Annotated in this window: 107 protein-coding genes and 7 pseudogenes (2 of these 114 only partly in view); 49 read left to right on the top strand and 65 right to left on the bottom strand. The window is 39.2% G+C overall.

Annotation, left to right across the window (positions count from 1 at the left end; genetic code table 11):
• The 7 genes and pseudogenes from ACQ86H_RS13710 to nirB all read right to left on the bottom strand — a co-directional run.
• Window positions 1-1,460, bottom strand: the 5' portion of a protein-coding gene (locus ACQ86H_RS13710; RefSeq protein ID WP_431295189.1) for an FAD-dependent oxidoreductase. 58 nt of this gene lie to the left of the window's left edge; 1,460 of the gene's 1,518 nt are visible here — the first part of the coding sequence; its start codon is at window positions 1,458-1,460; its stop codon lies beyond the left edge, outside the window.
• 3 nt (window positions 1,461-1,463) lie between these two features.
• A pseudogene (locus tag ACQ86H_RS13705) lies at window positions 1,464-1,583 on the bottom strand (molybdopterin dinucleotide binding domain-containing protein); the annotation flags it as partial.
• A gap of 50 nt (window positions 1,584-1,633) precedes the next feature.
• Window positions 1,634-3,423, bottom strand: a pseudogene (locus ACQ86H_RS13700) (molybdopterin-dependent oxidoreductase).
• A 104-nt stretch (window positions 3,424-3,527) separates the two neighbouring features.
• The gene (locus tag ACQ86H_RS13695) at window positions 3,528-4,895 is read right to left on the bottom strand and encodes an MFS transporter (protein ID WP_138821259.1); all 1,368 of its coding nucleotides are present in this window, start codon (window positions 4,893-4,895) and stop codon (window positions 3,528-3,530) included.
• A gap of 34 nt (window positions 4,896-4,929) precedes the next feature.
• On the bottom strand, window positions 4,930-5,118 hold the full coding sequence (locus ACQ86H_RS13690; RefSeq protein WP_431295188.1) for a hypothetical protein: 189 nt from the start codon (window positions 5,116-5,118) through the stop codon (window positions 4,930-4,932).
• Between the two features lie 265 nt (window positions 5,119-5,383).
• A complete protein-coding gene (gene nirD, locus ACQ86H_RS13685) occupies window positions 5,384-5,734 on the bottom strand; it encodes a nitrite reductase small subunit NirD (protein ID WP_246862784.1) in 351 nt (116 codons plus the stop codon).
• A 33-nt stretch (window positions 5,735-5,767) separates the two neighbouring features.
• A complete protein-coding gene (gene nirB / locus ACQ86H_RS13680; protein WP_431295187.1) occupies window positions 5,768-8,281 on the bottom strand; it encodes a nitrite reductase large subunit NirB in 2,514 nt (837 codons plus the stop codon).
• Window positions 8,282-8,534: 253 nt separating this feature from the next.
• On the opposite strand from nirB, the gene cobA reads away from it, so the two are divergent.
• On the top strand, window positions 8,535-9,299 hold the full coding sequence (cobA, locus tag ACQ86H_RS13675; RefSeq protein WP_431295186.1) for a uroporphyrinogen-III C-methyltransferase: 765 nt from the start codon (window positions 8,535-8,537) through the stop codon (window positions 9,297-9,299).
• Window positions 9,300-9,535: 236 nt separating this feature from the next.
• On the opposite strand, the gene ACQ86H_RS13670 is transcribed toward cobA, so the two are convergent.
• The 3 genes from ACQ86H_RS13670 to ACQ86H_RS13660 all read right to left on the bottom strand — a co-directional run bounded on the left by ACQ86H_RS13670 (window position 9,536) and on the right by ACQ86H_RS13660 (window position 12,031).
• Window positions 9,536-10,255, bottom strand: a complete 720-nt coding sequence (locus tag ACQ86H_RS13670) for a DUF481 domain-containing protein (RefSeq protein ID WP_138821262.1) — start codon at window positions 10,253-10,255, stop codon at window positions 9,536-9,538.
• A gap of 153 nt (window positions 10,256-10,408) precedes the next feature.
• A complete protein-coding gene (locus ACQ86H_RS13665) occupies window positions 10,409-10,549 on the bottom strand; it encodes a hypothetical protein (protein WP_431295185.1) in 141 nt (46 codons plus the stop codon).
• Between the two features lie 132 nt (window positions 10,550-10,681).
• The gene (locus tag ACQ86H_RS13660) at window positions 10,682-12,031 is read right to left on the bottom strand and encodes an alpha-L-fucosidase (protein ID WP_431295184.1); all 1,350 of its coding nucleotides are present in this window, start codon (window positions 12,029-12,031) and stop codon (window positions 10,682-10,684) included.
• 187 nt (window positions 12,032-12,218) lie between these two features.
• Between ACQ86H_RS13660 and ACQ86H_RS13655 the strand changes: the two genes are divergently transcribed.
• Window positions 12,219-13,070 carry an SDR family oxidoreductase gene (locus tag ACQ86H_RS13655; RefSeq protein ID WP_138821264.1) on the top strand — a complete coding sequence of 284 codons (852 nt, stop codon included), beginning with the start codon at window positions 12,219-12,221 and terminating at the stop codon, window positions 13,068-13,070.
• A 32-nt stretch (window positions 13,071-13,102) separates the two neighbouring features.
• Window positions 13,103-13,927: an ion transporter gene (locus ACQ86H_RS13650; protein WP_138821265.1), complete on the top strand. Its 825-nt coding sequence runs from the start codon at window positions 13,103-13,105 to the stop codon at window positions 13,925-13,927.
• 52 nt (window positions 13,928-13,979) lie between these two features.
• Here ACQ86H_RS13650 and ACQ86H_RS13645 read toward each other — a convergent pair whose 3' ends face one another.
• Window positions 13,980-14,306 (bottom strand): hypothetical protein, encoded by a 327-nt coding sequence (locus ACQ86H_RS13645; RefSeq protein WP_431295183.1) that lies wholly within the window; start codon window positions 14,304-14,306, stop codon window positions 13,980-13,982.
• Between the two features lie 166 nt (window positions 14,307-14,472).
• On the opposite strand from ACQ86H_RS13645, the gene ACQ86H_RS13640 reads away from it, so the two are divergent.
• The 4 genes and pseudogenes from ACQ86H_RS13640 (at window position 14,473) to ACQ86H_RS13625 (ending at window position 18,151) form a co-directional block, all read left to right on the top strand.
• A complete protein-coding gene (locus tag ACQ86H_RS13640) occupies window positions 14,473-15,186 on the top strand; it encodes a DUF4142 domain-containing protein (RefSeq protein ID WP_431295182.1) in 714 nt (237 codons plus the stop codon).
• Window positions 15,187-15,348: 162 nt separating this feature from the next.
• Window positions 15,349-17,297 (top strand): annotated as a pseudogene (locus ACQ86H_RS13635) (glycoside hydrolase family 97 protein).
• Between the two features lie 256 nt (window positions 17,298-17,553).
• Window positions 17,554-17,787 carry an NAD(P)H-dependent oxidoreductase gene (locus tag ACQ86H_RS13630; RefSeq protein WP_431295181.1) on the top strand — a complete coding sequence of 78 codons (234 nt, stop codon included), beginning with the start codon at window positions 17,554-17,556 and terminating at the stop codon, window positions 17,785-17,787.
• Window positions 17,702-18,151, top strand: coding sequence for an FMN-dependent NADH-azoreductase (locus ACQ86H_RS13625; protein ID WP_431295180.1), 450 nt, complete (start codon window positions 17,702-17,704; stop codon window positions 18,149-18,151). The genes ACQ86H_RS13630 and ACQ86H_RS13625 overlap by 86 nt, the downstream gene beginning before the upstream one ends.
• An 86-nt stretch (window positions 18,152-18,237) precedes the next feature.
• On the opposite strand, the gene ACQ86H_RS13620 is transcribed toward ACQ86H_RS13625, so the two are convergent.
• Window positions 18,238-18,363, bottom strand: coding sequence for a hypothetical protein (locus ACQ86H_RS13620; protein ID WP_431295179.1), 126 nt, complete (start codon window positions 18,361-18,363; stop codon window positions 18,238-18,240).
• A 19-nt stretch (window positions 18,364-18,382) separates the two neighbouring features.
• Entirely contained in the window at window positions 18,383-18,601 is a 219-nt protein-coding gene (locus ACQ86H_RS13615; RefSeq protein WP_431295178.1) for a response regulator, read from the bottom strand.
• 292 nt (window positions 18,602-18,893) lie between these two features.
• On the opposite strand from ACQ86H_RS13615, the gene ACQ86H_RS13610 reads away from it, so the two are divergent.
• Complete coding sequence (locus ACQ86H_RS13610; protein WP_138821271.1) at window positions 18,894-19,208, top strand: hypothetical protein; 315 nt, start codon at window positions 18,894-18,896, stop codon at window positions 19,206-19,208.
• A 245-nt stretch (window positions 19,209-19,453) separates the two neighbouring features.
• Here ACQ86H_RS13610 and mnmA read toward each other — a convergent pair whose 3' ends face one another.
• Window positions 19,454-20,545, bottom strand: a complete 1,092-nt coding sequence (gene mnmA, locus ACQ86H_RS13605) for a tRNA 2-thiouridine(34) synthase MnmA (RefSeq protein WP_138821272.1) — start codon at window positions 20,543-20,545, stop codon at window positions 19,454-19,456.
• 432 nt (window positions 20,546-20,977) lie between these two features.
• On the opposite strand from mnmA, the pseudogene ACQ86H_RS13600 reads away from it, so the two are divergent.
• The 4 genes and pseudogenes from ACQ86H_RS13600 to ACQ86H_RS13585 all read left to right on the top strand — a co-directional run bounded on the left by ACQ86H_RS13600 (window position 20,978) and on the right by ACQ86H_RS13585 (window position 25,012).
• A pseudogene (locus tag ACQ86H_RS13600) lies at window positions 20,978-23,262 on the top strand (GH92 family glycosyl hydrolase).
• 376 nt (window positions 23,263-23,638) lie between these two features.
• Window positions 23,639-23,968, top strand: coding sequence for an ArsR/SmtB family transcription factor (locus ACQ86H_RS13595; RefSeq protein WP_138821273.1), 330 nt, complete (start codon window positions 23,639-23,641; stop codon window positions 23,966-23,968).
• Window positions 23,969-24,005: 37 nt separating this feature from the next.
• On the top strand, window positions 24,006-24,572 hold the full coding sequence (locus ACQ86H_RS13590; protein ID WP_138821274.1) for a DUF6428 family protein: 567 nt from the start codon (window positions 24,006-24,008) through the stop codon (window positions 24,570-24,572).
• A 20-nt stretch (window positions 24,573-24,592) separates the two neighbouring features.
• Window positions 24,593-25,012: an arsenate reductase ArsC gene (locus tag ACQ86H_RS13585; protein ID WP_431295177.1), complete on the top strand. Its 420-nt coding sequence runs from the start codon at window positions 24,593-24,595 to the stop codon at window positions 25,010-25,012.
• 247 nt (window positions 25,013-25,259) lie between these two features.
• Here the strand turns inward: ACQ86H_RS13585 and ctlX are convergent, their stop codons facing one another.
• Entirely contained in the window at window positions 25,260-26,180 is a 921-nt protein-coding gene (gene ctlX / locus ACQ86H_RS13580) for a citrulline utilization hydrolase CtlX (protein ID WP_138821276.1), read from the bottom strand.
• A 125-nt stretch (window positions 26,181-26,305) separates the two neighbouring features.
• Window positions 26,306-27,751 (bottom strand): arginine deiminase family protein, encoded by a 1,446-nt coding sequence (locus ACQ86H_RS13575; protein ID WP_138821277.1) that lies wholly within the window; start codon window positions 27,749-27,751, stop codon window positions 26,306-26,308.
• Window positions 27,752-28,522: 771 nt separating this feature from the next.
• Between ACQ86H_RS13575 and argS the strand changes: the two genes are divergently transcribed.
• Window positions 28,523-30,295, top strand: coding sequence for an arginine--tRNA ligase (gene argS, locus ACQ86H_RS13570; RefSeq protein WP_138821278.1), 1,773 nt, complete (start codon window positions 28,523-28,525; stop codon window positions 30,293-30,295).
• A gap of 200 nt (window positions 30,296-30,495) precedes the next feature.
• Here the strand turns inward: argS and ACQ86H_RS13565 are convergent, their stop codons facing one another.
• From ACQ86H_RS13565 to ACQ86H_RS13530, 8 genes are all read right to left on the bottom strand, one after another.
• A complete protein-coding gene (locus ACQ86H_RS13565) occupies window positions 30,496-33,354 on the bottom strand; it encodes a M16 family metallopeptidase (protein WP_431295176.1) in 2,859 nt (952 codons plus the stop codon).
• Between the two features lie 75 nt (window positions 33,355-33,429).
• Complete coding sequence (locus ACQ86H_RS13560; RefSeq protein WP_431295175.1) at window positions 33,430-34,485, bottom strand: redoxin domain-containing protein; 1,056 nt, start codon at window positions 34,483-34,485, stop codon at window positions 33,430-33,432.
• A gap of 133 nt (window positions 34,486-34,618) precedes the next feature.
• Window positions 34,619-35,026: a RagB/SusD family nutrient uptake outer membrane protein gene (locus tag ACQ86H_RS13555; RefSeq protein WP_431295397.1), complete on the bottom strand. Its 408-nt coding sequence runs from the start codon at window positions 35,024-35,026 to the stop codon at window positions 34,619-34,621.
• Window positions 35,008-35,997, bottom strand: a complete 990-nt coding sequence (locus ACQ86H_RS13550) for a RagB/SusD family nutrient uptake outer membrane protein (RefSeq protein ID WP_431295174.1) — start codon at window positions 35,995-35,997, stop codon at window positions 35,008-35,010. Before ACQ86H_RS13550 ends, ACQ86H_RS13555 begins: the two co-directional genes overlap by 19 nt.
• Window positions 35,998-36,006: 9 nt before the next feature.
• Window positions 36,007-39,036 carry a SusC/RagA family TonB-linked outer membrane protein gene (locus ACQ86H_RS13545; protein ID WP_431295173.1) on the bottom strand — a complete coding sequence of 1,010 codons (3,030 nt, stop codon included), beginning with the start codon at window positions 39,034-39,036 and terminating at the stop codon, window positions 36,007-36,009.
• Window positions 38,993-39,220 (bottom strand): hypothetical protein, encoded by a 228-nt coding sequence (locus ACQ86H_RS13540; RefSeq protein ID WP_431295172.1) that lies wholly within the window; start codon window positions 39,218-39,220, stop codon window positions 38,993-38,995. The genes ACQ86H_RS13545 and ACQ86H_RS13540 overlap by 44 nt, the downstream gene beginning before the upstream one ends.
• A gap of 282 nt (window positions 39,221-39,502) precedes the next feature.
• Window positions 39,503-40,483, bottom strand: coding sequence for a FecR family protein (locus ACQ86H_RS13535; protein ID WP_431295171.1), 981 nt, complete (start codon window positions 40,481-40,483; stop codon window positions 39,503-39,505).
• Window positions 40,484-40,697: 214 nt separating this feature from the next.
• Entirely contained in the window at window positions 40,698-41,300 is a 603-nt protein-coding gene (locus tag ACQ86H_RS13530; RefSeq protein WP_431295170.1) for an RNA polymerase sigma factor, read from the bottom strand.
• 419 nt (window positions 41,301-41,719) lie between these two features.
• On the opposite strand from ACQ86H_RS13530, the gene ACQ86H_RS13525 reads away from it, so the two are divergent.
• The 6 genes from ACQ86H_RS13525 to ACQ86H_RS13500 all read left to right on the top strand — a co-directional run bounded on the left by ACQ86H_RS13525 (window position 41,720) and on the right by ACQ86H_RS13500 (window position 48,698).
• The gene (locus tag ACQ86H_RS13525) at window positions 41,720-44,104 is read left to right on the top strand and encodes a PAS domain-containing sensor histidine kinase (protein ID WP_431295169.1); all 2,385 of its coding nucleotides are present in this window, start codon (window positions 41,720-41,722) and stop codon (window positions 44,102-44,104) included.
• Between the two features lie 163 nt (window positions 44,105-44,267).
• Window positions 44,268-44,699, top strand: coding sequence for a hypothetical protein (locus tag ACQ86H_RS13520; RefSeq protein ID WP_431295168.1), 432 nt, complete (start codon window positions 44,268-44,270; stop codon window positions 44,697-44,699).
• A 737-nt stretch (window positions 44,700-45,436) separates the two neighbouring features.
• Window positions 45,437-47,089 carry a DUF4932 domain-containing protein gene (locus tag ACQ86H_RS13515; RefSeq protein ID WP_431295167.1) on the top strand — a complete coding sequence of 551 codons (1,653 nt, stop codon included), beginning with the start codon at window positions 45,437-45,439 and terminating at the stop codon, window positions 47,087-47,089.
• A gap of 328 nt (window positions 47,090-47,417) precedes the next feature.
• Window positions 47,418-47,693, top strand: coding sequence for a VOC family protein (locus ACQ86H_RS13510; RefSeq protein ID WP_431295396.1), 276 nt, complete (start codon window positions 47,418-47,420; stop codon window positions 47,691-47,693).
• Between the two features lie 95 nt (window positions 47,694-47,788).
• A complete protein-coding gene (locus ACQ86H_RS13505; RefSeq protein ID WP_431295166.1) occupies window positions 47,789-48,139 on the top strand; it encodes an EVE domain-containing protein in 351 nt (116 codons plus the stop codon).
• An 82-nt stretch (window positions 48,140-48,221) separates the two neighbouring features.
• On the top strand, window positions 48,222-48,698 hold the full coding sequence (locus tag ACQ86H_RS13500; RefSeq protein WP_431295165.1) for a MarR family winged helix-turn-helix transcriptional regulator: 477 nt from the start codon (window positions 48,222-48,224) through the stop codon (window positions 48,696-48,698).
• Window positions 48,699-48,851: 153 nt separating this feature from the next.
• On the opposite strand, the gene ACQ86H_RS13495 is transcribed toward ACQ86H_RS13500, so the two are convergent.
• The 8 genes from ACQ86H_RS13495 to ACQ86H_RS13460 form a co-directional block, all read right to left on the bottom strand.
• Entirely contained in the window at window positions 48,852-50,018 is a 1,167-nt protein-coding gene (locus tag ACQ86H_RS13495) for an FAD-dependent oxidoreductase (protein ID WP_138821291.1), read from the bottom strand.
• 22 nt (window positions 50,019-50,040) lie between these two features.
• Window positions 50,041-50,790 carry a helix-turn-helix domain-containing protein gene (locus tag ACQ86H_RS13490; protein ID WP_431295164.1) on the bottom strand — a complete coding sequence of 250 codons (750 nt, stop codon included), beginning with the start codon at window positions 50,788-50,790 and terminating at the stop codon, window positions 50,041-50,043.
• A gap of 23 nt (window positions 50,791-50,813) precedes the next feature.
• Window positions 50,814-51,707, bottom strand: a complete 894-nt coding sequence (locus ACQ86H_RS13485) for an EamA family transporter (RefSeq protein ID WP_138821293.1) — start codon at window positions 51,705-51,707, stop codon at window positions 50,814-50,816.
• Entirely contained in the window at window positions 51,704-51,886 is a 183-nt protein-coding gene (locus ACQ86H_RS13480; protein ID WP_138821294.1) for a hypothetical protein, read from the bottom strand. The genes ACQ86H_RS13485 and ACQ86H_RS13480 overlap by 4 nt, the downstream gene beginning before the upstream one ends.
• Before the next feature lie 157 nt (window positions 51,887-52,043).
• Window positions 52,044-52,196 (bottom strand): serine hydrolase, encoded by a 153-nt coding sequence (locus ACQ86H_RS13475; RefSeq protein WP_138821296.1) that lies wholly within the window; start codon window positions 52,194-52,196, stop codon window positions 52,044-52,046.
• Window positions 52,197-52,300: 104 nt separating this feature from the next.
• Window positions 52,301-52,501 carry a PCI domain-containing protein gene (locus ACQ86H_RS13470; RefSeq protein WP_431295163.1) on the bottom strand — a complete coding sequence of 67 codons (201 nt, stop codon included), beginning with the start codon at window positions 52,499-52,501 and terminating at the stop codon, window positions 52,301-52,303.
• A 50-nt stretch (window positions 52,502-52,551) separates the two neighbouring features.
• Window positions 52,552-52,929 (bottom strand): AlbA family DNA-binding domain-containing protein, encoded by a 378-nt coding sequence (locus tag ACQ86H_RS13465; RefSeq protein ID WP_431295162.1) that lies wholly within the window; start codon window positions 52,927-52,929, stop codon window positions 52,552-52,554.
• Between the two features lie 10 nt (window positions 52,930-52,939).
• Window positions 52,940-53,425 (bottom strand): DUF4442 domain-containing protein, encoded by a 486-nt coding sequence (locus ACQ86H_RS13460; RefSeq protein WP_138821298.1) that lies wholly within the window; start codon window positions 53,423-53,425, stop codon window positions 52,940-52,942.
• A 532-nt stretch (window positions 53,426-53,957) separates the two neighbouring features.
• Here ACQ86H_RS13460 and ACQ86H_RS13455 point away from each other — a divergent pair.
• The 3 genes from ACQ86H_RS13455 (at window position 53,958) to ACQ86H_RS13445 (ending at window position 56,201) form a co-directional block, all read left to right on the top strand.
• Entirely contained in the window at window positions 53,958-55,190 is a 1,233-nt protein-coding gene (locus ACQ86H_RS13455; protein ID WP_138821300.1) for an MFS transporter, read from the top strand.
• A 110-nt stretch (window positions 55,191-55,300) separates the two neighbouring features.
• Window positions 55,301-55,534, top strand: a complete 234-nt coding sequence (locus tag ACQ86H_RS13450; RefSeq protein WP_431295161.1) for a coproporphyrinogen III oxidase — start codon at window positions 55,301-55,303, stop codon at window positions 55,532-55,534.
• Between the two features lie 34 nt (window positions 55,535-55,568).
• Window positions 55,569-56,201 carry a coproporphyrinogen III oxidase gene (locus ACQ86H_RS13445; protein ID WP_431295160.1) on the top strand — a complete coding sequence of 211 codons (633 nt, stop codon included), beginning with the start codon at window positions 55,569-55,571 and terminating at the stop codon, window positions 56,199-56,201.
• Between the two features lie 37 nt (window positions 56,202-56,238).
• Here the strand turns inward: ACQ86H_RS13445 and ACQ86H_RS13440 are convergent, their stop codons facing one another.
• On the bottom strand, window positions 56,239-56,937 hold the full coding sequence (locus ACQ86H_RS13440; RefSeq protein WP_431295159.1) for an endonuclease V: 699 nt from the start codon (window positions 56,935-56,937) through the stop codon (window positions 56,239-56,241).
• Between the two features lie 98 nt (window positions 56,938-57,035).
• On the opposite strand from ACQ86H_RS13440, the gene ACQ86H_RS13435 reads away from it, so the two are divergent.
• A complete protein-coding gene (locus ACQ86H_RS13435; RefSeq protein WP_431295158.1) occupies window positions 57,036-58,070 on the top strand; it encodes a hypothetical protein in 1,035 nt (344 codons plus the stop codon).
• A gap of 193 nt (window positions 58,071-58,263) precedes the next feature.
• Here ACQ86H_RS13435 and ACQ86H_RS13430 read toward each other — a convergent pair whose 3' ends face one another.
• From ACQ86H_RS13430 to gyrA, 3 genes are all read right to left on the bottom strand, one after another.
• The gene (locus ACQ86H_RS13430) at window positions 58,264-59,409 is read right to left on the bottom strand and encodes a tetratricopeptide repeat protein (RefSeq protein WP_138821304.1); all 1,146 of its coding nucleotides are present in this window, start codon (window positions 59,407-59,409) and stop codon (window positions 58,264-58,266) included.
• 97 nt (window positions 59,410-59,506) lie between these two features.
• Window positions 59,507-60,595 (bottom strand): tetratricopeptide repeat protein, encoded by a 1,089-nt coding sequence (locus ACQ86H_RS13425; protein WP_138821305.1) that lies wholly within the window; start codon window positions 60,593-60,595, stop codon window positions 59,507-59,509.
• A 25-nt stretch (window positions 60,596-60,620) separates the two neighbouring features.
• Entirely contained in the window at window positions 60,621-63,212 is a 2,592-nt protein-coding gene (gyrA, locus tag ACQ86H_RS13420) for a DNA gyrase subunit A (RefSeq protein WP_138821306.1), read from the bottom strand.
• Between the two features lie 497 nt (window positions 63,213-63,709).
• Between gyrA and ACQ86H_RS13415 the strand changes: the two genes are divergently transcribed.
• On the top strand, window positions 63,710-64,147 hold the full coding sequence (locus ACQ86H_RS13415; RefSeq protein WP_431295157.1) for an MFS transporter: 438 nt from the start codon (window positions 63,710-63,712) through the stop codon (window positions 64,145-64,147).
• A complete protein-coding gene (locus ACQ86H_RS13410; protein ID WP_431295395.1) occupies window positions 64,123-64,920 on the top strand; it encodes an MFS transporter in 798 nt (265 codons plus the stop codon). Before ACQ86H_RS13415 ends, ACQ86H_RS13410 begins: the two co-directional genes overlap by 25 nt.
• 145 nt (window positions 64,921-65,065) lie before the next feature.
• Here the strand turns inward: ACQ86H_RS13410 and ACQ86H_RS13405 are convergent, their stop codons facing one another.
• Window positions 65,066-66,352: a PhoH family protein gene (locus ACQ86H_RS13405; protein ID WP_431295394.1), complete on the bottom strand. Its 1,287-nt coding sequence runs from the start codon at window positions 66,350-66,352 to the stop codon at window positions 65,066-65,068.
• Between the two features lie 815 nt (window positions 66,353-67,167).
• Between ACQ86H_RS13405 and ACQ86H_RS13400 the strand changes: the two genes are divergently transcribed.
• Entirely contained in the window at window positions 67,168-69,327 is a 2,160-nt protein-coding gene (locus ACQ86H_RS13400) for an FUSC family membrane protein (protein ID WP_431295156.1), read from the top strand.
• A 207-nt stretch (window positions 69,328-69,534) separates the two neighbouring features.
• Entirely contained in the window at window positions 69,535-69,945 is a 411-nt protein-coding gene (locus ACQ86H_RS13395) for an organic hydroperoxide resistance protein (RefSeq protein WP_431295155.1), read from the top strand.
• Window positions 69,946-70,088: 143 nt separating this feature from the next.
• Here the strand turns inward: ACQ86H_RS13395 and bioB are convergent, their stop codons facing one another.
• From bioB to ACQ86H_RS13365, 6 genes and pseudogenes are all read right to left on the bottom strand, one after another.
• Window positions 70,089-71,090 (bottom strand): biotin synthase BioB, encoded by a 1,002-nt coding sequence (gene bioB / locus ACQ86H_RS13390; RefSeq protein ID WP_138821311.1) that lies wholly within the window; start codon window positions 71,088-71,090, stop codon window positions 70,089-70,091.
• A gap of 109 nt (window positions 71,091-71,199) precedes the next feature.
• Window positions 71,200-72,548, bottom strand: a pseudogene (mgtE, locus tag ACQ86H_RS13385) (magnesium transporter).
• A 92-nt stretch (window positions 72,549-72,640) separates the two neighbouring features.
• Window positions 72,641-72,943: a type II toxin-antitoxin system RelE/ParE family toxin gene (locus ACQ86H_RS13380; protein ID WP_138821313.1), complete on the bottom strand. Its 303-nt coding sequence runs from the start codon at window positions 72,941-72,943 to the stop codon at window positions 72,641-72,643.
• Window positions 72,936-73,187, bottom strand: coding sequence for a type II toxin-antitoxin system ParD family antitoxin (locus ACQ86H_RS13375; RefSeq protein WP_131530263.1), 252 nt, complete (start codon window positions 73,185-73,187; stop codon window positions 72,936-72,938). Before ACQ86H_RS13375 ends, ACQ86H_RS13380 begins: the two co-directional genes overlap by 8 nt.
• A gap of 61 nt (window positions 73,188-73,248) precedes the next feature.
• On the bottom strand, window positions 73,249-74,370 hold the full coding sequence (gene corA / locus ACQ86H_RS13370; RefSeq protein WP_168202434.1) for a magnesium/cobalt transporter CorA: 1,122 nt from the start codon (window positions 74,368-74,370) through the stop codon (window positions 73,249-73,251).
• Window positions 74,371-74,373: 3 nt separating this feature from the next.
• Window positions 74,374-74,985: a WbqC family protein gene (locus tag ACQ86H_RS13365; protein ID WP_121284848.1), complete on the bottom strand. Its 612-nt coding sequence runs from the start codon at window positions 74,983-74,985 to the stop codon at window positions 74,374-74,376.
• A gap of 39 nt (window positions 74,986-75,024) precedes the next feature.
• Here ACQ86H_RS13365 and ACQ86H_RS13360 point away from each other — a divergent pair, with 39 nt between their 5' ends.
• The 3 genes from ACQ86H_RS13360 to ACQ86H_RS13350 are packed head-to-tail and all read left to right on the top strand — an operon-like array spanning window position 75,025 to window position 76,911.
• Entirely contained in the window at window positions 75,025-75,717 is a 693-nt protein-coding gene (locus ACQ86H_RS13360) for a lysophospholipid acyltransferase family protein (protein ID WP_431295154.1), read from the top strand.
• Window positions 75,718-75,757: 40 nt separating this feature from the next.
• Window positions 75,758-75,892, top strand: a complete 135-nt coding sequence (locus ACQ86H_RS13355) for a hypothetical protein (RefSeq protein ID WP_431295153.1) — start codon at window positions 75,758-75,760, stop codon at window positions 75,890-75,892.
• A gap of 5 nt (window positions 75,893-75,897) precedes the next feature.
• A complete protein-coding gene (locus ACQ86H_RS13350) occupies window positions 75,898-76,911 on the top strand; it encodes a glycosyltransferase family 2 protein (protein WP_138821315.1) in 1,014 nt (337 codons plus the stop codon).
• Window positions 76,912-77,138: 227 nt separating this feature from the next.
• On the opposite strand, the gene ACQ86H_RS13345 is transcribed toward ACQ86H_RS13350, so the two are convergent.
• Both ACQ86H_RS13345 and aroQ read right to left on the bottom strand, forming a co-directional pair.
• A complete protein-coding gene (locus ACQ86H_RS13345; protein WP_431295152.1) occupies window positions 77,139-77,855 on the bottom strand; it encodes a TlpA family protein disulfide reductase in 717 nt (238 codons plus the stop codon).
• Between the two features lie 11 nt (window positions 77,856-77,866).
• The gene (aroQ, locus tag ACQ86H_RS13340) at window positions 77,867-78,283 is read right to left on the bottom strand and encodes a type II 3-dehydroquinate dehydratase (RefSeq protein ID WP_138821317.1); all 417 of its coding nucleotides are present in this window, start codon (window positions 78,281-78,283) and stop codon (window positions 77,867-77,869) included.
• A gap of 48 nt (window positions 78,284-78,331) precedes the next feature.
• Here aroQ and xerD point away from each other — a divergent pair.
• Together xerD and map are read left to right on the top strand one after the other, a co-directional pair.
• Window positions 78,332-79,230, top strand: a pseudogene (gene xerD / locus ACQ86H_RS13335) (site-specific tyrosine recombinase XerD).
• A 230-nt stretch (window positions 79,231-79,460) separates the two neighbouring features.
• Complete coding sequence (gene map / locus ACQ86H_RS13330) at window positions 79,461-80,261, top strand: type I methionyl aminopeptidase (protein ID WP_138821319.1); 801 nt, start codon at window positions 79,461-79,463, stop codon at window positions 80,259-80,261.
• Window positions 80,262-80,795: 534 nt separating this feature from the next.
• On the opposite strand, the pseudogene ACQ86H_RS13325 reads toward map, so the two are convergent.
• Together ACQ86H_RS13325 and ACQ86H_RS13320 are read right to left on the bottom strand one after the other, a co-directional pair.
• A pseudogene (locus ACQ86H_RS13325) lies at window positions 80,796-81,635 on the bottom strand (2-hydroxyacid dehydrogenase); the annotation flags it as partial.
• A gap of 130 nt (window positions 81,636-81,765) precedes the next feature.
• Window positions 81,766-84,525 carry a glycoside hydrolase family 2 protein gene (locus ACQ86H_RS13320; protein ID WP_431295151.1) on the bottom strand — a complete coding sequence of 920 codons (2,760 nt, stop codon included), beginning with the start codon at window positions 84,523-84,525 and terminating at the stop codon, window positions 81,766-81,768.
• 273 nt (window positions 84,526-84,798) lie between these two features.
• On the opposite strand from ACQ86H_RS13320, the gene ACQ86H_RS13315 reads away from it, so the two are divergent.
• The 3 genes from ACQ86H_RS13315 to ACQ86H_RS13305 all read left to right on the top strand — a co-directional run bounded on the left by ACQ86H_RS13315 (window position 84,799) and on the right by ACQ86H_RS13305 (window position 87,439).
• Window positions 84,799-85,353, top strand: coding sequence for a carboxypeptidase-like regulatory domain-containing protein (locus ACQ86H_RS13315; protein WP_431295150.1), 555 nt, complete (start codon window positions 84,799-84,801; stop codon window positions 85,351-85,353).
• A gap of 218 nt (window positions 85,354-85,571) precedes the next feature.
• Window positions 85,572-86,168, top strand: a complete 597-nt coding sequence (locus tag ACQ86H_RS13310; RefSeq protein ID WP_431295149.1) for a hypothetical protein — start codon at window positions 85,572-85,574, stop codon at window positions 86,166-86,168.
• The gene (locus tag ACQ86H_RS13305; RefSeq protein ID WP_431295393.1) at window positions 86,078-87,439 is read left to right on the top strand and encodes an outer membrane beta-barrel protein; all 1,362 of its coding nucleotides are present in this window, start codon (window positions 86,078-86,080) and stop codon (window positions 87,437-87,439) included. Before ACQ86H_RS13310 ends, ACQ86H_RS13305 begins: the two co-directional genes overlap by 91 nt.
• 423 nt (window positions 87,440-87,862) lie before the next feature.
• Here the strand turns inward: ACQ86H_RS13305 and ACQ86H_RS13300 are convergent, their stop codons facing one another.
• The 7 genes from ACQ86H_RS13300 to ACQ86H_RS13270 all read right to left on the bottom strand — a co-directional run bounded on the left by ACQ86H_RS13300 (window position 87,863) and on the right by ACQ86H_RS13270 (window position 93,137).
• Complete coding sequence (locus ACQ86H_RS13300) at window positions 87,863-88,588, bottom strand: hypothetical protein (protein WP_431295148.1); 726 nt, start codon at window positions 88,586-88,588, stop codon at window positions 87,863-87,865.
• A 73-nt stretch (window positions 88,589-88,661) separates the two neighbouring features.
• Entirely contained in the window at window positions 88,662-89,564 is a 903-nt protein-coding gene (locus ACQ86H_RS13295) for a DUF4097 family beta strand repeat-containing protein (protein WP_138821324.1), read from the bottom strand.
• A gap of 23 nt (window positions 89,565-89,587) precedes the next feature.
• A complete protein-coding gene (locus ACQ86H_RS13290; RefSeq protein WP_431295147.1) occupies window positions 89,588-90,019 on the bottom strand; it encodes a HEAT repeat domain-containing protein in 432 nt (143 codons plus the stop codon).
• A gap of 67 nt (window positions 90,020-90,086) precedes the next feature.
• Window positions 90,087-90,359, bottom strand: a complete 273-nt coding sequence (locus ACQ86H_RS13285; RefSeq protein WP_431295146.1) for a hypothetical protein — start codon at window positions 90,357-90,359, stop codon at window positions 90,087-90,089.
• Window positions 90,352-90,912: an RNA polymerase sigma factor gene (locus ACQ86H_RS13280; protein WP_431295145.1), complete on the bottom strand. Its 561-nt coding sequence runs from the start codon at window positions 90,910-90,912 to the stop codon at window positions 90,352-90,354. Before ACQ86H_RS13280 ends, ACQ86H_RS13285 begins: the two co-directional genes overlap by 8 nt.
• A 324-nt stretch (window positions 90,913-91,236) precedes the next feature.
• On the bottom strand, window positions 91,237-91,869 hold the full coding sequence (locus ACQ86H_RS13275; RefSeq protein WP_431295144.1) for a DUF5710 domain-containing protein: 633 nt from the start codon (window positions 91,867-91,869) through the stop codon (window positions 91,237-91,239).
• A 341-nt stretch (window positions 91,870-92,210) separates the two neighbouring features.
• Window positions 92,211-93,137, bottom strand: coding sequence for an AI-2E family transporter (locus ACQ86H_RS13270; RefSeq protein ID WP_431295392.1), 927 nt, complete (start codon window positions 93,135-93,137; stop codon window positions 92,211-92,213).
• Window positions 93,138-93,212: 75 nt separating this feature from the next.
• Here ACQ86H_RS13270 and ACQ86H_RS13265 point away from each other — a divergent pair, with 75 nt between their 5' ends.
• Both ACQ86H_RS13265 and mnmE read left to right on the top strand, forming a co-directional pair.
• Window positions 93,213-93,350 (top strand): hypothetical protein, encoded by a 138-nt coding sequence (locus tag ACQ86H_RS13265; protein ID WP_431295143.1) that lies wholly within the window; start codon window positions 93,213-93,215, stop codon window positions 93,348-93,350.
• 330 nt (window positions 93,351-93,680) lie between these two features.
• Complete coding sequence (mnmE, locus tag ACQ86H_RS13260; RefSeq protein ID WP_431295142.1) at window positions 93,681-95,039, top strand: tRNA uridine-5-carboxymethylaminomethyl(34) synthesis GTPase MnmE; 1,359 nt, start codon at window positions 93,681-93,683, stop codon at window positions 95,037-95,039.
• A 947-nt stretch (window positions 95,040-95,986) separates the two neighbouring features.
• Here mnmE and ACQ86H_RS13255 read toward each other — a convergent pair.
• From ACQ86H_RS13255 to ACQ86H_RS13240, 4 genes are all read right to left on the bottom strand, one after another.
• Complete coding sequence (locus ACQ86H_RS13255; protein ID WP_431295141.1) at window positions 95,987-96,295, bottom strand: helix-turn-helix domain-containing protein; 309 nt, start codon at window positions 96,293-96,295, stop codon at window positions 95,987-95,989.
• Window positions 96,296-96,587: 292 nt separating this feature from the next.
• Complete coding sequence (locus ACQ86H_RS13250; RefSeq protein WP_431295140.1) at window positions 96,588-96,983, bottom strand: hypothetical protein; 396 nt, start codon at window positions 96,981-96,983, stop codon at window positions 96,588-96,590.
• A 1,173-nt stretch (window positions 96,984-98,156) separates the two neighbouring features.
• Window positions 98,157-98,852, bottom strand: coding sequence for a LytR/AlgR family response regulator transcription factor (locus ACQ86H_RS13245; protein ID WP_138821496.1), 696 nt, complete (start codon window positions 98,850-98,852; stop codon window positions 98,157-98,159).
• Window positions 98,845-99,909, bottom strand: coding sequence for a sensor histidine kinase (locus tag ACQ86H_RS13240; RefSeq protein WP_431295139.1), 1,065 nt, complete (start codon window positions 99,907-99,909; stop codon window positions 98,845-98,847). Before ACQ86H_RS13240 ends, ACQ86H_RS13245 begins: the two co-directional genes overlap by 8 nt.
• A 187-nt stretch (window positions 99,910-100,096) precedes the next feature.
• On the opposite strand from ACQ86H_RS13240, the gene ACQ86H_RS13235 reads away from it, so the two are divergent.
• From ACQ86H_RS13235 to ACQ86H_RS13215, 5 genes are all read left to right on the top strand, one after another.
• The gene (locus tag ACQ86H_RS13235) at window positions 100,097-101,212 is read left to right on the top strand and encodes an acyltransferase family protein (protein ID WP_431295138.1); all 1,116 of its coding nucleotides are present in this window, start codon (window positions 100,097-100,099) and stop codon (window positions 101,210-101,212) included.
• Window positions 101,209-101,706, top strand: a complete 498-nt coding sequence (locus ACQ86H_RS13230; protein ID WP_431295137.1) for a hypothetical protein — start codon at window positions 101,209-101,211, stop codon at window positions 101,704-101,706. The genes ACQ86H_RS13235 and ACQ86H_RS13230 overlap by 4 nt, the downstream gene beginning before the upstream one ends.
• A gap of 592 nt (window positions 101,707-102,298) precedes the next feature.
• On the top strand, window positions 102,299-102,934 hold the full coding sequence (locus ACQ86H_RS13225; RefSeq protein ID WP_431295136.1) for a Crp/Fnr family transcriptional regulator: 636 nt from the start codon (window positions 102,299-102,301) through the stop codon (window positions 102,932-102,934).
• Between the two features lie 77 nt (window positions 102,935-103,011).
• The gene (locus ACQ86H_RS13220) at window positions 103,012-103,404 is read left to right on the top strand and encodes a DUF4267 domain-containing protein (RefSeq protein ID WP_431295135.1); all 393 of its coding nucleotides are present in this window, start codon (window positions 103,012-103,014) and stop codon (window positions 103,402-103,404) included.
• Window positions 103,401-103,922 (top strand): cupin domain-containing protein, encoded by a 522-nt coding sequence (locus ACQ86H_RS13215; RefSeq protein ID WP_138821501.1) that lies wholly within the window; start codon window positions 103,401-103,403, stop codon window positions 103,920-103,922. The genes ACQ86H_RS13220 and ACQ86H_RS13215 overlap by 4 nt, the downstream gene beginning before the upstream one ends.
• 820 nt (window positions 103,923-104,742) lie before the next feature.
• Here ACQ86H_RS13215 and ACQ86H_RS13210 read toward each other — a convergent pair.
• The 3 genes from ACQ86H_RS13210 to ACQ86H_RS13200 form a co-directional block, all read right to left on the bottom strand.
• Entirely contained in the window at window positions 104,743-105,591 is an 849-nt protein-coding gene (locus ACQ86H_RS13210) for an NmrA family NAD(P)-binding protein (RefSeq protein ID WP_431295134.1), read from the bottom strand.
• A gap of 57 nt (window positions 105,592-105,648) precedes the next feature.
• Complete coding sequence (locus tag ACQ86H_RS13205) at window positions 105,649-106,578, bottom strand: alpha/beta fold hydrolase (protein ID WP_431295133.1); 930 nt, start codon at window positions 106,576-106,578, stop codon at window positions 105,649-105,651.
• A 77-nt stretch (window positions 106,579-106,655) separates the two neighbouring features.
• On the bottom strand, window positions 106,656-107,225 hold the full coding sequence (locus ACQ86H_RS13200; protein ID WP_431295132.1) for a Crp/Fnr family transcriptional regulator: 570 nt from the start codon (window positions 107,223-107,225) through the stop codon (window positions 106,656-106,658).
• A 610-nt stretch (window positions 107,226-107,835) separates the two neighbouring features.
• On the opposite strand from ACQ86H_RS13200, the gene ACQ86H_RS13195 reads away from it, so the two are divergent.
• On the top strand, window positions 107,836-108,321 hold the full coding sequence (locus ACQ86H_RS13195; RefSeq protein WP_138821509.1) for a hypothetical protein: 486 nt from the start codon (window positions 107,836-107,838) through the stop codon (window positions 108,319-108,321).
• A 693-nt stretch (window positions 108,322-109,014) separates the two neighbouring features.
• On the opposite strand, the gene ACQ86H_RS13190 is transcribed toward ACQ86H_RS13195, so the two are convergent.
• On the bottom strand, window positions 109,015-109,173 hold the full coding sequence (locus ACQ86H_RS13190; RefSeq protein ID WP_431295131.1) for a hypothetical protein: 159 nt from the start codon (window positions 109,171-109,173) through the stop codon (window positions 109,015-109,017).
• 2 nt (window positions 109,174-109,175) lie between these two features.
• Here ACQ86H_RS13190 and ACQ86H_RS13185 point away from each other — a divergent pair, with 2 nt between their 5' ends.
• The 4 genes from ACQ86H_RS13185 (at window position 109,176) to ACQ86H_RS13170 (ending at window position 111,383) form a co-directional block, all read left to right on the top strand.
• Window positions 109,176-109,304, top strand: a complete 129-nt coding sequence (locus ACQ86H_RS13185; protein ID WP_431295130.1) for a hypothetical protein — start codon at window positions 109,176-109,178, stop codon at window positions 109,302-109,304.
• Between the two features lie 92 nt (window positions 109,305-109,396).
• Entirely contained in the window at window positions 109,397-109,834 is a 438-nt protein-coding gene (locus ACQ86H_RS13180; RefSeq protein ID WP_431295129.1) for a low affinity iron permease family protein, read from the top strand.
• 56 nt (window positions 109,835-109,890) lie between these two features.
• Entirely contained in the window at window positions 109,891-111,135 is a 1,245-nt protein-coding gene (locus ACQ86H_RS13175) for a DUF2252 domain-containing protein (RefSeq protein WP_431295128.1), read from the top strand.
• A 32-nt stretch (window positions 111,136-111,167) separates the two neighbouring features.
• Window positions 111,168-111,383 carry a hypothetical protein gene (locus ACQ86H_RS13170; RefSeq protein WP_431295127.1) on the top strand — a complete coding sequence of 72 codons (216 nt, stop codon included), beginning with the start codon at window positions 111,168-111,170 and terminating at the stop codon, window positions 111,381-111,383.
• 111 nt (window positions 111,384-111,494) lie between these two features.
• Here ACQ86H_RS13170 and ACQ86H_RS13165 read toward each other — a convergent pair whose 3' ends face one another.
• Window positions 111,495-112,520, bottom strand: coding sequence for an LLM class flavin-dependent oxidoreductase (locus ACQ86H_RS13165; protein WP_138821512.1), 1,026 nt, complete (start codon window positions 112,518-112,520; stop codon window positions 111,495-111,497).
• Between the two features lie 118 nt (window positions 112,521-112,638).
• On the opposite strand from ACQ86H_RS13165, the gene ACQ86H_RS13160 reads away from it, so the two are divergent.
• On the top strand, window positions 112,639-113,193 hold the full coding sequence (locus ACQ86H_RS13160; protein WP_138821513.1) for a hypothetical protein: 555 nt from the start codon (window positions 112,639-112,641) through the stop codon (window positions 113,191-113,193).
• 58 nt (window positions 113,194-113,251) lie between these two features.
• Here ACQ86H_RS13160 and ACQ86H_RS13155 read toward each other — a convergent pair whose 3' ends face one another.
• A complete protein-coding gene (locus ACQ86H_RS13155; protein ID WP_431295126.1) occupies window positions 113,252-113,710 on the bottom strand; it encodes a PA2169 family four-helix-bundle protein in 459 nt (152 codons plus the stop codon).
• Window positions 113,711-113,811: 101 nt separating this feature from the next.
• Here ACQ86H_RS13155 and ACQ86H_RS13150 point away from each other — a divergent pair, with 101 nt between their 5' ends.
• Window positions 113,812-114,300 carry a DUF4385 domain-containing protein gene (locus ACQ86H_RS13150; RefSeq protein WP_138821515.1) on the top strand — a complete coding sequence of 163 codons (489 nt, stop codon included), beginning with the start codon at window positions 113,812-113,814 and terminating at the stop codon, window positions 114,298-114,300.
• Window positions 114,301-114,594: 294 nt separating this feature from the next.
• Here ACQ86H_RS13150 and ACQ86H_RS13145 read toward each other — a convergent pair whose 3' ends face one another.
• Window positions 114,595-115,343: the 3' portion of a DNA-formamidopyrimidine glycosylase family protein gene (locus ACQ86H_RS13145; RefSeq protein WP_431295391.1), read on the bottom strand. Its footprint extends 25 nt past the window's final position; only the last 749 of its 774 coding nucleotides appear in the window; its start codon lies beyond the right edge, outside the window; it ends in the stop codon at window positions 114,595-114,597.

Genomic DNA, 115,343 nt, shown 5'->3' with positions numbered 1-115,343 from the left:
TCCAAAATCGCCTTTACCTCGGGCCTGCAACTCCCGCAGCCCATTCCGGCGCCTGTTAATTGGCAGAGCTGCAAATGATCTTTACAGCCATCTTTTATTTTATTGACTAGGTTGCCCTCGCCAACATTATTGCAACTGCATACAGTTTTACCGATCATAGGTTCGCTTGTTTTACCACTCCTTAATAGTTGAAGCCGTTTTTCGCTTAACTCCATTTTATTTTCGATCAGGTTCCGGAACTCCAAAAACTCACTTTTATCACCAATTAGTATCGCTCCAACCAGTTTATCATTGTGTACTATGCATTTTTTGTAATAACGTTTTGCTTTATCAATGAAAACAATTTCTTCGTAGGTGGGGTCGTTGTTTGGTATCTCTGACAGGCCTAAAGAGCAGAGTTCTAAACTGTGCATTTTAAGGATATTCATGAGCAGACTACCCTGATAGAATTTGGCTATATCACCACAGAGAAAGCGGGCTACTATTTCTGCCTGTTGTTCTGCAGCTGCAGTGATGCCGTACATCTGACCATTAAATTCTGCAATTTCGCCAATGGCATAAATGTCTTTTTCGTTGGTTCTCAGGTATTCATCAACCACAACGCCTCTTTTGCATTCAATTCCTGCTTCTTTAATCAGTTCTGTGTTTGGTACGGTACCTATGGCAATTACTAACGATTCACAATCGAGCAATAAACCGCTTTTTAAACGCAGACCCGAAATGCTTTTTTCGCCGATAATCCGGTCTACTTCATCATTATAGAAAAACTCGATGCCTTTGCTGATCAGTTCTTCATGCAATAACTGACTGCCTAATGCATCTAACTGTCGCCCCATTAATCTAGATATTCTTTGGATAATCGTCACTTTTGATCCTGTTTCAACCAATGATGTAGCCAGTTCGATTCCCAATAAACCACCACCTACAATCACTACTTTTCCATTGGTGGTATCAATGTGTTTTTTAAAACTGTCGGCATCGTTCCTGCTGCGCATGGTAAATATGCCGTTTAGTTTTGGGAGATCTTTAAGCACAAAAGCCCTGCTTCCGGTGGCCAGAAGCAGAACGTCGTAATAATGAATTTCTCCGTTGCTATCGGTAACGGTTTTATTTTCTTTGTTGATTTTTTCGATACCTAAACCCCGGTGCAGTTTAATTCTATAGTCGGTTTCCTCACTGTCGCTCATTTTAATGAGGTTATGCCAGGGTAAACTGCCAATAATATAATCGGGGAGAAGTACCCTGTTGTAAAAAGGGAAATTCTCTTTGCTGAAGATTTCGATATCATCTTCGTTATTTAAAGCTCTGTAACTTTTAACAAAACCACAGGCACCGGCACCGGCACCAATAACGATGATCTTTTGCCGGGCTTTTTGATACGATTTTACTTCAACCGCACTAAACTTGAAATCAGGTTCTTTACTTTGTGGATCTACCAGGTTATTGGTGAGATTATTCACCCTGTTTAGATCACTCTTTAAAATTTTACCCCAGTGCATGGGCATAAAAACCACTCCGGGCTTAATATCTTCCGAAAATCTAGCTTTTACACGGACATTTCCACGTAAACTGGAAATTTCGATGATATCATTGTCTTTAATGTTTCGAACTTCTGCATCAATGGGATTAATTTCTAAAAAGATTCGCTAATGTGCTGGTTTAGTTTATTTACTTTACCTGTTTTGCTCCGGGTATGCCATTGATCCCTGATTCTTCCTGTGGTTAAAATCAATGGATGTTCTGGTGTTAAAGCTTCCGATTGGTTCTGATCATTAAATGATAGAATATTGGCTTTTTTATCTGGGGTGTAAAATTGATGATCGGTAAATAGTCGCGCTGTTCCAAGCGCTTTTTCCTCTTTTGGATACGGCCATTGAACGGCTCTTTTTTCTTTTAAAACCTCATAATTAAGGCCGCTGATATCGATGTTGGTTCCTTCAGTAAGGGCTGCATGCTCGTCGTAAATTTCGGAGGCATTTTTAAAGTCGAAACCATGATAGCCCATTTTTTTTGCAAACCGGCAAATAATTTCCGAATCTGGTAAGGCTTCTCCAGGCGCTTCAGTTACTTTACTGAGGTAAGAAATATAGCGACCTGCATTAGTCATGGTACCTTCTTTTTCTACCCAGGCTGCTGCAGGCAATACCACATCAGCATATTTTAAGGTTTCTACTTTGTTGCTAATGTCTTGAACAACTACAAATTTTGCTTTTTTAAACCTTCTTCGGCTAATCGTACATCGGGCAGGCTGATCAGTGGGTTGGTACATAGAATCCATATTGCTTTGAGCTTTCCGGTATTCAGCTCATCGAACATTTCGGTTGCGGTTAAACCCGGTTTGGATTGAATGGTTCCCAATGGGATCTGCCAAAATTTTTCAACCTCATTCCGGTGACTTTCGTTAGCTATAACACGGTGTGCCGGTAATAAATTACTTAAACCGCCAACTTCCCGTCCACCCATGGCATTGGGCTGTCCGGTGAGGGAGAAAGGACCGCTACCTGGTTTGCCAATGTGTCCTGTAATCAGGTTCAGGTTAATTAATGAAAGGTTCTTGTTAGTGCCCACCACACTTTGGTTAAGCCCCATCGTCCACATGCTGATAAAACCTTTTGCATTGCCGATATAAGATGCAGCCAAACGGATATCACTTTCATCTATACCACAAATTTCTGCCGCTTCTTCCAATGAGGTTGCGAAAACAGTAGCACGGTATTTTTCGTAACCATTAGTACTATTAATGATAAAGTCGAGGTTAACTTTTCCATCTTCAATCAAACATCTGCCAATAGCGTGGTGCAGGGTAATATCGGTACCTGGATTAAGCTGCAGATGAACATCTGCTAATGAACAGGTTTGTGTTTTGCGGGGGTCGCTTACAATAATTTTTAGATCGGGGTTTTTCTGCTTTGCGGCTTCAACACGGCGCCATAGGATAGGATGGCACCATGCTGGATTTGCGCCTGCAACAAAAATACAATCGGCAATTTCAATATCATCATAACTAATGGGTACGGTATCTTCACCTAAGCTCATTTTATAACCAACAACCGCACTGCTCATACATAAGCGGCTGTTGGTATCGATGTTATTACTCCCGATAAATCCTTTAATTAATTTATTTACGACATAATATTCTTCTGTTAAACATTGTCCGCTGGCATAAAAAGCAACGCTGTCTGGACCGTGTTTTTTAATCAATGCTTTAAAAACAGCTGCTGTTCTTTCTAGTGCGGTATCCCAGCTTACCCTTTGGAGAGGCATGTTTTTATTATAACGCATTTCAGGGTAAAGCAGCCTGTCGCTTTTGTCATTTGCTGTATAATGAAGATTCATACCTTTACTGCACAACATGCCTTTATTAACAGGGTGGTTTTTGTCTCCTTCAACAGTTATCCGCTCATGGATATCTTTATTTACCACGATACCACAGCCCACTCCGCAATAACAGCAGGTGGTTGTTTTAGGCGATATGTTTTTTTCTTCTTTCAATGATCGGCTCCTATAGTATATTTTGTTAGCGTTCTTTATTTGCCAGAGGTAAGCACGAGGTCTTCTATTTGTGACGTTTTTTGTGCCATGACGGTTCTGAAGATGAATACTGCCACGCCAATTCCGAGGATAATAAAGCCAAGTAAGGTAAACGCGCTGGTATAATCGATCAGGTCTTTTTGAACGTTAAGGCCATTTTCGATTACATTTTTAGAAGCGTGACTGGCTTTGGCTTTAAACATAAAGGCAATAAGCATCGCTCCGATATTTCCGCCAGCGCCTACAATACCCGCCACACTACCAACTGCAACTGGATTAATGAAAGGAACAAGGCTGTAAGTTGCCCCGTTAGCCATTTTTAAACTCAGACCAAAAACGAACATCATAAAAATAGCCATTCCAATATTGCCCGATTTTGCAAACCAGATCAGACCGATTCCTTCTATTAAAAGTAATAGCGCAAGTAAAAGTGTTTTACCATCAAATCCCCATGTTTTACCAATTTTATCAGCAACAATTCCACCCAATGGCCTGGCAAAAATATTAATCCAGCCAAAAATACCTGCAACCATTCCGGCCACAGCTATGGTTGCGCCAAATGAATCTGTAAAAAAGATCGGAGCAAAATTGTCTACCGTAATTTCTACACCAAAACAGGCTGCATAAGCAATGGTTAAAATCCAGGTACGGTAATCTTTTGCAGCTAGTAAGAAGGTATTTTTGTTGCTTTTTAAGTTTTCATCTTTCAGGTTTTTAAAATCTCCCTGGGGGCTATCCAATGTGTAACGATGATATAAAAAAGAACAGATTAAAAGCATTACACCAGGAAAAATCATGGCATAACGCCAGCTGTCTTCAGTACTGCAGAAACCAAGAGCCGTAAAACCGGATGCAATTAAAGGCATAAATAAATTGGCTGCACCGCCGCCAGCGTTTCCAAAACCTCCTGCAGTTGCATTGGCTGTCCCTTTAATATTGGGCGCAAACATAATCGAAGTATGAAATTGGGTAATGACGAACGATGCACCAATTACGCCAATGGCCAGGCGGAAAAGCAAAAAGGAAGTGTAAGAGTGGCTGGTTCCAATTAATAGTACTGGAATGGCGCAAAGAACCAGAAGCCAGGTGTAGATCAGTTTTGGACCAAATTTATCAATTAATCGTCCAATTAATAAACGGGCAATGATGGTGGCTGATACTGACGCAATCTGAATGTTACCTACCTGATCTTTTGTAAGATGTAACTGTTCTCTTGCTATCTTCATCAAAGGTGCCATCCCGAACCACGCAAAGAAACAAAAGAAGAAAGTTAACCAGGTAATATGAAAGGTCTTCATCTGAACACCTTTGAGCGAAAATATATTTAATTTATCCAGCGGTTTAGTAATGGTGTTTAGTGTCATAACGGTCAGTTTAGGTGTAAATAAATAGGTTCCTTTAAAATTTATATCCCAAACCTACACCAACGTTCCATTTGCCATTTTTGACTGCAGTTTTAGGGTTATAATATAATGGTACTTGTAAAGCGATATGGCGAAATGCTGTTGTTAGTCCAAAGCCAAGATTAGGAGTAAGGGCCGCGTTTTTTGGTGCTCCAGCAGCAACTTTATCTTCTTTGATTCGCAAGCTTGGGAGTAGTCCTAATAAAACAGTATAAGGTTTTTTGCTGAATTTAATGCTGGGACCGGTACAGTTTATAAAAGCACCATGATCAACATATCCGGCAACAATAGTCCCATCGAATAAAACGGCTTTAGTTTGCGATTTAGCAGAAAAAAGAACAAGGTAAGTGCAAGGCAGCCTGTTATGGCTACAGAATTAGAAATTTTCATGTCGGTTTGGTTTGGGTTAAATTTTTATCCGGATAAAGTTTAAATCTTAGTGGGTCAGGTTAAGATTTTGGTGTTGTACCAATATAAACAGTTCCGTTTTCTATCTTTACAGGATAGGTTTTTAAGGCGCATTCATCACCGCTTAAACATTCGCCGGTACTCAACGAGAATGTTTTTTTATGGAAAGGGCAGGCTACCTTAGGTTCATCAGTAGTAGAGCCAATCATTCCACGGCTTAATGCCATTTGTTTTTTATGCGGGCATTCATTTTGTGTGGCGTACCACTCATTTCTTCTGGTGAAATAGAAAAGTGCAATCTGATCTTCACCATGTTTTACACAAACGCCACCGTTCTCAATGGCATCCTCGACTCGGCAGGCTGCAAGCCAATTTGATTGTTCATTCATCATTTAGGGGTTTATTAGGTTTGTAAAGTTTCTTGATTAAGCTGTTTTCCATTCGGCTGTTCTTTTTTGTCCGCGCATTTCAACAAATTCTATAGTTGGGTCTTTATCTTCCGGTGCATTTACAAAATGAGAGAAACGCTTTCTGATCGCTGGGTTTTCTACGGCTTCTTTCCATTCGCATTTGTAAGAATCGATTAAGTTTTCAATTTCATTTTCCCACTGAGCGGCCATTCCTAAACTATCGTTGATGATTACGTTACGCAGGTAATCTATCCCGCCTTCCATTTTGTTCAGCCAGGTTGCGGTCCGGGTAAGAGGATCAGCAGTGCGGATATAAAACATTAAAAATCTATCGATGTATTTAATGCAGGTTTCGCTGTCGAGATCTGTTGCCAGTAAAAGAGCATGTTGAGGCTTGCTTCCACCGTTTCCGCATACATATAAATTCCAGCCTCTTTCGGTGGCAATAATCCCAAAATCTTTACTTTGGGCTTCTGCGCATTCTCTGATACAGCCACTTACCGCCGATTTGAATTTATGCGGCGCACGTATGCCCCTGTATCTTTCTTCAATTCTGATGGCAAAACTTACGCTATCGTGCAAACCAAATCTGCACCAGGTACTTCCAACACAGCTTTTAACGGTTCTTAAGCCTTTTCCATAAGCATGTCCGCTTTCAAAACCTGCAGCAATTAATTCCTCCCAGATAATAGGAAGATCGTTAAGGTGTGCACCGAACATATCAATACGCTGACCTCCGGTAATTTTGGTGTAGAGGTTATATTTTTTAGCTACTTCGCCAATTACTATCAATTTATCGGGTGTAATTTCTCCGCCCGGAACCCTTGGTACTACTGAGTATGAGCCACCTTTTTGTATGTTGGCCAGAAAACGGTCGTTACTATCCTGTGCCACATCATTGCCCTTTTTAAGGATCATTTCGTTCCAAATACTGGCAAGGAGCGATGATACCAATGGTTTACATACTTCGCAACCATCATTTTTGCCCAATGCGTCCAGTACTTCATCATAACTTTTTAATTCGTGGATATGGATAAGATCGAAAAGTTCTTGCCTACTGTAGTTGAAGTGTTCGCAGATAACATTTTTGATGTATTTACCCTGCGATTTCAAAGTATAGGTCATTAAATCTTTAACCATCGGCAAACAGCCTCCACAACCTGTACCTGCTTTGGTGCATTTCTTCAGGTCATCGATGTTTTCGCAAGATCCATCAGCAACTGCCGAGCAGATGTCGCCTTTGCTAACACCTTCACAACTACAGATTAATGCACTGTCTGGTAAAGCTGTAATTCCGGCACCTCCTGCAGGTTCACTGCCTCCACGTGTACCCAATATCAGTTCTTCAGGATTCTCTGGTAGCACGATCCGGTTATTAGAGGTTTGCAACAGCAAGTTATACGCTGTTGCATCTCCAATTAATATACCTCCTAAAAGGTATTGCCCGTCATTACTAACATTTATTCTTTTATAAACGCCTTTATGTTTGTTTTCGAAGATGATGGTACGGCAATCCGGCTCGGTGATAAAATTATCGCCAAAACTGGCCACATCAATGCCGATTAGTTTGAGTTTGGTGCTCATATCAAATCCGGTAAATGTTTTATTTCCTTCGCAAAGATTTGCGGCCAATACCTCGGCCATTTCGTAGCCCGGCGCAATCAAACCATAAATCATTCCATCATATAAAGCGCATTCACCAATGGCAAATACCGCCGGATCGCTGGTCTGCATTTTTTCGTCAACTACAATTCCGCCTCTTGGACCAACCTCAATGCCGCAGGCCTTGGCCAGTTCATCGCGTGGTTTTATGCCGGCAGAGATTACCAGCATGTCGACATCCAATATCGTATCGTCGCTAAATTTTAAAGCCGTAATACTGCCATCGCCTTCAATACTTGTGGTGTTTTTATTTAAGTGGATCTGTAAACCAAGATCTGCGAGTTTAGATTTAAGCATATCGCTACCTGCAGCATCAATTTGCCTGGGCATTAAGCGCGGTGCAAATTCAATAATACTGGTTTTTTCAATCCCCAGATCAATCAATGCTTTAGCGGCTTCTAGTCCTAATAAACCGCCTCCTATAACTGAAGCTGTTTTGGCCTTTTTTGCATAACTACTTATGAGGTCAAGATCTTCTATAGTACGGTAAACAAAAACACCTTCTTTTTCAATGCCGGGGATATTTGGCACAAAAGCGCCGGAACCGGTAGCAAAAACAAGAACATCGTAGTTATAATCCACACCATTGGCAGTATAAACTTTTTGAAGGTCGCGATCTATTTTAGTAACAGGGTTATTGAGAAATAAGGTAATACTTTGCTCCTGGTACCAGTTTTCTGTAGAAAGGGAGAGGTCATCGGCGGTTTTGCCATTAAAATATTCACTTAAATGAACACGATCATAAGCCCTGCGGGGTTCCTCTCCAAAAATGATAAGATTAAAAGAAGAAGTTTTTGATCTAAGCTTTTCGCAGAATTTATATCCCACCATTCCATTTCCTATTACGATTATTTGTGGTTCTTTCATAAATCTTAAAGGTGTTTAGTGTTTTTTGGTTTCTGTATGTTGTTTTTTTAGATTATTTATTCTGATGTATGTTTTTTTTCGCTAAACAATCCATTTAAAAATACATAATTCAACATTTATATGATTTTTGATATTCAAATATAGAATATTACTGAACTAAAACTCATATAAAAATGATTTTTATCATAAAAAAATTAAACTTTTTAATATTTTTTCATCACTTTTATACTTAAATAGCTAAATCATTAAAATTATGAATCAAAAAACTAACGATTTTGGACTTTTTATAATGGGCGGAGGTCCTGGCGACCCTGAATTAATTACAATAAAGGCGTTTAATGTATTAAAAAGAGCCGAAGTTATTCTTTATGACAACTTGAGTAATGAAAAATTGCTGGAAATTGCTCCGAAAAGCTGTAAAATGATCTATGTTGGTAAGCAACCTTATGGAAAATACACACCACAAGAGAAAATAAATGAATTAATTGTCGAGAATGCCCAAAATTACCAGGTAGTAGTGCGTTTAAAGGGCGGAGATCCCTTTATTTTTGGTCGCGGCTTCGAAGAATTGATTTACGCAGAGGCCAGAGGCATTAAATGCCATTATATTCCGGGTATAAGTAGTATGCAAGGCGCAGGTTTTATCGATGTGCCTTTAACACACCGTGGAATCAGTGAAAGTGTTTGGATACTTACCGGAACTAAAAAGGATGGAAGTTTAAACAACGATTTAAAATGTGCCATGAAAAGTTCGGCTACCGTAGTGATATATATGGGGATGAAAAAGGTTGGCGAAATTTCTAAAGCCTATTGTGATGCAGGTTTGGGTGATATGCCTGCCGCAATTATTCAGCATGCTACCTTACCCAATCAAAAGCAAGTAGTATGTTCGGTACAGCGTTTACAGGAATCTGCAGAACAGGCGGGCTTAACTTATCCGGCTATTATTATTATAGGTAATGTGGTGCAAGCTAAAGCCTATGCGAATCTCAATCAGGCAGAATTGTTGTCGGCGTAGATAGGTTCATTAGTTCAATGATCATTGGTTCATTAGTCATTGGTTTAACCTGTTAATTGATACAACTTAACTCTCTTAACGTCTTAATGGTCAGCTAATGGGATAAGTGTTTAAATCGGTTTATTGACTCCCAGCTCCAAACTAAACAGCCCTTCGACTCCGCTCAGGGTGACTAATCTAGATAACCTACTCAAGACTTTGGACTACAGACTGAGGACTTCGGACTGAATGCTAATCTAAAAATACTTATCAAGCGTTAAGCCATACGTAAGGTTAAGGTTTTCGCTACGCGTAATGTTCAATTTATTATAATTCAATGCCACGGTAAGGCTTATCCATTTGCGGAGTTTTAACCCAAGGGTAGTGGTAGAGCGGATGATATGATCGCCTTTTCTATCGAACGAATTTTGTAAAAAATGATTCCCATCAAGCGTAATCAACTCTTTTATGGCGAAATGATATTGTAATCTTAGTGAATTCCGGTATGTATGGTAACTATCACCTGCAATTAAGCTACTTTGATCAAATAATATCCCATCACTTAGGTTAATATAGGCATTAGGTTTATCCAATACACTATAGGCGATGCCTCCGCCCGCAAGCAATTGGTTTTTTAATTTTAACGAATAACTGGTATTGTAATTGACCAAACCCCAATAATAAAAATGCGGGAAGGTTTTATACAGGTTAAAGTTTAAGGTGGTAGAAAAATCGTTGTTGGTTAAATTACTGTTCTGCTTGCCATAAAGCCATGCGGTAGTTGAATTTAGAACAAAACTTTTCTTTTTCATGCCGAAATTAAGCGCATTGTTTAATAAATAGGCACGATCGTCATTTGTGCGGTTAATCGATCCGGTTGAAGTAAGCAGTACATGGTAATTGGTACTATCGGTATATTGAGCGTTTGATTTAAAATAGCTTATGAAAAAGAAAAAAGGCAATACAATAAACTTCATAAGCTACTTAACATTTATCGCTATCAATGTGTTTAATTAGAATTTAATTCTGGTCGTACCATTTTGGTACTGGTATATATTCCCGGTTCCAGGTTATTTCATTATTTTCATTTTTATAACCGGCTGATATTAATACGATACGTGGCTCTTCTGCTACAATTTCTTTTTAAACTGGTAAGCATCAACGGCTAAGTGCTGATAAAGCTTATCTTGTTCTATTTTATTATCTGCTAATAGAATCAAAGCACTTTCGCCTGTTTTAAGGGTATGGATAAACGCGCCTTTTACTTTCATGATAGCTTTTAATGTAAGACAATTAAAACCATGATATGTTTTGTTCAATTCTAGTTAGAAAATATAAAACCCGACCAACAATAAAGCCTGCAAGATGTAACTCGCAGGCTCCTGATGACTAATGCAGGTTGATTAGTTTAGTGTTAATTCAATTACAGGGATTTCAAAATCAGGCTTTTTCTTGGGTAGTTTTAATAACAGCGTATTAGCATTTGATTTTTCATTGTCGATCTGTACTTCCGAATTATCATGTAAAAACTGTGCATATTTCGTTTTGTCTTTATAACCTTCTAAGGTAATGGAACCAGTATTAGGATATTCGAACAAGTGCACATATAATTTTTTGGTGTCTTTGTTATAGGTAAGTTTTACACCTTCAGGTGCTTTAAATTCGGCTGGGGCAAAAGTACAGTGGTAAATTGATTTCGAGTTGGCATGCATCCATAGGCTTAGACTATCTAAAGCAATGTTTGCTCTGTTATCAAATTCGCCGCGGGCAGTAGGACCAACATTTAACAATAAGTTGCCGCCATTGGCTACCGAAGTAATTAATAAATCCAATAATTTCCTGTTGCTTTTCCAGGTATTTTCATCGCGATGATATCCCCATGAGCCTGAAAAGGTTTGACAGGTTTCCCAAACTTTTCCATGGTATTTTTCTAATTCTTTCGGACTAACCTGTTCAGGTGTTTCGAAATCTGTACCATCTTCATAATCATTGAGATCTAAACGGTTATCTACAATAATTTGTGGCTGCAGTTTTCTAATTTGCTTAAGTAGTGCAACCGAACCCCAATCATCATGGCCTTTACCATATTTGCCGGGATAAGAAAAGTCGGCCCATAGAATATCGATTTTTCCATACCGGGTTAACAGTTCAGTTACCTGATCGAATAAATATTTACGATATTTAGCCATATCCCTGTTTTTGTTTAATGCTGCATATTCAGCTTCGTTATCATTATTTGGTTTTAAGGGATGATACCTATCAACTGTAAAATCAGGATGGTGCCAGTCAATAAGCGAATAATAAAAACCTACTTTGATGCCTTCTGCGCGGAAAGCTTCCACAAATTCTTTTACCAGGTCTCTTTTTGCCTGTGTATTGGTGGCTTTATAATCGGTGTATTTGCTATCAAACAAGGTAAAGCCTTCGTGGTGTTTGGTAGTGAGCACGGCATATTTCATTCCCGCCGCTTTAGCTTCCTTTGCCCACTGTTTGGGGTTATATAAATCGGGATTAAACTGATCGAAATATTTCTGGTAGTTTTCGTTGGTGATGTGTTCATTGCTCTTAACCCATTCGTGGCGCGCTGGCATTGCATATAAACCCCAGTGGATGAACATGCCGAAACGGGCATCTGTCCACCATTCCATTCTTTTGGTTTTTTCAGCAGCGGTTTCATTGCTCAGCCGATTTTGGGTAAAACCAGAAAAAGTTAGGCTGAACATCAGCAAAGCTGATAAAATTAGTTTTCTCATTTGTGGTTATTTTGGTTAGGATGAAAAGCTAATTTACTATGCTATGAGCTTCTAAAATGTTGGGATATGAGCAAAATATTAAGTTAAATTGGTTTAAATGCTAACGGCTAAGGCTGAAGTTCTTAAAACTTTGAAGAAGATATTCTTGTTTAATTAGCAGTATTGAAACTTAATTAGACAAGAAGCAATGAAAACACAAAAAACACCTGCCAAACAAAACAAACAACCGGGGATAGAAGCGAAGATGGATCCAAAACCTGAAGTAATTAAAGCAACCTATAAGGGAGCGGGTAAACTGAATGATAAGGTCGCATTAATTACCGGTGGAGATAGTGGAATTGGCCGTTCGGTAGCTGTCCATTTTGCACGAGAAGGTGCTGATGTGGCCATTGTTTATCTGGATGAAGATATTGATGCAAAAGAAACCCAAAAAATGGTTGAAGCTGAAGGTAAAAGTTGCTTATTGATTAAAGGAGATGTAAAAAAGCCTCCGTTCTGTAAAAAGGCCGTAGAAACAACGGTTAAAAAGTTTGGAAAGATCAATATTTTGGTCAATAATGCCGGGATGCAGGTTCCGCAGAAAGATCCAAAAAATATTGACAGTAAGCAATTGGAGGATACCTTCCGTACAAATATATTCGGCTATTTTTACTTTGCACATGAGGTGTTACCCTATCTCCAGGCGGGCGATGCCATTATCAATACTACCTCAGTAACAGCTTACCGTTCTTCGCCTAATCTGATCGATTACTCTTCAACAAAAGGCGCAATAACTTCATTTACCCGTTCGCTCGCTACAAATTTAGCCAAAACAGGTGTCCGGGTAAATGCCGTTGCGCCAGGCCCGGTATGGACACCACTCATTGTATCTACCTTTGATGAAGAAAAGATTAAGTCATTTGGATCAGAAACGGCAATGGAAAGGGCAGGGCAACCTTCAGAACTTGGCCCATCTTATGTATTCCTTGCTTCAGACGATGCCTCGTTTATTACCGGACAGGTAATACATGTTAACGGTGGGGAAGTTGTAAATGGGTAATTTCTGTTACCTTTAAAACTACTTGAAAAACTATGTCATCAGATTCATCTAAAAATTGGCGTTTTAAGCTTCACGAAATTATTTACGAATCGAACACACCGGCTGGTAAAGCTTTTGATGTGGGGCTGTTAATTGCCATTTTTTCCAGCATTATTGTGGTGATGCTCGATAGTGTGGTCAGTATCCATCAGCAATATGGCAAGTTGTTTAACATTACAGAATGGATTTTTGCCGCGCTTTTCACCATCGAATATATTTTAAGGCTGGTCAGTATTAGAAAACCGATCCGGTACGTAATCAGTCCTTTAGGAATTATTGATCTGATCGCCTTACTACCATCTTATTTAAGTATATTTCTTATTGGTGCACAATCTTTGCTGGTTTTTAGAGCGTTAAGGCTGCTTCGTGTTTTCAGGATATTCAAACTCGGACATTTTTTAACGGAGATTAATTTCTTAACCCATGCATTAAAAAACAGTGTCCGCAAGATTAGCATATTTCTGCTTACCGTTTTAACCATTACCGTAATTCTGGGCTCTATTATGTATTTGGTAGAAAAACGGGAAAATGGGTTCTCAAATATCCCAGAAAGCATTTATTGGGCTATTGTAACCATCACTACAGTAGGTTATGGTGATATTTCGCCCATTACACCGCTTGGAAAATTTGTGGCTTCTGTAGTGATGCTCATCGGTTATGCCATCATAGCAGTACCTACCGGAATTATTACCCACGACATTGCAGTTGCTGCTCGACAGAAAAAAGAAATGCCCGAATCTTGCCCTAGCTGTAGCAGGGAAGGACATGATAGCGATGCCTTGTTTTGTAAATACTGCGGATCGTCATTGTTTAAATAAAAATGCCAGACAATTTTTGCCTGGCATCCGGTATTCTTGCTATAAAACTACTTTATAACATTTCGTCATCTTCCTTTTCGTAGGCGTTTGGATCTTTATCCAACTCTTCTATATCCGATTCGTTGTAATCTTCCGATTCACTTTCCAAACTTGCATCATCTTCTAACACTTCATCATCTTCTTCAGGGTTTTCAATCTCTTCGTTAAGCTGTGTGCCTTCACCATCAGCAAAGGGAATCTCATCCTCCGTATACTCATCATCTTCAGTTGGTTCTGGAGTAGCATGACCTTCAGATGCATTTCCTTCCGATCGGTTGATCTGGAACTGTTCAATGTTTTGAATTTCTTCTTCCGGTTGGTTGTTTTCTTGATTTTCCATAGTATATGTTTTTATAATAGAACAGGATAAAATTGGATTAAGTTTAGTGAAAATTTAAAATCTTAATCCCCTGGTGTTGTATCGTTTTAAATAATGAGGTTATTATTCAAACTTTTTTAATGTTAACCGGGTTCTATTAGTGCATTTTTACCTTAATTACTTAATCATGAAAAACCGCTTCAATACCAGGGAAATAGCAGTAGTGGGAATGATAATTTCAGCTACTTCATTTAATGCGATTGCAAAAGCTGATTGGCATTATTCTATGTTAACTGATTATACCCATCAGCAAGACTCATTAACAACTGCGCAATTTTTGCAACAAGCGGCAATTGCAGGAATGAAAGAGGTTTTAACAGGAAAGCTTGCTGACAATAAAGCTGCTGATAAAAAAGTCAAAGCCTTTGGCCAGATGATGGTTGATGATCATACTAAGACCAATGAAGAATTAAGGACATTGGCAAAACTTAAAAAGATAGAGCTGCCCATGAGTACCCCGGAGGGTGGGCAACGGCCGGACGGAAGGATTGATTCTGCTCCTGAAAACATGAAAGATACCTCCCGTACCAAGAATGCCGGAGGAGAAGCCGGTAATACTGGTTTGGCAAAAAAAGCGGCTAACGGAACAACAGAAACTGAAGTAACCCAATCGATTGACCGGCTCAATAATTTAAGCGGAAGCTCCTTTGATAAGGCTTATATAGAAATGATGGTTTCAGATCATCAAAAAGCTGTTGCCTTGTTTGAAAAAGCATCTCAATCTTCCGATGTTGACGTTAAAACGTATGCACGGAAATATTTACCCATATTAAAAAAGCATTTAAAGAAGGTGAATGCTTTAGCCGGAAAAATAGTTTTCAATAATATTTCAGGGAAATAGAAGGGCTGGTTTAATTTATTAAGCCGGCCCTTAGCATATATGGTGTTTTTTTTCTTTTCCTTATAATATCACAAAGAAATCTCTTACGAAATCAAAAACTTGTTTAACTTTATTAAACTAAAACGATTTATTAAGCTTTTTGATGTAAAAAACTAATCAACTATGAAAAAACACTTATCGCTATCTATTTTATTGCTGTGTTTTACAATGAAATTATTTAGCGCACCTATTGAACTGTTATCGCCCGATAAACGCATTAAAATATCGGTAAATATTAAAGATAGGATCGGTTATGCGGTTACTTTTAATGGCGATTCTTTTTTAACCGATTCATATCTTCAGTTAAATCTGGATCAGGCTAAACTGGGTGCTAATACCAAACTGATCAAAAAAACACTTTCTATAGTCAATACTACTTCTAACCCGGTAATTCCACTTAAAAATAGCACGGTGGTAAACCACTATAGCTTGTTAAAACTCGATTTTAAAGGCGATTTCAGTATCGAATTCAGAGCTTATAACGATGGGATTGCTTATCGCTTCATTACCAATAAAAAAGATTCGATCAGGATAAACAGTGAAGATGTGCATCTCAATTTTAATGATAAGGTAAAAGCAGCATACCTGGAAACGGGTAGTTTTAAAACCGCTTACGAAATTCTGTACCGTCAGGATGAACTTGGAAAGGTAAATAAGGATAATATGAGTGTGCTGCCAATTTTATTCAATACCGGTAAGTATAAAGCACTATTTTCAGAAGCTGATCTCTACGATTATCCATGTTTGTTCGTAAAAGCAGTAAATGATAGAAGTATTGATGCTGTTTTTCCGAAAGTGCCTTTGGCTTTTGGTGAAGATGGAGACAGAAGCAAAAAAATATTAAAAGAGGCTGATTATATTGCTAAAACAACTGGTAAAAGATCCTTTCCCTGGCGATTTTTGGTCATAACCGATAAAGACACCCAACTGGCGGCTAATCAAATGGTGTATAAATTGAGTACGCCCAACCAGTTGGAGGATACCAAATGGATTAAACCTGGTCAGGTAACCTGGGAGTGGTGGCACAATGCTTATGTTTATGGAGTAGATTTTAAATCGGGTTATAATCAGGACACCTATAAATATTACATCGATTTTGCTTCAAAATTTGGCATTCCTTACATTATTATGGATGAAGGATGGGCAAAAACCACTTTAAATCCTTTCGAACCAAATCCAACTATCAACCTGCAGGAACTAATTGCTTATGGCAAACAAAAAAATGTAAAAATTGTACTTTGGTTTACCTGGCTGGCGGTAGAAAATCACTTCAATATTTTCGAAACACTTGAAAAGTGGGGCATTGCCGGAGTAAAAATTGATTTCATGGATAGGAGCGACCAGTGGATGGTGAATTATTATACCCGCGTAGCGAAAGAAGCGGCCAAACACCACATTTTAGTCGATTTCCATGGAGCATTTAAACCCGCAGGTTTAGAGGTGGCCTATCCAAATGTGCTTTCTTATGAAGGCGTTATCGGAATGGAGCAAAACATTGGAGGCGGTCTGGCTACACCAAACAACAATTTGTTTCTTCCATTTTTGCGTAATGCAGTGGGGCCTATGGATTACACTCCGGGAGCCATGCGTTCGGCACATAAGCAAGATTATAAACCCAGCTGGGTAAATACCATGAGCATAGGTACCAGAGCGCATCAACTGGCTATGTATATTGTTTTTGAAAGTGGTTTTCAAATGTTGGCCGATAATCCTTTTAACTATTTAAGAGAGCCTGAAACCACTTCGTTTATTACCGGCGTTCCAGTAACCTGGGATGAAACCAGAATTCTGAATGCCAGCGTTGGAGAATATATCGTTACCGCAAAACGTAAAGGCGAAAGATGGTTTATCGGTGCTATGGGCAACGATCAAAAACACGACCTGAAAATGGAGACCGTTTTTTGAAACCTAATATTAATTACCAGATTACCCTGATCAAAGACGGCATCAACGCCGATTTTCAGGCAATGGATTTTAAACGCATCGTAAAACCAATTAAAGCAGGAGAAACGATCGATATCAAGATGGTTAAAGACGGTGGTTTTGTTGCTGTGATAGAATCTGTTAAATAATGAAAATTAAGTATAATTATCTTTGTGTTGTCGTTATTCTCGCGTATGCAGGAATCTTAAAGCATACAAATAACTTTATAATGCATTAAGGTTCCCAATCAGATTGGGAATGACGGCTTCTCGATATATTATTCTTGCCACTTTTTTATTGGGATGAACTTGCTACTATACCAAAGGATAGCGCTATCCTTTGGTATAGTAATAGCTTTTTGATACTTCGTATCTGTAATTTTGCCAGACATAAAAAGGCAAAAAAATGAAAATATTACATCTTATATCAAGCCCAAGAGGCGAAGCATCTTTCAGTATTAAATTGGGAAATGCCATCGTAGAAAAATTACAGGCTGCAAATCCAGGTAGCACTTTAACAACTCACGACCTTACCAATACCCCTTTTTCCGCATTTGGAGGAAGTACATATCAATTCTTTCTTTACACCGCAGGAAAATCACACCGCAGAATTTACGGAAGCAATAAAACATTCAAATGAGGCCATTGCCGAACTTAAAGATGCCGATGTGATTGTAATCGGTGCGCCATTGTATAATTTCGGTATCCCTTCTACTTTAAAAGCATGGATCGATCATATTGCAAGGGCAGGGCAAACATTCCGTTACTCAGAAAAAGGTCCTGAAGGTTTGGTGAAAAATAAAAAAGTATATCTGGCGATCTCCTCCGGTGGGGTATATTCAGAAGGACCAATGAAACCTTATGATTTTACCGAATCTTATCTAAGATCGGTTCTTGGTTTTATGGGTATGACCGATATCACCGCATATCGCGCAGAAGGCGTAAGCATTCCAGATTTAAAAGATGTGGCTTTATATAAAGCAATTGAAAGTATATCACTTTAGATAGTTAATTAATCATTAGTTCACTGGTCATTAGTAAAATTAAATAATCGACTAAAGACTGTGGACTAGTGACTTTTGACTAAAAATTATGCTGCTAAATATTTCTCAACCCTGCTGGCAAAATCATTCAGATCAAAAGGTTTATTGATAAAATCTTCTGCATCACACTTTGCTTTAACTGTATTTAAATGGTTATTGGCCGACATCATCATTACCGGAATATTGTATGTTTTAATATTTCTGTTTTAGCGCATTGCAGATATCCAGTCCGTTTCCATCAGGTAACATAATGTCAAGAATTACCATATCTGGCAGATGCTTGCTCATCTGGAGCCAGAAATCGTTGATGTTTGGACTGGCCTTTACCTCGTAAAGCTCTTCAATTAATAGAAATTCGATGATTTCTCTGATATTCGGATTGTCTTCCACTACATAGATGCACTTTTTCATAAGCTCAACTTTTGTTACATGGATAACTAGTCTAGTTATCAGATGTTTAAGATAGTTATACACAATTTCTGAGTTATTAACCTTATTAGTAGCTCTTGTCATCAGTTTCTATAATTTTTACGCTAACTAAAAAAAATATAAAAATAAATTTTGATACTAATTTTTTTAGTATAGATTTGCTTTTGGAGACAAGATACAGGAGCTATCATCAAGATAATTCGATGTATTTAATTGATGATTTTAAACAAAAAAGCTTCTAGCTTGGTTTGTTTGCTGATATATTTATTTTTCTATGACCGTTACCGTTTTAGCCATATTCGAAACAGATTTCAGACCAGATCTTTCATTAGGTAAAATCATGAATGAAAGACTGAGGATTGCTGCCGCAGATTTGCAGGATATCCATTTGCAGCATTTACATGCCATTGGGCAACGTAGTGATGATTTGGTGGTTTATATCAGTTATAACCCAAAATATAAAATCAGATGGCGTGTAGTTAACGATGTGCCGGAGGATGTAGAAAACTTTGTAGCTCAAACCTGCGGTAATTTAGGTTACATTCATTGGAAAACCGCGTCGATTAATGTTTTTAAGGGAAGTGAATAATAAAGAAATGCGTTTTAAATAATATTTTTTATAGCGATCTTCATTCTCGCGTATGCGGGAATCTTAATTGATAAATTTACTATTATGATTAATAGAATTATAGAAGTTAAAAACAAGTAGGTAGCATGAAAGATGCTGAACTAAATTCAGCATGACGATTTCTCCACTATATCGTAATAAAACTCAAATAAAAAAACGGGTTACCAAATGGTAACTCGTTTTTTTATAACATAGTAGAGGAAGTATTAAACTAAAAATCCTCCGCCTAATAAATCATTTCCTTCGTAAAATACAGCCGATTGACCAGGAGCAATTGCTGAAACATTATGATCGAACACTACACGCATTTTATCCTTTTCCTGGACGATTGTACTTAACATACCCGCGTCCTTGTAACGGATTTTGGTAATCACATCATTCATTGGCTCCTCAATGCTTGCATATTTTATCAGGTTAATGTTACGAACCATAGCTTCGCGACGTTCAAGTTCCTCAGCTTTACCTAAAACTACGGTATTACTTTCTGGCAGGATTTGCGTTACAAACATGGGCTCACCAAAGGCAACGCCTAAACCTTTACGTTGACCAATGGTATAAAAAGGATAACCCTTGTGTTGCCCAACGATCATTCCATTACTTAAAATAAAATTTCCACCGGCTACTCTGTCTTCTAAATCCTCTACTTTATGTTTTAAGAAAGCCCTGTAATCGTTATCCGGAACAAAACATATTTCATAACTCTCCGATTTTTTAGCCAGTTCCTCTTGCCCCATATCTAAAGCCATCTGTCTGATTTCAGATTTGGCAAAACTACCCAACGGGAATTTAGTGCGCGAAAGGTTTTCCTGTGAAACACCCCATAACACATAAGATTGATCTTTATTTTCGTCTTTTCCCTTCGAAATTACATAACGGCCACTGTCTTGCTGACGGATATTGGCATAATGCCCGGTTGCAATAAATTCGCAATCCAGTTTATTGGCACGTTTTAAAAGCGCTTCCCATTTAATGTGTGTATTGCATAATACACACGGGTTTGGCGTTCTTCCGGCAAGGTATTCATCAACAAAATTGTCGATTACGTAATCGCCGAATTCATCCCTGATATCGAGGATATAATGTGGAAAACCATAATTTACGGCAAGAGTGCGGGCATCGTTAATGCTGTCTAATGAGCAACATCCAGTTTCCTTGCTACTACCGCCAGAAGTGGCATAATCCCAAGTCTTCATAGTTAAGCCAATAACCTCATAACCCTGCTCATGCAGCATTACAGCCGCTACCGAACTATCAACCCCGCCACTCATGGCAACCAGAATTCTACCGTGTTTACTCATCTTAAAAATATAGGATGCAAAAATAAGGTTTATTTAGCTGAAATTATTTAAAGGAAGTCAGTTACTTGTAAAAAGCGGTTACTTAGATGTGCTAAGGTGGCTTAGGTGGTCAATATTTTTTGAAAAGGAGTGATTCAGTGTTAATCACTGCCGGTAGCCTCGCTATCGCTGCAAGTCCTCTCCCGATGAAAAATCGGGATGTGGGCTTTACGCTTATATCAGGTTTATTTAACAGAGCCTGTAGTCTAAGCAACATAAACCTCGCGGGTTTTAAAAACCTGCGAGGTTTGAAAATGCAATAAATCGTATCTTCAACAATCTAAAATGTATTTTTTGTTTTACTTAAACGTTTTAGTATTGTGTTTTATGCATATTTGAAGATAAATTTATACCTTAGAATTTTCAACAAAAAACAAGCTAATTTTAAAAGATATGATTAAAAAAGTTATCCTGCCTTGCCTTTTGCTTTCAGCCATGATAGCATCGGCACAGCAGAATCTGGTACAGTATGTGAAGCCTATTATAGGCACCTCAAAAATGGGGCATACCTATCCTGGTGCAACCGTTCCCTTTGGCGCAGTACAGTTAAGTCCAGAAACCGATACTTTATCTTATGAAGTAAACGGAAAATACAATGGTGATGTATATAAATACTGTGCGGGTTACAAATACGAAGATAAAACCATTACCGGCTTTAGCCATACCCATTTCAGTGGTACAGGCCACTCTGATCTGGGCGATTTCCTGATCATGCCTACACAAGGAAAACTGCAGTTAAACCCTGGCACGGCATCAAATCCTGAAGGAGGTTACCGTTCGGCGTTTTCTCATGCCAATGAAGTGGCAGAAGCGGGTTATTATAAGGTAAAACTGGATGACGATAACATTACTGCAGAACTCACCTCAACTACAAGGGTAGGCATGCACCAATATACTTTCCCTAAATCGGATCAATCGCATATTATCCTCGATTTAATGGCCGGTATTTACAATTACGAAGAAAAACCGTTTGGACTTACGTTCGTGTAGTTAATGATACTTTGGTTACCGGTTACCGCCAGACGAATGGATGGGCGAGGACCAGGACCGTTTATTTTGCGATGAGTTTTTCTAAACCTTTTAAAAGCTACGGACGTAAAAGCTACGACGCCAAACAAGCTTACAGAGGTTTCTGGGGTAAATTCAACCAGGAACAAAACTTCCCTGAAATTGCAGGCAAAAAGTTAAAAATGTTCTTCGATTTTGATACCCGGGAAGGGGAGAAGATCAAAATTAAATTTGCTTTATCGCCAGTTAGTCAGGAAAATGCTTTGCAGAATATGCGTGCAGAAATTTCGGGCTGGGATTTCGAAAAAGTAAAAGAACAGGCACAGGCTACCTGGAACAAAGAGTTGAATAAAATCCAGGTAAAAACCTCAAACGATAATAAAATAAACTTTTATACCGCTTTATACCATGCCTACATCAATCCAACTACTTACACCGATGTTAACGGTGAGTATAAAGGTTTAGATCAGGGTATACATAAGGCTGACGGTTTTACCAATTATACCACATTCTCACTATGGGATACTTACCGTGCTTTACATCCATTCTTCAACATTACCCAGCCGGGCCGTAGTAACGACATGGTGAAATCGATGCTGGCGCATTACGATCAGAGCAGTTTGCACATGCTACCGATTTGGTCGCACTATGCCAACGATAACTGGTGTATGAGTGGTTACCATAGTGTTTCAGTAATTTCTGATGCGATTATAAAAGGTACTTACACGGGCGATCCTAATAAAGCATTGGATGCCTGTATTGCAACAGCTAAACACCGCGATTATGAAGGCATTGGCTATTATATGGATAAAGGTTATATCCCGGCAGAAAAATCGGGCATTTCGGTTTCTAATAATTTAGAGTATTCTTACGATGATTGGTCGATTGCACAACTGGCCAGGAAATTAAACCGGATGGATGTTTACGATGAGTTTATCAAACGTGCTAACAACTGGAAAAACAACTATGACAGTGCATCTGGTTTTATGCGTCCGAAATTGGCAGATGGAACATTTAAAAAACAATTTGATCCAAAAGATACCGAAGGACAGGGTTTTATTGAAGGCAACAGCTGGAATTACAGTTTCTTTGTTCCACAGGATCCTGCTTCACTAATCGAAATGATGGGCGGTAAAAAGAAATTCGCCACCCGTTTAGATACTTTGTTTACCATGCATTTACCAGATGAGTTTTTCGCACATACTGAAGACATTACCCGCGAAGGTATTATTGGCGGTTATGTTCATGGAAACGAACCGGCACACCACATTGTATATTTTTACAACTGGGCCGATCAGCCATGGAAAACACAGGCACAAGTTCGTCACATTTTAAACATGCAATATAAACCTACAGCCGATGGTTTGGGCGGAAACGATGATTGCGGACAAATGAGCGCCTGGTACATGTTTTCCTCTTTAGGATTTTATCCTGTAGCACCAGGTTCTGATGTATATTCGTTAGGAAGTCCTTTAGTTAACAATGCGGTAATCAACTTAGAGAATGGTAAAACTTTCACGGTTGAAGCCATTAAACAAAGCAATAAAAATGTATATGTAGAAAAAGTTTTATTGAATGGCAAAGAAATTACCGATCATAAAATCAAACACGCTGATATCACCAACGGTGGAAAGCTTACTTTTTACATGAGCGCAAAACCGAAGAAATAGCGATACATCCATTTAGCATTTAACCGTTGACCAATTTTTTGGTCAGCGGTTTTTTTATTTACCCTTCAAATGTCGTTCGAGCGTAGTGCAACGCAGTCGAGAACCCGAAGGCTCTGCGAAGCAAAATCTATCTCGAGATAGATCTCTCCATTCCACTGCATTCCAGTCGAGATGACGATACTTTTTATTAAATTCTCTGCATTTATAACCAGGGTGAAGGCAAGAGCCATTATCGACCAAATTTCCGTGTTTTTCCTTACCTCTGTGGCAGAAAAATATCAACTCTTTCTCTAGATAATCTGTTTTTGATGAAAACCTATAATTAAAACTAAATTTTGATATCTAAATTATCTATCGTAATATTGCGATATAAATTATGGGACTTACCAAAACAGAAATATTCACCGAAGAGCAAAATCAAATGGCAACTTTATTAAAAGCGATGGCCCATCCTGCGCGGATTGCGATTCTTCAGCGTATCCTGAAATCAGATACCTGTATTTGTGGTGATCTGGTTGAAGAACTTGGCTTAGCTCAGGCGACCATTTCTCAGCATTTAAAAGAACTTAAAAATGCCGGTATTATTCAGGGGACTATTGAAGGGGTGAGTATCTGTTATTGTATCGAACCTAAAACCTGGAAGTTATTACATACACAACTGGCCGATTTCTTTGCCTCGTATAAAGGCAAGCAAAATTGCTGTTAAAATTTTTTACATAAATCAATCGTTAAATTGCAATATTATGATTAATACATTATCAACAGAATGGAGCAGCTTCAAAGCTGAACTTCTACAATATCCTGAATTGCTGTTGCAGTTTCAATATGCTACTGATAAGTGGGTAAATGCCAGTTACCACATCACTGAAATTAAACAAGCGCCGATTACCTCAGTGGATTGCGGAGGCGTAATGAATGCCTGGACTGAAATTATTGTGCAGTTGTGGGAGCCTGCTGAGAAGGAAGAGGGCAGGGCCATGCAGGTTAAAAAGGCATTATCCATTATCAACCTGGTAGAAAGTAAACTGGCTTTAAATCCCAAAGGTATTGTGAAAATTGAATTCGGTAATTCAGAATTTGATACCAGGCAGATGTATCCTGGTGAATTTAAAATTGACGGCGACAATCTGATTATCAACCTAACACCCGATGCTACACAATGTAAGGCGATAAGTCGCGGTGGAAGTTGTGGTACAACCGCAACGGGTGAAGAATGCTGTGCACCTGCTGAGCCTGTAAAAAGAAAAATAGGGTTAGTTAACCTTACTGCTGATCAAAATAGTTGTACACCGGGTAGTGGTTGTTGCTAAGAATTTTAAATTTTAAAATAATGAAAAATGTATTGGTGCTCTGCACCGGAAACAGTTGCCGTAGTCAACTTGCAGAAGGATATTTGAAAACCTTTGCTCAAAGCAAAGCTAAAATCTATAGCGCGGGTATCGAAGTTCATGGTGTCAATCCAAGGGCGATAAAGGTAATGGCCGAAGATGGAATCGATATTTCTGGTCAAACCTCTAACAATATCGAGGACTATTTTGATGTTTCTTTTGATTATGTGATTACCGTATGTGATCATGCGAAAGAAAGTTGTCCATATTTTCCAACGCAGGCCATAAAACTGCACCATAACTTTCCCGATCCTGCAAAAGCGGCAGGTAGTGATGAGGAAATTATGGTCGAATTTAGAAACACGAGAGATCTGGTAAAGGCTTATATGGAAGATTTTGTAGACAAAAACTTAAAAGGCTAATATGTCAGCAAATGTTTGTGCACCGTCAATTCAAAGAAAACAACTAAGCTTTTTAGATCGGTATTTAACTCTGGTTTTTTTTAGCCATGTTATCGGGAATACAAAGATCTATCCAGACAGATGTAGCTTCTTTGAGCACTCCATGGTTCTCGGTTTTGTTGAACTCCGCTCGAAATGAATGACTGATTTTTACAACCTTTCATGTTATAATTCATTCCATGATTTGTTGGCTCACCCAGCCAATCTTTTACAGCCAGGATTTATTCGGCAAATGTATTTCTGCCAGCATACATCTTGCGCTTCCACCACCATTTTTTTCAATGGTGTAAAGTGGTGCATAAATGATTCTGCTGTATTGTTCAAGCGCAGCAATCTGCTCAGCAGTTAAGGATAGATAAGCCTGTTCCGACATCACCAGTAAACTTTCGTTAACTGCATTGCTCAGCTGTAACATGTTGCCTGCAAATTTGTTCATCTGTTCCAGGCTGATTTCGATGATTTCTTTTCCGGCGCCTTTTAAACTGATGGTTACATTCAGTTTTTCTTCAGGATCTTTAATCGAATCCAGACAAATTACCGCAAAACGGTCGCCGATGCACATCATGACATTGGTATGGTAAATCGGGAAATTTGATTCATCAACTGCCTGGAATGCCACCGGTTCATATCCGGTCAGCATGCAAAAATTGTTTAACACTTCTTCATCAGTACGCACACTTAAGCAGGCATAAGCAATTTTGTTAGTACGATCTAATACCATGCTTCCTGTTCCCTCTAAAAATGCATGTTGATGTTCGTAAAAGCTTAAATCGCTGATGTGATTAACTTCAAAGTTTTCTTTTAAACCATCCAATATCTCTTTTCTGCGCTCCAATCTTCGGTTTTCAGAAAACATCGGATAAAGATATACTGAGCCATCCTCATGAAAGGAAACCCAATTGTTGGGAAAAATAGAATCAGGTGTTTCAGGTTGTAAGGTATCATCAACCACCGTCACATCAACATTATTTTTCCGCAGTAAATCAACAAAGGCATCAAACTCTTTTAAGGCCTCTGTTTGTACATTGGTTTCACTAGAAGCAACTTGAAACTTGTTATTTCCAGCCGTTTGCTCGTTGAATTTAAAATCAATAGGGCGGATCATTAAAATGTGATTGGTCGTCTGCATATTGGTAAAAGGTAAAAGGCGTAAGGTTTAAGGTTGCATACTGCCCCAAAAAGTTTTCAATAAATATCAGGCACTTATACTATAGGCAAATTTAACCTTAAACCCTATACCTTACGCCTTAAGCCTCAAATATTGTCTCTAAATATCGGCAAACTCATACAATGGAAACCGCCACGTGCCCGCGATAATTCTGCTGAAGGCATTAAAATCAACGTATCGGTTATGGTTTCGGCATTTACTTTGCCGCTTTCTAAATCCTGGATCAAATCTTTTACATCCACTACATCAAAGCCAGCAGTTTTAAAGGCTTCAACGGTTTTATCGTTTCTGTCGTAACCTAAAACCACACCTTCTTTAATGGCTAAAAGGTTACAAGAATCTGTCCATTGTTCTCTCGAATCGTAAGGAAACAGGTTATTTCCGCTATAAATAATCTTAGTTGGTTCGGTGCTTTTTAAATCGTTCCGGCTAATGTCATTTAATAAAGCTTCTACATGTTCGAAATGTTTAGGCTCTTGTGGATTAGCTTTTGTAAACTGAATAGCAGTAGTAGCCTCCAATTTTTCAGGTTCTTTTAAAAAGTTGATTGGCTCGTAAGGATTAAATTTCGGAGAATGAGCAATTGAGTTCAAAATTACCCATGTATTGCGTTTAACCTGCGTAAAAACTGTGTCCAGGTGCATGTAATCACGTTTGCTTGGTATTTTTACCACCGTAACTTTTTCTACTACATCCTGGTCGAACAACAATTTAATAGCCTCATTGGCGCCATGTTCTGATGTTCTTTCACTACAGCCGATCAATACATGGTTTGGACTTACCATCATCACATCGCCGCCTTCTAAAGTAGTACTGAAAGCTGGTTCATCACCTGGTCTTAAAAAATGCATGGTCACATCCGGAATTTCGAGGATATTATTGCGGTAGTGCTCAAACAATGGATGGTTGAAGAAAATGTAACGCATTAAAAGTGTTTCGCGCACACGGGCTTTTTTTGCCGGTTTGTTTAATAAAATGTGGTTATTAATCGTTGTACCCAAATCCCTGGTAAAAATTAAATTCGGGATCGGCGCAAAAATCATGGTATCGTTAGCCAATGTTCCGGAGATAAAAATCTCTGCCAATTGTTTCGGATCGGTATTGGTTAATTCCAATTGAACCTTATAAGTACAGCCTTCAATCGCACAAACGGCGGCAACCAGTTTTTTGCGAATGGATTCGTTCTCCAGCATTTCGCTTAACAGGTTCTGAATCTCGATTACAGATTTAGAATTGTGGAAATCGGGGTGGTTGGGTTTGTAAAAATTACGGTCTGATGCTTCTGAATCTATTTCGGCCAGTTTTCCTTTGATCTTTTCAGGATCAAGAAAATACATCAGCAGTTTAATATAATAATCATATTCATCTTTTCGGATGGTATCTAAATGTACAATATCTTCGAAAAGCCAATCTTGTGCCTTAGAGGGTACTACTTTGCCTAATCCACTATCAGGACTATGTATTAATAATTTACGCAATCTGCCGATTTCGGTGTTTACGCTCACTTTAAAATTGGGGTTCTGCTCGCTCATAAATAAGTTAGTTGTTACAAATCTATTAGAAAAATTTAGATATGAGAATTGAGAGGTGAGATTTAAGGTAGACTGATACTTAGAAGGGTTTATTTATTGCACAGAGCCGGGATCCCTAACTATTGGAATTTTTGCGCTTCGGAAAGTCCGATGTCAGAAAGTCGGAAGATATAGTTTGAAAGTGCATGGCCTGAAATTTTGAAGACTAATAAGTTTTATATGATCGGCATCCTGTCTTCCGACCTCGGACCTCCGACTCCGGAATTTTTAATGCACAGCACCGACGTCCCTAAACCTTATTGAAGCGGCAGCTCCCAATTTCTTCAATCGGGACTACAGCGGAAAGAAGGACTAGCGGCACCGATAAGCACTACAGCACCTTTCCAAACCTTTTAAAAATTATGAAAATTAAAGTCTTAAGTGAAATATTAGAATTTTAGAGCGTCCGAAAGTCCGAAGATATAGTTTGAAATTGCATGGTCTGAAATTTTGAAGACTAATAAGTTTTATATGGTCGGCATCCTGTCTTCCGACCTCGGACCTCCGACTTCGGACTTTTTTAATGCACAGCACCGTCATCCCTAAACCTTATTGAAGCGGCAGCTCCCGATTTCTTCAATCGGGACTATAGCGGAAAGAAGGACTATCGAAAACGACTGGCACTACAGTAGCTTTCCAAAGCCCTTATAGTGATGAAAATTGAAATTTAGGCTAAAAAAATCTTCGGACTTCGGTCTCCCGACTTCGGACTTTTTTCTCTATTTTTGGCGCATGAATTTTATTATTGCCGAAACACAGAAAGCCATTTTTGAACTTTATAAGGAAGAAGTAGCCGAAAGTGTGATCAACATACAAGAAACCCGCAAAGAATTTGAAGGACAGGCAACCATTGTTGTTTTTCCAATCACCAAAATTTCAAAGAAATCGCCGGAACAAACAGCCACAGAAATTGGCGAATATTTAGTCGCTAACGTAGCTGATATTACCAAATTTAACGTAGTTAAGGGCTTTTTAAACTTAAGCATTGCCGAAAGTTATTTCTTAAAACAGTTTAACGAAGAAATTTTATCGCCTGATTTTGGTGTGTATGCAGCGAATGGTAAAAAGGTAATGGTTGAATATTCGTCGCCGAATACCAATAAACCACTTCACCTGGGGCATGTTCGTAATAATTTGCTGGGTTATTCGGTTTCTGAGCTGCTTAAAGCTTACGGTTATGATGTGGTGAAGGTAAACCTGGTTAACGACCGTGGGATCCACATCTGTAAATCAATGCTGGCCTGGCAAAAGTGGGGTAATGGCGAAACACCTGAAAGTACAGGCTTAAAGGGCGATCACCTGGTTGGAAAATACTATGTAGTTTTTGATAAGGAGTATAAAAAAGAGATTGATGCTTTAAAAGCGGAAGGACAAACAGAAGACGAAGCGAAGAAAAATGCCCCATTAATTAAGGAAGCACAACAAATGCTGTTAAAATGGGAGCAAGGAGATGAGGAAGTGGTTTTGCTTTGGAAAACCATGAACGAATGGGTTTACGCTGGTTTTAACGTGACTTACAAAAACCTTGGGGTTGATTTTGATAAATTCTACTACGAAAGTAATACTTACCTGCTAGGAAAAGGTACGGTTGATGAAGGTTTGGCTAAAGGTGTTTTCTTTAAAAAGGACGATGGTTCGGTATGGATTGATTTAACTGCCGATGGTTTAGACCAGAAACTGGTTTTGCGTGCTGATGGAACTTCGGTTTACATTACTCAGGATTTAGGTACTGCCGAAATGAAACACGATGATTTCAATATGGATGAGTCTATTTATGTGGTCGGCAATGAGCAGGATTACCATTTCAAAGTGTTGTTCCTGATTTTAGAAAAACTGGGCAAAAGCTGGGCAAAAGGTTTATACCATTTATCGTACGGGATGGTCGATTTGCCAAACGGAAAAATGAAAAGTCGAGAGGGAACAGTTGTAGATGCCGACGAATTAATTGAAAGCATGGTAAGCACTGCCCGCGAAAAAACAGAAGAATTGGGTAAAACCAATGATTTTAGCGAAGCAGACAAAGAAGAACTGTATAAAAATATAGGTTTAGGTGCCTTGAAATATTTCCTTTTAAAGGTTGAACCGAAAAAACGTTTATTGTTTAATCCGGCTGAGAGTATCGATTTTCAGGGGAATACCGGGCCGTTTATTCAGTATACACATGCGCGGATTAAATCATTGCTGAGCAAGTCGGATTATCAATTTGCAGTTGGCAGTGAGCAGTTTTCAGGAATATCAGGTGTAGAACTAGAAATGATTTTGCAGTTGGCTAAATATCCTGAAGAGATTGCCATTGCGGCAAAAGCTTACAGTCCGGCGAGTTTGGCCAACTATTTATATGAACTGGCTAAATTGTTTAACAAATTTTACCATGAGGTACCGCCGATTGTAAAAACGGAAGAAGGTGAACTGAAACAGTTCCGTTTAAACCTGAGCAAAAAAACTGCTGATATCATTCATGCAGGAATGTTGATTTTGGGGATTACTTCGCCGGAAAGAATGTAAGATGGATGATGTGAGATGGAAACATATACTGCGTTCCTTAATTATTACACAAAATAGGGGAGTCGTGATATCATTTAATTATATAAATAATCTGAATTAGTAAAAACTAACCAATTGTCAGATTAAGCAGTGGCTATTACAAATAATCACCCCTGCCCTTTTGTTCTGTCTTTACAGATGAAAGGGCAGGAGTGATTTAATTATTTTGCTTTAGCCGATTCTGGCAGCAGTATTAACCTGATATAATTCTTACCGGTCAGGTATTTATCTGCAATATCTTTTACCTCTTTTGCAGTCATTCCTTTGATGATCTGGTTATAGTTACTGATCTGGTCCAGCGGCTCTCCATTGCTAAGTTGTCCAGTCAGATAATCCAGCCAGAAATTATTTGTTTTCATCGTGGTTTGCATCGTATGTAGGTCTTCCGCCTTAAACTTTTCAATGTTTTCCGGTGCCGGGCCAACTTTCTTTAACTTTTCAACTTCATCCACCGCAGAGGCAATCATCCTTTCTACATTTGCTGGTGAACAGCCGAAATAGATAGATATACCATATCTGCCATCAGGCAATTTACGGGTACTTACTTCCGCAGCCGGAGAGTAAACCCCACTTTCTTCCTCACGCAGTCTTTCCAGTAAACGGATTTCCAAAGCTTCTTTTAGCGCCTGCATCTTCAGGGTACTCGCGTAATCATAATCAAACTTTCCAGAAAAAACCAGGTAAACCACGGCCTTATCCTCCTTACCAGCGTACACTGTTTTGGATATCAAGCCTTCAGGGAGGTGGATGTCCAGATTTTTTGCTGTCTCTATGGTTCCGTTTGCAGGAAGGGAAGCGATGTATTTTTCCAGGTAAGGCTTCAGTTTTGCCTCGTCTATATTTCCTACAAGAACAAATTTCATTCCCGTTACATTGGCGAATCTCTCCTTATATATCGAATATGCGCGATCAAGGTTGATCTGTGCAATTTTCTCCAGGTTAGCAGGCGTACGGCGGACATTGTAGTTCCCCAAAACTGTAGTCATTGTATCACTGAAAACCGATTCAGGATCATCGTCCTTGTTCACCAGGGCTGCTTTTGCATTCGAGATAATCCCTTTGAAAATCTGCTCATCTTTACGCGGTTCTGTAGCGTAGGCATACAGCAAACTAAAGGCACTGTCCATATCTTTGGCATTTGTACTCCCAATAAAGCCTTGTGTACGCTCATCTATAAAAGGAAAAACCGAGACCTGTTTACCTGAGAGGTATTTTTCCAGCTGACTGGCATTGTAATTTCCTACACCTGCTGAAGAGATAATATTTGAGGCATTAGCTGCACTTTCATAATCCGCATCACTGTATAAGGATGTTCCCCCATTGGTAAAAGCCTGGAAAACAATCTCGTCATTTTTGAAGTTCGTTTTCTTCAGTATCACATTTACACCATTGCTGAGGGTAAGGTAAGTAAGTCCGGTTTTGGCATCTTTTTCCTCTTTCACAATTTTTCCGGCTACCGGTACATGAGCCTGTAACGGCAACTTACTTACATCGTCTTTAAAAGCATCCATCTTTTCGGCATTGACTTGCTTTATCCAGGCTAAAACAGCTGACTCGGCCGGTAAAGTTGCCTTATCCTTTTCGGGTGCGGTTACAATGATATCCCTGTCGGTTTCCCTGATGTATTCTTTGGCTAGCGCATTTACCTCCGCAAGCGTAATTGTAGGAATAAACAGGTTTACCATTTCATTTTGTTTGCTTAATCCAGGAGCGGCCCCGCCATAAAGGAAATGGTTCAGATAAGCATTTACATAGGTATCGGAAGTCATTTTATCCTTTTCCTGCATCATCGCTTCCATGTCATTCAGATACTCTCTTTTGGAACGCTCCAGCTCTGTTTTAGAAAAGCCCAGCCGTTGCAGTCTGGCCGTTTCCCTCCACACTGCTTTAAATCCACTCTCCACTTCTCCTGGCCTGCAGCTAACATAAAGTTTAAATGCTTCCAGTCCTGGCATAAATTCACGAATTGCGGCACCACCTTGTAAAAACGGAGGATTGGCCTGCCGGGATAACTCTGTGTAACGCCTGCTCAGCATTCCGTTGAACAGATTTCTCAGCAGTGAGGCACGGTAATCAGTCTCTGTATAAATTTTCTGCTCTTTATGCTTGGCATTAACTTCTATAACCGTATTGGTCAATTCTTTATCCGTTACCGCAAGAAACTGGTTTTTCCCTGTTAAGGAAGAACTATATTTTACCCTTGGTTTTTCATTTGGCGGGTTTTTCAGGTCAGCAAATTTTTGCCTGACCAGTTGTTCCATTTTTGCCACGTCGATATCACCTACAATAATAAGAGCCTGCAGGTTCGGACGGTACCAGTTATGGTAATAATTGCGGATCACTTCTGGTTTGAAATGAAGGATTACATCAGCCTTACCAATAGGCAAACGGGAGGCATAACGCGAGTTATTTACCATCAACGGAAGGGTTTGTCTTAGTATGCGATCTTCAGCGCCTCTACCCAACCTTTCTTCTTCCATAATCACACCGCGCTCCTTTTCAATCTCGGCCGTCTCAAGTGTCAATCCTTGTGCCCAATCGCGCATAATCTGCAGCCCGTTTTTCATCACCTCAGGATCATCTGTGGGCAGCGGTAACTGATAAACTGTTTCATCAAAACTGGTGTAAGCATTTAAATCGGCACCAAACCTTACACCAGCTTTCTGGAGATAATTGATCAGCTCACTTTTAGGGAAGTGCTCCGTTCCATTGAAACTCATGTGCTCCAGAAAGTGTGAAAGTCCCTGCTCTTCATCCGTCTCCAGGATAGATCCTACCTTATTGGCAAGATACATCACCACCCGGTGCTCAGGCTCATTGTTATGGCGGATATAATAGGTAAAACCATTCGCCAGCTTTCCGGTACGCACCGAGGAATCCAGCGGAATCAATTTTGTAACCGGCTGAACAGTATGGTGAACGGCAACAGTAGATTTAGCAGGCTTATGTTGTGCTCCTGCAAGCAAAGGCAGGCAATTGCCTGCAATAAACAGGGCTATAATAATTTTGTAGATTTTCATATTAGGTAATAAAATTTATAATGCTGGTTGGTCATCAGCTATACCGCGCTGTGCCATGGGCTAGGATCTACCCGATTAGTGGGGCAGCACTTCTGCCAGTTTACGTTCCAGTGCTGCTCCCCGTAGGTTTTTCGCAATAATTTTACCATCCGGGTCAATCAGGAAATTAGAAGGAATCGCCGAAACATCAAACAGTTTACCGACTTTGGAGCCAACATCCTGTAGATTTGGCCAGGATAATTTATCCTCACGCAAGGCGGTCATCCAGGAGCCTTTATCAAAGTCTGAAGAGATGCCCAGTACATTAAAATTGTGTGCAGCAAATTTTTGATAGGCCGCAACTACATTAGGATTTTCCTGCCTGCAAGGTACGCACCAGCTGGCCCAGAAATCAACAAGCACATATTTTCCCTTGTAGAAAGATAAGCTAACTAACTTTCCGGTAGAATCAGGCAGAGAAAATTCGGGTGCCACCATCCCGACACTTACTTTCTGCGCACGTTTAAGGTCTGCAGTCAGTTTCTTCCCAAGTAAAGTCAGTTTCAAAGGGGCTTTAATTTGTTTAAACAAGCCCATGGTTTTTTCAAAAGGCATACCGTGCCTGAAAGACTCTGATAAAAGATAAAGACTAAAATAATTGGCGGGATGACGGGCTATATATGAACTGTCTGTTGTGATTTTTATCTGATCCAGCGAATCTGATGCCTTTTCTATTGCCTTCATCTGCTGCTTAAGCTTGGCCCTATCTTGCGTACTGTCGCCCATTAGATCCTCAATGCTGAAATAAGCAGACCTTACATCGTTTAAAGCCACTGTAAGCTTCGTTGTTTTACTTTCATAAGCTACCTTTTCTGCATTCAAAGGAGAGCCTGAAAATACGGCTTGTGAAATGTTTCCCAAGGGAAAAGAGACGTTAAAAACCCCTTTCTCAATAAACAATTCATAAGAAGGGCGTACAGTTTCCTGTTTCTTTCCTTTAGTAGCCTGGGAATAAGAAAGGACTGCCCATACCGGATCCTTTACGTTCCCGCGGAAACTGAAGGTTCTGTTTTTCACCAGGGCAGAATCCTGTTGCATATCATCGTCTATATAACGTTCAAGATAAACAGTCACTTTATCAGCGGGTTTCATGCCGGTTATTTTTCCCTTTAATGTATAATTCGGAGTTTTCTTCTGCGCAAAAGACACAGCGCTGCCTGTGATAAGCAACAGGAAAAGTATAAATTGAATTGATCTGTGATAATATGTGTTCATTCTTATAGATTTAGTTGTAACCTGGGTTTTGTGTCAATTTTGGATTATTTTGTATTTCTACTCTTGGTACAGGATATAGTGCAGCGGTAGACTTCCAGTAGGTGGGTTTATTTTCTGACATCACCTGATCAAGGTGGCCCAGTCTGCGGAGATTAAACCAGCGATCACTCCATTCAAAACACAACTCCACTCTTCTTTCCTGTTCTACAGCATCAAGAATCGAACTTTCGGTTTGTCCATCATCCAGATTTTCAAGCCCCGCACGATTACGGATGGTATTCACATCCTGAACCGCAGCATCAGGTTGTCCAAGTTTAGCTAAGGCTTCTGCACGAATCAGGTACTGCTCCGCAAGTCTGAAAACTACCGTATATTCCTTATATGCTGAATTTTCAACGTCTAATCTATATTTGTAGATCCGGTAACCGCCGGTTTCCTCATTGATATAATTCCACCTGCGTTTATCGCCGTCTTCAAAAGCATCGATAAGACTATTGCTACCTTCATCCGCAACGGCAACATAAGCACCATCACCCAGGGTTTGCCCCCTATACCATACCCGATTTCATTCCACATTTGAAAGATAGATTCTTTATTATCGCTGTGAAAAATATCCATTTCCGCATCATCTGCACTGGTTCCTTCCATCACACCAAGGCTATACTGATTGCGATTTTCGATAATTTCGGAAGCTTTAAGACTGGCATTCTTCCAGTCACCGGTATATAAATATACTCTGGACAGCAATGCTTTAACCACCCATTTATTTGCCCTTACACGGCCAGCGGTAGGATATTGATCACCAAGATAACGCTCGGCTTTTAGCAGGTCTTCCAGTATTTGTGCGTATACTTTAGCGACTGGTGTCCGGGGAAAATTCTTAGTTTCTTTATAAGCTGTGCTGGTTACCAATGGCACATCGCCAAAAAAATTGACGAGATAGAAATAACAAAAAGCACGCATAAATAATGCCTCACCAATAGCTTTTTGTTTCCCTGAAGTAGTCATGCCATTCGAAGTTGCGACACCTTCTATGATCGAATTTGCGGTATAGATTACACTGTAATAATCTGACCAATAGATTTTGGTAGAAGAGTTGACAGGGTCTAAGCGGTTATTGTACCTATTCAGGAAGTCATCGTCTAATGATGCTCCCGGCTTCAATTCATCAGAAGAAAGCCCTCCGGCCACAGGGATATCAAATAAATTACTGTTACTTGCCCATTGAGCATACATACCAACCACTACACTGTCTGCAGATTTATCATTGGCATATACTTGTTCGGTAGTTCTGATGAACTCAGGCTTTACTTCTAATATTTTTTTACACGATGTGCTAACCACAGTCAGCATCAGCAGGAAAGCTATGCGGTATATCAAATTTTTCATTGTATAATTTTAAAATGTTGTTTTCAGACCAAAAGTAAACGACCGGAGGGTAGGCATACTTACACCTGTTTCCGGATCAAAGCCAGGATAGTTGGTCAGGGTAAACAGATTATTTCCCATCGCGTATACACGCAAATTTTTCATCCCCAATTTCCCGGCTTGTTTTTCTGAGAAGTTATATCCCAGGGAAATATTTGAAAGCCTGATGTAAGAATTATTAAAGGCAGTAGCCAAACTTGAATTATAAGTATATATCAGGGCACCATCTGTAGTATAAGCGATGCGGCTACCCGGATTTTGCGGACTTTGCCATCTGTCGAGTACTTCTACGGGCTGGTTATCCAAAGTAGCACCAGGGCTCAAATTCAGGATGCTATTTCGGCCGCTCTTTTTAAAACTTAGGAAAATATCCAGATCAAATCGCTTATAAGAGAAATTATTAGTAAAACCTCCGTAAAATGTTGGCAAAAGATTACTTAAGGGAACAAAATCATTTGGATATTCTATAGTGCCATTTCCATCCACATCCCTGTATACAGGTTTACCGGTTTGAGGATCTATTTTCTGAAAGTCGAATCCCCAGAACAGTGATAAGGATTTGCCGATGGCATATAGATCCTTATATGAGGAATTTTCCAGGTCAGGGAACGATAGCAATTTATTTCTTCCAACGCTTAAATTAAAGCTTGAGGTCCAGCTAAAATCTTTGTGTTTAATCTGTGAAGTGTTCAATATAAATTCCCATCCGCTATTCTGGATTTTTGCATCCATATTCTGATTTACATTGCCCACTCCAACTTGTGAAGCCAAAGGATACGCTACCAGCTGGTTACCAGAACGGTTCCGGTAATAGTTTACGGTAAGCATCACCGCATCGTTCAGGAAACCAAGCTCTATTGCAGCTTCGAATTTTTTATTTTCTTCCCATTGATAATCACTGTTGAAAAGGTTTTTAGGAAAAAGTCCGGTCCCCTGATATTTGTTGAAGGTTTTTTCGTAGTTCACGAAATAACTGTAATCACCTATATTGTCATTACCGCTCAATCCGTAACTTGCCCTCAGTTTACCCATGCTTAAGAAGGGCATTGCCGATTTCATCCATTGGCGTTCTGTAAAAATCCAGGCTGCACCGAGCGACCAGAAATCACCAAACTGTTTACCGGGTGCGAAACGGGAGGAACCATCACGTCTTAATGTTGCATTCACGAACAATTCATTCTGGTATTCATACCCTATACGGGTAAAAGCAGAGAGAAAACGATACTGGCTTGCCAGTTGTGTGGTGTCAGATCTTTGGGCGGCTGAGACATTGCCCAACAGCACGTCATCCGTATAGCCATAGGCATTTAAGGCATAATTTGAAGATTTGTTATCAATATAGGTACCACCAAGTAAGGCGCGGAAAGTGCTGTTTCCACGGTGAAGGACATAATCTGCCTGGGGCTCAAAGGTGAATGAGTTATTTTTGTTATTTGCATAATAGGTATAGCCTTGAGGATTAGATGATTTAGGATCTTGTGCAGCGATAGGTGTCAACATCATTTGCCTGATCCGCAAATCAGTATAACCAACACTGGCTTTCAGCGTTAGGTCAGGCAATACTTTGTAACTGCCCACAAAATTGGTGATGGCACTTTTAGATTTGCTTTCCATCTTGCTTAAAGAAGAGGCAATCGGATTGGGCACTGCCCAGTTTAAAGAGCCATCTTCATTATACAAGGAGTAATTTGGTGGCAGAGCATAAAAAGAAACAGGATCCAGGGCAATAGCGGTATTCTTATCACCCGAATAACTGAGGGTCAAAGCAAGATTCAATTTATTATCCTTTGAATTGTGATCTGCATTGAATCTGATATTCCCACTTTTTAGCCCGTCCATAGTATTGTACACGGTTTTCTCATTTCTATATCCTCCTCCCAGCAAAAAACGGGTCTGATTACTTCCACCAGTAATATTCAGCTCTGCATTTTGCGTTAACGCCGTTTTATCAAAAAACTCCTTTTGCCAATTGGTATATTTCGTCTGACTCCATTTGGTTAAATCAGGGAATGCATCTTCGGTGATTTCTATCCCATCATTGATTGCAGCCTGTCTGCGCATGTCAAGATATTGTTCCGTATTCAGCATATCGATGTAATGTGGAATTTTAGCAATTGAAGCGTAAACGTCGGCCCCGATTTGTATCTGGCCCGCTTTACCTCTTTTTGTCGTAATCAGGATTACTCCATTAGCTCCTCTCGCGCCATAGATCGCCGTCGCATCCGCATCTTTAAGGACCTCGATATTGGCAATTGAATTGGGATCTATACTTTTAAATGGACTTTCACTTGATCCATTAGTCAATATGCCAAGATTGGTTAAACCAGCAATAGAACTGGAAGTAAAAGGCACCCCATCTACAATATACAGCGGCATTCTGGCTTTTCCATCAAGATTCAATGTATTTATCCCCCTTATTTGTACACTAACTTGTGCACCAGGTAACCCACTGTTATTGGTAATCAACAAGCCTGCCGCCCTGCCCTGTAAGGCAGCGATAGGGTCTGAAGTGGGTGTTTTCTCCAATACAGCTGCATCTATAGAAACTGTAGAGCCGGTATTTGTCCTTTGTGAGGTCTTTTGTCCGTAAGCCAGCACCCGAACTTCATCCAGGACATTGGTACTAAGCTTCAGTTCAATGTTGATTACCCCATCAACATCTCCCACACGTATTTTCTGCTGCTGATAGCCAATATAACTTACTACCAGTACATCTTCTTTTTCAAGCCCCTCAATGAAAAAACTGCCATCCTCCTTTGTCCGGCTAATCTGGCGTGTGCGTTCCACCAGGATGGATACACCACCAAGTGTTTTTTGTTGCACTTTCACCACTCCCTTCACTGTTATTTTAGGGATGAATAAGCTGATTATTTTTTCAGCTACAGACTTTTCTTTCCTCCTGATAATCACCGAATGTTCCTCTATCGCATAACTGAAAGGAAGATTTTCCAGGCATTTATCCAGTACTTTTTCGAGCGGAGCGTTCCACGAAACCTGCATCTATTCTTACCGTTTGAAAAAGCTGATCTGAAGAGGCGACAACATCGTAACCTGTCTGCTTTCTGATCTCTCCGAAAATTTCTTTGAGCGTAGTGTTTTTCTGTACAAAAGTAACCTTTTGGGCGAATCCGGTGGCGCTCACCTGAAGCAACGTTGTTAAGAGTATAATAGTTGTTAACTTCATGATAAACAATATTTTATAAAAGCAGCACAAAGGCTTGCATAAAATCTTATTATAATTTTTATACATTTGATATCTGTTAAAATTGAATTGATTCATTACCTGATAAGATTAGGTTTTAGCAAACACAGCCAGGGATGTTCCACCATCCTTGGCTATTTTGTTTTGAAAGATCAATATGCTAAAAACCCTTTTCGTCGGTTCCTTCCTAAGGATCGTGATGGTGGTTCTTCATGTTGGTTGGTTTGTTTAAGTAATTAGTTGATTAGTGATATTGCAGGCCTTTTAATGATCAACGAAAACCTTATTTCCGGTAATTTCAAATGATACGTCTTTGGTCTTGGCCAAAAGGTTTAAGGTTTTAGAGAGCTGGTCATACTTGGTTATAGTACCCAGGAATTTCTTCTTCTTGATCTCCTGGTTTTTGTAAATGATCTCCACATTGTACCATCGGGCAATTCTTGACAGGATATTTTCAAGAGGTTCATCATTGAACATAAAGTAGCCCTGCGTCCAGGCAACAGCTTCATCAGTGTTCACCACTACGATCTGTTCTGCTGTGGCCGAACGTATAAACTGCTGACTGGGCTTTAGTAACTGGTTATTGATTTTTACGCTTCCTTCCAGAAGTGTAGTTTTGGAAAGATTATCATCAGGATAGGCCGAAATATTAAAGTGGGTACCCAATACTTCTACCGTTTGTCCTTTACTGTACACAAGAAACGGATGTACTTTATCCTTTGCTACTTCAAAATATGCTTCACCTGTTAGTTCTACTTTACGGTTGAGGGCCCCGAGGAAAGATGAAGGATATTTGATAGAAGAAGCCGCGTTTAACATCACTTTGGTTCCATCCGGCAAACGCACTTCATAATTTTGTCCGCGTGAAGTAGACAGGGTATTGATCTGATTGTTACCAGCTGTACCCCGGTCAACTACTTCGTACACAATTTGCCCATCGCTGGTCTTGCGGATAACTACACCCTGCTCTTTTGCCACCTCACCTTTATGGGCATCAGATAGTATGATGATTTTTCCGTCAGGAAGTGTAAGTGTGGCGTTGTTTTTTCCGGGGCCAATATCTTTTGTGTAAACTACCTGTTCCTGCTTCTGTTGCGTTTTTACTACATAAAAAAGTGCAGCGCCAAAGGCAATACATAATGCTGCTGCAATGGATATCCTTTTCCACAGCGCAGGCCTCTGTATTTGCGGAGATGATATAGTATTTTGTTTCTCAAAATCTTTTATGCCATTAACAAACAGCACTCTTCTCCAGATCTCATCGCGGAGCGGGCCATCCTCAATAACTTTTCTGTCTTTTTTTCAGAATTGGCCGAAAAAATATATAAATATTCAACAATTTCCTTCTCTTCTGGCGTACAAATCCCTAACTGGTACTTTTTAAGTAAATTATTATGCTCATTCTGATGATTTTCCATCATTTAGTTGCGCTTACTGTTGCTAATTACTGTGATAACAACTAAAAGCGGGGCTGGTAGTAGACGGAATTAAAAAAAGTTAAGAAAATATTAAATGAATCACCCATTTTACTTTTGAGGATCCGCAAAGCATTATTTATTTGCTTTTTTACGGTTTTATCAGAGATATTCAGTTGTTCAGCAATTTCTTTATGTGTTTTATGCTGTTTTCTACTCAGTTCAAACACTTCGCGCATTTTTGGTGGCAAGCTGTTTAATCCCTCTTCAATCACTCGTTTCAGGTCCTGTTCCCGCACTCTGCTATCCGGCATTTGCGAAGGATGCTGAATGATATGCTCCACCTGTGCTAAATATTTAGCTTCTATCTTAAAATGTTTCAGGCGGTTTAAAATCCTGTTACGCGTAACTGCATAGAGAAAAGCTGCTAAATTAGGATAAATGTGATGGCTGTCAGATCTGGACCAAAGGGCGGTGAAAACCTCCTGAACCACATCTTTTGCTTCTTCCTCATCATTCAGCATTTGGTTGGCATGGCGAATAAGCAGCAACCAGTAGCGGTCATAGATGATTTCAAACGCCTCTTTATTTCCAGAATTGAAAGCATTTAGAAGATCTTCATCACTTTTAGGAATAAATGCTGCCATATTCAAAAGTAACAATAAATACCATTTCAAGCAATAATTCCATTATTCACAGGAAGATTCAAAAATCAACTCTTTTTTAAACTCTTCATTTCCGGTGCCCCCGGGAACAAACGCCTTGTTGTACTGATCCATACGCAGGCCGCATCATCTCTCATTAAGAAGCAAGCAGCCGTAATAAAGCCATCGCTGCAACAGCATTTATTTTAATTTGCTTTGTCATTTGATAAAAATACTTAAGGTTAAATATCCATAAGAAATACAATAGGTTAAAGAAATGATTTTTAGTGGAGGAAATGAAAATCTAAACCCTTATCTGTTACTTTTGTATATTCGAAACCTTTAAAATCACGATAATGATATTAACGGAAGAGGGCTTTAACATTATTTGTAGAATCTTAATCAGTTTTCCAACTATATAAATGAGCGAATTATCGGCAAGTGAAAAGCGCTTTAGGGCATTAGTGACCGCCACCTCTGATGTGGTATACAGGCTCAGCCCGGACTGGGAGATCATGTATGAACTGGATGGACGGGGATTTTTGAGTAGTACCAGTGCTCCGATAACGGGGTGGAGGGAAAGAAATGTGCATCCCTATGATATGGAAATGGTGAATGCCGCAATTTCGCAGGCCATTGAGCGCAAAGGGATTTTTGAATTGGAACACAGGGTTGTCCGCGCTGATGGGAGCTTGGGATGGACCGTGTCCAGGGCCGTTCCCATTCTGGGGGATGATGGGGAAATAGAGGAATGGTTTGGTGCGGCTAGTGATATTACCATAAAGAAAAATATAGAGGAGGAGAAATCCAGGTTAAGCCTCGATCTCGCCGCTTTAAATGAAGAAGCCGCTGCAACCAATGAGGAACTGCATGCAGCCAACGATGAACTTATGTTATCGCAGGATAAGCTCGGAGAGGTAAATAGCAGGCTTGAACAGATACTCAACATGCTCCCTGCTTCCGTTGTAGTAATCAGGGGCAATGAGCTCCTGGTGGAGATGATCAATGATAGTAACCTCCTTTATTGGAACAAAACACGTAAGGAAGTTATTGGCAGGCCTTTTCTTGAAATTTTGCCCGATCTGTCTGATCAGCCTTTCGCAGGTCAACTCCGAAAGGTAATGGAAACAGGACAAATTATCGATGTTAAAGAAAGCCCGGTAATTTTCACATCCGCTGACGGAAGCCTCAGAGAAACCTACGTTGATTATACCTATCAACCGCTACGTGATACTGATGGAAATATTTCAGGGGTACTTGTAATGTCGTTTGAAATCACAGACAGGGTGATTTCCAGAAAGCTCCTGGAAGGGTATACTGCTCAACTTTCTAATACAAATGATCAGTTATCAATATCCAATAACAAACTCTATAAAAGTGAGCAGCGTTTCAAATTCCTTATTGAAGAGGCACCTGTTGCCATCGGCGTACTTCATGGAAGAGAACTGACCGTTGAGACGGCCAATGCAAAATTGCTTGAGGTTTGGGGGAAAAACAATGCTATCGTAGGGTTTCCACTAAAGGATGCGCTCCCGGAGATTAATGACCAGCCTTTTCAAAAGATACTTGAAAAAGTATTCGATACAGGTGAGGCCTTTTATGCCAATGAAATCAGGGCGATGCTGCAACATGGGCAGGCCCTAAAAGAATATTTTTTCAACCTGGTGTACCAGCCCGTGATGGATTATACTGGAAAAACCGCTGATATCCTTGTGGTGGCCATTGATGTGACCCTTCAGGTAAACGCCCGCAAAGCGGTTGAAAGGAGTGAGGAACATTTCCGGAGACTTGCCGACCTGGTACCTGCCAAAATATCAAATGCACTTCCCAATGGTGAAGTCACTTTTTTTAACAGGCAGTGGCTGGATTTTGCGGGAATGGGTTTTGAAGATCTGCGGGACTTTGGATACCTGGAGATGTTGCACCCAGATGAGATCCCTGTCTTTCAGCAAGGGCTGGCTGCTGCAGCGAAAAGCGGAGTGCCGTATATTTCAGAAATGCGTTTTAAAAACACAGAAGGAAGTTATGTCTGGCACTTAAACGTGGCTTCCCCGGTAATGAATGAGGCTGGTGAGGTGATTATGTGGGTGGGCTCCACAACGAATATCCAGTCAATCAAGGAAGAAGAACAACGGAAAAACGACTTTATCGGAATGGTGAGCCATGAACTCAAAACGCCACTCACTTCACTCAACGGATATCTACAGTTTATGCAACGAAAGGCGCAGAAATCCGGTGATGATGCACTTTATCAGGGCTTTAAACAACCGTTAAAACAGGTTTCCATTATGACTGCCATGATTAATGGCTTCCTAAATGTGGCAAGGCTTGATGCAGGCAAGATTCCCATTGAAAAATCAGCGTTCAATATGGCAGAACTGATCCAATCTGCCCAGGATGAATTCAGGGCACTGTACAGTTCGCATATTATTATCTGTCCGCATCTGGATGAGGTAGCAGTCCTTGCCGATCGTGATAAAATTTTACAGGTATTGAACAACCTGGTAAGCAATGCAGCAAAATATTCTGCGGCTTCTACCACTATCGAAATTTCCTGCCAGCGCGTAGCGCATTGGGTAAGGGTTAGCGTACTGGACCAGGGTATCGGAGTAAGTAAAGAAGAACTGGGAAAACTCTTTGAACGTTATTACAGGGTGGAAAAGAATAACAATATTGCCGGATTCGGGATCGGTCTATACCTGTGCGCCGAGATCATAAAAATACATAATGGTAAAATCTGGGGAGAAAGTGAAGCAGGGCAGGGTTCAGTCTTCCATTTCGAACTTCCATTAAGTGGTTTTCTATAGACTCATTTAAAATCTTAAATATTAAAAAGGAAAATTTTTTCCAGTAAACAAACAAATTGGTTCAAGCAGTAGAATAATAAATTCGAACCAATGTTTGATATAGGACTGGGTACATTATTTTTCTTATTTTAGCTGGATCAGAATACTGAAAATTATTTTCTATATGACTAAACAACTCTTATTTAGTTTGGTGTTAAGCTTAGTGTTTAGTTTGAAATCTAAAGCACAGGACAAATCAATAGTTCCTTCGGATGTAATTCCGTTTCAGGTAACTGTCGAAGAATCTGTCTATAAAGGTAAAAATGCCTTAGCCCTTGAAATAAAAGGCCAAGCTAATGGAGACAATACGCTTGCTATTCTGAAGGATATTGAATTTCATAACGGCGTAATTGAAGCCACAATTAGTGGGCAAGCACTTGCAAACGCAGGGGAAACAGCCCGTGGGTTTGTGGGTATTGCGTTCAGGGCGGCATTAGACGCTTCTAAAATGGAGGTTTTTATTTACGTCCCACCAATGGTCGGGCAGATGACCAATTACGCAGAAACCATTCCAGCCAGTATATTTCTATTCCTGGATATCCCTGGGAAAAATTAAGAAAGAAAACACCGGGGAAGTATGAAGCGTATGTAGATATATTACCTGCGGAATGGATCAAAATAAAAATTGTAGTAAAGGATGAAACTGCCAGGCTGTATGTTAACAGTGCTACTGAGGCTACTTTAATTGTAAATGACTTAAAGCAAGGTAAAAATATTCGGGGAAGCATTGGGTTATGGGTAGGCCCCGGTACACTAGGCCACTTTACTGATGTTAAAGTAACTAAAGAAGATTGATCAATATTATATAAATTCCAGCATCTCACCTGCAATTATTTTTGAAATAAATCTATAGCTCTATAAACTGCATTTTTCAAAACAATAGAAAGAAATAGAATTACGTGGTGCAATACCATTCGCGGATTTTCTCTTTCCATGTCATATCCACGCTCGAAATATTCCTGAATACGGTTCATTTTTTTGCGGAGATATCGCTGTTAATATACTTATCCGTGGTTAAATTATTTTCACCTGAGCCAATGGCTTAACTTAATGACATTGGGGTAATGCCAGGCGAAAAAACTAATGTCCGTCTAGTACATTCGCAATATTACCATGATCAATAGAAACGTTCTAAATCGAACGCTATGTTTCAATATCGAACATTTTTCAAAATCTAAATAAATGTAATGCACATAAAATCAGTTACTTGTGCTTGGCATAGCTGTTGTAAACCATACGATACAGCGGGTTATGCTGGAAACCAACACTTAATAATATTACTTTATGCGATCAATGTTACGTATTTTATCATTACTCTTATGCTTAAGCCTTTTTGCCCTGGAAGGCTTCACGCAAACATCTTCCGCCAGGCCAACCTTCCAGGATTGCCGGCAAGTCTTAAATGGCGTCAATTTTAGTGTCGATCCGAGGATTGAACTTTTTCATACCATGGAAGTGCTCAGTGGTATTCCACTGGTTAATTTTATCGAAACGGATTACAAGCAGAAGATTTTAGCCAATTTTGCCGCCCATAAAAATCATCCTCTTTTTGACTATCTGAAACGAAATGATCTTTACGGAAAAATTTTCAATTCCATTGATGCGCCGATTTGGGCAATGCTCCACATGACTGATAATTTAGAATGGCGTAAAGATATTCCTGTTCCCGAAGCTGAAAATCCGATGCAGGATTCTCTGAGGATACTGATGAAGGATTTTGCGAAAAAATCGAATTATGTGCTGTTCTTTAATAGTAATACAGATTTTTACCGGATTTCTTTGGCAACCTTAACCTACAATCTGCCAAATTTTAATGAAAAAGAACGCCTGCTGAACTATTGCGGAGACGGTAACGGAAAAAATATTCAGTTCAATGTGATCCTGAATTTTCTGGGCTGGGGGAATTTTGGACCCCGTATTTTTAAAAAAGGCGGAGCAGAATTGTACGCGGTGATTGCACCGGAAAAATCCGCTATCAGGGTGCCCACTTTTGATGTTTCAGCTTTGTACCGATTGTTATGGCATGAATTCGCGCACTCCTTTGCAAATCCGGCAGTTGAAAAATACGAAGCGCAGTTCGATCAGTTTGAATGGATGTGGACACCCATAAAAGAATCTATGAAAAGACAGGGCTACGGTTCCTGGCGATCGGTGGTTAAGGAGCATCTGACTGAAGCAATTGCCTGCCGTATGGCAGCATCGAAACTCGGTGAAAATGCTGCAGATCTGAACTTTGTACGGCGACAATATGGTATGCGCTGGATATATCTTCATCCCTTACTGGATGCGCTTAAACACTACGAGAAAAACCGCCGGCAATTTCCTACACTGGAAAGTTTCATTCCGGAAATTATAAAATCTTTTAAGCGGGTGAGCCCAGGTGATATTGACCGGTGGATGGCTGTAACCGATGCGATCAGAAAACCTGATGTTAACAATATGCCGGCAATCGATGCTATCTATGGTCAGAAGAACATTTTGTTTATTGTTTCTACTGGCGAATCGGATCAGGTAGCAGATAAAAAATTAAAAGATTTTATGAATAACTTTAAGAACCGGATGGCTGATTTAAAAGACGCAAGGGTGGTGGCTGATACGATAGCACTAAAAATGGATCTGTCTGTTTACCACCTTTCCGTTTGGGGAACACCGAAGGGCAACAAATTCCTGCAGAAATATTTTGATCAAATTCCACTGCTGATCGAGGATAAGCGGTTGATTGGTGAGAATATATATGAGGGTACAGGTTATGGCATATTGATCGGTTGGGTTAACCCATTTAATAAGGAAAAAGTAATGGCTATTTATACAGGGCAAAGTCCTGCAGATGTTGTGGATTTTAACAACATTCCAAATGGCTCAGGAAATTACCATATTTTCAATAACAAGATTACGATAAAGCAAAGCACTTTCAGTCGTCAGGGCGAGATTTGGTTCGCAAAATAGTAAACTGGAGAATTGCCTGGAATTGGCCACTTTCTTGCTGCCCTAAAGATGAATGAACTTGTTTTAAAGTTTGTGTTGACAAATTTTTAGCTTTTTATTGGCCAGATAAAACAGTAATTGTGGTAACAGGCCTTTTAGCATCGGAAATTTCGGCCAGCACTGTGGATAATTCCAAATAAAACATAAAAAATTTTGATATTGTTGTCGTATATATTATATTTGCGACAACAATTAAATTTATTTATATGAGATTATTAACATTTGCATCACTACAGGTGAAAAATCTGGAGGCATCAAAAGACTTTTATGAAAAAAATTAGGATTTGAAATTGGAGACACTAATCCGCAAGCCTGTGTTTTCAAATACAACCGGGGAGAGGCAAGTTTTGCTATTCGCACCCCGCTTGAATCACTTGAAGGAAAAGAGTTGGGTACCGGTGTGGCACTGTGGTTTGCCGTTGATAAAAATGTAGACGAACTGAAAGAAGAATTTACTATCAATGGAATTACAACAGCCGGACCGATTATAGATACGCCTTTTGGAAAAGCTTTTCATCTTAAGGACCCTGACGGCTATAAACTTACTTTTTTAAATGCAAAATAAGAATAGATTTTGGTTACTGTTTAAGGAGTAAGACAAACTCGCTAACTGAATTTTAAAGCAAAATTATCGGGATTTTAGCATCTATAAATCACATAATGAGTGAAAAAGACCCAAAGTATTGGATAATCGTAGCATCCAAAGATCACGTAAAATCAGCAGTTGAACTGGGAATTGTACAGGCTTGTCATGGAAAATCTTCACCATTAAAAAGAATGGGAAAAAGTGATTTTGTTGTATTTTACTCTGGAAAGCAGACGATGGACAAACCGGACAAATGTCAGGAGTTTACTGCTTTGGGAAGGGTAGTAGACGGCGAGATTTACCAGTTAAAAGTCCCGGAAAACTTTTCTCCTTCAAGACGGAAGGTAGAATTCTTTAACTGTAAAGCCATTTCTATTTTAACCTTAATTGATGATTTGTCTTTCATTCAGAATAAAAAACGCTGAGGCTATCCGTTTCGTTTTGGGTTCTTCGAGATCAAACGGAATGATTTTGAACTGATTTCTTCACAGATGCAACAAACAAAAGATGAGCAAAAAAAATGAATTTCATTTTAAAAAACCTGAAGACAGTCCGGGTTACCTTCTTGGCCAGCTAACCATGCTGTGGCAAAGGAAATTAAAGCGCGTCCTTGATCCTTTAGATTTAACGCATACACAGTTCGCATTACTATGTGCACTAGCATGGCTCTCCAGGGACAGTGATGTGGTAACACAAGTGGATATAGCCAATCAAAGTAATGCAGACCGCATGATGGTATCTAAAGTGCTGAGAACACTGGAAGATAAAACGTTTATTACCCGTTTCGAACATCCTACAGATACAAGGGCTAAAACAATAAGATTTACAGCTACCGGGGAGATAATCCTGCAAAAAGCGATTATCAGCGTAGAGGCTGCAGATCTGGACTTTTTTTGCGGCTTAGGAATAAACCTAAAAACTTTTAACTCAGATATGGCATCCCTTATTAAGCAAAATAATAAAGAGATATCAAATATTCCCTAATTCTCGTGACTTAACCCAATCCGAATATTTTTATAATTTGTACATATGGTGCGCAGAAAGAAATCCATTGCATTTAAAAAAGGTGGGTATCCTTCAGCCTGTAAAAGATCCCAGTTGCCGCACATATAAGATGCCGCAAAAGGATCTCCTTGTTTATCGTCCGCCAAAAAAATCAGACATAGTTGACAGGGCATTGGCGTGATGCATCCTTTCCCCGTTTTCCAATGACTCCCCTGCAATTCCGGAGGCTCTTTTTCGCATCGCTGTTTCATACGATACAATGGCCTCGTATATCGAAACATAATGGCTGCCTGTCAGGCTTTCACTCAATTCCAGGGCATCAAGCATCGCCATATTAACCCCTTCTCCTGCAAACGGTGGCATTACATGGGCAGCATCACCGATGATGGTAACATCTGAAAGAGTACCCCAGGTCTGGTCCAAAGGCATGCAGTTGATTGGTCTCGGAATAAAAGGAACCGAAGTATTTTCAAATAGCGGGTACCAGAGGTCACTCCATCCCATATATTCTTTCTTAAACCATTCCAATACCTGCCACCGGTCGGAAAAATCTAAACCGCTTTTTTCCGCCCAATTTTCTTCGGCTTTAAAACTTGCATAGAATCCGATTACACCGTTTGCTTTCTGTCCCATAAGAATATCCTTTTCATTTCCGAAAGCCATTAATTTACCGCCACGAAGAAGCCTGGTAACTTCGGGTACCCGTTTTTCGGCATCATATATATTTCCCTCAAGCATCGTAATACCTGAATAAAACGCATTAATGCCAGTAATGTAGGGCCTGATTTTTGAGTTGGCACCGTCTGCTCCAATAACCAGATCAGCATACGCTTCCAATCCGTTTTTAAAATGTAACAGCCAGCCGTCTTTTTGTTTTTCCATAGACAGGAATTGGCTGTTCCAAATTATATTCTCAGGCTCTAACGAGTCCAGTAATAGCTTACGTAAAGCACCCCGGTCTATTTCAGGCCGGAAATGTTGATCCCCGAAATCTTCTTCTCTCATGCGTTCGAGGTCATGGTCGCTAAAAACTATTTCACCTTTTTCATTGGTAATCGTTGTTTTGTCGGCTCCAGGCATATAATTGTTTTTAAATGCATCCAGCAATCCTGCCTTCCGTATCGCGGCCAGCCCAGAATCTTCGTGCAGATCAAGCGGCGAACCCTGTACCCTTGCACTTCGGTCAAAATCCCTTTCATATACTTTAACATCAACGCCTTTCAGTTGTAAAAGCCTTGCTAATGTCAGTCCGCCGGGGCCGCCGCCTATAATCGCTACCTGCTTATTTTGTAATAACATATCTTTAAATTAGACTACAAAATTACTTTTGACCGTAGACTAAAAATTGTAAAAAACGGTAGTTTTTATTTTTATACAACTCTTTGGGTGAAACCCCCGAAAGTCGTTTAACCTCTTTAATAAAATGAGACTGATCGGTAAAATTGCGCTGGGGATACAGCGTTCCATCCCTGATGTGTGAAAGCGAAGCCTGAAAACGAAGTATTTTACAATAAGCTTTCAACGGAAGCCCGAACTGCTGATTAAAATACCGGTTAATCTGGCGCGGGCTCCACGAAATCTTTTCAGAGAGTTCAGCAACGGAAATCTCGCCGTACGAAGCAAAAACCAGTTCAAACAATCTGCGTTTGCGCACATCCACATCTTCAGGTAAAAGCGCAATGATTTTACTTGTCATCGTATCACAAAAGGCTTCAAAATGATCCAGGTCTTCTATTCTTAAACCCCAAAAATCATCTGGCAGCAGCTTTCCGCTATTGATGATATCAGCCACCGGAAAGCCGAAAATATATTCTATCGCCAGCGGATTAAAACTGACCGAACAAAAATCCGATACTTCATGATCAGGATATTTAGGTTGGGTTTCCAGTCCCAGCAAGGCAACCTGTATTCGGTTATCTTTAGTCTTTGAATAAATCAGGTCAATTCTTCCATTCGGAATAACCACAGCCTGATGATGATTGGAAAAGTTCTGTAGTGAGGAAAAACAATAGACAAAATCTTTTATCGATTCCTCAGGTTGAACGAGTTTAAAATCCAATGTGTCTCCCATGGTTAAAAATATTTCCGGTAAAACTAATGTCTTTGCTCTTTTTTAAAAAGGTAATGCAGGTTAAAAACAAGAACTGATAGGAAAATGATACTGTATGCTGCCATTTGTAATGAACTAATGGGTTCATGGAATACCAAAGCTGCTATAACAAATCCAATAATTGGATTAATATTAAGCAACATCCCCACTGTTGACGAGTTTAATCCCTTAAGGGCATATAAATTCAAAAACAATGGAATTACTGTAAAACCAACTGCTATAACTTCTATTAGTAACCAAAATAACGCCTCGGTAGGCAAAGGTCCGCTGTAAGCAGGATAAAAGGGCATCAATATCAGCGCGGAAAGCGAAATATGAAAGGTGAGCAGGATGAACTTATCAAACCCAACATTTTTACGTTGGCTTACCAGGTAAGCGGCATAAGTAAACCCAATAACAATACCGTAAACCATGTCCATAATATTCGCATACGATAGTATCAGGCAGCCCATTATACTTAACCCAACAGCCGTCCATTGTACTTTGCTGAGCTTTTCGTGCAAAAGCCAGTAAGCAAGCAATGTGGTCATAATAGGGCAAACCAGATAGGCAAGCGAAGTAGCCTTGATGCTTACATGATTAAGCACGTAAATAAACGAGAACCAGTTGATATTTAAGAAAACACTTCCGCTTACATTCAGCAAAAGCATGTTTCGTCTTTGCTTCGAAGGTAAGGCCTTCATATCAGAAAAGGTTTTAACCAATTCACCGCGTTTAAATAAAGCGGTAGCTAACAGCATCAATATCGCGCAGCTAAAAATGCGGTAAAATAAAATATCTACCGAAGAATATCCGCTTAAAGGTTTCAAAACTAAACTAAAAAAGCCCCAGGTCGCATAAGCGAATATAGCGGCCAGGTAATATTTTGCGATTTTCAAAAGACAGTTGCTATAATTTTACTTCTGTTGGCAATGTAGATATTACTCATGAAGATAATACCTGTTGTTTTATTGAAAAGTATGTTTGCGCTTGCACCTGGGTCATCTCCATCATGCTCAATATATCCATTATTGTAAATATTCCAGAAAACTCCCTTATTTCGTGTTTGCAAACTCATACTCTCGGGTACGTTTTTTTTTGGGGCGGGGGGTAAACACTGGGCCAAACATTTCAATAGCCGACGCGCTTTTAATCAGACCATCTTAATATCTGTATCCAGATCAAAATAACCAAGCTCCATAGCTTTCATGAGCGATACAGCAATAAATGTTTTACTAACCGACCATATTTTGAATTGTTTGTGGCGTATATGCCTTTCTTTTTGCAATATCAGCATAGCCAAAACCACTTTCAAAAACGACTTTGTCTTTATTTAAAATAGCTACAGAAAAGCCAGGTGTATTATCTTCTTTAAGCTTTAGTCTCAAAGAATCCTAATAATTTTGTGACTTAACTGTTAAAGTACAGCAAACAATAATAAAAAAGAATATTGATTTTAGATACGTCATTTTAATTCTTTTTGTGCTGTTTGCTACCTCACCGCTGTAAAATACTCTTCCCTTTCTGTAGTATGCGACTTAATTACATTGGTTAAAATTAGATTGACCAATACTTTTTGGGCTTTCCGGTACGAACTGCGTAATAGTTTGCTAAACTCTTTCAGGGTAATCTTTTCATTCTGTTCCAGGTATTCGAGCAGTTTTTTCTCGTTCTCAGAGTAAGAGATTAACACGCCATCATTTTTATATTCCTGTTTAAGTACTTCAAGAATAATCCGACTGGCTAAAACGCTTTTATCATCAATGCGGATATAAGCCCACCATTTTTTTGATCATCAAGTGCATAATGCGGCTTGGTATCACTTTCAGGAATATTAACTACCAGCACTAATTTATCATCAACATAAATTTCCTCAAAGTAAGGTTCAATCGCAGGCTTACAAAACTGATGTGCAGAAGTTAAGATCATATACTTTTCTTCTTCCTCTGATTTTACACCTTTAATCGAGCCATCATCAGCTACACCAATTAATAATTTACCACCTTTGTTATTGGCAAAAGCAACCAGACTCTTGGCAATTTTCTCAGTATTGGTAATGGTTTTCTTAAAATCGAGCATAACGCCCTCACCCTGCAAAATTAAATTCTTAATACTCGGCATAATCTAAAAATTAGTAAGCAACTCTGGGCGTTTCACCCTGATGCAGATTTCGGATATATACTTCATTCATTACGGTGGCACATACTTCACCCTTCTTATTGGTTATTTCCATAGGGTAGGCTTTTACAAACTTTCCAATGGTTTTTAAGGCATGCTCAGCTTCATTAAGCATTTCATCAGTTACTGTTATGGTAAAATATAATGTAGAACGACCAGGTTTTAAATATTGTATAGAGGCACTCTTTAACCACACACGTACTTTAAATCCCCGGCGTTGCATCAACTGATCAAATAACAAAGCATAAAATGGGTCTGTAGCTGCATAAATAGTCCCTCCAAAAATAGAGCCGTTATAATTTTTATTCAGAAAACTCTTGCTAAGCTTAACTGTACAGCTTCTAAATTCATTTTCAAATCTCTGAACCCAAATGCGTTGAAAAAATAGGGGAGGATAAAAACGCATTACCCATTTAAGGGTATTTTGAGAAATAATCATACTTACTAATATCAGAAAGTTTTATCACCTTTTAAAGTTTTGTAAATATTGTTTAAGTAATATTTTATTTAATCGTAAAATATGCATATTAATAATATTTCACCTGCAGCTCCATAATTACCTAATAATCAGTATTCTTTTGCGAAAAATATTCTTTTCAAGAAAAAAATAAAACCAAATTATTATAAGGTTGTTAGGATGATAGATAACATTAAAAACTATGAAAAAAATAATCTTAAGTCTTGCTTTTGCGGGTTCTCTTATGATAGCCACATCAGCATGCAATTCGTCAAAAAATATGGCTGGTTCTTCAGACAGTACTAAAACGGATTCGACAACTACGGCACCAATGGATACAACATCTAAAAAAATGCCAGACACGACCACAAAAATGCCACCTGACACTACAAAAAAGAACCCTACTATGTAGGATCTTAAAAGCCACTCTAACGCAGAGTGGCTTTTATTTTTAAAAATCTATTTTAATTATTTGTGTTATTGCGTACTTTCAGCATTTAAACCAAATAATTAAATGGATCATCAAGCAAAAACCAACAGCCGTAATGTAATTTTCTTAGTTATTGTAGCCGCGCTGGGCTATTTTGTTGACATTTACGATCTTGTTCTATTTTCTGTTGTACGCCTCAAAAGCTTTACTGATATAGGTGTTTCTGCCGAGCACATGCGTACTGAAGGGGAGTATGTGATTAATATGCAGATGTTCGGTTTGTTGCTTGGCGGCTTGCTTTGGGGCATCATCGGCGATAAATTTGGCCGTATCAAAGTGTTGTTTGGTTCTATCTTAATGTATTCGTTAGCCAATATAGCCAACGGTTTTGCGACTGATGTGCATACTTATGCCATTATCAGGTTTATAGCAGGGATTGGCCTGGCAGGAGAACTTGGAGCCGGAATTACTTTGGTTACTGAAACCATGGATAAAGAAAAACGGGGATATGGAACCATGGTTGTGGCCGGTATCGGATTATTGGGCGCAGCAGCAGCAGCTACAATCGGAAAACATTTTACGTGGCAAACTTCTTATTTTGTAGGTGGCGGAATGGGGTTGTTGCTGTTACTTTTACGTGTGGGTACTTTCGAATCGGGAATGTTCAAACATGCTGAACAAAGTTCAGAGGTCTCAAAAGGGAATTTCTTTATGCTGTTTTCTAACCGGAAGCGGTTTTTAAAATACCTGGCCTGCATCTGTTTAGGACTTCCGCTTTGGTTTATTGTCGGGATTCTGGTTACCCAATCGCCAGAAATCGGAAAAGCACTTGGCGCTAAAGAACTGCTTAACGCCGGTACAGGTATTATGTACACTTACTTCGGTATCGCCATCGGCGACGTAGTATGCGGTTTTTTAGCACAGGTATTAAAGTCCCGCAGGAAAACGGTACTTATTTTTCAAAGTCTGTCGGTAATTACGGTAATTGTTTATTTAACCAGTACAGGCTTAACCGAAAGCAGTTTTATTCTGATCTGTTTATTTATGGGCTTTGCGGTTGGCTATTGGGCCACATTTGTAACCATCGCCGCCGAGCAGTTCGGTACAAATATCAGGTCGACTGTAACTACAACTGCGCCGAACTTTGTGCGTGGCGCTTTAATTCCTATAACTTTAGTTTTCGAATTTTTTGTTCACCGCTACAACATCGTGTCGGCTGGATTTATAGTTATGGGGATTGTAACCGTGATCGCTATGATTTCGGTAGTTTATTTAAAAGAAAGTTTTAACAAAGAGCTTAATTACTTAGAAAATTAGCTTTAAGACTAGGGACTAAGTAACAATGTCAATAAAATGTACTATCTAAACATAAATCAATATAGCTGCTTTAATAGGCTTAAATTTGTATAGAAATAGAAAGAGCCGTCATGTTTAAAGAAGAAGTAGCAGTGCGATATAAGCAAATTCAGGATGAAATTTGCCATGGATTGGAAATTGCCGATGGCAAAGGAAAATTTGAAGAGGAACTGTGGGAGAGAAGCGGCGGGGGAGGCGGACGTACCCGGATTATGCAAAATGGTGCTATTATCGAAAAGGGTGGTGTAAATTTCTCTGCTGTACATGGAAAGCTTCCGGAAGCGGTAAAAAAGCCTTTAATGTGACAGAAGATGATTTTTTGCCACTGGCGTTTCAATTGTGATTCACCCGAATCATCCTTTGGTGCCAATCATCCACATGAATATCCGCTATTTTGAACTCAATGAAGAAACGCGTTGGTTTGGTGGCGGCATCGATTTAACGCCGCATTATGTGTTCGAAAACGATGCACGTTTCTTTCACCATAAACTAAAACAGGCTTGTGACGATTTTGGTGCTGAGTTTTATCCAAAATTCAAAATACACGCTGATGATTATTTTTTTATTAAACACCGTGAAGAAACGCGTGGTATTGGCGGTATTTTTTACGATCGCTTAAAACCTGAGAACACCAATTTATCATGGGAGCAGATTTTAGATTTCTCTATTAATATTGGCGAAACATTTTTGCCGATTTATACCGAATTAATAGACCGTAACCGGGATAAAGAATTTACGGAGACACATAAAGAATGGCAATACCAACGCCGTAGCCGTTATGTAGAATTTAATTTAGTTTACGATTCGGGGACCAAATTTGGCTTAGAAACCAACGGACGGATTGAGTCTATTTTAATGAGTTTACCACCGCAGGCTAACTGGGGTTATAATGTTCAGCCCGAAATTAATTCTGAAGAATACAAAACGATACAGCTGCTTAAAAAGGAATTAACTGGGTCTAAAATTGTATAGAACCGTCGTCATCTCGATCCGAGGACTTATAAGTTTTTTAAAACAAAGTTAGCGGTGCTGATACCTCGTGAAAACCAGCTTTTAATTTGCCGGTTCTAAAATCATTTACAACATTGTGGGCCATACGGGTTGGTTCAGGAATACGGTAATTTCCGATACAATTTTTTATGATCGTTAAGCTTTGATCAGCTGTAATTAAATGCCCGGCAGATACGTAAACAGGTGCACAATTGAGCTTAGTGCGTAAGGCAAAACCCAGGGTTTCACCATGACTGTTGATTTCTGTACTGCTTAATTTTTTGGTTTCCGGAACATGGTTTTCGCCATATAAAAGGCTTTTGGCACAGCCAATTGTACTTTGATTGGCCAAAATTCCAAAATGCGAAGCAACACCCATACGGCGCGGATGCAAAATCCCATTGCCATCGAGTACCACAACATCTGGTTTATTTGAAATTAACTCCCACACTTTTAATAACGCAGGCACTTCCTTGAAACCCAAAAATCCGGGCTTGTATGGAAAATTGGTTTCGTAGGTTTCCAGTGCATAGGATTCCAATATCATACCGGGATAACTTAATATCACAATTCCTGCATACATCGTAGAACTATTTTTATTGAAAGAAATATCGGCGCCTGCGATGGTTTGAATTCTCTGAAGTGATTGAAACTTTAATTTTTTGGAGAGTTCAATCTGGTAAGCAGCGGCATCTTCGAAGCTATAGTGGTCGTACATTCTTATTAGGACAAATTGACTGGTATATTTGTTTATATCTATGTCTTGTGTTAAATAGCATTAGTGATACATTTGAGTAACCATTTTCCATTAACATTATGATTGCTTTACCATCGTTTTATATACTCACCAGTAATGGAGCATCCGTCCTTCCGGATGCAATCCAGCGAGAAAGAGCTATAAATCAAAACCGACCAATCCTCTTTTACTTGGACGCCAATCTTTGTTTGGATGTAATTAATTATTTTGAGAACAAGCAAGCACATCCACAATCAAAAACAAATATAGAAATACTCATACTATTTTGCCAGCGATATAATATCGAAGTAGTACCCAAGTTTGGATCAATGGAGCTATGTAGAGAACATTTTAACAATCTAAATATAACCAAGTATAAGGATTTTGTAAATAAAATTACTTATGCTTTCGATACTCCACTTGATGAAAATGTTAAATTAAATGACCGCATTTTTAATTATGATGTGGAAGTAAATGACACAGACAGTATAGCCTTTAAAGGATTGTTCCCCTTATTGCTTATAAGCTATATTTCACTATTGAAAATTTATTTCCTATGTAAAAAGAACAAACCTAATAAAGGGAGTGTACTCAAAAATCTGAAGTTATTCTTTCATTGGTGCAATAAACATATCAACACATCAATGGCCTCAGAGATCCAGTTGGCAATTAAAATATTTGGCGGAGATTCTGGAATTGGAAAAATGATCTGCATAGATAAAAAGGGAGGTCATCAAGATGTTTTTAGAACAATTTGGGGTACTGCGTGGGACTTGTTTCATATACGTATGGTGCATTTTAATGCGATTAATACAGGTATAGATCAGGGTGTATATTTTATTACGCGTGATGAAAATTTATATACATTATTTAAAACCTGTCAGATCAAGGGCGCGTTATCTTTTTCAGGTCAGCCAATAGTCTCTTTTGTAAATTATGATATTGATATTCAATATAAAGATAAGTCCATTAAAGAAAGTATAGAAGATGCGTTAGAAATTTTCACATTTGAAAGAAGCATTCTTAATTCCACTGAGCCATTAGATATTAAGCTATTGGAAGAATTAAGAACAAAACTTGAATATGATATATGTAGTGTACGAAACGAATTATGACAACTGTCTAAAACAAAATGTGACGCCCAAAAAGTCCTTAAGACACTAATTCCTAAGGAAATAATACAAGTCAAAATGAAAAATGTGCTGCACAGTATATGCCTGTCTAAAGCAATATAAATGTCTTATAATTAATATTATGTTAAGTTGTATTTTCGAACACTATCTTATCCTTATCAGATTCTCAATAAAATTACAGTTCCTGAAGTTTGCGGTTAAGTTCCTGTACCTTGTTTGTTGCACCTTTTTTGCTATAGATATCAATCAGCAACTGTACAGTTTTTTTATCGTTTGGATTAATTTCGTTGGCACGTTGTAAAGCAAATTGTGCGCGATTAATTAAACCTTTATATTTTTCGGTTTTGTCCGCATCGCTTGTGTGCAAAGTTTCGTTTGCGGTATTGATATAAGCTAAACTCAATTGATACAAGGCATCGAAATAATTCTGATCCGTGGTTAAAGCTTTATCGTAAGCTAAAATTGCTGTAGCATTATTTCCGCCAACTTGTTGCAGGTAACCATATAGAAAATAAAGCAGTTTATTTCCTTTTTCTACTTTTAAATTATTTTCGATCAATCCTTGTGCTTTACTGTAATTTTCTGTGTCTAGCAAAAGATTAATATAATCATTCGTTAAAAAACGGTTGAATGGATTTAGCAGCAACCCTTCTTCCAGGGTTTTAATGGCAGTTTCGTTTTCTGATTTCACTACGTACATCTGGGCCATTTTCTGAAAAACAGATGGATTTTTAATGCCATTTTCTTTTGCGCGTTTAAAATAAGCTAAAGATTCATCGTAAGATTGAATGTTTAACGCACAGATCGCGGTATTTAATGCCAAAGTAGTATCTGCAGGAAAATTATCTGATACTTCTTTCAGGTCAGCAAATGCTTCTTTAAATTCATTGTTAAAATAAGCTTCATTGCCTTTATCCTGCTTTTTGATCAGGATGTTGTGGTCAGACGCCTTAATAAGTCCGCCATTGTCGTTGTAGCGGTCTAATGATTTTGCTTTGGCAACTGCCTCTACTGCACTATCATAAAATTTATTCGCATTGTTCGGGTCGGTATCAATCAGCGATGCAAATGACGTGAGGTAAGATTTTATAGACCAGGTTTCCGTCCAATTTTTGGTTTTAATATCTTTTTCGGCAGATTCAATAGATTTTAAGCCCTCTGTAATAATGCTCAACTGCTTTTTCTCATCTTCTTTGTTGGCTATAGCAGCCTGAAGTTTGCCAACTGAATTTCTGGCAATCAGGATCTGACTTTTTTGGGCTACAGCATTAAAAGAGACGAAAATTAGCGCGGTTAAAGATATTCTAAGGCAATTCTGCATAATGTATTGATGTAATAAAACCGTAATAAACCATAAAAATAAACATAAAAAAAGAGCCCCGAAATTTCAGGACTCTTTTTTTAAATCGGTACCAGAATTATTGTTTAGGTAATGCGTCTAAACGTTTTTTGATATCTTCATAATTTTTGGTGTCATTTCTAAAAGCATAGATCGTTTTCAATGTTTCTAATGCACCCTGGTTTTTGGCATCAATTTCTAAAGCTTTTTTGTAAAAAGGAAGCGATTTATCTAATAAAGCATTCATTTTACCCGTTACTTCGTTAAATTCTTTTACTTTTTTAGGATCGATTTTATTTCTGTCGGCCTGTAATTTTAAAGCCTGACTGAAATAGATGTTGCCTAATAAAACCTGATAACTTGGGTTATTTGGCTCTTTTGTAGCTAAAGCAACCAACATTTGCTCAGATTTTGCTGCATCACCCCTATCAATATAGATCTGTGTTTCAGTTTTAATCCAGTCGGTATTTTCAGGGAATTTAGCAGAAGCTTCTTTAATAACGGCCAAAGCAGCTGTAGTATCTTTCTGTTTGCTTAAAACAGCATTGATAATTTCAGAATATAAATCTTTGGATTGTGGTGAGTTTAAAGAGATTACTTTTTTAAACTGGGTAATCATACCTGGATAATCTTCAATATTTCTTGCTGCAATACCAGCATTTAAATACATCGCAGTATCTTGTGGGTTAATTACCGTTGCAGCAACAAATTTTTCGTAAGCCGTTTTGTAATCTTTTTTGTTGTAAGCAATTACGCCCGCATTTCTAACCGCATTGCTTACATTCGTTTCAGCTGAACTGATGTTGTCTTTTTCAGCACCTTTAGTATCCAGTTTTTTTGCTTCAGCAATAGCTTCTTGTGCAATTTTCAAATTTGCATCAGCGTTTGCAGTACTGGTTGAATCTAAAATAGCTGCAGAAGAAGCAAATAGCGCACGGTAAGACCATGCTTCAGGCATTACTTTAGATTTTTCATCAGCAATGGCTTTATCAGTATGGGCCAAGCCTTTAGCTAACGCTTCAAGCTTTTTTGCCAATGGCGTTGTGGCGCTTGAAGAGGTTAGCTGGAATAAACCCCAGTCGTTTTTTGCCGCGGTTACTTCACTTTTCTGAGCAAAAGCAGCGCTTACCGCACCTGCTAGAAATATACTTAGAAATACTCTTTTCATAATTTTTAATCTAATCTTAATTTAGTTAATTTTCTTCTTCGGTTTCGTTATCTGATTCTCCTTCTTCTTCAGTATCATCAGCTTCAGGAGTAGTATCGGCTTCTATTTCTTCACCGTCTGTAACTACAACATCTGTTAAATCTACTGTTTCTTCTTCATCTTCTTCGTGGTCAATTTTGGTAACCGATGCAATTTCGTCATCACCTTTTAACGATATTAAACGAACCCCTTGTGTGGCACGCCCCATTACCCTTAATGCTGATACCGGAATTCTGATTACAATGCCTGAACGGTTAATAATCATCAAATCTTCGCTATCAGTAACGTCTTTTATAGAAACTAATTGCCCAGTTTTTTCAGTAACGTTAATTGTTTTTACCCCTTTACCACCACGGTTAGTTACACGATAGTCTTCAATATCGGTACGTTTTCCGTAACCTTTTTCTGATACTACTAACACCGTAACTTCAGGATTGTTTACAGCAATCATGCCAACAACTTCATCCTGATCGTGTGCAAGCCTTACACCACGAACACCGGTAGCTGTTCTACCCATCGGACGAACAGTTTTCTCATTGAAACGGATGGCTCTTCCTGAACGTAAAGCCATTACAATTTCGCTTTCGCCGTTGGTTAAACAAGCTTCTAATAAGATATCGCCTTCGTTAATGTTAATGGCGTTGATACCATTTACACGTGGACGTGAATATGCTTCGAGAGATGTTTTCTTAATGGTACCTTTTTTAGTACACATAATGATGAAATTGTTCTCTAAGTATTCCTGGTCTTTAAGGTTTTTAACCTTGATATAAGCTTTGATTTTTTCTTCTTTCGGAATATTGATGATGTTCTGGATCGCTCTTCCTTTACTGGTTCTCGAACCTTCCGGAATTTCGTATACCCTCAGCCAGAAACACCTTCCGGCTTCAGTAAAGAACAACATGTAATTGTGGTTGGTGGCTACCAGCATGTGCTCAATAAAATCTTCATTTCTTGAGGTACTGCCTTTAGAACCTTTACCACCCCTGCCCTGTGCTTTAAATTCGCTTGCCGGAGTACGCTTTACGTAACCTTCGTGAGAAATGGTGATCACAACTTCTTCATCGTCGATGAAATCTTCCATACTCATATCTTCTGCCGAGTGAACGATTGTAGTTCTGCGTTCATCACCAAATTTCTGCTTCACCTCTTCCAGTTCATCCTTGATAATCTGCATCCGCAAACCTTCATCTGCTAAAATAGATTTCAAGTATTCGATGGTTTTCATTAATTCAGCATATTCTTCTTTAATCTTATCGCGCTCTAGTCCTGTTAAACGACGCAATGTCATATCCAGGATCGCACGTGCCTGAAGGTCGCTCAGCCCGAATTTCTCCATTAAGCCTAAACGGGCTTCTTCTGGCGTTTCGGATGCACGGATCAATTTAATAACTTCATCTAAATGGTCTAAAGCAATTAAATAACCTTCTAAAATGTGTGCACGTTTTTCAGCCTCAGCTAGTTCGTATTTGGTACGGCGAACAATTACGTCATGACGGTGATCCACAAAGTGTACAATCAAATCTTTAAGATTCAACATCTGTGGACGGCCTTTCACCAATGCAATGTTATTTACACTGAAAGAGGTTTGTAGCGCTGTATATTTATATAGGTTGTTTAAAACGATAGAGGCATTTGCATCACGTTTGATTTCGTACACAATACGGATACCATCTTTGTTGGATTCGTCTTTGATGTTTGAAATGCCTTCCAGTTTTTTCTCGCCCACCAATTCAGCAGTACGTTCAATCATCTGGGCTTTGTTTACCTGGTACGGAATTTCAGTAACAATAATCACTTCACGGTCTTTAATGCTTTCGATCTCTGCTTTTGCACGCATTACAATACGTCCGCGGCCAGTTTCGAAGGCTTCTTTTACACCGGTATAACCATAAATAATACCACCTGTAGGGAAATCCGGAGCTTTTACAAACTTCATTAATTCCTCAATTGTGATATCTCTATTGTCGATATAGTTGACCACACCATCAATTACTTCGGTTAAATTGTGTGGTGCCATATTGGTGGCCATACCTACCGCAATTCCGGAAGAACCGTTAACTAAAAGGTTAGGTATTTTTGCAGGTAAAACCGTAGGTTCCTGCTCTGTATCATCAAAGTTTAATTGAAAATCAACCGTATCTTTATTGATATCTGCAACCATTTCTTCAGCAAGTTTGCTAAAACGTGCCTCGGTATAACGCATTGCAGCCGGCGAATCGCCATCAATGTGACCAAAATTTCCCTGTCCATCTACCATTGGGTAACGCAAACTCCAATCCTGAGCCATACGAACCATAGTAAAATATACGGATGCATCGCCGTGTGGGTGATACTTACCTAAAACCTCACCCACGATACGGGCTGATTTTTTATAAGGTTTTCCGCTGGTTACACCTAACCCCAACATGCCGTAGAGCACACGGCGGTGTACTGGTTTCAATCCATCGCGTACATCAGGCAAAGCCCTTGATACGATTACCGACATTGAATAATCAATGTAGGCCGATTTCATCTGCTCTTCTATGTTAATTTGAATGATTTTGTCGTTCTGCTGATTTTCTAAATCTTCTGCCATAAATTATTATTCTCGTTACTTAAAACGATATTAAAAAAGGGTATTACTATAACCTTGCGAATTTAACAAAATTATGCCGGATTAAGGCATTGTGGAAAATTTTTGACCTTTGTTATAGGTTTTTTACTCCCGATGTAATTTTAAGTCATTGAAGGCCAGTTTAAGAGTTTTTGATCTAAACCCGATCATGTTTTTTAAACCCGATAGGTTTGCCGGATTGGATTGATGATTTTCTTGGAAATGTAGGGTTCGGTGTTAATGGCGGGCGACACTCCTGCTACCGCTGCAAGTCCTCCCCGATAAAATCTGTGAAACAAGCAAGCACTCAATAAAAGACAACATAGACGGTGCTAAAATCGGGTTGCGGCTTTCCGCTTTATCAGGTTTATGAACAGGGGTTCTGTATTTATATGGTGATTTAAAAACAATAGGTTTGTAGAACTAAAATTTACATTTTTAAGTAATTCTGATACTTTTGTTTTTCAACCTTTTATAAGATGGCAAACGAGAAAAAATCTGCAATGAGTTTTATTATGGTCACCCTCCTGATCGATTTTACAGGTTTTGGGATCATTATTCCGGTTTTACCTAAACTTATACAGGATTTTACAGGCGGTGGTTTTGGGTTGGCAGCTGAATATGGGGGCTGGCTTACTTTGGCTTATGCATCCGTTCAATTCATTTTTTCGCCGATTATTGGAGCATTAAGCGATCGTTACGGCCGGCGGCCGGTATTACTGAGTTCGTTATTTGGGTTGGGTATCGATTATATATTTCTGGCTTTCGCCCCCTCAATTGTTTGGTTGTTTGTAGGAAGGATTATCGCCGGGATTACCGGAGCGAGTTTTACCACTGCTCAGGCCTATATCGCCGATGTTTCGCCTCCTGAAAAAGAGCGCAGAATTTCGGTCTGGTTGGTGCTGCTTTTGGTGTAGGTTTTATTTTAGGCCCGGTTTTAGGTGGTGCATTTAGTCATTTTGGTACCCGGGTTCCTTTTATGATTGCTGCAGGCTTATCTTTGATCAACTGGCTTTATGGTTATTTTATATTACCTGAATCATTACCGGTTGAAAAACGCAGGGCTTTTGAATGGAAAAGGGCAAACCCAATCGGCTCACTGGTTAGTATCGGTAAATACCCCGCCTTACTGGGTTTAATGATTACTTTATTCTTATTGTATTTCGCAAGCCACTCGGTTCAATCAAACTGGACATTTTATACTATGGAAAAATTCGACTGGGATACCTCCTGGGTGGGCTATTCGCTGGGCTTTGTAGGTTTGGTGATCGGTATTGTGCAGGGCGGATTAATCAGGGTGATTCTCCCGAAAATTGGAGAAAAGAAAGCGGTTTATTTTGGCCTGATTTTATACGTAATTGGCTTTACAGCCTTTGCTTTTGCGTCAAAAGGCTGGATGATGTTCGCTTTTATGGTGCCTTATGGTTTGGCAGGAATCGGCGGACCAGCAATGCAGGGGTTGATTTCTAACCAGATACCATCTAATGCACAAGGTGAAATGCAGGGTGTTTTAACAGGTTTACAGAGTTTGGCGGCCATATTTGCACCATGGGTAATGACACATATTTTCGCGTATTTTATAGAGGGTGAAGCACCTGTTTATTTTCCGGGGGCACCGTTTATATTAAGTGCAGTGTTAACGTTGATTGGGTTGTTTATTTGTTTGAGAAGTTTGAAGAAGTATCATTAGTTACAAATGTGGCTGTATCTCTAATAAGAAAAATCGTCATCTCGACTGAAGCGCAGCGGAATGGAGAGATCTATCCTCGAGATAGATTTCTCAACTTCGTTGCACTCCGCTCGAAATCACGATCACTTGGTTGGGAGTAGAAATCTTACAACAGTTCATTCGCTAAATTAGCCAATTCACTCCTTTCGCCTTTTTGCAAAGTAATATGGGCATACAGGGGATGATTTTTCGCGTTTTCAATTAAATAAGACAAGCCATTACTTTCTGAATCGAGGTATGGCGTATCAATCTGGTAAATATCGCCCGTAAAAACAATTTTAGTATGCTCACCTGCCCTCGAAATGATTGTTTTAACCTCGTGGGGAGTTAAATTTTGGGCCTCATCAATAATAAAGAATATCTTGGTTAAAGTTCTGCCTCTGATAAAGGCCAAAGGTGCAATGGCTATTTTCTCAGTAGTAATCAGTTCATCAATTTTTTCTGACATTTTATCATCACCAATAAACTGTTCTTTAATAAAACGCAGGTTATCCCAGATCGGCGCCATAAAAGGATCAGTTTTCGATTTTGCATCGCCTGGAAGGAAGCCAATATCTTTATTGCTCAAAGAAACTATCGGTCGGGTAACATAGATCTGTCTGAAATTTTTACGCTGTTCTAAAGCGCTGGCCAGCGCCAGTAAAGTTTTTCCGGTTCCGGCATTGCCCTGTATACTGACTAACTTGATTTCGGGATCTAAAAGGGCATGAATGGCAAATGCCTGCTCAATATTTTTGGGTTTGATCTTAAAAATGGCATCTGTAGAAACGGTCGAGATAGTTTTTAAGCTATTATTGTAAAATACGTTGGCGGTTTTCCTTTTATTTTTAAGGATATAAAAGTGGTTGGCATTTTTAGGCGGTAATCCCAGTTCAGCTGCATCAACAAAAGCATGTTTTTTTACCGCTTCAATCACTTCGATCGGAAAATCAACCAGCTCTGTTTTACCCGCATAAAGCTCGTCTACATTTTTGATTTTACCCGTTTCGTAATCTTCGGCATTTAAATCCAAGGCTTTTGCTTTTAACCTCAGGCAAATGTCTTTTGATACCAGGATTACTTTTTTATCAGGATGTTCCTCTTTTAAGCTTAAGGCAGCATTTAAAATTTTATGGTCTGTTTTGCCTTTTCCATAAATGTTCTCTGCATCTACAATTAAAGGTTTCTCGTTCAGCACTACCCTAAATTTACCAGAATCCGGACTTTTTAACGAAATCCAGTCGCTGATCAGTTTTTGTTTTGAAGTTTCATCTATCAGACGGATAAAACTTCGGGCTTCAAAGTTCCTGGTATCATTACCACTTTTGAAATTATCAAGCTCTTCTAAAACCTGAATGGGAATGGCTACATCATGCTCATGGAAGTTATTTATCGCATCATGATCGTATAAAATAACCGAGGTATCTAAAACGAATATTTTTTGACGGATTGGAGATTAATTTACCTTTTTTGGCCATTTGGTAAATTTAATATTTTAGGAATTATTAGCAGAAAAATCTGTTATTCTTTTTTTGCCACGATCCAAAATCCTGGGCAAATAAAAACGGGGAATTCTTCTTTCGATTCATTTCCCCGTTTTAACTTTAAAAACAGCCATAGCTGTATTTTAAAGCATCTAATTCTTGTTACTTTGATTTTTCCGTTTTCGTTAGGTTTTGCAACTTTTGCGATCCGTGAAAATTTATTTCCAACTCTTCCGTCCGTAAACTTCTTAGTTTTCCATAAGCTCTGTTTGGGCCTGTTCGATTTTCTCATTCTCCAACCTTGCGGTGGTCGTGTATATTCTTACTCAGTTTAACCCTTTCTGAAATTAATCGTTTTCCCTGTAAACTATCCGAAACAATTTCCCTTTCGGTTCTTTATCTCTTTTGGATTGTTTTGTCAGAATTCAAAGTACTTCGTATTTGATATGATCTAATTTAGTAGGAAAACAGCCATTTTGCAAGAGAAAAATAAAGGTTTTTATAAACAAAGTTATCAACTTAAATATACTGGTTATCAACAGCTTAATTCTTATAAATGGGCGTTTCCAGTGTTGATTTATGCTTTTATTGACCTTATTAACAATCCGGGGGTATACACTTATAAACATTCGCTATTATTTTGTTAGTCAGTTATTTAAGTTTTTTCAGCTTAAAAGTTAAAAAAAAGCAAAAAACTTAATTTTAATCACAACAAAAAACTTCGCTATTATGTTATTTTTGTAACATGCAGATCAGGCAACCCATTAGAAATATACAAGACTTTTTACTGAGTACGTATTTTGCCGACGGTCTCCGTATTACTATTGGTGTGCTGCTCCCCTCTTTAATTCTGGCCCAGTTTGGTATGTTAAAGTACGGGATGACCTTGTCGCTTGGCGCATTGTGTGTAAGCGTAGTAGATAGTCCGGGGCCAATGGTACACCGGAGAAATGCGATGCTGGTTACTACAGCTTTAATTTTTACATTCTCCATTCTAACAGGTTTAACCAATAGAAGCCATTATTTTATCGGCTTCCTTTTGGCCGTATCAAGCTTTGTATTTTCGATGTTTTACATTTACGGCATCAGGGCAGCATCAGTAGGTACTGCAGTTTTGCTGATTATGGTGCTGAGCATTGATGATATCAGGCCTTGGCAGGATGTTTTGTTGCATGGGTTAATGGTACTTGCGGGCAGTCTTTGGTATACCGGATTGAGTTATTTTGTATACCGGCTCCGGCCCTTCCGTTTGGTACAGCAATCATTAAGCGATTCTATTTTAGAGGTAGCAGAATTTTTAAGGGAGAAGGCCAAATTTTATCATCAGAACAATAATTACGATAAAACCTATTCTGATTTATTACAACTCCAGGTTTCAGTTCATGAGAAACAGGATGCCGTAAGGGAATTGCTTTTCAGAACACGCGAAATTGTAAGGGATTCTACTCCTGAAGGAAGATTTTTGTTATTGGTATTTGTAGATATGGTCGATCTGTTTGAGCAGGTAATGTCTACTTACTATAATTACCAGCAGTTGCATGATCAGTTTGATAAAGCAGGCATATTATCAGATTATGAAATGGCCATTAAGCGGATTTCGTATGCGCTTGATGATATTTCATTTGCACTGAAAAGTGGCGGAACACCTGTTGTCTCCAAACGTTTGTTAATTGAGATTGAAAGGTTAAAGATCAAAATTAATGATCTGGAAAAGAATAATCAGAATCAGGAGTACAATACCTTAGGTATTATTGCCTTAAAAAATATTGAGGTGAACATTGAGAATATCCTGTCAAGGGTTAAAACTATCTTCAGCTATTTTAAAATCCGAAACAGTAAAGATATCAGACAGGCCGAGGTTGATACAGAGAAATTTATCACCAGACAGAAATTCGACTTTAAACTATTTTCAGAGAATTTAACTTATACTTCCTCCACTTTCAGGCATTCGCTGCGGGTTACCGTGGTGATGCTTCTGGGTTTTATAGTTGCTCAGATACTCAATTTCTCGCATAGCTACTGGATTCTCCTCACCATCCTGGTTATTTCGAAACCGGGCTTTAGTTTAACAAAAGAACGTAATTATCAGCGTTTAATCGGTACCACAGTTGGAGCGTTTATTGGTATGGGGGTAATTACTTACATCCACGATCGAAACACTTTATTCGTGATCCTGTTAATCTGCATGATTGGCTGTTATAGTTTCCAAAGGAAAAATTATGTAGTGAGTGTTCTCTTTATGACACCCTATATCTTAATCCTCTTTGATTTTCTGGGTATGGGATCTATAGCGCTGGCGCGTGAAAGGATTTATGATACTTTTATAGGCTCTGGTATTGCGTTATTGGCCAGTTATTCTTTATTCCCCACCTGGGAGTATGAAAAGCTCAAAGAGGCTATGATCGATATCTTAAAAGCAAATAAGGGTTATTATGAACAGGTGATTAAGTTGTATTTTGAGAAAAATTATAACAGAACGGAATATAAACTGGCAAGGAAAGAAGTGTATGTAAGTACCGCAAATTTGGCTTCGCTTTTTCAAAGAATGTTTTCTGAACCAAAAAGCAAACAGTTGTTTATTAAAGAGGTGCATCAGTTTACAGCGCTGAATCATTTGTTATCCTCTTATGTGGCCACACTTTCCTTATACAATAAGGAGCATCAATTTATCTTCGAAAGTTTCGATACCCTAAAACCGATTGCCAATAATACCAATTATTTATTGGATACATCAATTGATAATTTGGAGCTGGGGACCAGTACAATTGATAATGTACCATTAATCAGGTTAAATGATAATGGTTTGGGAATAAAAAAAGGTGAAGATTTAATTCCGGAGCAATTTGATCTGATTCAGAAGGTTGCTTACGATATCTATAAACTATCGGTGAAAATAAAGCTTTAGTTAGAAGAACATCTCGCTAGCGACCACCTAACCACTTGCTGAATTGAAAAACTGCGAAACAATTTCAGATCTTACTGATAGCTACACCGGCAACCAGCTTACATTAATTTTTAATATATCCTTAGCAGTACAATTATACAGTCTTTATGGCTGCTAAAAACAAAGGCAGGTATAATTTGTTAAACTTAATCTAATTAAGAAATTATTATGGAAAAGCTATATACAGCTGAAGTTACAGCTACTGGAGGAAGAGACGGACACATTAAATCAAGTGATGGAATTTTAGATTTAGAGTTGAGAAAACCCAAAGAATTGGGTGGCCAGGGTGGAGCAACAAATCCTGAAGAATTATTTGCAGCAGCATGGGGACCTTGTTATTTAGGTGCTTTAGGCTCTATAGCCGAACGCGAAGGTGTTGATGTTAGCGAAGCTAATGTGAAGGTATTGGTTTCTTTTAATAAGGATGGGAATTCATTTGCACTTTCAGCCGATTTGGATGTGCATATTCCTGGAATCTCTCATGAAGAAGCACAATCCTTAGCAGATAAGGCACATAGGGCTTGTCCATACTCGAAAGCAACAAAAGGAAATATTGAAGTAAGGGTAACGGCTGTGTAAAATGAAATTGGAGGTAAGGTCAAATGTCACCATCTGATTCCAAAATAAAAATTAACTTAGTGTCAGACAATAATCTGACACTACGACAGTAACAAAGAAGTCCCGATTTTGGTCGGGACTTCTTTTTGGATTATATTTTCTGGTTAAACAGCTTCTTGTTCAATTCTTGTATTTGCGGGTCTGCCGTTTTTAAAGGCATCACGGGTTTTTAGTCCTAATAGTTCAAACATGGCCATATCATCTACAAAAGCAGGATTTGGCGTAGTTAATAATTTATCGCCCGCGAAAATAGAACTTGCACCCGCCATAAAGCAGAAAGCCTGTTCTAAAGTACTCATCTCATTTCTACCAGCTGATAAACGCACTACCGAATTTGGCATTACAATACGCGCGGTGGCAATCATTCTCACCATATCCCAGATTGGAACACGTGGCTGATTTTCTAAAGGTGTTCCTTTTACCGGAACTAAAGCATTAACCGGAACCGATTCAGGATGTTTTTCCATGTTTGATAAAGTCTGTAACATCGAAACTCGGTCTTCTACCGTTTCACCTAAACCGATAATACCTCCGCTACAAACTGTTAATTTTGCTTTACGTACGTTTTTTATCGTATTTAAACGATCATCGTAAGTTCTGGTTGAAATAATACGTTTATAATCATCTTCCGAAGTATCAATATTGTGGTTATAAGCATATAAACCGGCATCAGCTAAACGCTGCGCCTGATTTTCAGTAAGCATACCCAAGGTACAGCAAACTTCCATATCCATATCATTAACCGCCTTAACCATTTCGATCACACGATCAAAATCGCGGTTATCGCGTACTTCGCGCCAGGCGGCACCCATGCATAGACGTGATGCCCCACCCTCTTTTGCTTTAACTGCGGCACTAACCACCTGACTAACCTGCATCAATGGCTGAACTTCTAATTCGGTATGGTAGCGGGCTGCCTGTGGGCAATATGAACAATCTTCGGCACAACCTCCGGTTTTGATCGAGATTAATGAACTTACCTGAACTTCATTGTAATCTTTATTCTCTCTATGGATACTTGCGGCTTCGTAAACCAGATCTAAAAATGGCCTGTTGTAAATTTCGTATATTTCTTCTTTTGTCCAATCGTGTCTTGTTTCTTGCATTGGGATCAGATTTTGCAAATTTAATTATGTAGTCTTAGTTAAAATTAACAGGCGCTCAATTTAGTTTGCAAGCTTTAACTCTTGGTATGCTAAATCAATTAAGTCCTGATTATAGTAAAAGTTTGCTGGCCAATCCTAAAATCAACAGGAAGCCAAAAACATCGGTAAAAGTAGTAATAATTATAGATGATGCAATGGCAGGATCAATACCTACACGTTTTAAAATAAGTGGAATACCTGCACCAGTGATGCCTGCAATGACCAGATTACCCGTCATAGCCAGGAAGATAACCAAACCGAGCATTGGGTTTCCGTCAAAAAGAAAGCAAAAATAAATACAATTAAACCGTTAGCTGCTCCATTGATTAAGCCCACTGTAAATTCTTTCAACACAGTTCTATAAGCCTGCTTATCTGTTAAATCATATAGCGAAATACGCCTTACAGTTACTGCAAGTGCCTGTGTAGCAGCATTTCCACCCATTCCGGCAATAATAGTCATATAGGCTGCTAATGAAGGGATGAGTTTAATGGTAGGATCGAAATAACGCACTACTGATGATGCCAGGAAAGCCGTGCCCAAGTTGATAATTAACCATGGTAAACGCGATTTTACCGCCTCTACCCAGTTCCCACTTAATTCCTCATCTTCTGATACCCCTGAAATTTTTAAGATATCTTCTGTACTTTCCGCCTCCATTACATCAATCACATCATCGAAAGTTACCCTTCCCAATAATTTCTGATGCTCATCTATTACCGGAATACTGGTTAAATTATATTGAGAAATGAGGTTGGCTACTTCTTCCTGGTCGGTATCAGGATGAACATAAACGGCATCCTCTTTAACCAGTTCGGTTATTTTGGCATTGTGTTTTGCCTTAATAATATCTTTTAACGAAACAATGCCTTTAAAAATTTCCTCGTCATCTACCACATAAATGGTATAAAACTCTTCCATTTCCTCACTTTGGCGGATGATCTCGTCAATTGCATCTTTTTTTGTCAGGTTGATATTTACACAGATCAGTTCTGTGTTCATCAAACCACCAGCGGTTTTTTCGTCGTAGGTTAAAAGGTTACGGATTTCTGAAGCGTGATCTTCTGTAAGGTCTTCCAGAATTTCTTTCTGCTCGTGGTCTTCCAGTTGCGAAATAATATCTGTCGCATCATCATAGTCCAGCTCCTCAACAATTTCCGTACGTTTATCGGGGTGAAGCTCAAAAAGCAAATCCTCCGGGTGGGATTCTTCATCCATTTCCGAAATAATTTCGGAAGCGATCTCTGCCGGAAGAAGGTTTATAATATGCCGCTGTTCGGATTTATCCAAACGTTCGAACAAAATCGCGATTTCTGAAGCATGGTATTCCTCTAAAACTATTTTTAAAGTTTCATCACCAGCTAAAATTGCATTTTTAACCTTAAGTACGTCGCTTTTATCTATTTCGAATGACTGCATCTATAACCTAACCAAAACGCCCTAAAGCTACAAATATTAAAAATTGATTTTTTACAATAATTGATTTTTAATGCTAACCATTTACAGTATAATTAAAGTTCTGACATTTTAGCTCCTAAATCCATCTTAGTATGTAAAATCCTAGCTATTTCGATTTCTCCATTATCAATTATCTGATAGAAAATGATATGTTCACCAGCCCTGAATCCTAATACATTTTGGCCTGTCTCCTTATAATTTCTACTCATTTCAGGTTTCTTTGCAATCTGAATACAAAATCCAATCAGTAGCTTATAATATTTGTCTGCTTGATTTTCAGACCAAACATCATAAGTGTAATCCCAAATTTCACTTAAATCTTCAAGCGCTTTGTTACTAAGAGAGAACCTAGCCATTTTTCCTCTTTTTGGCTTTCAACATTTCAAGATGTTTTTTCGGATCAAAATCCTTAACCATTCCACTATCAATTCCCACCTGAAGTGCTTCTCTTAAAATTTTGATCTTATTTTCTTCATCTTCCAATAATCTTAACCCTGCCCGAATAACTTCACTTGCATTTTTAAATCTTCCTTCGGAAATTCTTTCATCAACAAAATTTTCAAAATGATCTCCTAAAGCCATAGATGTATTTCGTCCCATTGTTTTAATGTTAAAATATTACTAAAGTTACCAAAAAATGGTACATTTTAAAAATAAAGTTTTATTTAAACCATCCTTTACGCCAAAAATAGATCACCTGTAAAACTGCAATCACCGCCATCACAACCCAGGTGTATAAATAACCGTGTTCTGCATACAATTCTGGCATGTTATCTTTCAGTATTTTTCCTGTTGCCGGATCTTCCCTGCTAAAATTCATCCCGTAAATCCCTGCAATAAAGGTTAATGGAATAAATATGGATGAAATAATGGTCAACACTTTCATAATTTCGTTCATCCGGTTACTGATGATTGATAAATTCATATCAATATTGGCAGAGGCGATTTCCTTTAAAGATTCAATGAAATCAATGATCTGGATGCAATGATCATAAGCATCCTTCATATAAGTTTTTGTCAGATCGGATATTAAAGGGCTATCCGTTCGGATAATATCGTTCAATTTATCTCTTTCCGGCCAGGTTACTTTCCTGATGGTGATCAATGATCGTTTAATGGCCTGTGTATCGTACATGATTCTTTTGTCAGGATGATCATATAAGCGGTCTTCAATTGCATCTAATTCTTCGCCCCAAAAATTTAAAAGGCTAAAGTAATTATCTACAATTACATCCATAATGGCGTACATTAAATAACTGCTGCCACCAATGCGGATGTTGCCTTTCCCTATTTCTAAACGTTTCCTTACCGGTTCAAAACAATCTGCATAAGTTTCCTGGAAAGTAATTAGTGTACGTTCAGATAAAATAAAGGAAATCTGATCATTGCAGAGCACATTATCCTCGCCTAAATATAAATGCCTGCTTACTGAAAAAATATACTTATCATTATCATATTCATCCAGTTTAGGTCGCTGATAAGAACTGGTGATATCTTCAAGCACGAGCCTGCTAATGTCCAGTTTAGCATAGAGGGTTTCAAATATATTGGGATCAGCCAAACCTTTGATATCGAACCAGTAATAAAAATCTTTGTTCCCGATCAGTTTATCAATGTCATTTATGTTTTCCAATTCAGTTTTCTTATAACTCTTATCATTATAAGTATGCAATACAATGAGTGGTTTTAATGCATCTTCATCGATGGCGTACAAACCCGGACTGGTGCCAGGCGCTGGAACTTTATAGTGTTTATGACGGTTACGTGGCTTGTTTTTTCCCATACGTTACAAATATAGCCGGGCTTGAGGCCCCTGGTTAAATAACAGATCAACAATACTTAAGTTGGGTAAAAATTGATGTTTATCTTCAAAAACCTGATAATAGGACTTATTGTTTACAATATCTTCCTGTTTTTTAGGATTCATAGCCGAACGGAAATCCAATTCTGGCTTGATGTCATCAAAATACTCGCCCGTTACCTCAAAGCTTTTATTCAATTTTAGCTTTTTGTTCAGCCACTCTAAAAGTTCGAAGTTATAATCGAACAGAAATTCAAATTTGTTGGTATAAAAACGCGATAGTTCATCTTCATAAAATTCAAAATAAGCAGAACTCCGGTAACAGCTTTCTAAACTCAACCAATGCAAACGTTGCCAGTTAAAATCGTAACTGATCCGTACATCCTTCATTTTCGTATGTGTTTTAGCACCTTTAACCACCGGAACGGTAATATCAAGTTTGCCATTTGGCGAATAAATACTCGCTCTGTTACGGTAAGTCTGCTTGGCTAAATGTTCGTGTTTTTCAATTAAAAAATCCTCTCCCAGCTTTTGCAATAAACTAAAATAACCTACTGGCGGAAGATAAAATAATGGAAGTATAGCTGTATTCTGCATTTGAAAATTTATGTTTGTAGCTGAAACGTTTTAAAAATAATGATTAAAAGAGGGATTGCGCATGTTGGCGTATTTTTTTATACCTGTTATCGCTGCTCCCCATGCCTTTGCTGTTTTTTTTGCAAGATTACTATATTATCTGCTTTATTACGTAATTGGCTATCGAAAAAAGTTGTCAGACAGAACTTAACCCAGTCTTTTCCCGAAAAATCTGAGGCTGAAATAAAGACCATAGAGAAAAAATTCTTCCTGTATCTGGCAGAACTTATCTTTGAAATCATCAAAATGACCAGTATTTCGAAAACTGAAACCTTAAAAAGAGTAAAGTTTACGGGGCTGGAACAATTGGAGGATCATTTTAAAAGAGGTGAAAGTGTACTGGCCTGTACGGGCCATTATGGCAATTGGGAATTAGGCACTTTAGCACTTGGCTTGAGTATATCTGCTAAAACCATGGTTATTTTTAAACCCATCAAAAATAAAATTTTCGAAACCTGGTTTGATTGTATGCGGACCAAGTATGGAAACATTTTCATTGCTATGCGGCAAACGCTACGTGGCATGGCCGCTTATAAAAATGAGCCTACACTTTTGTGTTTTGCAAGCGATCAATCTCCAACCAGGGAAGAAACCAAATATTTCACAGATTTTTTAAATCAGCCCACTGCTGCACTTCTAGGTGTAGAAAAATTGCAAAATCGACCAAAAGACCGATATATTACTTTAAGGTAAGTGTGGTTAAAAAGGTTATTACCATGTAGAAGTATTGCCCATGTGCCTCGAACCAGCTAAAACGGAAGAATTTGAGATCACGGACATACACTTTAAATTTTTAGAAAACATTATAAAAGAACAGCCTCAATACTGGCTCTGGAGCCATAAGCGCTGGAAATTTAAACCCGAATAAAAAGAATGAACCCATCAGTAGCCGTTGTAATTTTAAACTGGAATGGAAAAGCGTATTTAGAGCAGTTTTTACCGGGGATTTTGCTTTCCGAATATGATAACTTACAAATTGTTGTGGGCGATAACGGCTCAACGGATGATTCAGTTTCATTTTTACAAGAAAACTTCCCAACTGTTAAAATTATTCAAAACGATCAGAACTATGGATTTGCAGGGGGCTACAATAAAGTTTTAGAACGTGTAGAAGCCGATTATTTTATTTTACTCAATTCGGACGTAGAAGTTGTTCCAAACTGGATCAAACCTATCATCAGCCTGATGGAAAGTGATGCACAGATTGCAGTAGCACAGCCCAAAATTAAATGGCAACTAAACAAAAACCAGTTCGAATACGCAGGCGCTGCCGGAGGTTATCTGGATATTTATGCCTTTCCTTTCTGCCGCGGCAGGCTATTTAATGTATATGAGTTTGATAACGGTCAATATAATGAACAAAAAGAGATTTTTTGGGCCAGTGGAGCAGCCTTTTTTATAAAAAGCAAATGCTGGAAAGAAGCCGGAGGCTTAGATGCCGATCTTTTCGCCCACATGGAAGAAATAGACCTCTGCTGGCGCTTAAAAAACCTGAGCTACAAAATTATGTATTGTCCGGATGCTGAAGTGTACCATGTTGGTGGCGGAACACTACAAACTGAAAACCCTTTTAAAACTTACCTCAATTTCAGGAACAACCTGATCATTATGCAAAAAAACCTGCCTGCTGGTGATGCTATTTTCAGGATTACAATCCGCATGTTTATTGATTTTATTGCCTGGTGGCACTTCTTACTTACCGGAAAACCAAAATTCACCATGGCTGTAACTAAAGGACACTGGCATTTCCTAAAATCTTTATCGAAAACCAATAAGAAACGTAAAGCTGTTCAAAAAGATTATATTAAACACACCGGGGTATATAATAATAGCATTGTTTGGGCATTTTTCATCAAGAAAATTAGATATTTTTCGAACTTAAAATAGATCTAGCCTCATCATGAGGCTGTATCTCAATTTGAATTTGTCACATTGAGCTTAGCCTGTGCTGAGCTTGACGAAGTATCGAAACGCCTTGTAAGACATTTGAAACAGGTCCTTCGACAAACTCAGGATGACAATATTTATAAGATAGCCTGCGGAAAAATTAGTATCCTTTTAAAAGATTCCTCGACTACGTTATACACTGCTCGAAATCTGGTCCCTAGGGCAAACTACTTCAAAGATTCGTTGATTGATTTTTCTACCCAGTATATGGTATTGGAGGCCAAACCCAATGTACTAAAGGCGATATAACCTTTTTTATCAACCACAACATGGGTTGGATAACCTTTAACGCCATATTTATTGGCTATATACCTCCCACCATCTACAATGTTATAATCAAAGGCTGTCGATTTAAGAAAACTTTTCAGATCATATTTTTCATCCAAAGCAATGGCCAGAAAAACCACATCTTTATTGTCTTTATATTTAGCTACCAGTTCATTTAACTGTGGAATTTCGCTTTTACATGGAGGACAATTTATAAACCAGAAATTAAGTACGAAAATTTTTCCAGTACTATCTCTTAAATCGTATTTATTACCATTCATATCGGTAATTCTTAAGCCATTAAACAGTTCGCCTTCCCTAAAAGAATCGCTAGCTCTTGGTTTTGGAATCTTATCCATATAAGCAGATTTCTGATCAGCCGATAACTCATAAATCAAATATTCAGGCTGACCGCTCTCGGTAACAGTCTTCCGGTTTTTAATGCCATACTTCCCCGTTTGCATCAATTTTTTCCAGGCATTAAACGGATACACCAGACCGTCTTCTCCCCTTACAACCGATTGTTCGTTCAATACATTTTTCTTGATGGAATTTTCTTGCGCATAACCAAAAAGAGCAGTAAATAAAAGAGCTATAAAGATTAGATTTTTGAACATTTTAAGATAATTTAAACCAATAAACTTTCGATTGCCAGGCGGTAACCCTTCATTCCAAACCCGGTTAAAACACCCTGACAGTTTTTTCCGGTCAACGAAACATGGCGGTATTCTTCACGGGCATATATATTCGAAATATGCACTTCAACAACAGGCGTTTTAATGGCAGCAATAGCATCTGCAATGGCCACTGAAGTATGTGTATAACCGCCAGCATTAAGCACTACCCCATCATAACTGAAACCCACTTCATGTAATTTATTAATAATTTCGCCCTCAACATTACTCTGATAATATTCGATTTCGATTGTTGGGTAAGCCGTTTTTAATTCTTTGATATAGTCTTCAATACTGGTGCTCCCGTAAATAGATGGTTCGCGGACGCCTAACAAGTTTAAATTTGGGCCGTTAATAATTTGTATTTTCATAATATAATGTTGTAACGTTGCAATGTTATAAAAATCTCAAATAAAAGCATGCTTTGGCTATCATATATTAAAGGATTTAAGTCGTACCTGAAGTTAGAGCGGTCGCTATCTGGCAATTCTGTTGATGCCTACCTGAGTGATATTGACAAATTGATCCAGTATTTTCAATCTTTGAATGATGAGCCAAAATTAACTGACATTACCATAACCCATTTAAAATCTTTTATATCATGGCTAAATGAGTTGGGGATGCAAGCAAGTACGCAAGCCAGGGTAATATCGGGGCTAAAGGCTTTCTTCGCGTATTTAATGCTTGAAGATGTGATTTCAAATGATCCAACAACATTATTGGAAGCGCCAAAACTCAGCAGAAAACTACCCGATACTTTGAATATTTATGAGATTAATGAACTTATAGCCGCTATAGACGCTTCAAAACCAGAGGGAATGCGCAATAAAGCTATTATGGAGGTTTTGTATGGCTGCGGGTTACGGGTAACCGAATTAACCGAATTAAGAATATCAAATCTGTTCCCGCAGATCGAATTTATTAAAGTAATTGGAAAGGGAAATAAAGAGCGTTTGGTACCCATTGGAGGTGTAGCCCTAAAACTACTCGATATTTACATTAACGAAGTTAGGGTGCATGCAAATATTAAAAAAGGGCATGAAGATTTTATTTTCCTAAACCGATTTGGCGCTAAGCTTTCACGGATTTCTATTTTTAACCTGATTAAAAGTCTCGCCATGGCCGTCGGATTAAAAAAACAATCAGTCCACACACTTTAAGGCATTCGTTTGCAACTCATTTAATTGAGGGCGGTGCAGATTTGCGTGCGGTTCAGGAGATGCTGGGCCATTCGAGCATTACCACCACAGAAATTTATACGCACATTGATAGAGATTATTTAAGAGAGGTAATTACGCAGTTTCATCCGAGGGCTTAGGTGTTGATGGCTAGGGTGCATAAGTAATACAGACAATTTTCAGTGCATCCTTAGCATTATTTTTAACCATACAGGAGGTCAATGTGGAAGGTTTAGAAAGTGTAAGTTTTTTACCGTACACAGAGACAGGAAACAGCGCACCAAGCGTTGATATAAGATGATTTCATTCTTTTTACATCACAATCTTTTCGCGTTTTTTCCTTTTAGCTTCTTTTACTAAATTTGCGGCAATGATTTTATATAAAACCAATGAAGAAGTAGAACTGATGCAGATCAGTGCCCTACTGGTGAGCAATACCCTTGCAGAAGTAGCTAAAATATTAAAGCCAGGTATTAGCACCCTCGAAATTGATAAACTAGCCAACGAATTTATACTTGATAATGGCGCAGTCCCCTCCTTTTACAATTATAATGGCTTTCCTTTTCATATTATTACCTCCGTAAACGATGTGGTTGTACATGGCTTCCCGAATAAAGATGAACTGAAAGATGGCGATATTATCTCTGTAGATGTAGGGACCATAAAAAATGGTTTTCATGGCGATCATGCTTATACTTTTATCATAGGTGAAGTATCGGCAGCGGTATTGAACCTGGTAAAAACAACTAAAGAGTCACTTTTTCTCGGGATTAAAGAAGCTGTTGTGGGCAAACGCATAGGTGATATTGGTGCAGCCATCCAAAACCATAACGAAAAACAGGGTTATGGCGTAGTGAGAGACCTGGTAGGCCATGGTTTAGGTAAAGATATGCACGAAGATCCGCAGGTGCCAAATTATGGGAGGAAAGGCAATGGTTTACTCTTAAGAGAAAACCTGGTGATGGCCATAGAACCAATGATCAATATGGGTAAAAAAGATGTTTTTCTGGATGAAGACGGCTGGACAATCAGAACAGCGGATGGAAGCCCTTCTGTGCATTTTGAACATGATGTTTGCGTCAAAAAAGGGGAAGCACTTATCCTTTCTGATTATGCCCCTATTGAGGCTGCAGAAAAGCAGAACAGTAACCTCAACACTTCATATTATTAGATAGGTAATAACCAGCGCATGGAGATTTTGTGGTGATTAACCTCTCCCTAAAACTCCATGCGTTCTGAAATAAAACAGTATTAACCTCAGTTTGATTAATAATATAGCTTTTGAAACGTACTGCCGATTTTAGGCTTAGCGTCGTAATGAAAGTAAAATCTAGCAGTTAAGGCCAGAATTTTATTTCGTTTCCCGTCATTCTCGCGCAGGCGGGAATCTTAAAGCGCGATACAATAGCATTAGAATTCCAAATTAAATCGGGAATAACGACGTATCAAAATATAATTTGCTTAATGAGCCAGCCTAAATTTTTTTGATACAGGCTCATGACTATCGCATTAGATAAGGGAGCTTAAAAATTCAATCATTACGATAAATACTAATCAAACTGGCGTTATTAATCAGTGTAGAACAGTTCTATCTTCTGGCATTAAGACGTAGTTAGTTACACCAATATTGCATCTGAAACTATCTCTTCAGCACTGTGTTCAAAGAGTATCTTAACCGTTTTCAGGGTAGAATCCGCAATTTCTGTTAAGGCCTCTTGCGTAAAAAAGCCTGGTGCCCGGTAAGCAAGACATTCGGAAAGCTGATTAGTCGCTGAATATCATCATCTCCAATAATACTCTCGGAAAGGTCTTTAAAAAAGAGTTGTTCTTCCTGCTCATATACATCAATTCCCAGTGCTGCAAGCTGACCTGTTTTTAGTGCTTCAATCACTTCACGTGTATTAATCAATCCACCTCTGCTTGTATTGATGAGCGTAACACCTTTTTTCATCGTCATTAAGCTGTTCGATCCGATCAGGTAATGGTTCTCTGCCGTAAGCGGGCAATGCAGCGAAATAATATCGGCTTCTTTTATCACTTCATGAAAAGGCAAATATTTTACCCCTTCACTTTGCAATGCTGTATTCACAAAAGGATCAAAAGCCAGCACCTTACAACCAAAACCAAGCATAATTTTACAGAAAGCAGCACCGATTTTCCCTGTGCCGATTACTCCTGCTGTTTTGCCAGAAAGATTGAAACCCATTAAACCAGAAAGCGAAAAATTCTGTTCACGCACACGGTTATAGGCCTTATGGGTTTTACGGTTTAAGGTAAGCAACATAGCTACAGCATGTTCTGCAACAGCTTGTGGCGAATAAGCCGGAACACGGCAAACGCGAATACCATATTGTTTGGCCGCACTCAGATCTACATTGTTAAAGCCTGCACACCGCAAAGCAATAATTTTCACTCCTTTTTGTGCCAGTGTAGCGATAACATCAGCAGTTAGTTTATCGTTTACAAATACACACACTACATCGGTACCTAATTTTATCGCGTCGGCAATATGAGGGCCGAGATGGGTTTCCCAAAACTCCAGTTCAAAATCATACTGTTTATTACAGCTTTCAAAAAAATCACGGTCGTAAGGCTTCGCAGAAAAAACACAATCTTCATATCGTTAAAAATACGGATTAAACAGGATTTTCATGTGCTGTTTTAACTTATGAGGCTTAATGTTTATTCCCAAAATCAAATAGTAGCGTGCCCTTGAAAGTTTTTCCATCCGTTTTGTTCTTCTGGCTTTGAGGCCCCAATAATAAAGCAGACTGAAACTTGGTGCCAATGGCACTTATCCCTTTCAAAAAACCGATACTCCCTTCTGGAAAGGCGGGCTCTACATTGTTATTGCTCATTGCGGCAGCTTCGCGGGCAGGTTTGTACATTTGCAGATAGGTGTCCTCATCGGGTATATAAACGGTAAACCGTGCTTCCTTATTTTCTACAGTTACCCAGTTCACTTCGGCATGATAGCCTTTAAACTCAGGGTAACCCCAGGTTTCGCCGGTAATCGAATTATTGTAATCTTTATGCCAAACCCCAAACTGCTGCCCTTTTAACCTGTTTTTCCAAACCCGGTACGGTCCTCGGCCTAGGTATTTCATTCCGGTAATTTTATCTTCAGGGTAATTAAAGGTAATGCCCATAAAATCAGCATCGCCTTGCTGCGTAAACTGGTATTCAAGTTTAACCAATTTTCCGGTTTCAAATGTCCACTTTGCATGCAAACCGCCGGCACCCTGGTAATCAGATTCAACAATATACTTTGCCCCTTCTGCTTTATGGCTAAATTTTTTCAATTCGGTATTTATACCAGCCAATACCGGGCCTTTGGATAGAGAAATAACCGTATTGCCTTTAACAACCTGCTCCAGATAACCCGATGTCTTTTCAAAATAATAGCTAATATCGCCCTGTTTAATCAGCAGCAACTGATCCTTTTCTTCAGCTATTACTGCTGAACCGGAGCCAGTCGCACCCTGCTGCGCTACAATTAAACGGGCGGTTTTTATGGGCCAGCTCCAGGTAAATATTTCTTTCTGATCAGCACTATAAGCGGTTAAATATAAGGCGTCACTTTGTGCAAACGATTTTGGCAAAGCCAGATCAAGTGTACCTTTTGCGCCAGGCTTAAGTTTGGTAGTTGTTGTACCGCTGGCATTTATAATAGCCTTTGTTCCTTTTGTATTTGCCGATGGAAAACTAACCAGTTTCCATTTAAATGTACATTTATCCAGATCGGTAAAATTGAAGCGGTTCTCTACAGCGATTTTACCTTTAAAATTACCATCAATTTTGGGCAGGTCGATAAAAACAGGAGACCATATCTCTTTTATAGCATAAAAACTACCTTCTTTCTCGCGATGTGGGCCAACAATTCCATCAGGTGCATGGTTGCCATCGCCATCGTAAATGCCCTTTTTATCTGTCCGGATTACGTTTTCATCCACCAACGCCCAGATAAAACCACCGGCACCATGCGGGTGAATCAGCATTTGGTTCCAGAAATCGTCTAAAGCTGCGCCGGCACCACCATCATACAGCGCATGCATAAACTCAGTAGGGAAGAAAACTTCCTTGCCGGTGGCTGCAGCCTTCACCATATAATTATAATCGGGGTAATGTTTGGTATCGGTTCCGTTAAATTTCTCCCAGGGATGTATTACCGTACGTTTCTGCGGATCATATAAGGCGTAGTCATTGTCGAGATCGGTATTAAAGCCGCCCTCGTTGCCATTGGCCCAAAAAATAATAGATGGATGGTTTACATCCCTGATGACCAGTTCTTTTACAAGCCTGTGCCCTACAGTATTATCGTATTTTGCCTGCCAGCCGGTTAATTCATTAATTACGTATAAACCTAACGAATCGCAAATGTCCAAAAATTCTGCGTCGGGCGGATAATGCGACATGCGGACAGCGTTCATGTTCATTTCTTTCATTAGCCTCACATCCATTAAATGTACCCCGCGACTTAATGTGCGCCCGCTTTCGGGCCAAAAGCTGTGACGGTTAACACCTTTTAAAATCATTTTCGCTCCATTAACATAAAAACCATCGCCATTACGCAGTTCAAGGGTACGAAAACCGAATTTTTGTTTTATTTGATGCACGATCTTCTGTTTATTTTTGATCCGCACCACCACCTGATATAAGTTAGGTGATTCGCTGCTCCACAATAGAGGATTGGAGAATGCAGCCTTCAGGGTTTGTACATCGTTCACTGCATTCGCTTTCATCGCAAATGTTTTACCCACATTCTCGCCATTTAATTTTTTCACTTGGGCTTCAAGCATATCATCAGCAGACAGATTTTGTCCGTAAACATCAAGCTGAAAGCTCCCGTCTGCACTCGCATTAACGGCCACCCTTTCTATAAATTTGTTGGGAACCGTTTCCAGGTAAACTGGTCTGAAAATGCCGCCAAAAATCCAGAAATCACTCGTTCTTTCAGCTTTGTTAATCGATGCATTTGCGGATACTTTATCAACTGTAACTTCCAGTAAATTTTTGTTTTCGGGTTTTAACAGTGCTGTAATATCGTATTTAAAACGATAAAATCCGCCCTGGTGCACATCACCTGCCAGTTTTCCATTAATACTGACCTTGGTATCGGTCATCGCGCCTTCAAAAACCAGGAATACTTTTTTCCCGGTCATTTTCCCGATCTTAAATTCATGACGATACATACCCTGTTCGCTGGCTTTAACTTTATCATGCCCATAGTTGTAACTCCCAAAACCCTGTAATTCCCAGTTAGAGGGCACAGGTATTTTAGTCCATATACCACTTTTTCGACCAGCGGTACAATAAAAGTCCCATTGGATGGTCTGGTCTTTATCTCTTCCGGAAAGATAGGTTTTGGTTGTTTCCTGCGAAAAGCTGGCAGAAGAAACCAACAGCAACAATAGTGGTATTAATCTTTTAATCATGATCTATTTGGCATTAGTATTAACAAGCTGATTCACAAGATAACAGAATTTGCACTCAGATGAGACAAGATAACCAGCATTTTACATCTTAACATCTGCCTAAACTTGAAGGCAACCTTTAAATCAGTAAAACTCCACTTTAAATGCCATCCCCCAACTAACCTAAATCTGCCATTCTGCCTGAGCAAAAGCATTCAAAATCAGTAACATGTTGATTACGCTGAACAGGATTAGCATCCTGTGCCGTATTTTTATGCCACACACAAATAATTCATGAGGCTATTTACTAAAACGTTTTTCATACTCCTGTTCTTTGCAGGTATTTTCACAAACAGTTACGCACAAAATTATATCGTAAAGGGTTTTGTGTTAGATACTGCAGGTTTGTCGCTACCCGGTGCAGTGGTAAGGATTAAATCGGGAAATGATAGCATTGGCACTTCGGCCAATCCCGATGGGGCCTTTATTTTGAGTAAAATCAAGTCCAGGCAATTTACTTTATCAGCCGCCTTTATTGGCTACGATACTTTTATTAAACAATACGTAATAGAAAAAGGTGCGCTTCTGAATATTACCGACATTAAACTTAAGCCTTCTTCGAACACGCTTGATGGTGTGGTAATCTCAGGGGTTCCACCGGTAAAAGTAACCGAAGATACGGTGAGTTTTAACGCGAAAGCTTTTCCGGTAAGAGATGGTGATGCAGTAGATGAGGTGCTGAAAAAATTGCCCGGCATCAAGGTAGATAAAGATGGTAATGTAACCAGTCAGGGAGCACCTGTAACCAAAATTCGCGTTAACGGAAAAGATTTTTTGGAACCGATGTAGCCACAGCGATTAAGAACCTGCCTGCTGATATCATCAAAAACCTGCAGTTTATCGACGATTACGGCGATCAGGCAAAACTGACCGGCATAAAAACCGGAGAGCCAGAAAAGGTACTGAACCTGACAATTGAAGAAGATAAAAAGAAAGGATATTTTGCCCGTGCATCAGCAGGGGTCGGCAATTCAGACCGTTACAATACCAGCATCAGGGGAAACAGCATGAAGGGGGAAAGACAAATTTCTTTTGACGGAACGTCAGCCAATGCCAATATGCGTGGTGGCGGTGGTGACGGCATCAATACCAGAAATGCCCTGGGTATTAATTATAAAAACGAGTTCAGCACCAAACTTTCTGCCGATGCGGCTTATAATTTTAATAATAATAAGAACAATACCATTAGCACTACCTATACACAGAGTGTTTTACAGGATGCAGGTCAAAATCCCATCAACCGGCTCGAAAATGCGAACAGTATTAGCAGAAGCAATAATAACAATCACTGGTTTGGAGGCAATCTGGAATACAAAATTGATACGATGAATTACCTGAAGATTTCGCCAAATTTCTCTTATAGCAACAATAGCGGAAATAGTGCGGGAGGCTCGGAGATCACCGAGGATACGCTCGCCACCAACAGGCAGAGTACAAACTTTAATACTTCTAAAAATATTAATGCTCATACCAATTTCTTTTTAACCACAAATTTGAGAAAAAGGGCCGCAACATTACTTCATGGGGAAGCATTAACTATACAAATGGAGAAAATTATAAGGATCTGTTTAATAAGTATATCAATACACATAACAATGCGGTAGATTCTGTTTTACAGAACCAGTTGAACAACCAGGATAACCGAAATTTCGGATTAAATGCTGGTGTATCATACATGGAGCCGATCTGGAAAAAAACTTTTCTGGAGGTAAACTATAACTGGAACCGTTCATCGACAAATAACTCTCGTGATGCTTATGATGTGGCAGGCGGCAATCAGGTATTTAATCCCAACCTGAGCAATATTTACGACTATCAGTTTATTACCAATAAAGTTGGCTTAAATTACCGTTACATTGGGGAGAAACTCAACTATACCCTTGGACTTAATATACAACCAGCCATATTACGTGGAGAGAACCTGAGCAACAACATCCAAACGGTTAACCGTACCTTTAATTTCATTCCTTCGGGCCGTTTTTCTTATAAATTTTCTAACCAGGAATCATTCGATATCAATTATTGGGGGCGGAACAACCAACCTGGCTTTTTGCAGCTGCAGCCGATATCAGATAATTCGAACCTGCAGAATGTAGTTACAGGAAATCCGAACCTGAAGCCCGAATTTGTACAAAGTGTTAATGCACATTATAAACAAGCCGATTGGAACGCAGGGAAAGTGATTCAGGCAAATTTTAAGTATGAGCGTACAAACGACAGGATTGTAACTACTAAACAGCGTGTGCCGGGAACGGTTAACCAGCTTACCAGCTACATCAATGCAGATGGTTATTATACCCTTCAGGGCGATTATAACATCAGTAAACCACTCTCTGCAGAACGGAAATTTACAATTGGCTATTCAGGTTCAGGTCAGCTGAACAATAACATTACTTTTACAGACGATAGCCGGATTGAAGCGCAAAACTTATCGTGGCGCCAGGAACTGGAGTTTCGGGTAGATTTAAAAGATATTGTCAACTTTCAGGTAGAAACCTCTTACTCACAAAACCTCACCAATTATTCGAGCGATAGTTTTGCTGACCGCCAATCGAACCGCTTTGAGTGTGGTATAGAAGGCCGTAATTATTTTTTCAAAGATTTAACGCTCGGCTACGATTTCAGCAAACAGATAAACTCCGGTTTTGATAACGGTGCGGTACGCAATCCAACGCTCCTGCGCTTATCAATGGAATACAAATTTATGAAAAATGATATGGCAGCCATCCGCGTGGAAGGATTCGATCTGTTTGATCAGAACTCGGGTATCTCGAGGGATGTGTTCGACAATGTGATTGTTGACAGGCAGGCGAACCGTTTGGGCCGGTATTTTATGCTTTCGCTGATTTATCGTGTGCGTAAGTTTGGTGGATAAGCAGAGTTTTCTATCTACCAAATTGTGAATGACGATTCTCACAGATTTTCTCCGCTATGGGTCGAGATCACGGAACAAGGGATGACAAATTTAGCTAAAGAATTTAGAATAAGATTATCCGTGTATTCTGTAATCTGTGGCTAAAAACAAATGGAGAAATCTATGAGCTATATCTAACTCACAGATCTCTCCACTGCGGTCGAGATGACGGAAAGAGAGATTACTACTTACAATTCCCTTAATGACCTTAACTACATAATGATAAAAAAACTACCGGATGCTCCTCCACTAAAATTTAACTCATAGATCTCTCCGATGCGGTAGAGATGACGAAACGAGCTAAAGTAAGCTTGCCGCTTATCGCTAAACTCTAACCGCCTCGCCATCATCCATCATCCATCTTACATCTTCCCTTTTCCATCCCTACTGTTTTCTCAAATAAATATTACCGTACGATGAACTTAAATCATAACTCGGACCGACACCTGGCGCTGCCGTTAAAGAAGTAAAGAAATTTTCCTCTTTCATTTCTGTCGGTTTAAGCACCATATCGGTATAAATCTTTCCATAACGGTTGGTGAGTTTAATTTTACCGATGGCACTTTGGCTGATACTGGCATCAATCCCACCATACCTTGCATCAACTTTTATAGGTCCCTTAAAATCCTTAATCTCTACGATTCCATAAACAGAACTTACCTCAGTGCTAATCCCTGCCGGAAGTTTGATGTTTATCGTAATTTCAATATCCTTAGTTTGGTAGGTTGATATTTTGGTGCCGCCTTTTTCTCTGATGTAAGCATCCAGATCAGCTTTCGAGTTTAAACGCGTTTTAATGCCATTTTCTTTTACATAATAAGCCTCTGGAATTTTATCCATATCGAGTTTGTTTTTGATGGTAATGGTTCCATCGGCACTACTTTCCTCAAGGGTAAAAGCCGAGTCGTTTTTACCATCATTGATCTTAACCGCAGCTTCAATACCAATTTCATTTTTATCCCAGCTCGAAATATGCACAACCTTGGGATAATCGAAATGGAAAGCTACTACTTCACCCTTTTTTACGGGATAAGATTTATTAATTTTGGTTTGCGAAAGGGCAATACCCGGCACCATGGCCATAAAAAGCCAATATATTATTGTTTTCATAAAAAATGCTTTATTGCCTTTGCCTCAGATAAACGGCTTTAGGCAGATGAAAAGAGAAACCTAAAGAGAGCGATTATTTCTCTCTCAGGTATACATTTTTGTAACGTGAAGTTAAGATCAGATCAGCACCACCTCCATTAATCTTGCCTTTGATGTTTTCAGAACTATGGCCACCGGTAGTGTATCCAAAAGCAGCTGCATCGCCATTTACCGTTGTTATCGTACTTACTGTTTGACCTGTGCGTACTGTAGTTACCTGACCAGCATTCTCGCTCCCACCCACCGAAGTAAAGCCATTGCGCTCTGCTTTTTCAGTTTTTTCGATCGCAATTTTTAACCCTTCTGCGGCGTAAAGTTTGCCATAACTCGTGCCCAGTTCTACGTTTGCCTTTGTATTGGCAGGAAGCGATACATCTACATAACCGTATACCGAAACAATAGATACTGGACCTTTAATGGCTTCTGTAAAAATAGCATCTACCGAACCGTAAAGTGTTTTAACATTCATCGGACCACTGTTGTTTTCGAGTTTGATTTTGTTGTAGCTGGTAGAAACCTCTATTTCGCTTTTCAGATTTTTCAGGATGATTTCGTTCTGGTACACACTGCTTTTGTTGGTAAAAACAATCTTGATATTCTGAGGTACTTTGATGGTCAATATGCCTTTTATCTCCCTGTTCACTGCGTTTACATTGATTTCGGCTCCCTTTTCAGAAACATCTATACCCAAACCTGTATTATCGGTAAAGCCCGATCCGCTGATGGCACGTAGGCCTTTTGCACGCTCATCTACCTCTTCCTTTTCTCCTTTAGGGATCGAAAATATAATTTCATTCCCGCTATAACCTTCTATTATGGCGCCTGGAATATTCAGGTTGAGCTGTCCTGAGTTTTTGTTTAATTTGTATTCTTTCTGTGCCGATGCGGATACAGCGATGGCGAGCAAAGAAAAAAGAACGATAAATTGCTTTTTCATAATTTTATTGTTGTTTACTTTTTTTATAATTTGTCTTGATTTAATAAGGCACTATAGGCCTCATCACGTACTGCTGCAAAAGTTTCAGGATTATTGGCCAGTGCATAAAGTTTTTCGCCAATTTCTGCATTCTTCATTTTCCCTAAAAAGCTTACCAAACCGAGTTGCACCATTGGATCGTCTTGCTTGTTCAACGAACTGATGAGTAACGAAGAAGCATATTTATCGGTACTGTATTTTTGCAATACATTCAGGGCAGCCAAACGCACATTGGTATTTCCATCATGGTTGAGTGTTTTCGATAACATATCCAGCATGTGGTTATTGATGCGGTTGCTTTTTTCGATTTTTAATATCGCCAACAGCCTTAAACTAGCCGAACTGCTATCTTTTAACGCTGCATATTCGTCACCCTTGCCGGTGTATTCTGGTCTTTCTTTTATAGCTTCAGGCAAACCTATTTTAACCTTTGTGAGTTGAACCGGAATATTTCGCTCACCTGAAGTCTTATTTGCTTTTCCTTCAGGCCTGATTGGTAAAGTAGCAGTAGCCCCTTTCGAATAGGAAATACTTTCTACTTGTGTTTGCGGGTAAAAAAAGCCATGCAGTAGCCGCTACCAGCACCACCGATGCTGCAACCAGCCATTTGCTGTTAAAAAACCTGATCGTTTTTACCTTTGGCTCTTTAGCCTGAACCTGCATCCGTTTAAAGCGGTCTATATCAAAGGCCGGTGCATCGAGATGATCGAATTCCTCCCGGTGCTGTTCCACAAAATCCTTTATCTGATCATTCATAATAACATTTGTCTTTTAGTGATAATAAAACACGTTTTTTTGCCCTGTGGTACTGCGTCCTCACCGTACTGGCCGAAAGTCCGAGCATTACCGCAATTTCTTCGTGTGTCATCTTTTCAAACACATACAGGTTTAAAATCGTCTTGTAACCTGATGAAAGTTCTTCGATACTTTTTTTCACATCCTCTACCCTGCAATCAAAAATCTCCAAATCATCGTTGTCGTTTCCTCCACCATCCTCCACATCCATATCTCCCAGATCAGAAAACATTATTTTTCTTTTTCTTAAATGGGAAATGGAGCGGTTAATGGCCATCCGCCGTACCCAGGCCTCGAAACTGAGTACCCCTTTTAATTTGCTTATATCGCTGAACACGGTACAAAAAATATCCTGCAGGATATCTTCTGCCTCACCCGTATGACTTACAATCCGGCTGATCGAATTATAGATCTTTTTGGAATAACGGTTATAAAGCCCGGTATAGCCTGCATCCCTGCCCTCAAGGCAGAGTGCAATTAATTCCTGATCGGTTGTCTGTTCAGCAGCGCGCAATGTTGAGCTTTTAATTTATCTTTCTAATACGTTTCTATTCTCTAGTCGCAGCATGTACAATAGTGTTGCATGTTTTTTAAAAAAAATCTAAAAAAAGTAAAATGAAGTAAATTTAATCAAACGTATAGTCAAAAAATCACATTTAAACCCATCAAATAGCTGATTATAAAATGATGTTATCCGATAATATACACCATCAAGCATTTGTTTTTAAGCACTCATCAAGGATTAAGCGTAAGGATGGACTACGGCATCAGTACAAAAGTAAAAAGCTAAAGATAAAGTGGTTTTTAGATCAGTCTTGGGGAGGCATTTGAGCATATTTCACAAAAACTCCGAAAAATCCATTTCTTCAAACTGCTGACCACCATATTCGCCTTCAATAGCATAATCGTATTCGAGTTCAAAAGAAGTAATCTCAATATCCCCGGGATCGTAAACGATTGGAAAAAACGCTCCGCCGGGTTCATCGTGCAGCTCAAAATCGCCCTGTAGTATATTACAGTGTTTGCAGGTGTTAGCCCAATAGGAAAATTGAATGGCTTTGGAAAAACTATATTTAAACTGCGGATGGACTTTTTTAAAATGCTCCATCGCAGGAGGATCCGCACTCTGGAGGTAACTGAACAGTGTTGGACTTTCGCCTTTAACCCATGCAACCTCATTACCATCAGGATTATCTTCATTAACTTCTTCTAAATGATAATAATTTACCGCAGCCGGAGCCATTACAGGTGTTTTTTGTCCGCATTTCCAGCAAATCCTTGTGGCTTTGGCCAGTAGATAAGGTTTTCTTACAATGCAATCTAAACGCCCGGCAGGAATCCATTTCGCAAAACGATTGATATCTGCAATGTGATCGGGAATCACCCACTTTTTAATTTCAATGAGCCAATAAGCCCCGAGCGCTTTCGCCTCGTCTTTATCAGCAAAGGGAACGTTAAGAATATAAGGCATGTTTTGGTTAAGCTTGCAGAACGAAAATAATTAAAATCCGGGTATTAGTATAGTGAAATTTAACTATTGGAAAATGTTTGTTGGTTCATTGGTCATTGGTTCATTAGTTAGCATGGCGCCATAACCCCAACCTAAATATCATTAATTTAAGCACCGAGGTAATCAGATTGATAAATCGCAAATAAATGCTCTTCAACTACGCTCAGGGTAACATCTTTTTACGATTTACCGCTTAACTTAATGACATTGATTTAACCTACACATCAAACTCCTGCAGATTACACTGATTAGTGCAGAATTCATTACATCATCCGTGTTCCACCTCTTCCACCCTCACAATCCTATTCCTTTTCTACTCCCGATTTGGTAGCTACTGGTTTTTTACGCCTGAAAACGGGGAAAGTCATCGGGCTTTTAGCCGGGCGTTCATCTCCCAGTAACACTCCCCATTGTTTGAATGATTCTGTACGATCGAAGATAATTTTAAGTACGGCCACAATAGGCAGCGCCAGGAACATCCCGGAAACACCTGCAATGCTGCCGCCAATAAATACCCCGAGGATGGAAAATAAAGCATTAATCTTTACTTTAGAACCCACAATACGTGGCATAAGTATGTTGTTATCCAAAAACTGAACAAACGCAATCACCCCTAGAACAGTAAGCACCGGCCATAATTCTTGCGATGAGGTAAGCGTAAGCAGCACTCCTATCAAATTACCAATTAAGGCGCCCACGTAAGGGATCAGGTTTAATATGGCAAAAATTACGCCGATTAACAAGGCATGTTTTATACCGATTAACATCAATATACCGCCCAATAAGATGGTCATATAGGTGATCTGGATTAACAGTCCGATCAGGTAGCTTTTAATAATCGATTCGGTTTCATAAATGGCTTCCTTCACTTTAGGGTGGTCATCTGCTTTAAACCACATAAATATAAAGCGCAGTATAATATCTTTATAAAAAAGCATCAGGTAAATATAAATAGGCAATAACCCTATAAATACAAAAATGCCACTTAAGGTAACCGCAGCACCGCCTGCAAGCGAGGTGCCCATATTCATTAAATCATCGCTTTTAGTCTGTATAAAGGCCTTTTGCTGTTTATCATTATAATGGGTAATTCGGCTGATCCAATCGCTTAGCGAATTGATATGTTGTGTTACATTTGCCTTTATCTGTGGAAAATCTTTAACCAAAATGCCAATCTGGTTCGAAAAAAACCAAATAATCAGAGCCACAAAAATGGCCACTAATAAAATGGGTAAGATAATGGCTAACGATTCGGGTACTTTTTTCTTTTTAAAAAGCGATACAGTGGAAGCAACATGATGCTGATGAAAAAAGCCATCAATATTGGCATGATAATGTCTCGTCCGATTACCATTACGGCTGCAATAGCCATTAGCCCCAATAATTCTATCGATCGTTTTACGGTCAGGGGTAAATTATTCGTCATAAAAAGCTTATTCTGATTTGAAATTTAAACACAGCCGGTGTTAAAATGTTTTAAGATAAACTTTAATATTGAAAAGCGGAACGAGTTTATAGTCCGAAGTCAATTAACAGATTAACCAGTTTTGAAGTGAGTGCCTGGCGTTGAGAGTCAATTAATCGATTCCCCCTCGATAAGTCACACTGAGCGGAGTCGAAGGGCTGCTAGTTGATTTGGCGTTGAGTGATTTGCGTTTGGCGTCAATTAACCAATTTCAACAGTTAACCGGTTAACCAATGCTTAAAAAAATTACTTCCCTTACACCATATACCCACAGATTAGCCTTATTTTTGTAGCTTTATTACCGCACATGAACAATCAAGATACCATTATTGCTTTATCTACTCCTTCAGGTTCAGGCGCCATTGGCGTTATCCGTTTATCTGGCCCGGAGGCCATTTCACTTGCCAATGCCGTATTTACAGGGAAAGATTTAGAAAAGCAGGCCTCGCATACCTTGCATTTTGGCCTGGTTAAAGATGGCGATCATATTGTAGATGAAGTGGTGGCAGGTTTATTTGTTGCGCCAAAATCGTATACCAAAGAAAACGTGGTAGAAATTTCCTGCCATGGCTCTAACTACATTATCCAACAGATTATTAACCTCTTAATCAGCAAAGGTGCCCGTGCTGCCAAACCCGGCGAATTTACTTTGCGCGCTTTTTTAAACGGAGCTTTTGATCTGAGCCAGGCAGAAGCAGTTGCCGATTTAATTGCCTCCAATTCCAGAGCCTCGCATGATGTGGCCATGCAACAGATGCGCGGTGGCTTCGCCAACGAATTAAAGGGTTTACGCGAACAACTGATCCATTTTGCTTCCATGATCGAGCTCGAACTCGATTTTGCCGAAGAGGATGTAGAGTTTGCCAACCGCGAACAGCTAAAATACCTGGTGAACAAAATCAATTACGTTTTACAACGTTTAATCTCCTCTTTCGAAATGGGAAATGTGATTAAAAATGGGGTGCCCATTGTTATTGCAGGTAAACCTAATGTGGGTAAATCAACCCTGTTAAATGCCCTCCTGAACGAAGAACGCGCTATAGTTTCTGATATTGCCGGCACCACACGCGATACCATTGAAGACGAACTCACCATTGGCGGCATTGTTTTCCGTTTTATTGATACTGCCGGAATCCGCGATACCGCAGATATTATTGAAGCTTTAGGGGTAGAACGCACACTAGAGAAAATGAAACAGGCCAAACTGATCATTTATATGGCCGATGCCGCTCAAAGTATTTCAGAAATTGAAGAACAGATCAGGGGTTTGGCACAGCTGGCTATCCCCTACTTAATTTTAGTCAATAAAGCCGATCTCCTTGCTCATGCGCAACGTAAAGCTTTCGAAGCTTTAAATGTTGTTTTTATCTCTGCCAAAGAGAAACAGGGCATCGACGAATTAAAAAACACTTTACTGGAGCAGGTTAACTTGCAACACATTAATACCAGCGAAACCCTGGTGACTAATATCCGCCATGTAGAAGCGTTAAAACAAACCGAACATGCGCTGCAAAGGGTTTTGGCCAATGTAGATAATCCGGTTACCTCCGATTTTTTAGCCATGGACATTAAACAGGCGCTGCATTATCTGGGTGAGATAACCGGTACAGTAACTACCGATGATTTGCTGGAGAATATATTTACGAAGTTCTGTATCGGCAAATAATCCCTAAAAACAACCACTAATTTCGACAACTTATGACAATTAACAGTCTGATTGTTAATAAGTTATGTTAATATTTCCACTTCAATTTCTTGGAGGTTTACCACTATTTTTCGCATTTTTGTTGCTCATTTGTTGCTCGTGCGACTCAAATTTTTCCCAAAAAAATCATGGGTGAAATGATGTCGCTTATCGACACTTAACGACACTAAAAAACATTAAACAGTACTAATAGCCCACTATTTTAGGGGAAATTACCACTGATGTTTAGGCGTCTAAATTCCTGTCGACTTGCAGCAGATGCAGCAAAAAAGGATGAAATGAGTAGCAATATAACAGTTGAGCGAATCTGCGAACACTGCGGTAAGACATTCTTGGCAAAAACTACGGTCACTAAGTACTGCAGCTTGAATTGTAACAGGCGGCATTACAAACAAAAAATCCTTAATGTAAAGATTTCTGCCAGCAATGAACAAACGCTTAGTACTCGTATAAAAGCCATTAATGACCAGCCCGCAGAGTTCCTTACGGTGAAACAGGCTGCGCGCCTGCTTCATTGCAGTGAGAGGATTATTTATCAGCAGACAAGAATGGCAGGATTAAAGCAATCCAGTTCAGCGAACGGAAAACACTGATCAAGAGAAAGCATTTGGATAAGGCATTTAAACAGGTCAACTTTCAGCCGGTTCAGCGTACTGAAAGAACGAAAAACCCTGCTCTGGTCTACTGTATAAGTATGGCTGATGCCCAACAGCATTTTGGTATATCAGAAAAAGCACTTTATGACCTGGTCAAACGGAATGATCTTGAAGTATTCTCTAACGGAAAATAAATCATCATATACATACTATAAAGTAAGCCATTCCATAAATTTTTCAGCTATGGATTGTGTATTTCAGTAAAAGTGGTTCATCATGGTTTACACAAAGAATATTTTTCTTTGCGTAACTTTATACACCAGTATCATAATTTAATTCATTGTTATCATTTATTTTGTTGTACCATGCGGAGAAAGTACTGCTTTTTTTGAATCCTAGTTCCGCCGATAATTGCTTAACAGTCTTTTCACTTCCCGACAACATTCCAGATACGTAATTCATTTGCAGGTTCCTGAAATATTTAAGAGGTGTCATCCCATGGGCTTTTTTAAAATCGCGTTTAAGCTTAGAAACGGATATACCACAGCCATCTGCAAGAGCAACAACCCCCGGAAATTTATGAGGAAAATGTTGTTCAAGAATTTTCGTAGCTTTCAACATTATATAGGCATTTTTTTCTGTTGATGTATTGTCGGAATGATTTTGTGATATAGATAGTTTTAAAAAAAAGCAGTCAGCTCAAATAACATACTAAAAAGTGACGCCCGATAATGGTAGCTTTTCCGCTCAAAGCGCAAAATAGCAAAGAGACGATCTTGTAAAAATAATTCTGCTCTTATCGCTGAACGATGGGACAATGTACGGGTAAATTTACCAAAGATATTATCTGAATCGTCGCTCGGGTTAGCTAGCCTTTCCAGGTAATTATTTGCAAAGATTAACTTGCAGCATCTCAACGTAGTCCCTTTCTCGAGGTAAATCTCACTAGTAGTTCCCGGACTCGAAAAAAAACGTAATTATTTGCCCAATCAATATCCCTGCCATCAAAGTATCCTATTTTTTTGGAGCTGGAAAGAATATTTACCGATGAGTAACCCCTCAGCCCCTTCTTTGTCTCTAAAATGTAGTGGTTATTGTGTTTAATACGAATTTCCATCGCCAGCATCCAGAAACCATCACTTATTTTTTCGTAGAAAACCTCGCACCAGCAGTTTTTGTCATCTAAGTAGAAATGATGCCCGGCTACTAACTCGGTATAGCTTGGTTGTAGCCTGAAATAACGCGGATAAATATAAGGCGCTATTCTGTTAAGTCTGATGTTTTGCCATTTTAATGGTAAGGCTTTCATATTTTTTAGATATTAATGGAAATCCCTGTAAATTGATTTTTATTCATACCTAATGTGTATTGATGAGGCTATTTAGCATAACATAAATTACGGCTCTACATTAAACTAGATAATCATCTTAATATCAGCGATTTATTTCTATAACCTACTTTTTTTATTGTTGACTATTCGCCACTGTTTACGCAGACAACAATAACATATATAATTTTTTACAGGGAGCCAGAATAGTACTGTTTTCATAAATATTGTGCGCGGTATACGTGTAAGCTCAGTACCACATTTGCGACAACATGGTTTTGGTACATTGTCCGTTGGAGGAGTAAAAGTCAATTCATTATTCATGAGTTAATAGCCTATTATTTAAGTGCAATAGTAAGCAAACACTGTATGCTAATAAAGTCCAAATGGTACCCAATAAGCCCTATTAAAATCCACCCATGATAAAACAAAATGCCTCACTAACGAATCAGTAAATCTAATGTAGATGTGTTTTTTTATCGTTAAACCAGGGTTAAGTAAGTAAATTGGTTCAATTAAATTCTTATAGTCTGTAGCCTGGGGAAGAACCTGAAAGCACCCCTATGTATAGTGCAAAACTGGTAAAGTCTGTGTTACTATTAAAGAATCTGGCATTTTACACAATAAATGAAGCCTGAAGGCTGCTGATAAGCAAGAAATTCTTATAAGATGATGCCTCATTTTGGTGACGTTTCGGCTTATAAGATGGTCTGAAAATCTTTGAGCTGAAAGCTGAGCATACTTAAATTAAATTTCTGATTTCATCAGATTTCAAATTTTTGCTGTTTAAAGTCTTCACAAACAAAGCTCTATTAGAAGAGGAGTATGAGCTGACAAAATTTGGTGTAACGCTTTATTCTTTTGCTTAAAGCTATGCCGGGTGGGGAGCAGAAACCGCAAAAATAATAAGCGCATAAAGGTTAATGGACTAATGGGAATGAGAAATATTGCTGAACGGCACTGCCATTTGAGGAAGCAATTTTTATAGTAGGTTACCTTTTAAAAATTACATATAACTTTTTTAGGCTTAACTAATCTGGGGCAACGCAAGCTAATACTTTCAGCTAATGTACAAAAGTTCAATAAAAATTGCTAACGTTAAGCTATGCACAATCGCTGCTTATCTTTGATCAGTGAGCTGAACAATTTATCTGGTCAGATCAATCGTTTTGCAAAAAACTGCCTGAAAAAATTATCAAAGTCCTTTTTGTAACTTCTGCCTACAGGAACCGTAAATTTCCCCAGCAGAATCTCATTGTGGTTCGCAGCCGTAACGGCATTTGGATTGATCAGAAAAGAACGGTGGATCCTTACAAATCCTTTGTTTCGTAAACTGGTTTCCATGTCAGAAATAGAGGTTTTAGAAACCGTCAGGATATCATTGGTAAGAATGAGTTTAACATCATTTCCATTACTTTCGAAATAGAGAATGTCATTTATTTTGATCTTTCTGTTAAATCCTTGGGCTTTAAACACAACAAAATCAGGAATATCCCTTTCTGTATTTCTTAATATTCGGTAAACCGATTTAAAGAATCTTTCGAAAGTAATGGGCTTCAGCAAATAATCTACGGCTTCGAGTTCGAATCCGTCTATAGCGTATTCTCTAAATGCAGTAGTAAATATGGTCATGGGCTTTTTAGTCAGGGATTTTACAAATTCTATCCCATTGAGGTCCGGCATCTGGATGTCCAGGAACATCAGGTCTACTTCATGGTTTTGTAACAGTTTATATGCTTCAAAAGCATTTTTCCCTTTTGCCACAAGTTTCAGATCTTCAATTTTAGAGATATGATTTTCGAGAAGCTTAACAGCTAAAGGTTCATCATCTACAATAATGCAATTAATCATGATTTCTGGGGATTATTATTTCAACTGTAAACCAATTGTTTTTATTGGTTATTTTCATTGAATATTGATCCGGGTAATAGGAGCGCAGTTGTTTTTCCACATTCTCCAGACCTATACCCTTATTCTCTCTTCTACCGGAATTTTCTTCAAATACTGAATTTTCCACTTTAAAAACAGAATAATCAATAGTGGTTATTACCGAAATACGAATATCAATATTTCCGCCTGTTCTTTCTGCACCATGCTTAAAGGCATTTTCAACTAATGACAAATACAGTAGTGGGGGAACTAAATTCACAAATTCAATATTTTCAAATTTGGTAATACTTAAACGTTCGTCATATCGCAACTTTTCGAGTTCAATGTAGGCATCAATTATTTTAAGCTCATCAGAGATTCTCACCAGCCTCTGCCGCCCCTTATACAGAATATAATCCAGGATGTCGGAAAGCCGGCTGATCGATTCCGAGGTATAACTGGAATTGACGATAGATAAGGAGTAGATATTGTTGAGTGTGTTGAAGAGAAAATGGGGATTGAGCTGCGATTTCAAAGCGTTCAATTCGAGTTCAGCTTTCTCTTTCTGAAGTTGCACCGTGTTTTGTTTCTCATTCTTATAGCGTAAAATATACATGATTGAGATAAATATGAATGCGCCCGAAAGAATCGGAATAATATAACAGATCAGGAGGTATTCTATGTCTGTTACAATCTCTATGATACTGTTCTTTGGATAATTGGCAAAAAATGGCTCCGCGAAGTAAACAATGAATATACGGTTGAGCACTCCCAGAACATAGACGGCGAATAAAAGACAAACTGAAAACAGCACATATTTTTTATGGTCGAAATATTTCCTGATCAAAACGTAGTAAATAAAATTAGCTCCAACGATCTGAAATATTACGTGGCAGATGCCATAATAGAAGAATTCTCTAAAATCAGATTCTCCGCACTCACCATAGTTCCTGGCAGTGCCAAACATCAATAATGCCAACCAAAATAAAGTTTGGTAGCCAATTTCTTTTCTAATTCTTGCGTTCAGCAGCTTATTCACAATACCCCAAAAATAGAAATTAAGTAGTTCTTATCCGTTAAACCTATTTAAACTACAGGCATTGGGTGGCCAACATCATGTTCTTGCGTTTAAATAACGATAGGTACATTGTAAATGATAAACCTTGCATTCTGCATAACAACCCATAAAACAATTGAAAATAGATTGAATTTTACAGAAAAAACAAATGGATAGAGAAAGATTTTATGGCCTGGATCACTTGCGAGCCATCGCTATACTACTGGTACTCCTGTACCATTACAGAATGTTTGAGCATCCGGCCTGGGTAGATACCATCGGCTGGGTTGGCTGGACAGGGGTTGACCTCTTTTTTGTATTGAGCGGGTTTTTAATTTCCTGGCAACTGTTCAGGGAGATCAGAGAACATCAAAATATTAAATTGAGAACTTTTATCACCAAAAGGTTTTTCCGGATCATCCCGCCTTACGCATTTACTTTATTACTGTACTTCTGTCTTCCCTTTTTCAGGGAGAGAGCGAGTTTACCGCCGTTATGGAAGTTCATCTCCTTTACTCAAAATTATGGCCTGGACGTTTTTAATTATGGTACTTTTTCTCATGCCTGGTCTTTGTGCATCGAAGAGCAGTTCTATCTGTTTTTGCCATTGGTGCTGTTATTTCTTCTCATTGCAAAGGCAATTAACTACATCAGAGTTATCATCCCGTTATTGATCATTATTTCCATTATCCTACGCTATTTCTCCTGGACAGAAGATGTTTTTCCAGATATCAACACCAATGATTTTTGGAGAACGTGGTATATGAAAATCTATTATCCTACCCATACCAGGCTTGACGGATTAGCCATTGGTGTATTGATCGGTTATCTGTTCAGTTTTTCGCAGAAGTTTAAGGCAGCGGTTGACAGTTACGGAAATCCACTGCTTCTCACCGGCATGCTGGCAGTCGTGTTGTCGCTGTGGTTTTGTAAAGACCAGGTCTCTGAAAATACCTCGTTTTTTGGCTTTACCTTAATAGCAGTCAGCTACGGGATCCTGCTGCTGGGTTCGATTTCAAAATCATCTGTTTTAAGCAGGCAAAAATATCGTATCACATCACAACTGGCGGCGCTTTCTTATTCCGTTTATCTTTCACATAAGGGGATCATCCACATGGTACAGTGGTTACTTAAAAAAGAAAATATTCCTACGTCAGGAAATGTTGCTCTTTTTATATGCTTTACGGCATGTATCATCACTGGATTATTTTACCGCCTTGTGATCGAAAAACCGTCAGATCAAGTTAAAAATCTAATACTACACCATAAAAAACAACTCCAATGAAAACAATTATGATCACATTATTCATCTTGTTATCCCATTTCGCAAACGCACAGGATACCACTCACGAGAAGGTCAATATCGAAAAGGTCGTCCAACATTTCAGGCAAAGCATCATCGAAAAAGATACTACACTTTTTAACCTATTGTTCCACGAAAATCCAGTAGTATGGATTGGTGTAGTTAAAGATCGCACGCAAAAGAAAAGGCTGGAGCTAAATCCGGCAGATACCACTAGCTTCTTCAGAGACAGTTACGAGCGTTTCTTCCAATACATCATGAAAAGCGGAAAGAAAGAAGAAAAATTCGGAAATATTAAAATCATCAATGACGATGTGATAGCAAGTGTAACCTTCGATTATTCATTTTGGAACGAAAATGCAATAACAAATTGGGGTAGTGAGTATTGGCAGCTGATCAAGGTCAAAGGCAAATGGAAGATCGTAAGCGTCATTTATTCTTATGAACTGACTGAATTTTATCCCAAGCCCTTATAAAAAATAAACATGGTTTAGAAAATTTATTTGAAACCGGTCTTTTTGAGCGCAGAATACTAACAGGTTTTACAAGAGCGATAAGTTTTACATAATAAATGAAGTCTGAAAGCTCCTGATAGGCAGGAAATTCTTCTGAGATGATTGCCGGTATATGTTCATTTTGGTAAACGTTCCGGCTTATAAGATGGCCTGAAAATCTTTGAGCTGAAAGCTGAGCATACTTGAATTAAATTGTGATGTCTAAAGTTTACACTTGCAAGCTCCATTAGATGAGGAATATGAGCTGACAAAATTTGGTGTAGCGCTTATTCTTTTGCTTAAAGCTTTGCCGGGTAGGGAGCAGAAACCGCAAAAAATAATAAGCGCATAAAGGTTACTGACTAATGGGAATGAGAAAATATTGCTGAATGGCACTGCCCTGTTCTATACGCAAAGACCTTTACTAAATTGAAAGGAGAGATCGTTCTTTTGCCACCTGTTTTACTCCGCCTACCTTGATCTCTTAGGGAGAAGTATCGTTGAAGAAATTCTTTAAATCAAAAAGCATTATTTTACTGTTTTTTTCAACTTATAAAAATTAAGTAAATTGCAGATGAAAGTGAATGATTTAGACCTGAGCTTTCAGAATGTAAAAGAAGTGCTTCCTACCATGATAAACACCTTACTTAATAACATACAAAATCTGATCAGCCTAAGCGAAGAAGAAAAAGATATTGTAACCGCTCTGTTCAGGGAGAAGACTTTCAAAAAAGGTGACTTCTTTTTAGCAGAAGGGCAAATTTGCAAACAGGTTGGATTTGTTACTAAAGGATTGATGAGATATTACATCAATCACGACGGCGAGGAAAAGACCTATGCCTTCTCTCAGGAAAATCAGTATGTATGCAATTATGAGAGTTTTCTTCCCCAAAGCCCATCTTCTAAGATTATTCAGGCTTTGGAAGACTGTGATGTTTTTGTAATTTCGCATAGAAATCTGCAACTACTTTATGCAAAAGTTCGCGAAGGTGAACGCTACGGCAGAATTGCCATCGAATCAGTTTTTTTACAAATACTGAAGGACATTAATTCATTTTATACGGAAACACCCGAAACCCGTTACGAAAGATTTTTACATAACCACCCGGATTTGCAGCAAAGGATTTCGCAATACAATATCGCCTCATTTGTTGGCGTAAAGCCTCAATCACTAAGCCGCATCCGGAAAAGAATTTTCAATAAAATTTAATTTGTTAACCCAGGTGCATGAAAGCCGGCCGGCAACCTGATAATTTTGTGTCATTATTAACAGTAAAGCAAATTATTATGACAACTAAAATTTCTTATGCCATCGCGTTTTTATTAGGTCTTGGAATGGTCTTTCTAGGCTCCCGCTTTTTTTGGTCTCCCGAAGCAGCAACAGCCGGGTACGGTATCCGTTTTAATGCACAGGGAGATTATTCATTTCATTATATCAAAGGGATCAGGGATATATTTTCCGGCCTGGTCATTTGTGCTTTCGTCTTGCTGAATGAGCGCCGTGCACTTGGCCTTACATTATTGACAGGAACGATAATTCCACTTGCAGATATGCTTATCGTGCTGGGCAAAAGTTATAACAGCATGTTTCAGGCATTGCCACATATTACTGCCATTGCCATTTGCACCGTATTCGGGATCATTTTATTAGCTGCAAAACCCCAGTCAAAAAAGTTATGAAAACATCAGGATATATCAAACTGATCAGTTCAGTCGAGATTAATGATAAAAGCGTGGCGGAGCTGAATATACTTCCCGGAGAAAAGACACCCTGGCATTATCATACATTATTTTCAGAAACATTTGCAGTCCTTAAAGGAAGCCTTGAGGTTGGGAAAGGTAAAAACATCCTCCATTTAAAGCAGGGAGATACGGCAACCATACTGCCTAATGAGAAACATTATTACCACAATGTTTCCGGCGAAGAATGCATTGTAACCACAACAATTAATCCGGGGAATAAAAACTTTGAAAATGCCCTATATATTTTAAAAGGACTAGCCAATGATGGTTTGGCCACCACCGCAGGAACACCTAAGAGGTTTACAGATTTAGTGCTGTTTGTTTACCTAAGCAACTCCAGAATGGTTGGCCTTCAGAAAATGGCTGAGCCCGTGTTTAACATCTTTGCAAACGCTGCTATTAAAAAAGGAAAACTCAATAAATTAATACAAAAGTATGGTAACCGAACACAATAAAATGTGTATTCATCCCCAAAATTTATCTTTATTACACTTTAATTTTTACACGAACCCGCTGCTTTATTACACCAAAGCCTGTATTATTAGAAAATGAAAAAATAAATCTCATTCAGTGTCGTAAAACATCCAATTTAGCACTGTCCAGCCCTATGCAAAGCACCACCCAACGTAGCTTTCTGCTTTTATCAATGTGTTGCACCTTCGTTTTAACTGTGTGCTTTCCAGCTTATGCTTTTGCTGCTGAAGCTCTTGCCTGGTTTGCTGTTGCTCATGGATGACGCGTCGTTTATTGGCCTTTCCGCTTACCATAACTTTTTCGGCCATTCCTTCGAAACCCTTTTTCAGCACTGTAGAGAAATTTCCCCAATGGTGTAATTTGCACTACATATTCGCTATTACTGGTATCGAGCCGTAAGGTGTTTTCTTTCGCCCAACTTTGCTGGTTGGTTTTTTCGTCGTTATAAGCTGTTCAATTGAAACTCTTGCGTGTGCAGCGTCTTGTTGCTTTTTAAACTTCCGCAAGCCGTAATGACCTCGCTACAGTCTACCAATAGGTTTAACTTAATTTTCATTATCCGCTCCTTTCTTATTGGTCCAATCGGCAAAGTATTTGATAGCTTTTAGTGGCTGCCGTTTCCGGTCCCCCCATCGCCTTCCCTGCTACCCGCAATATTGGTATTCCCTCCGATGGTAATGAGCCAATCGCCTTCCTCCCGCTCCACCTGGAGCGCAATGGCCAACGCGCTCCAGGTGGCTAAAGTAAATACCGAATACTACTGCGGGGCTTAACTGTTGGGTACGTTTACTTAACGGATATTTATTTTAGAAAAGATTTCAAATATTCATCCTCAGAAGTCCATTCTATTGCACCATAATTTTGATTGTCTAGCTTTGGATGTTGCGTAGTGAACATCGAGTACATGTATTGTGCCTGTTGCCATTTGGCATACAATTCCTGCTCACCAGAAGGATTTTCTGACCTTTGTTTTTTAATGTTTGCGGAAAATTCATACAGGTCTGAAAGTTTTTGCAAGGTAAAATCCTGTCCGGTAATCGCTTCAACGCTTCCTTTCAACATTTTTGGGCTAATTTGAAAACTGGCAATGTGTAAATCTCTCTGACTTTTATCTTTCAAAGCTACTGCAGCGGTAAATGCCGCCGTGTTTTCCATTGTTGTGAAATCAAGTTTCCAATCTGCTTTATCGCCCCAATAGGCAACAGATTTATTTTTAAGGTTTAAAATCGGGGTGTTGTATTTCAGGATATCAGCAAACGCGCCGTTAAAAATGGAGGTAGGCTGAATATCTTTTTCGTCGATATAACTTCTAAAAGTTCTCCGAAGATCAAAATTTCTGTTTTCTCCAGGTATTAATAACTGATAATCAGTACAAAAATCAGATGGAATAAACCGTTTAACTCCAGCAGTAATGGCACCATCCAGAAGTGCTTTTTGAGTATCGATTATCACGTCGGCAAGTCCGGCCAGAGCAGAAACCACGCAATCTATTCCTTTACAAGTTTTGACAACATCCGAAATTTTATTGAAATCTACTTCAGTTACAACAGCCCTCATTTGAGTGAGTAGTTTTATCTTTTCGGAATCACTTTCTTTCCTTACCAATGCAACCACTTTTGCGCCCTGGCTAAGTAAAGCTTTACAAATCATTAAACCAAGCTGACCTGTAGCACCTGCTACTAAAATATTTTTTTCATTCTTTTTTATTTAAGCGTTTAAAAAATTATAGATGGCTTCAATTACCTGCCAGGGGGTTTCTTCAAACATATAATGACCACCTTTAGAAAGAGCGACTAAATGCACGTTTTGGCAAAAATAAGGCATTGCCACCTGCATAAACTGATAACTGACATTGCTGCCAATTCCTAACACGGGCATTTGAAGTTGCTGATAGGTTTTCGAATCCTCAATATCCTGTCCAAATGTCTGATACCAGGCGTTTGACGTTCTAATACTCTCTCCATCATTATAAGCTTCAGCGTAAATACTACGCTCCTTTTCAGTCATTTTGGTTTCGTCTATCATTACATAATCAAAAAGCCAGTCAATGAGAAAACGGAAACGACCTTCAAGAATCTTTTCAGGCAAACCTTTCACCTGATTAAAACCCATCCACCAGGCATAGGGCATATTGGCATCCATTTTTTCATCAAAAGTTCGGGGTGCAGGTAATAGCGGCATCTGCATCATGCCTTCGTTGGGGTGCAACCCGTCAGCTACAATCAGTTTTTCCACAACTTCGGGATGATTGAAAGCCAGGCTCATCGCAACCATTCCACCAATATCGTGACCAATGATGGTTGCTTTTTTCAAACCCAGGGAATATATTAATTGTCTGATATCGTCCGCCATCGTCTTTTTATCATAACCACTTTCCGGCTTATCAGAAGTACCCATCCCTCTGATATCTACCACGATTACACGGTGTCTTTTAGAAAGTTCAGTAGCAATGTTTCGGTAAGAATACCATGTCTGCGGCCATCCAGGAAGACAAATTAACGTTTCGCCGGCGCCACCGTCTGCATAATGCAGGCAAACCCCGTTAACTTCTGCATAATGATTGCTAAATCCCGGGAAATCCTGAATGAGCTGTTCGTCTGAAAATTTTTGCTTTGCTGTTCCACTAGATATTGTCATTGATTTCTTTTTAAATTGATGCAATCAAATGTACGGCAACGAATCTGTGGCAAAACTACCAAAAGGTAGAAAATGAATTACCTGATGTTTTTTCTAATGCGGCTAAGTGCATTGGGTGTAATACCCAAAATAGCGGCAAGCTGTTTTACCGGAATTTTCTGTACCAGTTCACTGCTTTTAAGAAATTGCAGATAGCGCTCTTCTGCAGTCAAAGTCTGGAAATTTAATAATTGATCAACCATTCTGGCTGTTGTAGCTTCCCATATCTTGCGCCCGAATTCTTCCCAACTGCTCAGATGGGCATAGAGAAAATCCATATCTTTCTTATTGATGACGATCAACTCAGTCTCCTCGATAGCCTCGATGTTAAACCGGGTAGGTTTTTGCGGATGAAGGCTGGATATTTCAGTGAAAAACTCATCTTTTAAACAAACCCAGGTGGTGTTTTCCTGCTCGCCAGATGCATTATAAAACCGCAGTCCGCCAGATATGATGAAGTAATACTGATTGGCAATCTGTCCGCATTTTAACAAAAGCTTACCCTTTGGAACCAACTTCCGTCTGCATTTTGATTGGACCAATTGCAAATCCTGTTCATCTATAGCCACTACTCTTTTAACAAAGGTTACAAATTGATCAATTCCCATTTATTTACCGGACTTCAGAAAATCAAAAGAAGCCGCACAAATTTAGTTAAACTAAAACAGTAGTAGTTGATTTCAAAGAGAAATTCTCCCCGGTTGTGTATTTCTGTGAAAGTATTCTTCCCCAATTTTGGTATTTTTATGATAATATGGACAAACCAATTCTATTAATACTTTCTCGCCAATTTGCTAATATACAGGCCGGCAAAACTTTACAAAAATTTGATTTCCAAACAGATGAGCTCAATTTACGCTGGTTTCTCTACTAGTTGCGCTTTTAAAAATCAAATCATACTCACAATTTATCTCCAATCCTCAATGTTAAAGCCCAAGTTATAAACAAAATACACAACAGGCATAGATCGGCATGTACCACATCAGTTTCCCAAAGTGTATTTTGAATAAGGTAGATTTGACCCTCATCACTAAGCGTTTTTGGCTTTTTCATCCGCCCAGCCAGGCTTGCCTAATGTTTTGAGCAGTTACCTCTGATGCGCTCATATTCATTGATAAAACAAATATCGTATTAATACCCAGTACCGGGTATTTCAGTTCATCAATGTTTTAATAAAATTAGAGGAACAAATCAAAAATTACCTTAAACTAAAATGTGATGAAAATTTTTGCAATTAAAACAGTTTTTCTTGCCGCTTTTATATGTTCAACTGGTATTAACAAAACCACTGATCACTTAGTTTTTAAAAGCGACAAAGGAGCACACTCAAACAGCATTAATGAAAAACATGAACCTGAAACCCAGACTTTTTATGGCAGCGCCGTAACAACGAATAATTGGCATAATGTAACTGGTATTGAAGGTCCGAGAGATGAAAGTAAATTGCGGGTTTTTGCTGGCGCAGTCTGTGAAAAATATACGCTTAGCGTCTCCGCCCCTAAAGGCTGGCATTTTATGAAAGATGCCGTACCCAGGGTAAATTGTGTAAAAAATGACCAGGGCGCATTTGAATGGAACAGATTTGACGTTGCTAAGGACAGGGTCTATCAGAATTCGAGGACGTCAAATTATATTGAATATTCGGTTTGGGCGGGATCAAGGTCGATTGAAATAAATCTGGCCTGTGAGGCAGTTAAAGACTAACTGCAACTATCAATCTAAGCCTTATCGCCTGAACGTAAAGCTTTTCTATCGACAAGCTTTACGTTATAACCCTGTAGAGCCAAACAATCCAGGTACCATAGTAAAAAGTTACTTACCCGGTTTGCCAGCAAAAAGCTTGTTGAATGGTTATTCAATACTTTACAGCCAGGCTGCGAAGAAAATATTTTTGTTCTGGCAGGCTGGATTTTCAAAGGCGGCCGGCAAGAGGATAATAATCCATGGAAAACATACATTGTGAGAAAGAGATTTCGCATCCGGATCAAGCTTCTTTTCAAAATCGATCACCTCAGAAATTTTGCACTGTTTTGTACAAACACTTTCCCGAGCAAAGCCTGCCCTACTACAAGAAAAGATTTTGAACGCTAATATTATTATTATTCTCATGGTATATAGCTACAGTGTGGATTCTAAAAAATGCGGTTTATGTCATTTCCAGAATGAAATGATGCTGAAAGCTTCATGATGGTAACCTGAAAATTATTCTTTTGGCTTAGAAATATATACCTTATTCTATGAGTTGGGACTCTGGTAACATAGGGCAAAGCTATATAATGATTAGAAATTGCGTTATACATTAACACATCAACCTGTTTGTTGGAAAGCACTTTATCGGGACAGATTAACCCGCCAAGGCTATCAATTTTAGCCAGATTAGTTAAATCTCCTTTGGTGCTACTTGCACCACATTTTGGTAAAGCAGGTTAAGAGACTATTGTAACGATCAATTAAAGCTTTATCAAAGGAGATAGATTTAACGTTATGGCCTGATTTTTCGAAGTTCCTTACATCCCATTCATATTCAATGTTATTGGTAACAGAAACTAGGCTCATGCATGAGCTTGTTCGCTGCCTTAAGGAATGCGCCTGCTGTGTTTCAGCAGGTATTAGATCATTTTTTTCGGGTGAAAATAAAACCTTCAAGAGACATTCAAGACCCGGCACCAAAGAAAAATGGAAAATAAAAAGCATAATATTAAAAATTAAACGCCTGGACAAAAACCAAAAACCATTCGGCTCAAAAGATTGTACTAGCTATAAGTTTTAAGTAATCAATATGAAAAAACAGAATTTCTTCGAACGGATTTCCACTCAGATAACCTGCTGGACAGGAAGCTCCTGGGCCTTTACCCTCGCATTTGTAACTATTATTTTATGGGGCGTAAGTGGCCCCATATTCCATTTCTCGGATACCTGGCAACTGGTAATCAATACCGGAACAACAATTGTGACCTTCCTGATGGTCTTCCTGATCCAGAAAACCCAGAACAAAGATTCGAAAGCCATGCAGTTAAAACTCAATGAACTGCTGGCTGCCAGCCGCCATGCCAGCAACCGGATGGTAGATATAGAGGATCTTACCGAGTCAGAACTGGACACGATCAGACGATACTACCAAAAACTTTCAGATGTAGCTGAGCAGGATGATGACATCCATAAATCCCATTCCATCGATTCAGCCGAGAAACTTGCCGAGAAAAAACAGGCACCTTAAATCCCAAGCCAAAATAAAATCATTTAATGAGCTAATTTCTTTTAATCAATCAACCTATGTCAGCACGTTCCGATAAAATAAAAGCATTCAACAAAAATCGATTGCCATCAATAGTCAAGCTTAAATACAGTGCAATGTTGGAAAATGCATTCAGGTTCTACCGCGGCACCTGCCACCTTTTCTACGAAAGGATAGCTTCCCTTAAAACAATGCCAAAATCCCCAATCGGATGGATCAGCGGCGACCTGCACCTGGAAAATTTTGGCAGTTATAAAGGTAATAACAAACTGGTGTACTTTGATCTCAACGATTTCGATGAGGCTGTAAAAGCACCGGTGCTCTGGGAAGTTGTGCGTTTGGTAACCAGTATCTTTATCGCTTTCCAGACCCTTGAGATTGATGGGGAGCAGGCAATGAACATGGCTGCACTATTCCTGAAAAGTTATGGTACCACCCTGGTCGGTGGAAAAGCCATGGACCTGGATCCGAGGACATCTAAAGGCATCACCGGCGATTTTTTAAGACGTGCGGAAAGAAGTTCTACAAACGATCTTTTACAGAAAAGAACATTAAAAAAAGGGAGAAAGCTGCAGCTTGACACAAGCGATGAACGGCACTTTAAACTGAAAAAAGAATTGAAAGTCCAACTGATCAGCCACATGGAAAAATGGCTATCAAATAACAGCGACAGCCCATATAATTACCGTGTTAAAGATGTGGTGTACCGTCTTGCCGGCACGGGAAGCCTTGGGCAGAAACGTTACCTGTTCCTGCTTAAAAGTATGCGTAAAAAAGACCGCTACCTGCTCATCGATATGAAACAGGCCTATCCATCCTCCATATCGCCCTATTTTGATATTCCCCAGCCCAAATGGGAAAATGAGGCGCAGCGGATTGTTTCGGCACAAAAACGCATGCAGCATGTTTCAGCATCCCTGCTATCTACCGCGACATTCAAAGGCGAAGATTATGTGATTCAGGAATTGCAGCCTGTAAAAGATACCCTCAAGTTTAAACTTATAAAAGAAGAATACCGTAAACTTTACCAGGTGATCGACGACATGGGCATGCTTACTGCATCCTCACAACTCAGGAGCTCGGGAATGGATGGTTCTGCCACAAAAGATGAGTTGAAAGCTTTTGCCATCAAAACAGGATGGCAGAAACAAATCCTGAACATAGCCACCGAACAAGCCGCCCTGGTATGCGCAGACTATGGCGCTTTTCAGCAGGATTATAGAAACGGCGCTTATGAAAACCAGCGGGAAAACCAGAAGAAAATGGAACCGGTACTGGATTAATTGTGTTGCAATCCACTTTTTCAAATTATTTTATGATGCCCCGAACTATCCTTGCTGAAGAGAAAAGACCAGAATTTATGAAAACGGAGAATTTATATATCAAAAACCTAAAAAACTTTATCAGTGGCGAGAAGTTATACATGCAATATGACGAAAAACGGGGAATGGGTAATAATTTTAAATCAAGGAATAATTATCCGGAAGGAATCCAGTTCGGTTTACCACTAAAGGGAAACAGCAGGGAATGAAAATAAGAAAGCGGGAAAAACCAAAGGCTCTTCCCGCTCATCTAAATTAACGCTCTCGGAATATAAACGCCATCGCCGGCAATTTGTTTTGTGCGATTTAAAAAAACCAAACTAGTCTCTCCATCCAAGTCCCGGTGCAACGTGCTCCAGAATGGCAGACAGCAGATGGATATTGTAATCCACGCCCAAGGTATTTGGAATGGTCAGTAGTACCGTATCCGCTTCCTGTATTGCCTCGTCGGCAGCCAGTTCCTTTATCAGCTGATCGGGTTCAGCGGCATATCCCCGACCGAAGACCGCCCTTTGGGTTGGCTCGATATAGCCAAAACTATCTGTCCCTTTCCCCTGCTGCCCGAAATAATACCTGTCCTGATCGTTCATCAGCGCAAATATTGAACGGCTGACAGAAACCCTTGGCTCACGATCATGTCCCGCTTTTTTCCAGGCTTCCCTGTACAGCCTGATCTGCTCGGCCTGCTGGATACTGAAGGGCTTGCCATTTTCATCAAACTTTAAAGTAGAACTCTGCAGGTACATTCCGTTCTCTGCCGCCCAAACCGCAGTCGCATTGGAAGCGGCTCCCCACCAGATGCGCTCTCGCAGGCCCTCGGAATAGGGCTCCAGCCTTAACAGTCCGGGCGGATTGGGAAACATTGGATTTGGATTAGGCCTTGCAAAACCTTCGCCTTTCAGTCTTTCCAGAAATTCCAAAGCCTTTTGCCTTCCCATATCAGCATCGTTCTCCCCATCCTTTGGTGCAAAACCGAAATACCGCCAGCCTTCGATTACCTGCTCGGGCGAACCCCTGCTGATGCCCAGCTGTAATCTCCCACCAGAGATGAGGTCGGCTGCACCAGCATCCTCCACCATATATAAAGGGTTTTCATAGCGCATATCAATAACGCCCGTTCCGATTTCGATCTTTGAAGTCTTCGCACCAATTGCCGAAAGCAGCGGAAAGGGTGATGCCAATTGCCTTGCAAAATGGTGTACCCTGAAATACGCTCCGTCAAGGCCGATCTCTTCGGCTGCAACAGCAAGATCGATGGATTGCAGCAAAGTATCACTAGCGGTACGCGCCTGATACGAGGGATGTTCCGACCAATGCCCGAACGATAAAAATCCGATTTTCTTCATTTCAATATTGCTAAATCCAAAGTTACCATTACTCCTATGGCGCAAAGGTCATCGTGTAGTCATAACCTTTAACCCCTTTAGCAAACAATAGCCCTGGCTAATTGTTCCAGAATCAGTTATGTCAAGAAGAAAACAGGTACGGTCAAAAGAGCAGTTTGCTGCTGCGCTCGAACTGGAAAGAGCAGGCGATAATGCTGCCGCATTAAAACTCTACCGGAAATCTGCAATAACAGATCCTGCCAATTCCCACGCGTGGAACAGGCAGATGGTGCTTTTGCGCAAAACGAAATCAAAAGAAGATGAGGTCAGGCTCATTAAACTGGCCATAGCCAAGTACCGGAAATCGCACGAAACCAAACAACAAGATTGGCTGAAAGAAAACCAGGCCAAGGCAGACAGCACCCGGGAACTGGCCCATGTACTCGGTCTTTTAGAACCAACAGGCCTTCCAAAAAGCAACGACACCATCATCGGGAAATGGCAGACCAGGCTGTACCTGCTTGAATACCGCATCAAAAATTCACGGAAGAAGAAAATCTCGTTAAAAAAGCCTGTAAGCAAATCGCTAAAAAGTGCAGCTCCTGCACCTAAAAAGCTTAAGCAAAAGGCCGCTACTAAACCCAGGCTAGCAAATAAGAAAGCGGGAAAAACCAAAGGTCCTTCCCGCTTATAAATTAACGCTCACAAATACTTTAACGCATAGCTATTTCATCCCCGCAAAAAAACGAAAACTACTTGTCCGAATATTTCTGTTCCAGAACCTCGATCTCCTTTAAGGCTTCGGCAATACCGTTGCGCTGGGTGGTCAATAAATTTAAATGGTCAGAATGGAGTTCATTGTCCTTTATGACCATGTCATACTTTTCGAGTGCTGCTTTTTCACCAGTCACGACTGCACTTAACAAAGCGGTCTCGCTTTTATCGGTCAGCGCTTCCTTGATATCGAGCCAGGTTCTATGGATCGCTCCCAGTATTCCACCCTCTTGGTTATCCGAATTCACGCCATGTTTTTCCAGATGTGCCTTCAGCTCGTTTTCATACAAGGCACGTTCTGCAACATATTTCAAAAATACTGCCTTTAGCTCCACATTATCAGTGGATTCTGCTGCTGAACTGTATCCTTCTTTTCCATCGTTGATGATGGATACCAGACCCTTTAGGTCCGAAATGATCTCTTGATTATTTTCCATGATAAATGATTTTTCTAACAAACAGCAACTTACCGTATAAGGTTTTAGCAAAATCACACAAGCAATAAAAACATAACACTAAGCCGACATGTTGCTTAGTTATGTCAGCAGAAAGAAAACCATCCTACCTTGATTTTGATAGCGAAAAATACCCGTGGAAGCAGGACATCGATTATAAAGACAACCCCGAAAAATACAGGGTTGGCAAGGGTGAACAGGGCGTTCTAATCTGCGAGCCCTATAAATCTGAGATCGGCCAATTCTGGAGGTTCAGGACCCCAGAGCTTGCAAAAGAAAGCAGTGAAAAGATATTTGAAATATTTAGTAATTACATCCGGTCAAATGATTTTGTGGGGGCAGACATGGCAAGAAAATACCTGCAGATGGGATACACCCGCGCCAGGCGGTATGCCAATTACAAAGGCGGAAAAAAATACGACAAGGAAAAAGATTATAAGGCACTGGAACGCGGCACCGGATCGGCAGAAAAAGCACAATCGGCTGAAATTTTCTACTCCGCCTACAGACTGGCAGAGGCACACCCGATCTATAAATCGCTGAAAGCAAACTGGAAAAAACGGCTGGGATAACAAAGCTCCCTAACAGGGTATAAACCAACAAAAAACTCAAAGCATTTGTCCTACAAACCCGCACTAAAAGTCCCTGATACAACAGCCTTTACCAGGTAAATGCAATCGTCATTTCAGCCGGAGGCACGATCAGCGTGGAAAGTCAGATTAGAAAACGCCCGATATTCAAGCTTCCAAAATCCTGGAGGTTCCGTTTCCTGCGGTTCGTCCACGTAACTTTTATCCAGTAACTGAACGTCAAATGCCTGCATATTGCTCTTTCTTCCTTAAACACAAATATTTTCCTGATTGTTTTCAGGAATATAATTTCTGTTCGTCGGTATAATAACTGGTCCTTCCGCGTATTTTTTCGGACTTCACGGCCTCCCCGGACGGGGACTTCTCAACCTTTGCGCCATGCACCTTCATGAAGTCACGCAACTCGCCGCGAAGCTCATCCCCGTTCTCTTTTGCGATAGCTGCAATCGCTTCTTTCAAAACCGCCCCCAAGCTCTTAAACAATTTCTTCACGATTTTTTCAGGTATGGCCGAGCTGACTGAAAACGGGGACACCCCGGCATCCCACAGGATCTCATCAGCGTATGAATTACCAATTCCTCGCATCTTTTTCTGGTCCATCAGCACCTCCTTCACCATTTTCTTGCTCTTGAAAAGCACTCCGCCAAAATAATCCTCGTCCATTTCCAGCACATCTGGTGCCTTGGCAACATCGGGATTTAAGGTAGGTGTTGCCGCACGCAACATATCTACGACCACAAATCCATCGCCTCCAGAAAAATGAAAAGCAAGGATGGTATATTTCGGAAGCTCCGAATCTCTCTTTAATGCCCCCAGTTCTCCCCTAAGCATGAGATGAACCTGTAAAACTTCTTTACTGAAGTGAAAGTGCAAAGTTTTTCCATAGCGCAAAACCTTCGAAAGCTTTTTACCTTCGAGTTTTGTCTTGAGCTGTGCAGCAGTCACGTTCAGCTTTTTCGCCATTTTCACTTCCAACTCCTCCAGGGTCTTTCCCCTGAACCGGCGCGAGATGATCTGCGCAAATA

Origin of the sequence: Pedobacter sp. P26, from assembly GCF_050632135.1 — a bacterium.
Lineage (GTDB): Bacteria > Bacteroidota > Bacteroidia > Sphingobacteriales > Sphingobacteriaceae > Pedobacter.
The sequence above is the reverse complement of the archived record's forward strand: the minus strand, read 5'-3'. Positions and strand labels throughout refer to the sequence as shown.

Bases quoted from the DNA above. Each gene is read 5' to 3' on its own strand.
- map (WP_138821319.1), top strand. From the start codon at position 79,461: ATGATTTTATATAAAACCAATGAAGAAGTAGAACTGATGCAGATCAGT.
- ACQ86H_RS13320 (WP_431295151.1), bottom strand. From the start codon at position 84,525: ATGATTAAAAGATTAATACCACTATTGTTGCTGTTGGTTTCTTCTGCC.
- ACQ86H_RS13185 (WP_431295130.1), top strand. From the start codon at position 109,176: ATGAGCTTGTTCGCTGCCTTAAGGAATGCGCCTGCTGTGTTTCAGCAG.
- ACQ86H_RS13550 (WP_431295174.1), bottom strand. From the start codon at position 35,997: ATGAAAAATTTGATATACCGCATAGCTTTCCTGCTGATGCTGACTGTG.
- ACQ86H_RS13660 (WP_431295184.1), bottom strand. From the start codon at position 12,031: ATGAGAAAACTAATTTTATCAGCTTTGCTGATGTTCAGCCTAACTTTT.
- ACQ86H_RS13165 (WP_138821512.1), bottom strand. From the start codon at position 112,520: ATGAAGAAAATCGGATTTTTATCGTTCGGGCATTGGTCGGAACATCCC.
- ACQ86H_RS13200 (WP_431295132.1), bottom strand. From the start codon at position 107,225: ATGGGAATTGATCAATTTGTAACCTTTGTTAAAAGAGTAGTGGCTATA.
- gyrA (WP_138821306.1), bottom strand. From the start codon at position 63,212: ATGGCAGAAGATTTAGAAAATCAGCAGAACGACAAAATCATTCAAATT.
- argS (WP_138821278.1), top strand. From the start codon at position 28,523: ATGAATTTTATTATTGCCGAAACACAGAAAGCCATTTTTGAACTTTAT.
- ACQ86H_RS13375 (WP_131530263.1), bottom strand. From the start codon at position 73,187: ATGGGACGAAATACATCTATGGCTTTAGGAGATCATTTTGAAAATTTT.
- ACQ86H_RS13655 (WP_138821264.1), top strand. From the start codon at position 12,219: ATGAAAACACAAAAAACACCTGCCAAACAAAACAAACAACCGGGGATA.
- ACQ86H_RS13215 (WP_138821501.1), top strand. From the start codon at position 103,401: ATGAAAACATCAGGATATATCAAACTGATCAGTTCAGTCGAGATTAAT.
- ACQ86H_RS13650 (WP_138821265.1), top strand. From the start codon at position 13,103: ATGTCATCAGATTCATCTAAAAATTGGCGTTTTAAGCTTCACGAAATT.
- ACQ86H_RS13490 (WP_431295164.1), bottom strand. From the start codon at position 50,790: ATGGGAGACACATTGGATTTTAAACTCGTTCAACCTGAGGAATCGATA.
- ACQ86H_RS13190 (WP_431295131.1), bottom strand. From the start codon at position 109,173: ATGAGCCTAGTTTCTGTTACCAATAACATTGAATATGAATGGGATGTA.
- ACQ86H_RS13450 (WP_431295161.1), top strand. From the start codon at position 55,301: ATGTTTAAAGAAGAAGTAGCAGTGCGATATAAGCAAATTCAGGATGAA.
- ACQ86H_RS13565 (WP_431295176.1), bottom strand. From the start codon at position 33,354: ATGAAAATCTACAAAATTATTATAGCCCTGTTTATTGCAGGCAATTGC.
- ACQ86H_RS13285 (WP_431295146.1), bottom strand. From the start codon at position 90,359: ATGAATGATCAGATAAAGGATTTTGTGGAACAGCACCGGGAGGAATTC.
- ACQ86H_RS13520 (WP_431295168.1), top strand. From the start codon at position 44,268: ATGACTAAACAACTCTTATTTAGTTTGGTGTTAAGCTTAGTGTTTAGT.
- mnmE (WP_431295142.1), top strand. From the start codon at position 93,681: ATGAACAATCAAGATACCATTATTGCTTTATCTACTCCTTCAGGTTCA.
- aroQ (WP_138821317.1), bottom strand. From the start codon at position 78,283: ATGAAAATACAAATTATTAACGGCCCAAATTTAAACTTGTTAGGCGTC.
- ACQ86H_RS13245 (WP_138821496.1), bottom strand. From the start codon at position 98,852: ATGATTAATTGCATTATTGTAGATGATGAACCTTTAGCTGTTAAGCTT.
- ACQ86H_RS13360 (WP_431295154.1), top strand. From the start codon at position 75,025: ATGATTAAAAGAGGGATTGCGCATGTTGGCGTATTTTTTTATACCTGT.
- ACQ86H_RS13545 (WP_431295173.1), bottom strand. From the start codon at position 39,036: ATGCAGGTTTCGTGGAACGCTCCGCTCGAAAAAGTACTGGATAAATGC.
- ACQ86H_RS13265 (WP_431295143.1), top strand. From the start codon at position 93,213: ATGAAAAAAGCCATCAATATTGGCATGATAATGTCTCGTCCGATTACC.
- ACQ86H_RS13210 (WP_431295134.1), bottom strand. From the start codon at position 105,591: ATGATTTGTAAAGCTTTACTTAGCCAGGGCGCAAAAGTGGTTGCATTG.
- ACQ86H_RS13205 (WP_431295133.1), bottom strand. From the start codon at position 106,578: ATGACAATATCTAGTGGAACAGCAAAGCAAAAATTTTCAGACGAACAG.
- ACQ86H_RS13295 (WP_138821324.1), bottom strand. From the start codon at position 89,564: ATGAAAAAGCAATTTATCGTTCTTTTTTCTTTGCTCGCCATCGCTGTA.
- ACQ86H_RS13665 (WP_431295185.1), bottom strand. From the start codon at position 10,549: ATGAAAGTAAAAGGCGCGTTTATCCATACCCTTAAAACAGGCGAAAGT.
- ACQ86H_RS13235 (WP_431295138.1), top strand. From the start codon at position 100,097: ATGGATAGAGAAAGATTTTATGGCCTGGATCACTTGCGAGCCATCGCT.
- ACQ86H_RS13615 (WP_431295178.1), bottom strand. From the start codon at position 18,601: ATGAAAAAGTGCATCTATGTAGTGGAAGACAATCCGAATATCAGAGAA.
- ACQ86H_RS13250 (WP_431295140.1), bottom strand. From the start codon at position 96,983: ATGAAAGCCTTACCATTAAAATGGCAAAACATCAGACTTAACAGAATA.
- ACQ86H_RS13175 (WP_431295128.1), top strand. From the start codon at position 109,891: ATGTCAGCACGTTCCGATAAAATAAAAGCATTCAACAAAAATCGATTG.
- ACQ86H_RS13275 (WP_431295144.1), bottom strand. From the start codon at position 91,869: ATGCCTTATATTCTTAACGTTCCCTTTGCTGATAAAGACGAGGCGAAA.
- ACQ86H_RS13225 (WP_431295136.1), top strand. From the start codon at position 102,299: ATGAAAGTGAATGATTTAGACCTGAGCTTTCAGAATGTAAAAGAAGTG.
- ACQ86H_RS13350 (WP_138821315.1), top strand. From the start codon at position 75,898: ATGAACCCATCAGTAGCCGTTGTAATTTTAAACTGGAATGGAAAAGCG.
- ACQ86H_RS13300 (WP_431295148.1), bottom strand. From the start codon at position 88,588: ATGAAAACAATAATATATTGGCTTTTTATGGCCATGGTGCCGGGTATT.
- ACQ86H_RS13670 (WP_138821262.1), bottom strand. From the start codon at position 10,255: ATGAAGTTTATTGTATTGCCTTTTTTCTTTTTCATAAGCTATTTTAAA.
- ACQ86H_RS13415 (WP_431295157.1), top strand. From the start codon at position 63,710: ATGGCAAACGAGAAAAAATCTGCAATGAGTTTTATTATGGTCACCCTC.
- ACQ86H_RS13640 (WP_431295182.1), top strand. From the start codon at position 14,473: ATGAAAAACCGCTTCAATACCAGGGAAATAGCAGTAGTGGGAATGATA.
- ACQ86H_RS13505 (WP_431295166.1), top strand. From the start codon at position 47,789: ATGAGTGAAAAAGACCCAAAGTATTGGATAATCGTAGCATCCAAAGAT.
- ACQ86H_RS13455 (WP_138821300.1), top strand. From the start codon at position 53,958: ATGGATCATCAAGCAAAAACCAACAGCCGTAATGTAATTTTCTTAGTT.
- ACQ86H_RS13595 (WP_138821273.1), top strand. From the start codon at position 23,639: ATGGGACTTACCAAAACAGAAATATTCACCGAAGAGCAAAATCAAATG.
- ACQ86H_RS13160 (WP_138821513.1), top strand. From the start codon at position 112,639: ATGTCAAGAAGAAAACAGGTACGGTCAAAAGAGCAGTTTGCTGCTGCG.
- ACQ86H_RS13310 (WP_431295149.1), top strand. From the start codon at position 85,572: ATGAAGGGGGAAAGACAAATTTCTTTTGACGGAACGTCAGCCAATGCC.
- ACQ86H_RS13355 (WP_431295153.1), top strand. From the start codon at position 75,758: ATGTGCCTCGAACCAGCTAAAACGGAAGAATTTGAGATCACGGACATA.
- ACQ86H_RS13365 (WP_121284848.1), bottom strand. From the start codon at position 74,985: ATGCAGAATACAGCTATACTTCCATTATTTTATCTTCCGCCAGTAGGT.
- ACQ86H_RS13585 (WP_431295177.1), top strand. From the start codon at position 24,593: ATGAAAAATGTATTGGTGCTCTGCACCGGAAACAGTTGCCGTAGTCAA.
- ACQ86H_RS13195 (WP_138821509.1), top strand. From the start codon at position 107,836: ATGAAAATTTTTGCAATTAAAACAGTTTTTCTTGCCGCTTTTATATGT.
- cobA (WP_431295186.1), top strand. From the start codon at position 8,535: ATGAATCAAAAAACTAACGATTTTGGACTTTTTATAATGGGCGGAGGT.
- ACQ86H_RS13150 (WP_138821515.1), top strand. From the start codon at position 113,812: ATGTCAGCAGAAAGAAAACCATCCTACCTTGATTTTGATAGCGAAAAA.
- ACQ86H_RS13430 (WP_138821304.1), bottom strand. From the start codon at position 59,409: ATGCAGAATTGCCTTAGAATATCTTTAACCGCGCTAATTTTCGTCTCT.
- ACQ86H_RS13315 (WP_431295150.1), top strand. From the start codon at position 84,799: ATGAGGCTATTTACTAAAACGTTTTTCATACTCCTGTTCTTTGCAGGT.
- ACQ86H_RS13500 (WP_431295165.1), top strand. From the start codon at position 48,222: ATGAGCAAAAAAAATGAATTTCATTTTAAAAAACCTGAAGACAGTCCG.
- ACQ86H_RS13610 (WP_138821271.1), top strand. From the start codon at position 18,894: ATGACCGTTACCGTTTTAGCCATATTCGAAACAGATTTCAGACCAGAT.
- ACQ86H_RS13525 (WP_431295169.1), top strand. From the start codon at position 41,720: ATGAGCGAATTATCGGCAAGTGAAAAGCGCTTTAGGGCATTAGTGACC.
- ACQ86H_RS13620 (WP_431295179.1), bottom strand. From the start codon at position 18,363: ATGATGATGTCGGCCAATAACCATTTAAATACAGTTAAAGCAAAGTGT.
- ACQ86H_RS13515 (WP_431295167.1), top strand. From the start codon at position 45,437: ATGTTACGTATTTTATCATTACTCTTATGCTTAAGCCTTTTTGCCCTG.
- ACQ86H_RS13465 (WP_431295162.1), bottom strand. From the start codon at position 52,929: ATGCCGAGTATTAAGAATTTAATTTTGCAGGGTGAGGGCGTTATGCTC.
- ACQ86H_RS13425 (WP_138821305.1), bottom strand. From the start codon at position 60,595: ATGAAAAGAGTATTTCTAAGTATATTTCTAGCAGGTGCGGTAAGCGCT.
- ACQ86H_RS13180 (WP_431295129.1), top strand. From the start codon at position 109,397: ATGAAAAAACAGAATTTCTTCGAACGGATTTCCACTCAGATAACCTGC.
- ACQ86H_RS13480 (WP_138821294.1), bottom strand. From the start codon at position 51,886: ATGAGTTTGCAAACACGAAATAAGGGAGTTTTCTGGAATATTTACAAT.
- ACQ86H_RS13530 (WP_431295170.1), bottom strand. From the start codon at position 41,300: ATGGCAGCATTTATTCCTAAAAGTGATGAAGATCTTCTAAATGCTTTC.
- ACQ86H_RS13155 (WP_431295126.1), bottom strand. From the start codon at position 113,710: ATGGAAAATAATCAAGAGATCATTTCGGACCTAAAGGGTCTGGTATCC.
- mnmA (WP_138821272.1), bottom strand. From the start codon at position 20,545: ATGAGTAAACACGGTAGAATTCTGGTTGCCATGAGTGGCGGGGTTGAT.
- bioB (WP_138821311.1), bottom strand. From the start codon at position 71,090: ATGCAAGAAACAAGACACGATTGGACAAAAGAAGAAATATACGAAATT.
- ACQ86H_RS13495 (WP_138821291.1), bottom strand. From the start codon at position 50,018: ATGTTATTACAAAATAAGCAGGTAGCGATTATAGGCGGCGGCCCCGGC.
- ACQ86H_RS13435 (WP_431295158.1), top strand. From the start codon at position 57,036: ATGATTGCTTTACCATCGTTTTATATACTCACCAGTAATGGAGCATCC.
- nirB (WP_431295187.1), bottom strand. From the start codon at position 8,281: ATGAAAGAACCACAAATAATCGTAATAGGAAATGGAATGGTGGGATAT.
- ACQ86H_RS13170 (WP_431295127.1), top strand. From the start codon at position 111,168: ATGATGCCCCGAACTATCCTTGCTGAAGAGAAAAGACCAGAATTTATG.
- ACQ86H_RS13345 (WP_431295152.1), bottom strand. From the start codon at position 77,855: ATGTTCAAAAATCTAATCTTTATAGCTCTTTTATTTACTGCTCTTTTT.
- ACQ86H_RS13630 (WP_431295181.1), top strand. From the start codon at position 17,554: ATGAAAATATTACATCTTATATCAAGCCCAAGAGGCGAAGCATCTTTC.
- ACQ86H_RS13575 (WP_138821277.1), bottom strand. From the start codon at position 27,751: ATGAGCGAGCAGAACCCCAATTTTAAAGTGAGCGTAAACACCGAAATC.
- ACQ86H_RS13590 (WP_138821274.1), top strand. From the start codon at position 24,006: ATGATTAATACATTATCAACAGAATGGAGCAGCTTCAAAGCTGAACTT.
- ACQ86H_RS13255 (WP_431295141.1), bottom strand. From the start codon at position 96,295: ATGTTGAAAGCTACGAAAATTCTTGAACAACATTTTCCTCATAAATTT.
- ACQ86H_RS13645 (WP_431295183.1), bottom strand. From the start codon at position 14,306: ATGGAAAATCAAGAAAACAACCAACCGGAAGAAGAAATTCAAAACATT.
- ACQ86H_RS13440 (WP_431295159.1), bottom strand. From the start codon at position 56,937: ATGTACGACCACTATAGCTTCGAAGATGCCGCTGCTTACCAGATTGAA.
- ACQ86H_RS13395 (WP_431295155.1), top strand. From the start codon at position 69,535: ATGGAAAAGCTATATACAGCTGAAGTTACAGCTACTGGAGGAAGAGAC.
- nirD (WP_246862784.1), bottom strand. From the start codon at position 5,734: ATGATGAATGAACAATCAAATTGGCTTGCAGCCTGCCGAGTCGAGGAT.
- ACQ86H_RS13540 (WP_431295172.1), bottom strand. From the start codon at position 39,220: ATGAAGTTAACAACTATTATACTCTTAACAACGTTGCTTCAGGTGAGC.
- ctlX (WP_138821276.1), bottom strand. From the start codon at position 26,180: ATGCAGACGACCAATCACATTTTAATGATCCGCCCTATTGATTTTAAA.
- ACQ86H_RS13460 (WP_138821298.1), bottom strand. From the start codon at position 53,425: ATGATTATTTCTCAAAATACCCTTAAATGGGTAATGCGTTTTTATCCT.
- ACQ86H_RS13400 (WP_431295156.1), top strand. From the start codon at position 67,168: ATGCAGATCAGGCAACCCATTAGAAATATACAAGACTTTTTACTGAGT.
- ACQ86H_RS13695 (WP_138821259.1), bottom strand. From the start codon at position 4,895: ATGACACTAAACACCATTACTAAACCGCTGGATAAATTAAATATATTT.
- ACQ86H_RS13230 (WP_431295137.1), top strand. From the start codon at position 101,209: ATGAAAACAATTATGATCACATTATTCATCTTGTTATCCCATTTCGCA.
- ACQ86H_RS13560 (WP_431295175.1), bottom strand. From the start codon at position 34,485: ATGAAACCCGCTGATAAAGTGACTGTTTATCTTGAACGTTATATAGAC.
- ACQ86H_RS13220 (WP_431295135.1), top strand. From the start codon at position 103,012: ATGACAACTAAAATTTCTTATGCCATCGCGTTTTTATTAGGTCTTGGA.
- ACQ86H_RS13380 (WP_138821313.1), bottom strand. From the start codon at position 72,943: ATGGCTAGGTTCTCTCTTAGTAACAAAGCGCTTGAAGATTTAAGTGAA.
- corA (WP_168202434.1), bottom strand. From the start codon at position 74,370: ATGGGAAAAAACAAGCCACGTAACCGTCATAAACACTATAAAGTTCCA.